Source organism: Pantoea sp. GM01, assembly GCF_000282675.1.
Taxonomy (GTDB): domain Bacteria; phylum Pseudomonadota; class Gammaproteobacteria; order Enterobacterales; family Enterobacteriaceae; genus Pantoea; species Pantoea nemavictus.
This window is the reverse complement of sequence record NZ_AKIU01000004.1, coordinates 1-114,563: the sequence shown is the minus strand read 5'-3', so window position 1 is coordinate 114,563 and position 114,563 is coordinate 1. Positions and strand designations below refer to the sequence as shown.

Annotated in this window: 109 protein-coding genes (1 of these 109 running past the window's edge); 63 read left to right on the top strand and 46 right to left on the bottom strand. The window is 54.0% G+C overall.

Annotated elements, in window-relative coordinates:
* Together argE and ppc are read left to right on the top strand one after the other, a co-directional pair.
* A protein-coding gene (gene argE / locus PMI17_RS01580; RefSeq protein WP_007885409.1) for an acetylornithine deacetylase crosses the window boundary here: on the top strand, nt 1-138 show its end. The gene continues 1,011 nt to the left of window position 1, outside the view; the window shows 138 of its 1,149 coding nt (coding positions 1,012-1,149); its start codon lies off the left edge, out of view; its stop codon occupies nt 136-138.
* 253 nt (nt 139-391) lie between these two features.
* Nucleotides 392-3,043, top strand: a complete 2,652-nt coding sequence (gene ppc, locus PMI17_RS01575) for a phosphoenolpyruvate carboxylase (protein WP_007885408.1) — start codon at nt 392-394, stop codon at nt 3,041-3,043.
* Between the two features lie 87 nt (nt 3,044-3,130).
* Here the strand turns inward: ppc and metF are convergent, their stop codons facing one another.
* The 3 genes from metF to metB form a co-directional block, all read right to left on the bottom strand.
* Nucleotides 3,131-4,027 (bottom strand): methylenetetrahydrofolate reductase, encoded by an 897-nt coding sequence (gene metF / locus PMI17_RS01570; RefSeq protein ID WP_007885407.1) that lies wholly within the window; start codon nt 4,025-4,027, stop codon nt 3,131-3,133.
* Nucleotides 4,028-4,244: 217 nt separating this feature from the next.
* Entirely contained in the window at nt 4,245-6,677 is a 2,433-nt protein-coding gene (locus tag PMI17_RS01565; protein WP_007885405.1) for a bifunctional aspartate kinase/homoserine dehydrogenase II, read from the bottom strand.
* A gap of 2 nt (nt 6,678-6,679) precedes the next feature.
* On the bottom strand, nt 6,680-7,840 hold the full coding sequence (gene metB, locus PMI17_RS01560) for a cystathionine gamma-synthase (protein WP_007885404.1): 1,161 nt from the start codon (nt 7,838-7,840) through the stop codon (nt 6,680-6,682).
* A gap of 275 nt (nt 7,841-8,115) precedes the next feature.
* On the opposite strand from metB, the gene metJ reads away from it, so the two are divergent.
* Nucleotides 8,116-8,433 carry a met regulon transcriptional regulator MetJ gene (gene metJ / locus PMI17_RS01555; RefSeq protein ID WP_007885403.1) on the top strand — a complete coding sequence of 106 codons (318 nt, stop codon included), beginning with the start codon at nt 8,116-8,118 and terminating at the stop codon, nt 8,431-8,433.
* 77 nt (nt 8,434-8,510) lie between these two features.
* Here the strand turns inward: metJ and rpmE are convergent, their stop codons facing one another.
* Nucleotides 8,511-8,726 carry a 50S ribosomal protein L31 gene (gene rpmE / locus PMI17_RS01550; protein ID WP_007885402.1) on the bottom strand — a complete coding sequence of 72 codons (216 nt, stop codon included), beginning with the start codon at nt 8,724-8,726 and terminating at the stop codon, nt 8,511-8,513.
* Nucleotides 8,727-8,950: 224 nt separating this feature from the next.
* Between rpmE and priA the strand changes: the two genes are divergently transcribed.
* From priA to rraA, 6 genes are all read left to right on the top strand, one after another.
* Entirely contained in the window at nt 8,951-11,149 is a 2,199-nt protein-coding gene (gene priA, locus PMI17_RS01545; protein ID WP_007885401.1) for a primosomal protein N', read from the top strand.
* 166 nt (nt 11,150-11,315) lie between these two features.
* Complete coding sequence (gene cytR / locus PMI17_RS01540; RefSeq protein WP_007885396.1) at nt 11,316-12,353, top strand: DNA-binding transcriptional regulator CytR; 1,038 nt, start codon at nt 11,316-11,318, stop codon at nt 12,351-12,353.
* A gap of 151 nt (nt 12,354-12,504) precedes the next feature.
* Complete coding sequence (gene ftsN / locus PMI17_RS01535; RefSeq protein ID WP_036619911.1) at nt 12,505-13,398, top strand: cell division protein FtsN; 894 nt, start codon at nt 12,505-12,507, stop codon at nt 13,396-13,398.
* 105 nt (nt 13,399-13,503) lie between these two features.
* Complete coding sequence (gene hslV, locus PMI17_RS01530; protein WP_007885391.1) at nt 13,504-14,034, top strand: ATP-dependent protease subunit HslV; 531 nt, start codon at nt 13,504-13,506, stop codon at nt 14,032-14,034.
* Nucleotides 14,035-14,045: 11 nt separating this feature from the next.
* Nucleotides 14,046-15,383 carry an HslU--HslV peptidase ATPase subunit gene (hslU, locus tag PMI17_RS01525; protein ID WP_007885388.1) on the top strand — a complete coding sequence of 446 codons (1,338 nt, stop codon included), beginning with the start codon at nt 14,046-14,048 and terminating at the stop codon, nt 15,381-15,383.
* A gap of 154 nt (nt 15,384-15,537) precedes the next feature.
* On the top strand, nt 15,538-16,023 hold the full coding sequence (gene rraA, locus PMI17_RS01520; protein WP_007885386.1) for a ribonuclease E activity regulator RraA: 486 nt from the start codon (nt 15,538-15,540) through the stop codon (nt 16,021-16,023).
* Between the two features lie 50 nt (nt 16,024-16,073).
* Here rraA and zapB read toward each other — a convergent pair whose 3' ends face one another.
* On the bottom strand, nt 16,074-16,313 hold the full coding sequence (gene zapB, locus PMI17_RS01515; protein WP_007885384.1) for a cell division protein ZapB: 240 nt from the start codon (nt 16,311-16,313) through the stop codon (nt 16,074-16,076).
* Between the two features lie 420 nt (nt 16,314-16,733).
* On the opposite strand from zapB, the gene PMI17_RS01510 reads away from it, so the two are divergent.
* The 3 genes from PMI17_RS01510 (at nt 16,734) to glpX (ending at nt 20,233) form a co-directional block, all read left to right on the top strand.
* The gene (locus tag PMI17_RS01510; protein WP_007885383.1) at nt 16,734-17,582 is read left to right on the top strand and encodes an MIP/aquaporin family protein; all 849 of its coding nucleotides are present in this window, start codon (nt 16,734-16,736) and stop codon (nt 17,580-17,582) included.
* Nucleotides 17,583-17,612: 30 nt separating this feature from the next.
* Nucleotides 17,613-19,124, top strand: coding sequence for a glycerol kinase GlpK (gene glpK, locus PMI17_RS01505; RefSeq protein ID WP_007885381.1), 1,512 nt, complete (start codon nt 17,613-17,615; stop codon nt 19,122-19,124).
* 98 nt (nt 19,125-19,222) lie between these two features.
* Nucleotides 19,223-20,233 carry a class II fructose-bisphosphatase gene (gene glpX / locus PMI17_RS01500; RefSeq protein WP_007885375.1) on the top strand — a complete coding sequence of 337 codons (1,011 nt, stop codon included), beginning with the start codon at nt 19,223-19,225 and terminating at the stop codon, nt 20,231-20,233.
* On the opposite strand, the gene emrD is transcribed toward glpX, so the two are convergent.
* On the bottom strand, nt 20,223-21,419 hold the full coding sequence (gene emrD, locus PMI17_RS01495) for a multidrug efflux MFS transporter EmrD (RefSeq protein ID WP_007885374.1): 1,197 nt from the start codon (nt 21,417-21,419) through the stop codon (nt 20,223-20,225). The two genes, glpX and emrD, sit on opposite strands and share 11 nt — an antisense overlap.
* A gap of 397 nt (nt 21,420-21,816) precedes the next feature.
* On the opposite strand from emrD, the gene fpr reads away from it, so the two are divergent.
* From fpr to tpiA, 3 genes are all read left to right on the top strand, one after another.
* Nucleotides 21,817-22,563 (top strand): ferredoxin--NADP(+) reductase, encoded by a 747-nt coding sequence (gene fpr / locus PMI17_RS01490; RefSeq protein WP_007885373.1) that lies wholly within the window; start codon nt 21,817-21,819, stop codon nt 22,561-22,563.
* Between the two features lie 106 nt (nt 22,564-22,669).
* The gene (locus tag PMI17_RS01485) at nt 22,670-23,260 is read left to right on the top strand and encodes a YiiQ family protein (protein ID WP_007885372.1); all 591 of its coding nucleotides are present in this window, start codon (nt 22,670-22,672) and stop codon (nt 23,258-23,260) included.
* 120 nt (nt 23,261-23,380) lie between these two features.
* Nucleotides 23,381-24,148, top strand: coding sequence for a triose-phosphate isomerase (gene tpiA, locus PMI17_RS01480; protein ID WP_007885371.1), 768 nt, complete (start codon nt 23,381-23,383; stop codon nt 24,146-24,148).
* Nucleotides 24,149-24,211: 63 nt separating this feature from the next.
* Here tpiA and PMI17_RS01475 read toward each other — a convergent pair whose 3' ends face one another.
* The 5 genes from PMI17_RS01475 to PMI17_RS01455 all read right to left on the bottom strand — a co-directional run bounded on the left by PMI17_RS01475 (nt 24,212) and on the right by PMI17_RS01455 (nt 29,666).
* Nucleotides 24,212-24,964 carry a CDP-diacylglycerol diphosphatase gene (locus PMI17_RS01475; protein ID WP_007885364.1) on the bottom strand — a complete coding sequence of 251 codons (753 nt, stop codon included), beginning with the start codon at nt 24,962-24,964 and terminating at the stop codon, nt 24,212-24,214.
* Between the two features lie 63 nt (nt 24,965-25,027).
* Complete coding sequence (gene hisD / locus PMI17_RS01470) at nt 25,028-26,326, bottom strand: histidinol dehydrogenase (RefSeq protein ID WP_007885362.1); 1,299 nt, start codon at nt 26,324-26,326, stop codon at nt 25,028-25,030.
* Nucleotides 26,323-27,477: an ester cyclase gene (locus tag PMI17_RS01465; protein WP_007885360.1), complete on the bottom strand. Its 1,155-nt coding sequence runs from the start codon at nt 27,475-27,477 to the stop codon at nt 26,323-26,325. Before PMI17_RS01465 ends, hisD (PMI17_RS01470) begins: the two co-directional genes overlap by 4 nt.
* 153 nt (nt 27,478-27,630) lie before the next feature.
* A complete protein-coding gene (locus PMI17_RS01460; protein WP_007885358.1) occupies nt 27,631-28,599 on the bottom strand; it encodes a nuclear transport factor 2 family protein in 969 nt (322 codons plus the stop codon).
* Entirely contained in the window at nt 28,599-29,666 is a 1,068-nt protein-coding gene (locus PMI17_RS01455; protein ID WP_007885356.1) for a LacI family DNA-binding transcriptional regulator, read from the bottom strand. The genes PMI17_RS01460 and PMI17_RS01455 overlap by 1 nt, the downstream gene beginning before the upstream one ends.
* Before the next feature lie 300 nt (nt 29,667-29,966).
* Here PMI17_RS01455 and PMI17_RS01450 point away from each other — a divergent pair, with 300 nt between their 5' ends.
* The 8 genes from PMI17_RS01450 to PMI17_RS01415 all read left to right on the top strand — a co-directional run bounded on the left by PMI17_RS01450 (nt 29,967) and on the right by PMI17_RS01415 (nt 38,630).
* Nucleotides 29,967-31,202, top strand: a complete 1,236-nt coding sequence (locus PMI17_RS01450) for an MFS transporter (RefSeq protein ID WP_007885354.1) — start codon at nt 29,967-29,969, stop codon at nt 31,200-31,202.
* Entirely contained in the window at nt 31,199-32,503 is a 1,305-nt protein-coding gene (locus PMI17_RS01445) for an amidase (protein ID WP_007885353.1), read from the top strand. The genes PMI17_RS01450 and PMI17_RS01445 overlap by 4 nt, the downstream gene beginning before the upstream one ends.
* A gap of 180 nt (nt 32,504-32,683) precedes the next feature.
* On the top strand, nt 32,684-34,003 hold the full coding sequence (gene hisD / locus PMI17_RS01440) for a histidinol dehydrogenase (protein ID WP_007885351.1): 1,320 nt from the start codon (nt 32,684-32,686) through the stop codon (nt 34,001-34,003).
* A 10-nt stretch (nt 34,004-34,013) separates the two neighbouring features.
* On the top strand, nt 34,014-34,775 hold the full coding sequence (locus PMI17_RS01435) for an SDR family NAD(P)-dependent oxidoreductase (protein ID WP_007885349.1): 762 nt from the start codon (nt 34,014-34,016) through the stop codon (nt 34,773-34,775).
* A gap of 10 nt (nt 34,776-34,785) precedes the next feature.
* Nucleotides 34,786-35,967 (top strand): MFS transporter, encoded by a 1,182-nt coding sequence (locus PMI17_RS01430; RefSeq protein ID WP_007885348.1) that lies wholly within the window; start codon nt 34,786-34,788, stop codon nt 35,965-35,967.
* A 2-nt stretch (nt 35,968-35,969) separates the two neighbouring features.
* Nucleotides 35,970-36,686 (top strand): alpha/beta fold hydrolase, encoded by a 717-nt coding sequence (locus PMI17_RS01425; protein WP_007885347.1) that lies wholly within the window; start codon nt 35,970-35,972, stop codon nt 36,684-36,686.
* On the top strand, nt 36,668-37,450 hold the full coding sequence (locus PMI17_RS01420) for an HpcH/HpaI aldolase/citrate lyase family protein (protein WP_007885346.1): 783 nt from the start codon (nt 36,668-36,670) through the stop codon (nt 37,448-37,450). The genes PMI17_RS01425 and PMI17_RS01420 overlap by 19 nt, the downstream gene beginning before the upstream one ends.
* A gap of 10 nt (nt 37,451-37,460) precedes the next feature.
* Nucleotides 37,461-38,630, top strand: a complete 1,170-nt coding sequence (locus PMI17_RS01415) for a hypothetical protein (protein ID WP_007885345.1) — start codon at nt 37,461-37,463, stop codon at nt 38,628-38,630.
* A gap of 42 nt (nt 38,631-38,672) precedes the next feature.
* Here the strand turns inward: PMI17_RS01415 and PMI17_RS01410 are convergent, their stop codons facing one another.
* The 4 genes from PMI17_RS01410 to cpxP form a co-directional block, all read right to left on the bottom strand.
* Nucleotides 38,673-39,662 carry a sulfate ABC transporter substrate-binding protein gene (locus PMI17_RS01410; RefSeq protein WP_007885344.1) on the bottom strand — a complete coding sequence of 330 codons (990 nt, stop codon included), beginning with the start codon at nt 39,660-39,662 and terminating at the stop codon, nt 38,673-38,675.
* A 145-nt stretch (nt 39,663-39,807) separates the two neighbouring features.
* Nucleotides 39,808-40,770 carry a 6-phosphofructokinase gene (gene pfkA, locus PMI17_RS01405; RefSeq protein WP_007885343.1) on the bottom strand — a complete coding sequence of 321 codons (963 nt, stop codon included), beginning with the start codon at nt 40,768-40,770 and terminating at the stop codon, nt 39,808-39,810.
* Nucleotides 40,771-40,977: 207 nt separating this feature from the next.
* Complete coding sequence (gene fieF / locus PMI17_RS01400; protein WP_007885341.1) at nt 40,978-41,880, bottom strand: CDF family cation-efflux transporter FieF; 903 nt, start codon at nt 41,878-41,880, stop codon at nt 40,978-40,980.
* A gap of 202 nt (nt 41,881-42,082) precedes the next feature.
* Nucleotides 42,083-42,595, bottom strand: a complete 513-nt coding sequence (cpxP, locus tag PMI17_RS01395) for a cell-envelope stress modulator CpxP (protein WP_007885340.1) — start codon at nt 42,593-42,595, stop codon at nt 42,083-42,085.
* Between the two features lie 150 nt (nt 42,596-42,745).
* Here cpxP and cpxR point away from each other — a divergent pair, with 150 nt between their 5' ends.
* The 3 genes from cpxR to trmL are packed head-to-tail and all read left to right on the top strand — an operon-like array spanning nt 42,746 to nt 45,326.
* Entirely contained in the window at nt 42,746-43,444 is a 699-nt protein-coding gene (gene cpxR / locus PMI17_RS01390) for an envelope stress response regulator transcription factor CpxR (RefSeq protein WP_007885339.1), read from the top strand.
* Nucleotides 43,441-44,817: an envelope stress sensor histidine kinase CpxA gene (gene cpxA / locus PMI17_RS01385; RefSeq protein ID WP_007885338.1), complete on the top strand. Its 1,377-nt coding sequence runs from the start codon at nt 43,441-43,443 to the stop codon at nt 44,815-44,817. Before cpxR ends, cpxA begins: the two co-directional genes overlap by 4 nt.
* A 35-nt stretch (nt 44,818-44,852) precedes the next feature.
* Nucleotides 44,853-45,326: a tRNA (uridine(34)/cytosine(34)/5-carboxymethylaminomethyluridine(34)-2'-O)-methyltransferase TrmL gene (trmL, locus tag PMI17_RS01380; protein WP_007885336.1), complete on the top strand. Its 474-nt coding sequence runs from the start codon at nt 44,853-44,855 to the stop codon at nt 45,324-45,326.
* On the opposite strand, the gene cysE is transcribed toward trmL, so the two are convergent.
* From cysE to PMI17_RS01355, 5 genes are all read right to left on the bottom strand, one after another.
* Entirely contained in the window at nt 45,323-46,138 is an 816-nt protein-coding gene (cysE, locus tag PMI17_RS01375; RefSeq protein ID WP_007885334.1) for a serine O-acetyltransferase, read from the bottom strand. The genes trmL and cysE overlap by 4 nt on opposite strands.
* A 70-nt stretch (nt 46,139-46,208) precedes the next feature.
* On the bottom strand, nt 46,209-47,228 hold the full coding sequence (gene gpsA, locus PMI17_RS01370) for an NAD(P)H-dependent glycerol-3-phosphate dehydrogenase (RefSeq protein ID WP_007885332.1): 1,020 nt from the start codon (nt 47,226-47,228) through the stop codon (nt 46,209-46,211).
* Nucleotides 47,228-47,692 (bottom strand): protein-export chaperone SecB, encoded by a 465-nt coding sequence (gene secB / locus PMI17_RS01365; protein ID WP_007885330.1) that lies wholly within the window; start codon nt 47,690-47,692, stop codon nt 47,228-47,230. The genes gpsA and secB overlap by 1 nt, the downstream gene beginning before the upstream one ends.
* 40 nt (nt 47,693-47,732) lie before the next feature.
* The gene (gene grxC, locus PMI17_RS01360; protein ID WP_007885328.1) at nt 47,733-47,987 is read right to left on the bottom strand and encodes a glutaredoxin 3; all 255 of its coding nucleotides are present in this window, start codon (nt 47,985-47,987) and stop codon (nt 47,733-47,735) included.
* A gap of 18 nt (nt 47,988-48,005) precedes the next feature.
* Nucleotides 48,006-48,437: a rhodanese-like domain-containing protein gene (locus PMI17_RS01355; protein WP_007885326.1), complete on the bottom strand. Its 432-nt coding sequence runs from the start codon at nt 48,435-48,437 to the stop codon at nt 48,006-48,008.
* A 249-nt stretch (nt 48,438-48,686) separates the two neighbouring features.
* On the opposite strand from PMI17_RS01355, the gene envC reads away from it, so the two are divergent.
* The 3 genes from envC (at nt 48,687) to PMI17_RS01340 (ending at nt 52,136) form a co-directional block, all read left to right on the top strand.
* A complete protein-coding gene (gene envC / locus PMI17_RS01350) occupies nt 48,687-49,988 on the top strand; it encodes a murein hydrolase activator EnvC (protein WP_007885324.1) in 1,302 nt (433 codons plus the stop codon).
* Between the two features lie 3 nt (nt 49,989-49,991).
* Nucleotides 49,992-50,897, top strand: coding sequence for a divergent polysaccharide deacetylase family protein (locus tag PMI17_RS01345; RefSeq protein WP_007885322.1), 906 nt, complete (start codon nt 49,992-49,994; stop codon nt 50,895-50,897).
* 138 nt (nt 50,898-51,035) lie between these two features.
* On the top strand, nt 51,036-52,136 hold the full coding sequence (locus PMI17_RS01340; protein ID WP_036619886.1) for a glycosyltransferase family 9 protein: 1,101 nt from the start codon (nt 51,036-51,038) through the stop codon (nt 52,134-52,136).
* 72 nt (nt 52,137-52,208) lie between these two features.
* Here PMI17_RS01340 and PMI17_RS01335 read toward each other — a convergent pair whose 3' ends face one another.
* From PMI17_RS01335 to rfaD, 4 genes are read right to left on the bottom strand one after another with little or no spacing between them, the layout of a single operon-like run.
* The gene (locus PMI17_RS01335; RefSeq protein ID WP_152929123.1) at nt 52,209-53,303 is read right to left on the bottom strand and encodes a glycosyltransferase family 9 protein; all 1,095 of its coding nucleotides are present in this window, start codon (nt 53,301-53,303) and stop codon (nt 52,209-52,211) included.
* On the bottom strand, nt 53,296-54,294 hold the full coding sequence (rfaC, locus tag PMI17_RS01330; protein WP_007885316.1) for a lipopolysaccharide heptosyltransferase RfaC: 999 nt from the start codon (nt 54,292-54,294) through the stop codon (nt 53,296-53,298). The genes PMI17_RS01335 and rfaC overlap by 8 nt, the downstream gene beginning before the upstream one ends.
* A gap of 2 nt (nt 54,295-54,296) precedes the next feature.
* The gene (rfaF, locus tag PMI17_RS01325) at nt 54,297-55,340 is read right to left on the bottom strand and encodes an ADP-heptose--LPS heptosyltransferase RfaF (RefSeq protein WP_007885314.1); all 1,044 of its coding nucleotides are present in this window, start codon (nt 55,338-55,340) and stop codon (nt 54,297-54,299) included.
* A 17-nt stretch (nt 55,341-55,357) separates the two neighbouring features.
* Nucleotides 55,358-56,290, bottom strand: coding sequence for an ADP-glyceromanno-heptose 6-epimerase (rfaD, locus tag PMI17_RS01320; RefSeq protein ID WP_007885313.1), 933 nt, complete (start codon nt 56,288-56,290; stop codon nt 55,358-55,360).
* Between the two features lie 231 nt (nt 56,291-56,521).
* On the opposite strand from rfaD, the gene PMI17_RS01315 reads away from it, so the two are divergent.
* From PMI17_RS01315 to PMI17_RS01305, 3 genes are all read left to right on the top strand, one after another.
* A complete protein-coding gene (locus PMI17_RS01315) occupies nt 56,522-57,718 on the top strand; it encodes a glycine C-acetyltransferase (RefSeq protein ID WP_007885312.1) in 1,197 nt (398 codons plus the stop codon).
* 11 nt (nt 57,719-57,729) lie between these two features.
* Complete coding sequence (tdh, locus tag PMI17_RS01310) at nt 57,730-58,758, top strand: L-threonine 3-dehydrogenase (protein ID WP_007885311.1); 1,029 nt, start codon at nt 57,730-57,732, stop codon at nt 58,756-58,758.
* Nucleotides 58,759-58,831: 73 nt separating this feature from the next.
* Nucleotides 58,832-59,938: a glycosyltransferase gene (locus tag PMI17_RS01305; protein WP_007885310.1), complete on the top strand. Its 1,107-nt coding sequence runs from the start codon at nt 58,832-58,834 to the stop codon at nt 59,936-59,938.
* Here PMI17_RS01305 and PMI17_RS01300 read toward each other — a convergent pair.
* Nucleotides 59,935-60,954 carry a glycosyltransferase family 9 protein gene (locus tag PMI17_RS01300; RefSeq protein ID WP_007885309.1) on the bottom strand — a complete coding sequence of 340 codons (1,020 nt, stop codon included), beginning with the start codon at nt 60,952-60,954 and terminating at the stop codon, nt 59,935-59,937. The two genes, PMI17_RS01305 and PMI17_RS01300, sit on opposite strands and share 4 nt — an antisense overlap.
* A 165-nt stretch (nt 60,955-61,119) precedes the next feature.
* Between PMI17_RS01300 and PMI17_RS01295 the strand changes: the two genes are divergently transcribed.
* From PMI17_RS01295 to coaD, 6 genes are all read left to right on the top strand, one after another.
* Nucleotides 61,120-62,109, top strand: coding sequence for a glycosyltransferase (locus PMI17_RS01295; RefSeq protein WP_071531029.1), 990 nt, complete (start codon nt 61,120-61,122; stop codon nt 62,107-62,109).
* 73 nt (nt 62,110-62,182) lie between these two features.
* Nucleotides 62,183-63,259, top strand: coding sequence for a putative lipopolysaccharide heptosyltransferase III (gene rfaQ, locus PMI17_RS01290; protein WP_007885306.1), 1,077 nt, complete (start codon nt 62,183-62,185; stop codon nt 63,257-63,259).
* Nucleotides 63,252-64,385 (top strand): glycosyltransferase family 4 protein, encoded by a 1,134-nt coding sequence (locus PMI17_RS01285; RefSeq protein WP_007885305.1) that lies wholly within the window; start codon nt 63,252-63,254, stop codon nt 64,383-64,385. The genes rfaQ and PMI17_RS01285 overlap by 8 nt, the downstream gene beginning before the upstream one ends.
* Before the next feature lie 85 nt (nt 64,386-64,470).
* Nucleotides 64,471-65,745, top strand: a complete 1,275-nt coding sequence (gene waaA / locus PMI17_RS01280; protein WP_007885304.1) for a lipid IV(A) 3-deoxy-D-manno-octulosonic acid transferase — start codon at nt 64,471-64,473, stop codon at nt 65,743-65,745.
* Between the two features lie 3 nt (nt 65,746-65,748).
* Nucleotides 65,749-66,525, top strand: a complete 777-nt coding sequence (locus PMI17_RS01275) for a glycosyltransferase family 2 protein (protein ID WP_007885303.1) — start codon at nt 65,749-65,751, stop codon at nt 66,523-66,525.
* A complete protein-coding gene (gene coaD, locus PMI17_RS01270; protein ID WP_007885301.1) occupies nt 66,522-67,007 on the top strand; it encodes a pantetheine-phosphate adenylyltransferase in 486 nt (161 codons plus the stop codon). Before PMI17_RS01275 ends, coaD begins: the two co-directional genes overlap by 4 nt.
* Nucleotide 67,008: 1 nt before the next feature.
* Here the strand turns inward: coaD and mutM are convergent, their stop codons facing one another.
* The 4 genes from mutM to radC all read right to left on the bottom strand — a co-directional run bounded on the left by mutM (nt 67,009) and on the right by radC (nt 69,203).
* Entirely contained in the window at nt 67,009-67,818 is an 810-nt protein-coding gene (gene mutM / locus PMI17_RS01265; RefSeq protein WP_007885299.1) for a bifunctional DNA-formamidopyrimidine glycosylase/DNA-(apurinic or apyrimidinic site) lyase, read from the bottom strand.
* Nucleotides 67,819-67,887: 69 nt separating this feature from the next.
* Complete coding sequence (gene rpmG / locus PMI17_RS01260; protein ID WP_003024094.1) at nt 67,888-68,055, bottom strand: 50S ribosomal protein L33; 168 nt, start codon at nt 68,053-68,055, stop codon at nt 67,888-67,890.
* A gap of 11 nt (nt 68,056-68,066) precedes the next feature.
* The gene (rpmB, locus tag PMI17_RS01255) at nt 68,067-68,303 is read right to left on the bottom strand and encodes a 50S ribosomal protein L28 (protein ID WP_007885297.1); all 237 of its coding nucleotides are present in this window, start codon (nt 68,301-68,303) and stop codon (nt 68,067-68,069) included.
* 243 nt (nt 68,304-68,546) lie between these two features.
* Nucleotides 68,547-69,203 (bottom strand): DNA repair protein RadC, encoded by a 657-nt coding sequence (gene radC, locus PMI17_RS01250; RefSeq protein WP_007885296.1) that lies wholly within the window; start codon nt 69,201-69,203, stop codon nt 68,547-68,549.
* Between the two features lie 189 nt (nt 69,204-69,392).
* Here radC and coaBC point away from each other — a divergent pair, with 189 nt between their 5' ends.
* The 3 genes from coaBC to slmA all read left to right on the top strand — a co-directional run bounded on the left by coaBC (nt 69,393) and on the right by slmA (nt 71,762).
* The gene (gene coaBC, locus PMI17_RS01245; RefSeq protein WP_007885295.1) at nt 69,393-70,613 is read left to right on the top strand and encodes a bifunctional phosphopantothenoylcysteine decarboxylase/phosphopantothenate--cysteine ligase CoaBC; all 1,221 of its coding nucleotides are present in this window, start codon (nt 69,393-69,395) and stop codon (nt 70,611-70,613) included.
* Complete coding sequence (gene dut / locus PMI17_RS01240) at nt 70,591-71,049, top strand: dUTP diphosphatase (protein ID WP_007885294.1); 459 nt, start codon at nt 70,591-70,593, stop codon at nt 71,047-71,049. The genes coaBC and dut overlap by 23 nt, the downstream gene beginning before the upstream one ends.
* A 116-nt stretch (nt 71,050-71,165) precedes the next feature.
* Complete coding sequence (slmA, locus tag PMI17_RS01235) at nt 71,166-71,762, top strand: nucleoid occlusion factor SlmA (protein WP_007885293.1); 597 nt, start codon at nt 71,166-71,168, stop codon at nt 71,760-71,762.
* A gap of 87 nt (nt 71,763-71,849) precedes the next feature.
* On the opposite strand, the gene pyrE is transcribed toward slmA, so the two are convergent.
* Nucleotides 71,850-72,491, bottom strand: coding sequence for an orotate phosphoribosyltransferase (gene pyrE, locus PMI17_RS01230; protein ID WP_007885291.1), 642 nt, complete (start codon nt 72,489-72,491; stop codon nt 71,850-71,852).
* 49 nt (nt 72,492-72,540) lie between these two features.
* A complete protein-coding gene (gene rph, locus PMI17_RS01225) occupies nt 72,541-73,257 on the bottom strand; it encodes a ribonuclease PH (RefSeq protein ID WP_007885290.1) in 717 nt (238 codons plus the stop codon).
* 144 nt (nt 73,258-73,401) lie between these two features.
* Here rph and PMI17_RS01220 point away from each other — a divergent pair, with 144 nt between their 5' ends.
* Nucleotides 73,402-74,586, top strand: a complete 1,185-nt coding sequence (locus PMI17_RS01220; protein ID WP_007885289.1) for a NupC/NupG family nucleoside CNT transporter — start codon at nt 73,402-73,404, stop codon at nt 74,584-74,586.
* A gap of 32 nt (nt 74,587-74,618) precedes the next feature.
* Here PMI17_RS01220 and PMI17_RS01215 read toward each other — a convergent pair whose 3' ends face one another.
* A complete protein-coding gene (locus PMI17_RS01215; RefSeq protein WP_036619897.1) occupies nt 74,619-75,062 on the bottom strand; it encodes a DUF3574 domain-containing protein in 444 nt (147 codons plus the stop codon).
* Nucleotides 75,063-75,219: 157 nt separating this feature from the next.
* On the opposite strand from PMI17_RS01215, the gene PMI17_RS01210 reads away from it, so the two are divergent.
* From PMI17_RS01210 to PMI17_RS01185, 6 genes are all read left to right on the top strand, one after another.
* Complete coding sequence (locus PMI17_RS01210; RefSeq protein WP_007885282.1) at nt 75,220-76,083, top strand: YicC/YloC family endoribonuclease; 864 nt, start codon at nt 75,220-75,222, stop codon at nt 76,081-76,083.
* Between the two features lie 424 nt (nt 76,084-76,507).
* Nucleotides 76,508-77,431 (top strand): kdo(2)-lipid IV(A) palmitoleoyltransferase, encoded by a 924-nt coding sequence (lpxP, locus tag PMI17_RS01205; RefSeq protein ID WP_007885281.1) that lies wholly within the window; start codon nt 76,508-76,510, stop codon nt 77,429-77,431.
* Nucleotides 77,432-77,635: 204 nt separating this feature from the next.
* Nucleotides 77,636-78,778, top strand: a complete 1,143-nt coding sequence (locus PMI17_RS01200; protein WP_369751403.1) for an alanine racemase — start codon at nt 77,636-77,638, stop codon at nt 78,776-78,778.
* A 106-nt stretch (nt 78,779-78,884) separates the two neighbouring features.
* Nucleotides 78,885-79,280: a hypothetical protein gene (locus PMI17_RS01195; protein ID WP_007885277.1), complete on the top strand. Its 396-nt coding sequence runs from the start codon at nt 78,885-78,887 to the stop codon at nt 79,278-79,280.
* 435 nt (nt 79,281-79,715) lie between these two features.
* Nucleotides 79,716-79,982: a hypothetical protein gene (locus tag PMI17_RS01190; RefSeq protein WP_007885275.1), complete on the top strand. Its 267-nt coding sequence runs from the start codon at nt 79,716-79,718 to the stop codon at nt 79,980-79,982.
* Nucleotides 79,983-80,056: 74 nt separating this feature from the next.
* Nucleotides 80,057-80,701 carry an oligosaccharide flippase family protein gene (locus PMI17_RS01185; RefSeq protein ID WP_007885273.1) on the top strand — a complete coding sequence of 215 codons (645 nt, stop codon included), beginning with the start codon at nt 80,057-80,059 and terminating at the stop codon, nt 80,699-80,701.
* 81 nt (nt 80,702-80,782) lie between these two features.
* On the opposite strand, the gene PMI17_RS01180 is transcribed toward PMI17_RS01185, so the two are convergent.
* Complete coding sequence (locus PMI17_RS01180) at nt 80,783-81,475, bottom strand: LuxR C-terminal-related transcriptional regulator (protein ID WP_007885272.1); 693 nt, start codon at nt 81,473-81,475, stop codon at nt 80,783-80,785.
* A 291-nt stretch (nt 81,476-81,766) separates the two neighbouring features.
* Here PMI17_RS01180 and PMI17_RS01175 point away from each other — a divergent pair, with 291 nt between their 5' ends.
* On the top strand, nt 81,767-82,384 hold the full coding sequence (locus tag PMI17_RS01175; RefSeq protein WP_007885270.1) for a trimeric intracellular cation channel family protein: 618 nt from the start codon (nt 81,767-81,769) through the stop codon (nt 82,382-82,384).
* Here PMI17_RS01175 and ligB read toward each other — a convergent pair.
* Complete coding sequence (gene ligB, locus PMI17_RS01170; protein WP_007885269.1) at nt 82,298-84,067, bottom strand: NAD-dependent DNA ligase LigB; 1,770 nt, start codon at nt 84,065-84,067, stop codon at nt 82,298-82,300. The two genes, PMI17_RS01175 and ligB, sit on opposite strands and share 87 nt — an antisense overlap.
* Before the next feature lie 239 nt (nt 84,068-84,306).
* Between ligB and gmk the strand changes: the two genes are divergently transcribed.
* From gmk to recG, 5 genes are read left to right on the top strand one after another with little or no spacing between them, the layout of a single operon-like run.
* Nucleotides 84,307-84,930 carry a guanylate kinase gene (gmk, locus tag PMI17_RS01165; protein WP_036619878.1) on the top strand — a complete coding sequence of 208 codons (624 nt, stop codon included), beginning with the start codon at nt 84,307-84,309 and terminating at the stop codon, nt 84,928-84,930.
* Nucleotides 84,931-84,987: 57 nt separating this feature from the next.
* Nucleotides 84,988-85,263 (top strand): DNA-directed RNA polymerase subunit omega, encoded by a 276-nt coding sequence (gene rpoZ, locus PMI17_RS01160; RefSeq protein ID WP_007885265.1) that lies wholly within the window; start codon nt 84,988-84,990, stop codon nt 85,261-85,263.
* A gap of 20 nt (nt 85,264-85,283) precedes the next feature.
* Nucleotides 85,284-87,395 (top strand): bifunctional GTP diphosphokinase/guanosine-3',5'-bis pyrophosphate 3'-pyrophosphohydrolase, encoded by a 2,112-nt coding sequence (gene spoT / locus PMI17_RS01155; RefSeq protein WP_007885263.1) that lies wholly within the window; start codon nt 85,284-85,286, stop codon nt 87,393-87,395.
* Nucleotides 87,396-87,398: 3 nt separating this feature from the next.
* On the top strand, nt 87,399-88,094 hold the full coding sequence (gene trmH / locus PMI17_RS01150; protein WP_007885262.1) for a tRNA (guanosine(18)-2'-O)-methyltransferase TrmH: 696 nt from the start codon (nt 87,399-87,401) through the stop codon (nt 88,092-88,094).
* Nucleotides 88,091-90,169 carry an ATP-dependent DNA helicase RecG gene (gene recG / locus PMI17_RS01145; RefSeq protein WP_007885260.1) on the top strand — a complete coding sequence of 693 codons (2,079 nt, stop codon included), beginning with the start codon at nt 88,091-88,093 and terminating at the stop codon, nt 90,167-90,169. Before trmH ends, recG begins: the two co-directional genes overlap by 4 nt.
* Here the strand turns inward: recG and PMI17_RS01140 are convergent.
* Nucleotides 90,166-90,645, bottom strand: a complete 480-nt coding sequence (locus PMI17_RS01140; protein ID WP_007885258.1) for a MarR family winged helix-turn-helix transcriptional regulator — start codon at nt 90,643-90,645, stop codon at nt 90,166-90,168. The two genes, recG and PMI17_RS01140, sit on opposite strands and share 4 nt — an antisense overlap.
* Before the next feature lie 70 nt (nt 90,646-90,715).
* On the opposite strand from PMI17_RS01140, the gene PMI17_RS01135 reads away from it, so the two are divergent.
* The 3 genes from PMI17_RS01135 to PMI17_RS01125 all read left to right on the top strand — a co-directional run bounded on the left by PMI17_RS01135 (nt 90,716) and on the right by PMI17_RS01125 (nt 94,931).
* Nucleotides 90,716-91,651 (top strand): zinc-binding alcohol dehydrogenase family protein, encoded by a 936-nt coding sequence (locus PMI17_RS01135; RefSeq protein ID WP_007885257.1) that lies wholly within the window; start codon nt 90,716-90,718, stop codon nt 91,649-91,651.
* Between the two features lie 92 nt (nt 91,652-91,743).
* Nucleotides 91,744-93,129, top strand: a complete 1,386-nt coding sequence (locus PMI17_RS01130) for an NCS2 family protein (RefSeq protein WP_007885256.1) — start codon at nt 91,744-91,746, stop codon at nt 93,127-93,129.
* Nucleotides 93,130-93,251: 122 nt separating this feature from the next.
* Nucleotides 93,252-94,931, top strand: coding sequence for an AsmA family protein (locus PMI17_RS01125; RefSeq protein WP_007885254.1), 1,680 nt, complete (start codon nt 93,252-93,254; stop codon nt 94,929-94,931).
* 49 nt (nt 94,932-94,980) lie between these two features.
* Here PMI17_RS01125 and fabY read toward each other — a convergent pair whose 3' ends face one another.
* The 5 genes from fabY to typA form a co-directional block, all read right to left on the bottom strand.
* A complete protein-coding gene (gene fabY, locus PMI17_RS01120; RefSeq protein WP_007885253.1) occupies nt 94,981-95,928 on the bottom strand; it encodes a fatty acid biosynthesis protein FabY in 948 nt (315 codons plus the stop codon).
* Between the two features lie 59 nt (nt 95,929-95,987).
* Nucleotides 95,988-96,425, bottom strand: a complete 438-nt coding sequence (gene dtd / locus PMI17_RS01115; RefSeq protein ID WP_007885252.1) for a D-aminoacyl-tRNA deacylase — start codon at nt 96,423-96,425, stop codon at nt 95,988-95,990.
* Nucleotides 96,422-97,291 (bottom strand): virulence factor BrkB family protein, encoded by an 870-nt coding sequence (locus tag PMI17_RS01110; protein WP_369751402.1) that lies wholly within the window; start codon nt 97,289-97,291, stop codon nt 96,422-96,424. Before PMI17_RS01110 ends, dtd begins: the two co-directional genes overlap by 4 nt.
* Nucleotides 97,292-97,294: 3 nt before the next feature.
* The gene (gene yihX, locus PMI17_RS01105) at nt 97,295-97,891 is read right to left on the bottom strand and encodes a glucose-1-phosphatase (RefSeq protein WP_007885249.1); all 597 of its coding nucleotides are present in this window, start codon (nt 97,889-97,891) and stop codon (nt 97,295-97,297) included.
* Nucleotides 97,892-98,075: 184 nt separating this feature from the next.
* Complete coding sequence (gene typA, locus PMI17_RS01100; RefSeq protein WP_007885247.1) at nt 98,076-99,896, bottom strand: ribosome-dependent GTPase TypA; 1,821 nt, start codon at nt 99,894-99,896, stop codon at nt 98,076-98,078.
* A gap of 439 nt (nt 99,897-100,335) precedes the next feature.
* Between typA and glnA the strand changes: the two genes are divergently transcribed.
* The 3 genes from glnA (at nt 100,336) to glnG (ending at nt 104,469) form a co-directional block, all read left to right on the top strand.
* Nucleotides 100,336-101,745 carry a glutamate--ammonia ligase gene (glnA, locus tag PMI17_RS01095; RefSeq protein ID WP_007885243.1) on the top strand — a complete coding sequence of 470 codons (1,410 nt, stop codon included), beginning with the start codon at nt 100,336-100,338 and terminating at the stop codon, nt 101,743-101,745.
* Nucleotides 101,746-102,002: 257 nt separating this feature from the next.
* Nucleotides 102,003-103,052: a nitrogen regulation protein NR(II) gene (gene glnL, locus PMI17_RS01090; RefSeq protein WP_007885241.1), complete on the top strand. Its 1,050-nt coding sequence runs from the start codon at nt 102,003-102,005 to the stop codon at nt 103,050-103,052.
* 7 nt (nt 103,053-103,059) lie between these two features.
* Nucleotides 103,060-104,469, top strand: a complete 1,410-nt coding sequence (glnG, locus tag PMI17_RS01085; RefSeq protein WP_007885240.1) for a nitrogen regulation protein NR(I) — start codon at nt 103,060-103,062, stop codon at nt 104,467-104,469.
* A gap of 50 nt (nt 104,470-104,519) precedes the next feature.
* On the opposite strand, the gene hemN is transcribed toward glnG, so the two are convergent.
* Complete coding sequence (gene hemN / locus PMI17_RS01080; RefSeq protein ID WP_007885239.1) at nt 104,520-105,893, bottom strand: oxygen-independent coproporphyrinogen III oxidase; 1,374 nt, start codon at nt 105,891-105,893, stop codon at nt 104,520-104,522.
* 236 nt (nt 105,894-106,129) lie between these two features.
* Entirely contained in the window at nt 106,130-106,651 is a 522-nt protein-coding gene (gene yihI, locus PMI17_RS01075) for a Der GTPase-activating protein YihI (RefSeq protein WP_007885235.1), read from the bottom strand.
* Nucleotides 106,652-107,207: 556 nt separating this feature from the next.
* Here yihI and yihA point away from each other — a divergent pair.
* Nucleotides 107,208-107,849 (top strand): ribosome biogenesis GTP-binding protein YihA/YsxC, encoded by a 642-nt coding sequence (gene yihA, locus PMI17_RS01070; RefSeq protein WP_007885234.1) that lies wholly within the window; start codon nt 107,208-107,210, stop codon nt 107,847-107,849.
* 395 nt (nt 107,850-108,244) lie between these two features.
* Here yihA and polA read toward each other — a convergent pair whose 3' ends face one another.
* The 4 genes from polA to PMI17_RS01050 form a co-directional block, all read right to left on the bottom strand.
* Nucleotides 108,245-111,037, bottom strand: coding sequence for a DNA polymerase I (polA, locus tag PMI17_RS01065; protein ID WP_007885232.1), 2,793 nt, complete (start codon nt 111,035-111,037; stop codon nt 108,245-108,247).
* A gap of 368 nt (nt 111,038-111,405) precedes the next feature.
* Complete coding sequence (gene dsbA / locus PMI17_RS01060) at nt 111,406-112,035, bottom strand: thiol:disulfide interchange protein DsbA (RefSeq protein ID WP_007885230.1); 630 nt, start codon at nt 112,033-112,035, stop codon at nt 111,406-111,408.
* A 26-nt stretch (nt 112,036-112,061) separates the two neighbouring features.
* The gene (locus PMI17_RS01055; RefSeq protein ID WP_007885229.1) at nt 112,062-113,048 is read right to left on the bottom strand and encodes a serine/threonine protein kinase; all 987 of its coding nucleotides are present in this window, start codon (nt 113,046-113,048) and stop codon (nt 112,062-112,064) included.
* Between the two features lie 46 nt (nt 113,049-113,094).
* Nucleotides 113,095-113,370 (bottom strand): YihD family protein, encoded by a 276-nt coding sequence (locus PMI17_RS01050; RefSeq protein ID WP_007885228.1) that lies wholly within the window; start codon nt 113,368-113,370, stop codon nt 113,095-113,097.
* Nucleotides 113,371-113,441: 71 nt separating this feature from the next.
* Here PMI17_RS01050 and mobA point away from each other — a divergent pair, with 71 nt between their 5' ends.
* Together mobA and mobB are read left to right on the top strand one after the other, a co-directional pair.
* The gene (mobA, locus tag PMI17_RS01045) at nt 113,442-114,017 is read left to right on the top strand and encodes a molybdenum cofactor guanylyltransferase MobA (RefSeq protein ID WP_007885227.1); all 576 of its coding nucleotides are present in this window, start codon (nt 113,442-113,444) and stop codon (nt 114,015-114,017) included.
* Complete coding sequence (mobB, locus tag PMI17_RS01040) at nt 114,014-114,517, top strand: molybdopterin-guanine dinucleotide biosynthesis protein MobB (protein WP_007885226.1); 504 nt, start codon at nt 114,014-114,016, stop codon at nt 114,515-114,517. Before mobA ends, mobB begins: the two co-directional genes overlap by 4 nt.
* Nucleotides 114,518-114,563 lie beyond the last annotated feature (46 nt).

Genomic DNA, 114,563 nt, shown 5'->3' with positions numbered 1-114,563 from the left:
CAGCAATTGTGCCCAACGCTGGTTTTAGGCCCGGGATCGATCAATCAAGCCCACCAGCCAGATGAGTTTATTGATACCGCATTTATCAAGCCGACTCATGCGCTTATCACCCAAGTGGTGCAGCATTTTTGTCATTGATGAACAACAGATGGGGCATTTCACTGTTAAATCAGCAAATTGCCCCGTCATTGTTCGGGATTTGATAATAAGAATAACTTATCTCGCTTCGCTCCAAGCAAATTCTTTGAATTTCCGCTATTTAGCAGCACATTTACACGGATTTAAGGCAATTGACGTGCAGGTAGATACGTGGCTAGATAAAAGACGATGTTATGCCCGTGGATAATTCCCGTGGGGATATTTAAAAAGATGATGAGGGTGTCAGGGTCCAATGAACGAACAATATTCCGCAATGCGAAGTAATGTCAGTATGCTCGGCAAACTGCTCGGGGATACGATTAAGGATGCACTAGGAGAGAACATCCTCGACCAGGTGGAGACCATCCGTAAACTCTCTAAGTCATCCCGTGCGGGAAATGACACCCATCGTCAGGAACTGCTGACCACGCTGCAAAATCTGTCGAATGACGAGCTGCTGCCGGTTGCGCGTGCGTTTAGCCAGTTCCTTAATCTCACCAACGTCGCTGAGCAGTATCAAACCATTTCCCGCAGCGGCGAGGGCGCGAATCATCCTGAGCTGCTGAAGAAGACCTTCGAGCGTCTGAAACAGCAAGGTGATATCAGCGAAGCGGCTATCCGCCAGTCGATTGAAGAGCTGTCGCTGGAGCTGGTGCTGACCGCGCACCCAACTGAAATTACCCGCCGCACGTTGATCCATATGCTGGGCGAAGTGAACAGCTGTTTACAGCAACTCGATCACAGCGATATCTCTGACTACGAGCGTACGCAGGTAATGCGTCGTCTGCGCCAGCTGGTGGCGCAAGCGTGGCACACCGACGAGATCCGTAAATATCGTCCCACGCCTATCGATGAAGCCAAATGGGGCTTTGCCGTGGTGGAAAACAGCCTGTGGCAAGGCGTACCTGCCTTCCTGCGTGAGCTGAATGAACAAGTCGAAGAGACCTTTGGCATCAAACTGCCGGTTGATTTCGTGCCGATCAAATTTACCTCGTGGATGGGCGGCGACCGTGACGGCAACCCAAACGTTACCGCACCGATTACCCGCCACGCGATGCAGCTGAGTCGCTGGAAAGCTGCGGACCTGTTCCTGCGTGATATTGGCGTGCTGGTGTCTGAATTGTCGATGTCCGAGTGCAGCGACGAAGTGCGCGAACTGTGCGGCGATCCCGAAGCGCTGGAGCCGTATCGTATGGTTCTGAAGCGTATCCGCAGCCAGCTGATGACGACCCAGGCCTATCTGGGCCGTCGTCTGAAAGGCGAGCGCCTGCCGCGTCCGGCCGATCTGCTGGTTTCTAACGATCAGCTGTGGGATCCGCTATTTGCCATCTATCAATCTCTGCAACAGTGCGGCATGGGCATCATCGCCAATGGCCAGCTGCTGGATACGCTGCGCCGCGTGAAGTGCTTTGGCGTGCCGCTGGTGCGTATTGATATCCGTCAGGAGAGCACCCGCCATACCCAGGCGATTGCCGAAGTGACGCGTTATCTCGGCCTCGGTGACTACGAAAGCTGGTCAGAAGCCGATAAACAAGCCTTCCTGATCCGCGAACTGAATTCCAAGCGTCCGCTGTTGCCGCATCAGTGGGAACCGGGCGATGAGACGCGCGAAGTGCTCGATACCTGCAAAGTGGTGGCCGAAGCGCCGCAGGGTTCGATTGCCTCCTACGTGATCTCAATGGCGAAAACGCCGTCGGACGTGTTGGCGGTACATCTGCTGCTAAAAGAAGCCGGTATTCCTTACGCCATGCCGGTGGCGCCGCTGTTTGAAACCCTCGATGACCTGAACAACGCCAACGACGTGATGACGCAGCTGCTGAGCATCGACTGGTATCGCGGCTTTATCAATGGCAAACAGATGGTGATGATTGGCTATTCCGACTCAGCGAAAGATGCTGGCGTGATGGCCGCCAGCTGGGCGCAATATCAGGCGCAGGACGCGCTAATCAAAACCTGTGAGAGTGCCGGCATCACGCTGACGCTGTTCCACGGACGCGGTGGCTCAATTGGTCGTGGTGGCGCACCGGCACATGCCGCGCTGCTGTCACAACCACCGGGCAGCCTGAAAGGCGGTCTGCGCGTGACCGAACAGGGCGAGATGATTCGCTTCAAATACGGTTTACCAGAAGTCACTATCGCCAGCCTGTCGCTCTATACCGGTGCGATTCTGGAAGCCAACCTGCTGCCACCGCCAGAACCAAAACGCGAATGGCAGGAGATCATGAACGGTTTGTCAGCGCACTCTTGCGCGATGTATCGCGGCTATGTGCGTGAGAATCCGGACTTCGTGCCGTACTTCCGTTCGGCTACGCCTGAGCAGGAACTGGGTAAACTGCCGCTGGGTTCACGTCCGGCTAAGCGTCGCCCAACCGGCGGTGTGGAGTCGCTGCGTGCCATTCCGTGGATCTTCGCCTGGACGCAGAACCGCCTGATGCTGCCGGCATGGCTCGGTGCCGGTGCCGCGCTGCAAAAAGCGATGGATGAAGGGCATCAGGATGAGCTGGAAACCATGTGCCGCGACTGGCCGTTCTTCTCGACGCGTCTTGGCATGCTGGAGATGGTGTTCTCGAAAGCCGATCTGTGGCTGGCGGAATACTACGATCAGCGTCTGGTGGATAAGTCGCTGTGGCCGCTCGGCAAGCAATTGCGCGACCAGCTAGATGCGGATATTAAAGCGGTGCTGACCATCGCCAACGATGCGCACCTGATGGCTGACCAGCCGTGGATTGCCGAATCGATCGCGCTGCGTAACGTCTATACCGATCCGCTGAACGTGTTGCAGGCTGAATTGCTGCATCGTTCACGCGCACAGGAAGAGCGCGGTGACGAGCCTGATGCGCGCGTTGAGCAAGCGCTGATGGTGACGATTGCCGGTGTCGCGGCGGGGATGCGTAATACGGGTTAATCTCCCCACATGATGTGAAAAAGGAGCCAACCGGCTCCTTTTTTTTATTGGATTTCGTAGGGTCGCCATTCATGGCGACCGCCAATTTTAACCACCAATAGCCGGACGCACGCCCAGCGTGTGACAAATGGCATAACTCAATTCGGCGCGGTTCAGCGTATAGAAGTGGAAATCTTTCACCCCTTCACGCGACAGGATTTTGACCATGTCCATGGCGACACTCGCGCCAACCATTTTGCGCGTTTCCGGATCGTTATCCAGACCTGCAAACATTGCGCTCATCCAACCCGGCACACGCACGTTAGTCATGGTGGCGAAGCGTTGCAGCTGCTTGAAGTTAGAGACCGGCAAAATGCCCGGCACGATTTCAACATCAATACCCGTTGCGACACAGCGATCGCGGAAGCGCAGATAGCTTTCAACGTCGAAGAAGAATTGGGTGATCGCGCGGTTAGCGCCGGCATCAATTTTACGCTTCAGGTTAATCAAATCGGCCTGCGCGCTTTTCGCTTCGGGGTGCACTTCCGGATAGGCCGCTACGGAGATATCGAAGTCGCCGACATCTTTTAGCAGTTCAACCAGATCGGAACCGTACATGTCCGGTTTGCCGCTGCCCGGCGGTAAATCACCGCGCAGCGCGACGATATGACGAATACCGCTATCCCAGTAATCACGCGCAATCCCGCGCAGTTCATCGCGCGTGGCATCGATACAGGTTAAATGCGGCGCCGCTTCCAGACCGGTGCGATCCTTGATGCCTTTAATGATGCTGTGCGTGCGATCGCGCTCGCCCGAGTTGGCACCGTATGTTACGGAGACGAATTTTGGCTTCAGGCTGCTCAAACGATCGATTGAGCTCCACAGGGTTTCTTCCATTTCACTGGTGCGTGGCGGGAAAAATTCGAAAGAGACATTAATTTGCCCGTTCAGCTCAGCCAGGCTCTGGTTCAACGCTTCGCGTTGATTGGCATGAAAGAAACTCATCCTGATTACCTCATCATCACATATCGATTATTTTGCGGCTCGCGAACATCCATACGTTTAGACGTCCAGATGCACAAAATGAACCATTAGCGCGTTAGCGTCAACTGAAAATTAATGAACAGGCGTGACAAATCTTCAATCAGGATGAAAGCGTTTCATGATGCGGGGAGAAGATGAAACATGCAGACGGACGATGCCGTCTGCATGCTGAGGCAGGTTACAGCAATTGCGCGAGGCGATTGATATCGGACTGCAGCGCGCCGGCCGTAACATCACGACCTGCGCCCGGCCCACGAATCACCAGCGGGTTATCACGATACCAGCGGCTTTCGATGGCAAACACGTTATCGCACGGCAGCAGCGCGGCCAGCGGATGCTCAGGACGCACCGCTTCCACGCCGACGCGCGCTTTGCCATTGGCATCGAAACGCGCCACGTAACGCAGCACCAGACCAAGCTCCTGCGCCGCTTCCAGCCGCTGCAGCATCTGCTCATTCAGCTCATCGGCGTTTTCGAAGAAGTGATCAATCGACTCGCCCTCGCAAATCGACGGCACCAGCGATTCCACCCGCACCTGATCCGGCTCGATATCGTAGCCCGCTTCACGCGCCAGAATCACCAGCTTGCGCATCACGTCCTGGCCGGATAAATCCACGCGCGGATCCGGTTCGGTCAAGCCTTGCTGCCATGCCTGATCGACCAGCTCGCTAAACGGTACCGTGCCGTCAAACTGCAGGAACAGCCAGGAAAGCGTGCCAGAGAAAATGCCGCTGATAGCCAGAATGCTGTCGCCGCTTTCACGTAAATCGCGCACCGTGTGATTGACCGGCAAACCGGCACCCACGGTGGCGTTGTACAGCCAGTGGCGACCGGTTTTGGCGAAGGCATCACGCACCTGACGCCAACTCTGGCCGCTCGCGGCACCGGCGACCTTATTGGCGCTGATAACGTGGAAACCGTGGCTGGCGAAGTCGTGATACTGCTGCGCCAGCTGCTCGCTGGCGGTGACGTCCAGCACCACTAAATCATCAAACGGGTGCGCACGCATCCACAGGAACAGCGACTCTTCATCGCGCTCTACTGCTTCGTCATCGAAGAAGGCCAACGCACGGCTGGCTTCCAGACCGTCGTAGCTCAGCAGGCTGCGGTTGCTGTCCGCCACGCCCGCCAGCACATACTCAAATCCAGTACGCGCAGACAAGGATTCCTGCTCGCGGGCAAACAGCTCAAGCCAGCGTGAACCGATGTTGCCTTTGCCGAACAGCATCAAACCGATGCGTTTCTCGGCGCGGAACAGCGACTGATGCAAGCCCTGAATCAGGTGCTGAGTTGGGCCAACGCGCAACACCGCTACGATGCTGATGTGATCTTCTGATTGCCAGACAAACTCCACCGGCTGATCTTTGATCTGCTGCCAGAAGCGATGGCTGTGCAGCGGATTACGCGTCACGCCTGCACCGACTAGCGCCACCAGCGCTAAGCCGTCGCGCAGCTGCAGATGGCCTGGCAAGGCGGCATCCTGCAACAGATTAAAGGCGCTATTCACCACTTCCGAGGTGTAACACAGCTGCAGCAGACGACGATCGGGATGAATCCCCATCGCCAGCGGACGCAGCTGCGCGCGTTTCAGCAGCAGATCGATCTCTTTCTGCTGCGTTTTGAAATCGTGATTGGCGGGGATCTCAATCTCCACCAGGCACACATCATCGTGGCTGGTGACGATGCGCGCACCGGTGCCAGATGCCAGCACGCGCTCAATGCGCGTTGAGCCCTGCTCCGGCTGATAGCTGCAACGCAGCTGCAAATCGATATCGCTATTGGCGACCGGCTGCAAAGTGCGGGTGTGCAGCACCGGCGCCGCCAGACGCGCCAATTCGCTGGCTTCATCCAGACGCAGCAGCGGCAGCAGGCACGCATCAGAGACTTTACGCGGATCGGCGCTATACACGCCCGCCACATCACTCCAGATGGTGACGCGACCCACGCCCGCCAGGGCGCCAATCTGCGTGGCCGAGTAGTCCGAGCCGTTACGGCCCAGCAGCACGGTTTCACCCGCTTCGCTGCGGCTGATAAATCCGGTTACCACCAGGCGCTTATGCGGATGCTGCGTCAATAGCTCCTGCAGCAGCGGCCAGGATTTACCTTCATCAACCTGCGGCTGCGCGGCACGTTCGGCTCGCAGGAAGTCGCGCGCATCGAGCCAGGCGGCTTCGATTTCGCGCTGGCTCAGCACGGCAGCCATTAAACGCGCCGACCAGATTTCGCCGTGACCGACCACTTCGGCATAAACCGCGTCAGTGAGGGGGCCGTCGAGCAGCGCCGCCAAACGTTCCAGATCGCGTATAAAGGTAGAGGTCAGGGTTTCGGCATATTCAGCAGGCAGCAGCGCAGCAATGAGCTCGCTGTGAAAGCGCCGTAAAGCCTGTTGCACCTGATGGGCAGATAAGCGATCGCTCTGGCTTAATTTCAGCCAGCTGATCAACTGGTTAGTGGTGCTGCCTGCGGCAGAGACCACCATTAAGTCGCCTGGCTGACTGTAATCCGCCATGATGCTGGCCACGCGCTGATAGCAACGTGCGTCGGCCAGGCTACTGCCACCAAATTTATGCAACTGCTTGATCGGCGTTCCCGCGCCCACTGAACTCGTCATGGTTACCCCTCGGCTGCAATCCGGAATGCATTATCCAGATCGGCGATTAAATCTTCGTGATCTTCAATCCCAACAGAAATACGCAGCAGTGTGTCAGAAATTCCCGCTGCCGCGCGTGCTTCTGCAGACATGCCCGCATGCGTCATGGTCGCGGTATGCGAAATCAAACTCTCTACGCCGCCGAGTGATTCAGCCAGCGTAAACAGCTGCAGCGCTTTCAGGAAGCGGCGCAGGCGAGCCTCATCGGCATCAATTTCGAAACTCAACATCGCGCCAAAACCGCGCTGCTGACGTACCGCAAACTCATGTCCGGCATTTTCCGGCAGAGACGGATGATACAGTTTTTTCACCAGCGGTTGTTGCTTCAGGTAATCAACTATCGCCAATGCATTACGTTGCGCTGCCGCGATGCGCGGTGACAGCGTGCGTAAACCGCGCAGCAGCAGGTAGCTATCAAACGCTGCGCCGGTTACACCAATATTATTCGCCCACCACGCCATTTCGCTGGCCATCTCCGCATCTTTCGAGATCACCGCACCCGCCACCACATCAGAGTGGCCGTTCAGGTATTTGGTGCAGGAGTGAACAACCAGATCGGCGCCTAGCGCCAGCGGGTTTTGCAACGCCGGGCTGAGGAAGGTGTTGTCCACCACGCTGATTGCGCCGGCTTCGCGCGCGGCGGCACAAATACTGGCGATATCAACCACGCGCAGCAGCGGATTACTTGGGCTTTCGACCAGCACCAGCTTTGGCTTTTCAGCTGATGCAGCAGCCAACGCGGCTTTATCGCCCTGATCGACAAACTTTACGCGATAGGCACCGCGCTTGCTCAGGCTATCGAACAGGCGATAGCTGCCGCCGTAGCAATCGTGCGGTGCCACCAGCAAATCGCCCGGCTTCAGGAACACAGTGGTCACCAGATGAATCGCTGACATGCCGGTATTGGTTAATACCGCGCCTGCACCCCCTTCTAACTCCGCCAGTGCGCGCTGAACCACATCACGCGTTGGGTTGCCGCGACGTGAATAGTCGTGCGCACGCGGCTCGTTGAAGTCGAGAAAGTTATAGGTGCTGGAGAGATGAATCGGTGGGACAACGCAGCCATATTGCTCGTCATCATTCAAACCGCTGCGTACTGCGATGGTTGCCTGTTTGCGCGTCATGGTGCCTACTGTTCCTGAAGAAAAAGAAGAGCAACAGCATAACATTCAGCGCATAGACGTCAATACATCTGGACATCTAAATGTCTTTGCGTATAGATTGAGCAAATCATCAATAACCGCTAAAATTGTCCGTCATCGCCTGGTGTTCAGCGCGCTTTCCTTTTTCAGAAGCGGTGCTCAAGCATAAAACCTGCAGTTTAAGGGGTCAGGCATCGAAAAATCGGGCATAATCAACGGATTTCCCCATATTCAACTTTTATTGATTAAGGTAACCCATGGCTGAATGGAACGGCGAATATATCAGCCCTTACGCTGAACATGGCAAGAAGAGCGAGCAGGTCAAGAAAATCACAGTTTCTATCCCGCTGAAAGTGCTGAAGATTTTAACTGACGAGCGCACCCGCCGTCAGGTGAATAACCTGCGTCACGCCACCAACAGCGAACTGCTGTGTGAAGCCTTTTTGCATGCTTTCACCGGGCAGCCTCTGCCGAACGATGTCGATCTGCGTAAAGAGCGCAGCGATGAGATTCCGGAAGAAGCGAAACAGATTATGCGCGAGATGGGCATCGATCCCGATAGCTGGGAATACTGAAGCCAGAAATAAAAAAACCCAGCCGAGGCTGGGTTTTTTCTTGCATCCGAATCGCGAAGATTCGACGGCAAATAATCTTATTTCTTGCTTGCTGGCACGCTGAAACGCTTGTTGAAGCGATCTACACGGCCACCGGTGTCAGCAATACGCTGCTTACCAGTGTAGAACGGGTGGCATTTGCCGCACACGTCCAGGTTCAGACCAGAAGCCATGGTTGAACGGGTGTTGATCACGTTACCGCAAGAGCAAGTCATGGTTACTGCTTCGTACTTAGGGTGAATACCTTGTTTCATGGGAGAACCTCATAAAAGGCCGTGTCGCTCTCCGTGCCAGGCTCAGCCTGCACAGCACCACACGCGATTGAACATTAAGTGTATGCTCCGACAAGCGATCTCATCGAAGGCGGCATAGTATACAGAAATTAACCACTTTTAGCAAACCACCGTAATATATCCGCCCAGGGTATCAACGTGTACACTACTTCTTCTCCTTAATTCAGAACCGGATAGAGATTCACATGCCCGTTGTTCAGGTTGCCCTGCCCGTTCCGCTACCTCGCCTGTTTGACTATCTGCTGCCAGCCGATGCGCCGCAGCCGGTGGCGGGTGCGCGCGTGAATGTGCCGTTCGGCAATCGCAAAATGATTGGCATCGTCGTCGGCACGCGTGAGACCAGCGATCTGCCGCTGGCCCAGCTCAAGCAGATTGAAAGCGTGCTTGACGATCGCAGCCTGTTCTCGCCCGCGTTGTGGCGCATCCTGCATTGGGCCGCGAATTATTATCACTCACCGCTCGGCGAGGTGCTCAGCCATGCGCTGCCGGTGCTGCTGCGCCAGGGCAAGCCGGCCCAGGAGGCGCCGCTGTGGCAATGGGTGATCAATGATGCTGGCCGGGAAGTGGCGATGGAGAGCCTGAAGCGCGCGCCGAAACAGCAGCAGGCGCTGGCGATGCTGCGTCAGCGCCCGCTGTATCGTCATCAGGTCAGTGAATACGATTTTACCGATGCGGCGCTGCAAGCGTTGCGTGCAAAAGGTTTGTGCGATCTACGCGAACACGCGCCGCAGATGCACGACTGGCGCACCCACTTTGCGGTTAAAGGTGATCGCCTGCGCCTGAACACCGATCAGGCGATGGCGGTAGGCGCGATGCGCAGCGAAGACGATCACTACGCGCCGTGGCTGCTGGCCGGCATTACCGGTTCAGGTAAAACTGAGGTGTATCTCAGCGTGCTGGAGAACGTGCTGGCGCGCGGCAAGCAGGCGCTGGTGCTGGTGCCGGAAATCGGCCTGACGCCGCAAACCATCGCCCGCTTCCGCGAACGCTTTGACGCTCCGATTGATGTGCTGCACTCCGCGCTGAATGACAGCGAACGCCTTGCCGTGTGGCTGCGCGCGCGCAGTGGTGAAACCGCGATTGTCATCGGGACACGTTCAGCACTGTTCACACCGCTAGCGCGTCCGGGCGTGATCATCATTGATGAAGAGCATGACAGCTCGTACAAACAGCAGGAAGGCTGGCGCTATCAGGCGCGCGATCTGGCGGTGTTCCGCGCACATGAGGAAGATATTCCGATTGTCATGGGCTCGGCCACGCCGGCGCTGGAAACCTTGCACAATGTGCGCGTCGGCAAATATCGCCAGCTCAATCTCACCAAACGCGCAGGTAATGCCAAACCGGCATTACAGCAGCTGATTGATCTGAAAGGTCAGCAGCTGAAAGGGGGATTGGCACCCGCGCTGCTCGGCAAAATGCGCCAGCATCTGCAGGCCGATAATCAGGTGTTGCTGTTCCTTAACCGCCGCGGTTTCTCACCGGCGCTGATGTGTCACGATTGCGGCTGGCTGGCAGAATGTCAGCGCTGCGACAGCTACTACACGCTGCATCAGAATCATCGCCAGCTGCGCTGCCACCATTGTGACAGCCAGCGCCCGCTGCCAAATCAGTGTCCCGACTGCGGCTCAACGCATTTAATGCCGGTCGGCGTGGGTACCGAACAGCTGGAGCAGCAGCTCGGTACGCTGTTTCCTGGCGTGCCGGTGTCGCGTATCGATCGTGATACCACCAGCCGCAAAGGTGCGCTGGAGCAGCATCTGGCCGATGTGCATCGCGGCGGCGCACGCATTCTGGTGGGCACGCAAATGCTGGCGAAAGGCCATCACTTCCCGGATGTTACGCTGGTGTCGATGCTGGATGTTGATGGCGCGCTGTTCTCCGCCGATTTTCGCGCCGCCGAGCGTTTTGCGCAGCTGTATACCCAGGTTGCGGGTCGCGCGGGTCGCGCCGGGAAACAGGGCGAAGTGTTGCTGCAAACCCACCATCCCGAACATCCGCTGCTGCAAACCTTGCTGCATCGCGGCTATTTCGCCTTTGCCGATCAAACCCTGCTGGAGCGTCAATCGGTACAACTGCCGCCGTGGACCAGCCATGCGCTGTTCCGCGCCGAAGATATGGATAACCAGCAGGCAGCGGAATTCCTCACTCAACTGCGCAATTTGCTGGAAGCCAGCCCGTTGAAAGATGAGGCGATGTGGCTGATGGGGCCGGTTCCGGCGTTGGCACCGAAACGCAGTGGACGCTGGCGCTGGCAACTGCTGTTGCAGCATCCGTCACGTAAGCGTTTGCAACAGCTGCTGAGCGGATCGCTGCCGCTGATCGCCACCTTGCCCGCCGCACGTAAAGTGAAGTGGACGCTGGATATCGACCCCACCGAGAGTTAAGCCGCGCCACATCTGCGAGCCAGATCGAAAAAGGTCGCACAAGTCACAATTTTTATGCAAATTAAGTAACAACCCGCCGCGACCTTCGGTTAACAATAGTGCCGACCCGGTTAAAGCCCGGCAATCTCTGTAAATCAATGCGCTGTACCGCGTCAGGAGTTATACGTTGGACCAGAAGCAACCCTCAACCGCTGCCACCATGAAAGATGTGGCCGAGAAAGCCGGCGTTTCAACCGCCACGGTTTCACGTGCGTTGATGAATCCAGAAAAAGTCTCGGCCGCTACCCGTCTCAAAGTCGAAAAAGCGGTGCTGGCCGTGGGGTATGCGCCGCACGGTTTGGCGCGCAATGCCAAACGGGGTGAAACACAAACCATTCTGGTGATTGTGCCGGATATCTGCGATCCCTTCTTCAGTGAGATCATTCGCGGCGTGGAAGTTACCGCTGCGCATGAAGGTTATCTGGTATTGATTGGCGACTGCGCGCATCAGAATAAACAGGAGAAAACCTTCCTGAATTTAATGCTGACGCGGCAGATCGACGGCATGGTGCTGTTGGGTTCGCAGCTGCCGTTTGACGCCGGAATTGAAGATCAGCGCAACCTGCCGCCAATGGTAATGGGTAACGAATTTGCGCCAGAGATGGCGTTGCCAACGGTCCATATCGATAACCTGACGGCGGCATTTGAAGCGGTGAATCATCTGCTGCAGCTCGGCCATCGCCAAATTGCCTGCATCACCGGGCCAGAGCATATTCCGCTGAGCCAGTATCGGTTGCAGGGCTACATTCAGGCGCTGCGCCGCAGCAGTATCGCCATCGATCCGACCATGATTGTGCACGGCGACTTCACCTTTGAAGCCGGTGCCAATGCGCTTAAGCAGTTGATGAGTTTACCGCAGCCGCCGAAAGCGATTTTTTGCCATAGCGATCTGATGGCGCTAGGTGCCATGAATCAGGCGCGTAAACTTGGCATGCGGATTCCGCAGGATCTGTCGGTAGTGGGGTTCGATGATATCGAGCTGGCGCAATACTACGATCCGCCGCTGACCACCGTGGCGCAGCCGCGCTTTGCGATTGGTCGTGAAGCCATGCTGTTATTACTCGATGAACTGCAGGGCAAACGCGTGAATAACGGTTCGCGCCTGCTGGATGCAGAATTGCGCGTGCGCGGCAGCACGGCACCGGCAGCAAAACGTGAAAAATAACCGACTGACGCCTGCATTTTCAGCGGATTCTGAAGGCAGACTGTGCTGGTCAAAGTTCCAGCCCTTGCGTAACATGGCGCATTCATTGCCGGGCAATTAACAGCACATTTACATGCCCATTGGCATTTTTTTGAAGGGTATCAGAACGAAAGTGGCACAGAAAGATTATGTAGGCCGCGGGCGTTCAACAGGGACGCGTCGCAAAAAACCCGCCAGCCGCAGCAAGAAAAGCAAAGGCGGCTCAGGCACTTCAAAGCTCATGATGGTACTGGCCGCGGCCGTGCTGGTCACCTTTGCCGGTGGTTTATGGTTCATCTCGCATCATAAGAAAGAAGAGATTGAAGTCATTCCCAATCACAAAGCTAACGGTAACGGCTTGCCGCCGAAGCCGGAAGAGCGCTGGAAGTACATCAAAGAGCTGGAAAATCGCCAGATTACCGTTCCGTCGCCGACTGAGCCTTCAGCGGGTGGCGTGCAATCACAAACCCAGTTGACCGATGAACAGCGCCAGCTGCTGGAGCAGATGCAGGCCGATATGCGCCAGCAGCCTACGCAGCTGAACGAAGTGCCGTGGAACGAACAAACCCCGGCACAGCGCCAGCAGACGCTGCAGCGTCAGCAGGTGCAGCAGCAGCAGGTACAACAGCAACAGCAGCAACAGTTGCAACGTCAGCAGCAGCTGCAGCGCCAGCAACAGCAACAGCAGCAACAGGCCGCGCGTCAGCAGCAACAGCAGCAGGCTGCGCCGATCACGCGCGAGCCTACGCAGCAGACTAAGCCGCAGGAAACCGCCAAAGCGAAAGCGGAAGAGAAAGCCTCTTCGCAGCGCTGGATGGTGCAGTGTGGTTCGTTCAAAGGCACCGATCAGGCGGAATCCGTGCGCGCCGGTCTGGCATTTGAAGGATTTGAGAGCCGTATTACGACCGGCGGTGGCTGGAATCGCGTGGTGATCGGGCCGTTCAAAGATCGCAGCAGCGCAGACAGCACGGTAAAACGCTTACACAGCTCCGGCCACGGAAGCTGTATTCCCCTCGCCTTACCTTAAATTCTTTAGGGGTTGAAACTCCCCAATCCTGCCCCATATCTGGTTGCATGATACTCCGCGCCGAGTGCGCGGAGTTCCTTTTCTACTGCAACAAGGGGTCTGCCCGTGACAACAATAGTAAGTGTACGACGCAACGGCCAGGTAGTGATTGGCGGTGATGGCCAGGCTACGCTCGGCAATACCGTAATGAAAGGCAATGTCAAAAAAGTCCGTCGTCTTTACAACGATAAAGTGATCGCCGGTTTTGCTGGCGGTACCGCAGATGCCTTCACCCTGTTTGAACTGTTTGAGCGCAAGCTGGAGATGCACCAGGGTCATCTGGTGAAAGCGGCGGTCGAACTGGCAAAAGATTGGCGTACCGATCGCATGCTGCGTCGCCTTGAAGCGCTGCTGGCGGTCGCTGACGAAAACGCCTCGCTGATCATCAGCGGCAACGGCGACGTTATCCAGCCGGAAAATGACCTGATTGCTATTGGTTCCGGTGGGCCTTACGCCCAGGCAGCGGCTCGCGCCCTGCTGGAGAACACGGACATTGGTGCACAAGATATTGTGGAGAAGGCGCTGAACATCGCCGGCGATATCTGTATCTACACCAACCACAACATCAACATCGAAGCATTACCGTCTAAGGCGTAAGGATCAAAATCATGTCCGAGATGACTCCACGCGAGATTGTCAGCGAGCTTAACCGCTTTATTATCGGCCAGGACGGCGCAAAAAAGGCGGTCGCGATCGCCCTGCGTAACCGCTGGCGCCGCATGCAGCTCGACGAAGAGCTGCGCCACGAAGTAACGCCAAAGAACATTCTGATGATTGGTCCTACCGGCGTCGGTAAAACCGAAATCGCCCGTCGCTTAGCCAAGCTGGCTAACGCACCGTTCATCAAAGTAGAAGCCACCAAATTCACCGAAGTCGGTTACGTCGGTAAAGAGGTTGATTCCATCATTCGCGATCTGACCGATTCTGCCATCAAGATGGTGCGCAGCCAGGCGATTGAGAAGAACAAATACCGCGCTGAAGAGATGGCGGAAGAGCGCATCCTCGATGTGCTGATCCCACCCGCAAAAAACAACTGGGGCCAGGCTGAGCAAGCGGCTGAGCCCTCGGCAGCGCGTCAGTCATTCCGCAAGAAACTGCGCGAAGGCCAGCTGGACGACAAAGAGATTGAGATCGATCTGGCCGCTTCCTCCGCCGGCGTCGAAATCATGGCGCCTCCTGGCATGGAAGAGATGACCAGCCAGCTGCAATCGATGTTCCAGAACCTCGGTGGGCAGAAGCAGAAACCGCGTAAGCTGAAAATCAAAGAAGCCATGAAGCTGCTGATTGAAGAAGAAGCGGCCAAGCTGGTGAATCCTGAAGAGCTGAAGCAGGACGCCATCGATGCGGTTGAGCAGCACGGTATCGTGTTCATCGACGAAATCGACAAAATCTGTAAGCGCGGCGGCCAGAATGCAGGCGGTCCAGACGTGTCACGCGAAGGCGTGCAGCGCGACCTGCTGCCGCTGGTTGAAGGCTGCACCGTGTCCACCAAGCACGGCATGGTGAAAACCGACCACATCCTGTTTATCGCTTCCGGCGCGTTCCAGGTGGCTAGCCCTTCCGATTTGATCCCCGAGCTGCAGGGCCGTCTGCCAATTCGCGTTGAGCTGCAGGCGCTGACCGTCAACGACTTCGAACGCATTCTGACCGAGCCAAACGCCTCGGTTACCGTGCAGTACAAAGCGCTGATGGGCACCGAAGGGGTCAACATCGACTTCACGGACGATGCGGTGCGTCGTATCGCTGAAGCCGCATGGCAGGTAAACGAAACCACCGAAAACATCGGTGCACGTCGTCTGCATACCGTGCTGGAGCGTCTAATGGAAGATATCTCCTATGACGCCAGCGATCGTAACGGTGAGTCGATCACTATCGATGCCGAGTACGTTGGTAAGCATCTGGATGAGCTGGTGGCCGACGAAGACCTCAGCCGCTTCATTCTGTAAGCTTCGTCTGCGATATCCCCGCCCGGCCACTGCGCCGGGCTTTTTTTTACGCAGGATATTGATGCAGCGCTTTTTTTGGCGGCTGATGATTTTGCCAACAATCGCCAGATAGCGATATACTTAGCGCTCCTGTCGCAAACAGACGAAAACCCTCATGAAATACGATACATCTGAACTCTGTGACATCTACCACGAAGCTGTGAACGTTGTTGAACCGCTTTTTTCGAACTTTGGTGGACGCAGTTCATTCGGTGGTCAAATCACCACGGTGAAATGCTTCGAAGATAACGGCTTACTTTACGATTTGCTGGAAGAGAACGGTCGGGGTCGCGTATTGCTGGTGGATGGCGGCGGTTCCGTTCGTCGCGCCCTGGTCGATGCTCAGCTGGCAAGTCTGGCGGCGCAAAATGAGTGGGAAGGCATTGTGATTTACGGTTCGGTGCGTCAGGTTGACGACCTCGAAGAGCTGGAAATCGGCATTCAGGCGATTGCAGCCATTCCGGTGGGTGCAGCGGGTGAAGGCATTGGCGAAAGTGACGTACGCGTTAACTTTGGCGGCGTGACTTTCTTCTCTGGCGACCATCTGTATGCCGACAATACCGGCATTATCCTGTCTGAAGACGCACTCGACATCGAGTAAGCCGCAACAAAAACGGGTGCCGCGGCACCCGTTGGTTCAAGCCTGTACGCTTAAACCTCTTCCATTTTTCCCAGCAGTGCCCGCAGACGATCCTGCCAGACATGCTGCTCTTCTTTCAGATGCTGATTTTCACGTACCAGCGCATCCTGGTTACCTGAAGCCTGGCTGACTTCGTTTTTCAGCGTATTGTTTTGCTCTTTCAGCTCTTCAATTTCCATCTGCAGCAGAGTGATGGTATCAATCGCCTGCTGTACTTTCGCTTCCAGTTTCTCGAACACTTCAAATGACATCTTTCTGACCTCTCCTAAATCTTGCAAGGCGTTGATGGGGCTAGTGCATGCCTTATTATGGTGCGCTCAGCCACGATGACTCGATTGTATGTAGCCAAACCCAGCAAGTCCAGCGGCACAAGGCCTGCGAGGGCAGTCTGTAACACTTTTCAGTCAATGCCTAAAAAAATGCTCATCTTCGCGCATCTGTGTGCGCGATCACTTAACCGTCCACGCGCAAAGCAGGCTGAATGGGCCGTAAAGAAACGCAAAAGACGCGAAAACGCGCATTTTTATGACGCAGTACACAGTTTTCAATTTCGCTATTTCTCGTTTATGCTCGTTAACGATAAATTCACATCAACCCTACATTAAAAGCTGGGCGACTCATGGATGAGAACAAAAACTGATAAAATTTAACCTCGCTTCAGGAATGCCATTATGAGTCAAACAACTAACACACTAACAGGTCAGTGCATCGCCGAATTTATCGGCACCGGTTTGATCATCTTTTTTGGTGCCGGCTGCGTTGCCGCACTGAAATTGGCCGGTGCTGCGTTCGGTCAGTGGGAAATTTGTATTATCTGGGGCTTAGCGGTTTCCATGGCGGTCTATCTGAGCGCCGGTGTTTCAGGCGGGCATCTTAACCCAGCGGTGACTATCGCGCTGTGCCTGTTCGCAAACTTTGAAGGCCGTAAAGTCGTACCCTATATTCTGGCGCAGGTTGCCGGCGCCTTCTGCGCTGCCGCGTTGGTTTATGGTCTCTACTACAATTTGTTCCTGGATTACGAAACAGGTCATCAGATGGTACGTGGCAGCGTTGAAAGCCTCGACCTGGCCGGCATCTTCTCTACCTATCCAAACCCGCACATCAGTGTTGGTCAGGCGTTCCTGGTTGAGATGGTGATTACCGCCGTACTGATGGGCGTCATTATGGCGCTGACCGATGACGGCAACGGCGTACCACGCGGCCCGCTGGCACCGCTTTTGATTGGTCTGCTGGTAGCCATTATCGGTGGTGCAATGGGCCCGCTGACCGGCTTCGCACTTAACCCGGCGCGTGACTTCGGTCCAAAACTGTTCGCCTTCTTCGCAGGATGGGGCAACGTCGCCTTCACCGGTGGCAAAGATATTCCTTACTTCCTGGTTCCGATTTTTGGCCCGCTGGTCGGTGCTTGCCTCGGAGCCTGGGGTTACCGTTCACTGATTGGCCGTCATCTGCCCGTTAACGTGGCGGAAGCCAGCACAACAGAAAAACCGGTTGCGCGCGCTCAGCAGCGTAAAGCGTAAGTTTCATCGATACATCATCAGGAAAGCACAATGACTACGACTGATAAAAAATATATTGTCGCGCTCGATCAGGGCACAACCAGCTCACGTGCCGTAGTGCTCGATCACGACGCGAACATCGTCGCCGTTTCACAGCGTGAATTTACCCAGATCTACCCGAAAGCGGGTTGGGTTGAGCATGACCCAATGGATATCTGGGCGTCACAAAGCTCAACGCTGGTTGAAGTGCTGGCACATGCCGACATTAACTCCGATCAAATCGCGGCGATTGGTATCACCAACCAGCGTGAAACCGCCATCGTGTGGGATAAAGAGAGCGGCAAGCCTATCTACAACGCCATCGTCTGGCAGGATCCACGCACCGCAGATTACTGTAACAAGCTGAAGAAAGAGGGACTGGAAGAGTATATCCAGCACACCACCGGTTTGGTGATTAACCCTTACTTCTCCGGCACCAAAGTGAAGTGGATTCTTGACCACGTTGAAGGCGCACGTGAACGTGCTAAACGCGGCGAACTGCTGTTTGGTACCGTTGATACCTGGCTGATTTGGAAAATGACGCAAGGGCGTGTGCACGTAACCGATCACACCAACGCCTCACGTACCATGATGTACAACATCCACAAGCTGGAGTGGGATGAGCGCATGTTGGAGATCCTCGATATTCCGCGTGAAATGCTGCCGGAAGTGAAAGGTTCTTCAGAAGTTTACGGCCAGACCAACATTGGTGGTAAAGGCGGTACGCGTATTCCCATCGCCGGTATCGCGGGTGACCAACAGGCGGCGCTGTACGGCCAGCTGTGCGTACAACCGGGTATGGCGAAAAACACCTACGGCACCGGCTGCTTTATGTTGATGAACACCGGCACCGAAGCCGTGACCTCAACGCACGGCCTGCTGACCACCATCGCCTGCGGTCCACGCGGCGAAGTGAACTATGCGCTGGAAGGTGCGGTGTTTATCGGTGGTGCGTCAATTCAGTGGCTGCGCGACGAGATGAAGCTGATCAGCGATTCCACTGACTCCGAATACTTCGCGTTGAAAGTGAAAGACAGCAACGGTGTTTACATGGTGCCTGCCTTCACCGGTTTGGGCGCGCCCTATTGGGACCCGTATGCACGCGGTGCGATCTTCGGTCTGACGCGCGGTGCAAACGCTAACCACATCATCCGTGCCACGCTGGAATCGATTGCTTATCAGACGCGCGACGTGCTGGAAGCGATGCAAAACGATGCCGGCACCCGCCTGCAATCGCTGCGCGTTGATGGCGGTGCGGTAGCCAACAACTTCCTGATGCAGTTCCAGTCCGACATTCTCGGCACACGCGTTGAGCGTCCGGAAGTGCGTGAAGTGACTGCGTTGGGTGCGGCATATCTTGCTGGCCTGGCAGTCGGCTTCTGGGGCGATCTGGATGAAGTCCGCGAGAAAGCGGTGATTGAGCGTGAGTTCCGTCCAAGCATCGAAACCACCGAACGTAACGTCCGCTACGCAGGCTGGAAGAAAGCCGTGGCACGTGCGAAAGCATGGGAAGACGAAGAGTAAAATCCTGCTGACCCGCGGCGCCCCCTGCCGCGGGTTTTTCCCCCGTCCCCCTTCCCCGCTGTGTTAAACTGCCCGCCTGTTTTTTGTCAGGTGCAACCATGAAACGAGAACTCGCGATTGAATTTTCCCGCGTGACCGAAGCCGCCGCTCTGGCGGGCTATCACTGGTTAGGACGCGGCGATAAAAATGCGGCCGACGGCGCAGCCGTTCACGCCATGCGCATTATGCTTAACACTATCGATATCGACGGCCAGATTGTGATTGGCGAGGGCGAAATCGACGAAGCGCCAATGCTGTATATCGGTGAGAAAGTCGGTACCGGTCGCGGCGACGCGGTAGATATCGCCGTCGATCCGATTGAAGGCACGCGCATGACGGCGATGGGCCAGGCCAATGCGCTGGCGGTGCTGGCGGTCGGCGATAAGGGCAGCTTCCTGCACGCACCTGATATGTACATGGAGAAGCTGATTGTCGGGCCCGGCGCACGCGGCGCCATCGATCTTAATTTGCCACTCGATATTAATCTGAAAAACATCGCGCTGGCACTGGGCAAGCCGCTCAGCCAGCTGACGGTATCGATTCTGGCTAAACCACGCCACGATGCGGTGATTGCTCAGCTGCAACAGCTCGGCGTGCGCGTGTTCTCCTTCCCGGACGGCGATGTGGCGGCTTCAATTCTTACCTGCATGCCGGACAGCGAAGTGGATGTGATGTATGGCATCGGCGGCGCGCCGGAAGGGGTGGTATCGGCGGCGGTTATCCGGGCGATGGATGGCGACATGCAGGCACGCCTGCTGGCACGTCATCAAGTGAAAGGCGATAGCGAAGAGAATCGTCGCTTAGGTGAGAATGAGCTACAGCGCTGCGCCGAGATGGGCATTGAAGCGGGTCAGGTGCTGAAGCTGGATCAGATGGCGCGTAACGATAACGTGATCTTCGCCGCCACGGGCATCACCACCGGCGATTTACTGCAAGGCATCACGCGTAACGGCAACATCGCCACCAGCGAAACGCTGCTGGTGCGCGGCAAATCACGCACTATTCGCCGCATCCAGTCGATCCACTATCTCGATCGCAAAGACGCGGCGCTGCATCAATTTATCCTGTAATCGCCTGCTTGCCGCTCTCCGGATGACGTGAGAGCGGCCACCAGCACAGCAGCATCACCAGCGACGTCACAAACATCAACATGCCGAGGCTAGATTGGTCGTGCTGCGGCAGCAGAGCAGAAAGCCACGCTACCACGCCGGAACCCAGGTTCTGCAACCCCCCAATTAACGCCCCAGCGCTGCCCGCCAGCCATGCATACGGCTCCATCGCACCCGAGGTTGCCAGCGGGAACAGCATGCCGGCGCCAAAGAAGAACAGCGCAGCCGGCACCAACAGCGTCCAGATATTCATCACGCCAAACCAGGCGGGAACCCACATCAACAAGCCCGCCAGCAGGCAGCTATTGACGCCATACCACATTAGCGTGTGCCAGGATTTCTGCTCGCGTCCGGCAAACCAGGCGCCAAAGAACGCCGCCGGAATCGGCAGGATAAACAGGATGCTGACGGTCAAACCATCCAGACCTAAAACACCGCCCATCAGCACGCCGCAGCTGGCCTCGAATACGGCGATGCCTGCCAGCGCGCCAATCAGCAGCAGCAGGTAACGCACGAAATTGCCGTCACTCAGCAGGGTGGCATAACGCTTCAGGAATGGCGTAGCAGGTGTATCAACGGGACGGGTTTCCGGTAACCAGCGCGCCATCGACGCGGTAACGCCAACACACAGCAGCAGCAGGAAGGCGAAACAGGCGTGCCAGCCAAACAGATGCGTCAGCAGCGCGCCAATCACCGGCGCCAGCAGCGGGCTAACCAGAATGCCCATATTGAGTAAACTGTTCGCCTGGCGCAATGCAATACCAGAGTAAAGGTCACGCGGCATGGTGCGCGCCATCACGCCGGCCACGCCGGTACCTAAACCTTGCACCGCGCTGCCCAGCACCAGAATATCCAGTGAGGGCGCGAACATGGCGATCAAGGCACCAATGGCAAAGATCGTCATGCCGATAAGGATCACCGGACGTCGACCAAAGCTGTCCGAAAGCGGGCCGTAGATCAGCTGCGATCCACCGTAGGTCATCAGATAGGCGGCCATCACCTGCTGAATGGCACCGCTGCGCACATTGAGCGTCTCTGCCATGTTGGCCATCGCTGGCACATAGATGGTTTGCGCCATCTGCCCCACCGCCACCAGCACGATCAGCATGAATAACAGAAAGCGATTTTGCGTTTTACTTATCAACATGGAACAAAATGTCTGCCTGAGAAACAAAGAATAAGCAGCACAAAACAGGCTGCCTCGGATTTATGGCGGCAAAAATATCAGGATTCAGTGACAAATCGAGAGGGACCGGCAAAGCTGTAGTGTCTTAAGCCGTCAAGGTTGACGTCCAGATTGTAAACCGGCCGCTACAGTTGCTGATCTGTGCGCTGCGTTTGTCGCTGAGAGCCCTTTGCTGGACGCGAGGGTGGTAATCCGTGAGGTCAATCGCGATCATATACCCTAAATAATTCGAGTTGCAGGAAGGCGGCAAGTGTGTGAATCCCCGGGAGCTTACATAAGTAAGTGACTGGGGTGAGCACACGTAGCCAACGCAGCTGCAGCTTGAAGTATGACGGGTAATCAACACTAAGGAGCCAACATGGCAGAGTGGATCAATGCTGAAGTGAAAGAGGTAAAAAACTGGACCGATGCACTGTTCAGTCTGCGCGTCGAAGCGCCCATTGATAGCTTTACCGCAGGTCAGTTTGCCAAGCTGGCATTAGAAATTGACGGCGAGCGTGTGCAGCGCGCCTACTCTTACGTCAACGCGCCCAAAGATTCGCTGCTGGAGTTTTATCTGGTTACCGTGCCGGAAGGCAAACTGAGTCCACGCTTGCAGGCACTGCAGCCCGGCGAGCAGGTTATGATTACCAAAGAAGCCGCAGGGTTCTTTGTACTCGACGAAATTCCTGACTGCCAAACGCTGTGGATGCTGGCCACCGGCACGGCGATTGGCCCCTATTTATCGATTCTGCAACAGGGCGAAGATCTGGAGCGTTTCGACAATATTGTGCTGGTGCACGCTGCCCGTCTCGCGGATGACCTGAGCTTCCTGCCGTTAATGCAGCAGCTGCAGCAGCGCTATCAGGGCAAACTGCATATTCAGACCGTGGTAAGCCGCGAAGAGATTGCCGGTTCGCTGCACGGCCGCGTACCGCAGTTGATTGAGAGCGGCGAACTGGAGCGCGCGGTTGGCTTGCCGCTCACGGCAGAAACCAGCCATGTGATGCTGTGTGGTAATCCGCAAATGGTGCGCGATACCCAACAATTGCTAAAAGACACGCGTGAGATGCGCAAGCATTTCAAACGTAAACCCGGGCATATGACCAGCGAGCATTACTGGTAAGAGGCGCGAGGCGAAGATTGTCAGATTTTTCCCAATGTGGGTTTTGACTTTCCCCGGTAAAAACCGTTCTAATCGTGGGCTAAGTGAATGATTTAGGGCCGAAGCAATGAAGAACCTGCCAGTCGCGCTGCTGCTTGGCCTCGCACTGACATTTCCCGCCTGGGCGGAGGACGCACCTGCACTGGATCGTAGCGATCATCTGCCTGCTGCGCCCTATCTGCTCGCGGGTGCGCCGACGTTCGATATGACCGTTGCGCAGTTCCGTGAAAAGTACAACGCCGCCAATCCCAATGAACCGCTGCAGGAATATCGCGCCATTGATAGTCGCGGCGATAAAAGTAACCTGACGCGTGCCGCCAGTAAAATCAGCGAAACGCTGTATGCTTCAACCGCGCTGGAGCAAGGCACCGGCAAAATCAAAACCCTGCAAATCACCTGGCTGCCGGTTCCCGGTCCCGATATGAAAGCGGCGCAGGCACGTGCCATGGATTACATGACTGCCCTGCTGCGTTTCTTCATCCCCGGTTTGTCGGCCGAAGATGGTCGCAAAAAGCTCGATTCTCTGCTGAGCGCCGGCAAAGGTGCGCGTTATTTTGCCCGCACCGAAGGCGCACTGCGCTTCGTGGTCGCGGACAACGGCGACAAGGGTTTAACCTTCGCCATTGAGCCGATAAAACTGGCGCTCGCTACGCCCTGATCACACCGGCAAAAATGACGAAAAGCAAAGCCAGCAACCCATTTGATCTCTATACTGTCTCGCAGACATCGCTGCCCGATGGCAGCGCTATTTCATGAATCGCGTTATGCGGAGGAAAGAATGCGACATCCACTGGTTATGGGTAACTGGAAACTGAACGGTAGCAAGCAGATCACCAAAGAGCTGATTGAAGGCCTGCGCAAAGAGCTGTCTGGTGTTGATGGTTGTGGCGTCGCGATTGCACCGCCAGCCATCTATCTGGACCTGGCGAAACACGCCATTTCCGGTAGCCACATCGCTCTGGGTGCTCAGAACGTCGACGTTAACTTGTCTGGCGCATTCACTGGCGAAACTTCCGCAGACATGCTGAAAGACGTTGGCGCGAAATACATCATCATCGGCCACTCTGAGCGCCGTACCTACCATAAAGAGAGCGATGAGTTCATCGCGAAGAAATTTGCCGTCGTGAAGGAAGCGGGCCTGGTACCCGTTCTGTGCATCGGTGAAACCGACGCAGAAAACGAAGCGGGCCAAACGCAAGAAGTGTGCGCACGTCAGATCGACGCCGTGCTGGAAACGCAGGGCGCAGCAGCGTTCGAAGGCGCGGTCATCGCTTATGAGCCAGTTTGGGCCATCGGTACCGGCAAATCCGCTACGCCAGCGCAGGCTCAGGCCGTGCACAAATTTATTCGTGACCACATCGCGAAGAAAGACGCTGCCATCGCACAGCAAGTGATCATCCAGTACGGCGGTTCGGTAAACGACAAAAACGCCGCTGAGCTGTTCACCCAGCCAGATATCGATGGCGCGCTGGTTGGCGGTGCTTCACTGAAAGCCGATGCTTTCGCCGTGATCGTGAAAGCCGCAGCCGCTGCGAAAAACGCGTAAGTTTTGGATGTATGATGAGGCGGCTGATTAGCCGCCTTTTTTATGTCACCTGAAATGTCGACCTTACAAAATCCCGCATTGATGATCCTGCAGCTCTTCCGCCGAACCACTGTTCAGCTTAAGCCAGTTGCGTTCTAACGCCAGCAGCGCTAAGCGACCATCCGGCAGCTGCGCCAGCGCCAGGCCATATTTCCCCATCTCGGTGCGCGCGTGAGGCACTTCGTTTGCCAGACGGATAAACGCACTCTGCTGCGCCAGTTCTGCTGTTGAAAGCGTACGTATCAGGTAACGATGCTTGCGCAGCGTTTCGCTTTGCCACTGCGCGTTAAGCCTCGGCGCCAGGGCATCAAGTTGCTGACGCACATCGGGTCGCAGACAAGAGATGTGAATATGCAGCTGATTCTGCGTACGCCCGTATTGCGCATTGATTGCCAGCGACAGCGCGCTATTTGATATCGGCGCGCCGTGCTTTTGTGCAAGTAATGTCCGTTGTTGCCAGGCGTCGGCAAACAGATTCGGCGTAGACGGTTCAAGAATGATGGGACTTTCCATGCCGCTGATTTTTTCGATCGGCATCAGTAGATACTGCAACGGACCGTTGAGATCTTTCAGCGTGACGTAACCCTGCGCACTGTTCACCTGCTGGCAAGGCGCGGGTTTGCCGCTGGCGGCCATGCCAGGCACGCATTTCTCGCTAATGATCTGCCACAAGGCGTTGGAATTTTTCTGGAAATGAATGGCGGCGGCAATCAATCCGACAATCAACAGCACCAATAGTGCGGTAAGTAACTTCAGGGTACGACGACTGCCCTGCATAGCCCGATTCCTCTGTTCATCACCTGCCAGCATCCTCGCCTGGCAGGTGATGAAAGTCACGGACTAATCCTCGGCGCCACGCAGGATGGCATCGAGTTTTTCCGGCTGCAGACGAATCTGCGCCGCACGACGATGTGCCTGCATGCCTTCGGTACGACTTTGACGCACCGCAGGCGCGGCGATGGCCGCGATACCCTGATCGTCAATCCATTGATGCGTACAGGTTTTCAGATAGGCGCCCACCCACAACCCGCCGGTATAGCGCGCCGCTGCCATGGTGGGTAACGTGTGGTTAGTACCGCAGCACTTATCAGAGAACACCACGCTGGCATTTTGACCGATAAACAGCGATCCGTAGTTGCGGATACGCGCCGCCAGCGCATGGGGATCGCGAGCATGGATTTGCAAATGTTCGGTGGCGATCTCATCGGTGTAGGCCACCATCGCATCTTCGTCGGCGCACAATACAATCTCGCCCTGTCTTTGCCATGCTTCACCAGCCGTCTTCGCCGTCGGCAGCGATGACAGCTGCGCCTCAATTTCACGCAAGGTTTCATGCGCTATGCGCTCGCTGGTGGTGGCCAGCCCTACGCGAGTGCGCACATCATGTTCCGCCTGCGCCAGCAGATCCGCCGCCAGCACGCGTGGATCGGCACTATCATCGGCCACAATAAAGATTTCGCTTGGCCCTGCCAGCGCATCAATACCCACTTTGCCAAAAACCTGACGCTTGGCCTCATTGACGAAGGCGTTACCCGGTCCAACAATTTTGTCCACTGCCGGCAGCGATGCGGTGCCATACGCCATCGCGGCAATCGCCTGCGCGCCGCCAACTTTAAAAATACGGTGTGCCCCGGCTAAATGGCAGATAGCAATCATCGCCGGATGCGCGCCCGGTGGCAGACAGGCAATAATGTTGTCGCAGCCCGCTACGACCGCGGGCACGATGGACATCACCGGTGCGGAGAGAATCGGATAGCGTCCGCCCGGCACATAGCAGCCCACGGTTTCGATAGGAATGATGCGATGCCCCAAATGCACGCCGGGCAGCGTTTCAATCTCTAGCGGCTGCAGTGTTGCGCGCTGGGCTTCGGCGAAGCGGCGCACCTGGGCGATGGCAAATTCACTGTCGTGGCGAGTTTGAGGAGCCAGTTGTGTGAGCGCCTGCTCGATCTCCGCTGCCGAAACTTCCAGCTGTTCCGGCGCTACCCCATCAAATTTCAGTGAATACGCCTGCAGCGCCGCATCACCCTGCTGGCGCACATTGCTGATAATGTCGCTTACCGTGGCGATCAGGCTGGCATCGGCCTGCGCATCTTCGCCTGCGGGTTGCTTGATAAACTGCACGCGTTGCTTACTCATGCTTCCGTCTCCGCCAGTTGGCCCAGTTTGATCTGCGCCAGCATCGCCAGATGATCGTAAACCACCCACTCATCCACAATTTTACCGTTTACCACGTGATAGTGGCTCATGCCCATCACCAGCAGACGCTGCCCGGTCGGCTTGCCCAACTCGCCATAGCCCAGATGATGTCCTTCCATCACCCAGCGCACCGCCACTTTAGTGCCGCCTTCTTCACACGGATTGGAGCAAATATGCTGCGGCATCCACGCGCCGTCAGGGATCATGCCGATCAACGCCAGCGTCTGGTGGATCACCGATGCCTGACCATACAGCTCTTTCATCAGCGGGCCGTGCCACTGCACATTACTGGCGTAAACGTCTTTCACTTTGCCCAGCATGCGTTTGTTGTAGATCTCATGCAGCCAGCCCAGCACCTGGGCCTCGGTATCGCTGTGCGCCAGCGTATAATCCGGGTCGCTTTCCGGCGGATATTGCCCCAGCAGGCGACGGTTTTCGCCAATCTCCGTCAGGCGGAAACCTTTATCAAACTGCTCTTTCGCCATGTTGTAAGCGATCTGATCGGTATCCAGTCCCAGCTGACGCATCAGCGACATGTTGTCGCTCACCACCCATTCGCGGTAGATCTTGTTTTCCAGAATCATGCAGTCCGCGACGGTACGCGTGGTGAAGGTTCGGTTGGTCGGCTTACCGTACTGGCTTGGCTGCGTGTGTCGACCGCTGCCGGTGACCAGATGCGAAGTGTAAAAACCGTCAACATCGTTGCCGTTCCAGATCACCTGCGTCGCCATGCCACGTCGCTCCGGGAAAGCCACCAAGCGCTGCAGCGTATCCAGCACCACCTGTTCACGGGTATAAATCGTGCCTAGCGCGTTATAGAGCACGCAGTTATGGGTGTAATGGCTGTAGATCAGTCCGACATCACGCTCATCCCAAATCTTGTGGGTGCAACGCACAATGTAATCAACAATATCGGTATAGCAGGGATCGAAACCGCGCATCGGCTGTACTCGCGCACGGTTTTCTGGAACCAGATCGACAAAATCCCGTCGCTCAACCTGTAAAACCGGTTCGACCTGGGTACGTGCTGAGGTTTTTTCTGCGCTCTTTTCACTGGCGGTGGCTTTATTAGCCGTGTCCGTTGTAGACATAAACACTCCTGCTTTTGACGAATTAAGGGTGAGCGCGGTCCTCGCAATCAAGCGCTGCCGATTCACCCGGCTGAATTCAGGGTGCAGAACGCCGTCGGTAATTAAGGGAATTAATTACCGTGACGTAATGCGTTATTTAAAAGTGCTGGTTATTCAGTTGAGTAGCTGCAACCAGATTGAGAGTTCATCGATACCTAAATATTCCCGCATAATTACGCCATCACGTAATTCCAAATGTGAAATTCCGGAAATACACACCGGCTTACGGGACGGTGGACCAAACTTTCCGTAGCCATCATGCCAACTCAACAGTGACCAGCGCAGGCTGATGCGCACCGGTTCGTTGGCATCGCGCCGCACCACCAAATGATGTAGCTGTGTTTCGCTGTCAGCAAATGAGGCGCGATAGCCAGAAAGGAAGCTGCCAATCTCCTGCTCGCCGGTAAAGCTGCTGTGGCCCGGACCGTGCAAGGTGGCGGCGGGATGATAAACGCCTGGGACTACCCCACTGTTGCCGCCCGCCCACATGCTGAGATAGCGCTCAATCAAGCCGGCCAGCGCGCCCTCCGCATCATCACCATCCGGGCCGCCCGCCCAACGCGCTTCCAGCTCTTCGGGTGCCGGCATCTCCAGCCCTTGCTGTTGGCGCATCTGCGTTAGATGCTGAGCAAACTCCGCTACGTTGACGCCAATCTGCGCCAAAATCCCTGCGCGATCCTGTAACAGCCACTCTTGTTCCACCAGGCCATCCCGGCAAATACGATCGGCGAAGGTGCGCACCCATAGCGTTTTGCCACTCGGCGCGCCAAAGAAACCTTCACCCAGATGCTGAATGCGTGCCTGGGTGCGTTGCGAGGCGTACCAACACGTATCGCCTTCACGAGCGGCGAGAATATCTTCTGTTAGTACCTGACGCTGCGGGAAACAGTGCAGCGCTTCCAGGGTCAGGCGCATAAAATCGCTTAAGTCAGTTAACCGCTTTTCCGGCGTGTGAAAGACCACCGGTGTGGCATAGAAGTCGGCCAGCTGCCCGATGTCCTTCTGCTCCCACACCACGTGAGTTAGCGTCAGGACGAACTGCTGAATAGAATCAAACTGGGGACTGAAACCCGGCAATCGCATTACTCAACCTCCTCAGAACGAAATAGCAGCTGGCCGTTCTCTTCTACCACGCCGTGACGCGGACGCCGTGCGGAGTGGCGCACTACCAACGTGCCGGGAATAACAATTTGCTCAGGTGCCATCACCGCACTGTCGATTTGCTGCATCAGCAGGCCAATCGTACGTTGCACCATCACTTCAACCGGCTGGCAGATGGAGGTCAGCGCATATGAAGGCCAGCCCGCGGGCCCAACATCGTCATAACCCACCACTGACACATCCTGCGGAATGCGCAAGCCGAACTCGTAGCGCGCCACATCCATAACCGTCAATGCCATATGGTCGTTAACCGCAAATACCGCATCAGGTGGCGTGGTGCTGCTGAACAGTTGACGTGCCGCCTGCGCGGTGTGCTCACTGTCGTTATGGCCTGCAACGACGGTGACATCAACATCACGTGCATTGAGTGCATCGCGGAAGCCGTCCAGCCGTAGCTGATTCACCGAAGCGTTATCAGCGCCAGAGATGCAAGCAAAACGTTGATGTTCGCCCGCCAGCAGAAATTCGGCGATCTGCCGTGCGGCGGCGCGGTTATCGGTATTCACACTCGACGCCATCTCGCTTTCGGCGGTGCGATTGAATAGCACCACGGGAATACCGGCACCGTGACACTCTTCCGACAAGGCATCGGACAACGCGCCAGACGCCAGCACGATGCCATCTACGCGGTACTGCATAATCTGATCGAAAATGCGGTCAACATTGCTGTCACGATCGCTAACGAACAGCAGCAAATGATAGTTAAGCGCATCCAGTTCCCGTCCCAGCGCTTCCAGCACATGCGGATAAAACGGGTTATCGAAACAGGAGATCACCACGCCAACAATGCGTGAGCGTGCGGTGTTCAGCGACCGCGCCAGCGCATTGGGTCGATAACCCAGCTCTCGGGCAGATTGCAGCACCTTTTCACGCGTGGCGGGTGAAATACTGGCTCCCGGCGTGAAGGTACGCGACACCGCAGACTGTGAAACGCCAGCATGCTGCGCAACTTGTTGTGAGGTCACTGGACCGAAGGTCTTACGTTTCATGGTGTTATCTTCCTGTTTAGCACACTGATGCGCGGGTGACTGCTGAGCATTGTAGCCAATTTCACCAGCCGGACTCACCTGCTTCGGTGTGTGTTTTTTACTCTTACACTAGTTTTGCATGCGTATGCAACACTCAATAACTTTTTTTTCACAATGCCACAGCGACACTTTACAAAGTTGTAATCATTTCGTAACTTCGGCCGTTGAATACGTATTCAAAGAGTGCAAAATTAGCGACCCGGACTCAGGATGAAACCCGCGTTTTTAGTCACTTACCTGGCTTGCAAGAGGTTCAACACCATGTTTCGAGCACTGTTTAGCCGTTCCGAGCTGTTGACGTTTTTCTTAATGAGCGTGCTGTTTTTTATCTGCATCAACGGCTTTGATGCCTTTCTGGCGCCCTACATGGTGCGGCTGGGCATTGAACCACAAACCATCGGTATGATTATGGGTGCAACCGGTTTGGCCTCACTCTGCACCCGATTCCCACTCAGCGTCGTCTCCGACGTATTGAAAAATCGTAAAGTGTTTATGCAGGTCGCACTGCTGCTGCCGGTCATCGCCTGGCCGTTGGCGTGGCTTTTTCCAGGCGCGTTGACATTCTGGCTGGCGAAGCTGGCCTGCGGTTTTACGGCCGCCAGTTGGGTGCTCTACAACATCATTTTCATTCGCTATTTTCGTCGCGATGAAGCGCCCGCCGCCGTCGCCTTGCTGGCGCTGGCAGGTCCGATCGGCGTGTTTATCAGTAATGCGATCTGTGGCGTCATCGTGCACTGGTTCGGCAGCACGCAGGCCTTTTTCGTCCCCGCCGTGGCCGGCTGCCTGGCTCTGATGCTCAGCCTGCGCATTCGTGAAGGGGAAGATATTCATAAAGCGCCGCATCTAAAAGCCTGCGTACAAAGTGCCAAACGCCAGCTGGGTGATAGCACCATCTGGTTTATCGGCCTGCTGGCAACCATAGTGATTCTGGTGCCCTTTGCCACCCGCGATACCTTGACGCCAATTTACGCCCAACAGCTTGGCGCGCAGGCCGGTACGCTGGCGGTGTTGAGCAATATCCATTTACTGTTTTATGCCATCGCGGTGGCGCTATGCAGTTCCGTGTTTTATAAGCGCCTTGGCCTGGTCAACACCGCGCTAATCGGCATCGGCCTGCAAATTGTTTCGTCGATTTTCGTGCCACTCACCAGCAGTTTATGGCTGATCTATCTCTGGCAAGGTCTCGCCGGTTTCTCCTTCGGTATGGCGTTCGCGGTGTTTATGTCGCTCAGCGTGGTGAATACCTCGGAGAATGAGCAAACCACGCGCATGGGGCTGTTTCAGACCATCTATTCGTGCGGCATGTTTTTTGGCCCGGTGTTGATGGGCGTGTTGTTGCAGCACGTTAACTTGCATGCGGGTTATTGGGTGATTGGTGGATTGTGTCTGGTCGCGGGCGTGTTGACGCCACTGGCGGCAAAACGCGTACAGCAGCGCCAGATGCCGCAGGCTGCCTCTGAAACCAGCGGCATGTTGTCACAGGATGCGGTGAAATGATTGCCGCGCGCCTGCAGCCACAGCCTCATAGCGCAGATGAGGTTGAGCGACGGCTGGCCGCCCTGCGCGCGGGCCATTCACTTAACGCCATCATTAGTGTTAATCCGCACGTGATGAATGATGCGCAGCACTGCGATCGCTTGTGGCGCACCGGCACGCCGCTCGGCGCGCTGCACGGCATTCCACTGGTGATAAAGGACAATATTGATTGTGCGGGTCTCCCTACCACGCTCGGCTGTCGTGCACTGGCCGACGCGCAGCCTCGCGAAGATGCGCGTGTTATTACGCGCCTCAAAGCTGCGGGCGCGTTAATTCTCGCTAAAACCAATCTCTCGGAGTTTGCCTTTGATGTACGCTCGCGCAGTTCGCTGGGCGGCGATGTACGCAATCCGCTCAATCCACTTCTGACCGCAGGCGGTTCCAGCGGCGGCAGCGCGGCGGCAGTGGTGGCGGGCATGGCGGATGCGGCTCTCGGCAGCGATACCGGTGGTTCTATCCGCATTCCCGCTGCCTGGACCGGTTTGGTGGGATTACGTCCGGCATTTCGTCGTCGCCAGTTGCACGGCGTCGCGCCTCTTTCGCTGAGTAAAGATACAGTTGGACCCATGACATGGTGCGTCACCGATGCGGCGCTGCTGCATCAGGTAATGCATGGGTTGCCGGTGCGTCCGCTACCGCCGCGATCCCTGCGCGGCGTGCGTTTAGGGGTTGTCAGCGATCTGCTGGGCGATGAGGCTGCGCAGCGTCAGGCGTTAGCACAGGCTTTCTGCCGGCTGCGGCGTGCTGGTGCGACGCTGGTTCCGCTGCGGTTGCCACTGGCATCGCGTGTCGCGCAGGAAACTTGCCTGAGCCTGCGCGAGTTCCATCCGGCCATTGCACGCTGGCTAACAAAAATGGCGTATGCACCCACGTCACTCTCTGCGCTGCTTGCCCGTGGCGAACATCTCGCCGAATTCGACGCTTTATTGCAATTGCATCTCACGCGCCACGCGCTGGTGTGCGAAGCGTGGCGCGAACAGCGCCGTTTTCAACGCCATCTGCGTCAGCAGTTGCAACAGCAAATGCAGGCGCTGCGGCTGGATGCACTGATCTATCCCACCAGCCAGCGCACGCCGGTTTCGCTGGAGAAGATGCCACCGGGCTGGGCGCCTGAGCTGGCGGCTATAAGCGGTTTGCCGGCCGTGACGTTGCCGTTCGGGCAAATAGCTAACGGTTTGCCGCTCGGTCTGGAACTGCTCTATCCCACCGCTGATGAAGAGGCATTACTGGCGCTGGCGCTAGCCATAGAACGCCAGCGTTAACGGCAGCATTGTCGGTATTAACCCTGTGGGAACCCTTCTCCCGCGGGGCTTTTCGGCTGCCTGATACCGCATAAAACTGCGTACATTCTCACTTTTCATCTTTTCCTGATTCGCCCCCTTTACGCCTTTTGCATACGTATGCAAACCTATTTCCCGGGATGCAATCATGAGGAATTGGACATGGCAATTTGGTTAAAACAGGCGACAGCAAAGGCTGAACGCCAACAGCATCAGCAACAGGTACGCAGCGATGTTGAAACCGTGCTGGCGCACATTGAAGCGCGCGGTGATGACGCGGTACGTGAACTCTCCATCAAATTTGATGGCTTCGCTCGCGATGATTTCCGCTTAACGCCGCAGGAGATCAATGCCTGCCTGCAACAGCTCACGAAACAAGAAATTCGCGATATCGAATTCGCCCAGGAACAGGTGCACAACTTCGCGCAGGCACAAAAAAATTGCCTGACCGATTTAGCGATTGAAACCCGTCCGGGCGTGATTCTCGGCCATCGCAACATTCCGATCAGTCATGTCGGCTGTTACGTGCCCGGTGGTAAATATCCGCTGCTGGCTTCGGCGCATATGTCGATCATCACCGCCAAAGTGGCAGGTTGCGATCGCATTGTGAGCTGTGCGCCGCCGTTTCACGGTAAACCGGCCGCGGCGATTGTGGCGGCGCAGTCGATGGCTGGCGCAGACGAAATCTATGCGCTCGGCGGCATTCAGGCGGTAGGCGCCATGGCGATTGGCACCGAACGCATTGCGCCGGTCGACATGTTAGTCGGACCCGGTAACGCATGGGTTGCGGAAGCCAAACGCCAGCTGTTTGGTCGCGTCGGCATCGATCTGTTCGCGGGTCCCACCGAAACGCTGGTGATTGCCGATGACAGCGTCGACGGCGAACTCTGCGCTACCGATCTGCTCGGCCAGGCGGAACACGGCCCCACCTCACCCGCGATTTTGCTGACCTGCTCGCGCCAGCTCGCTGAGGATACCGAGCGCTACATCCACCAGCTGTTGCTGCAACTGCCCACCGCCGATGTGGCGCAAAAAGCCTGGCACGACTTCGGCGAAATCATTCTGTGTGCCGACCACGATGAGATGCTGGCAGAAGCTAATCGTATCGCGTCAGAACACGTACAGGTGATGACCGATCGTGACGATTGGTATCATCAGAATATGCGCAATTACGGCGCGTTATTTCTCGGTCCACGTACCAATGTGGCCTACGGCGACAAGGTGATCGGCACCAATCACACGCTGCCAACGCTGGGCGCATCGCGCTATACCGGCGGCTTGTGGGTAGGCAAATTTATGAAAACCTGCACCTGGCAACGCGTCACCAGTGATGCAGCTTCGGCGGAAATAGGCGCTTACTGCTCACGTCTGGCGCTGCTGGAAGGCTTTGCTGGCCATGCTGAACAGGCCAACATCCGCGTGCGCCGTTACGGCCAACAAGACGTACCTTACGCCACACCTGCTCCGGTGACGGTGAAATAAGGAGGCGCACATGGTTCCGATGACCCCTTCATTTCGTCTTGATGGACAGCGTGCGCTGGTAACCGGTGGATCGCGCGGTATCGGCTTCGCTGCCGCTATCGCGCTGGCCGAAGCCGGTGCAGAGGTGTGGATTGCCGCCCGCGATGCCGATCGCCTGAACAACGCCGTACAGCAGGCAGCTAACGCTGGCCTGACGCTGCATGCGCTGCCGCTCGACGTTTGCAACATACACGCGGTAAGCCAGACGCTGCACGACTTGCCGAGCTTTAATGTGCTGGTTAACAGCGCTGGGCTGGCACGTCATCAACCGTTCAGCGAGGTCAGCGAAGCAAATTTCGATGCCGTTATGGATGTGAATCTGCGCGCGACGTTTTTTCTGTCGCAGCAGGTGGCGGCGGGAATGCAAGCTGCGCAACACGGCGGCAGCATTATCCATCTCTCCTCGCAGATGGCACACGTTGGCGGGCCACAGCGCAGCGTCTACTGCGCGTCTAAGGCCGCACTGGAAGGATTGACGCGCGCCATGGCGCTGGAGCTGGGACGCGACGGCATTCGCGTCAACACGCTGTGTCCCACTTTTATTGAAACCGAGCTATCGCAGGCTTCGCTGGCAGATGAAGCGTTCCGTCAGCAGACGCTGCGCCGTATTCAGTTGGGCCGCCTCGGCACGCTTGAAGATGTGATGGGCCCGGTGGTGTTTCTGGCGTCCCGTGCGGCTGCACTGATCACCGGCAGCGCGCTGAAGGTGGATGGCGGCTGGACGGCTTATTGAGGATCGGATTATGAAAGCGTTATTACGTCGCGATGTACTGCTGTTTTTCATTATTAGTCTGCTGTTCTTTATCAGCATTCACGCCTTTGATCCGTTTCTCGCGCCTTACATTACTTCACTGAATGTGGAGGCGCGCGTGATGGGAATTATTATCGGCGCCACCGGATTAGCTTCCATGTTGTTGCGTTTTCCTACCGGCATTCTGTCGGATCGCTTTCGCAGCCGTAAGCGCATCATCCAGATTGGCCTGTTGTTTACCATCGTCGCCTGGCCGGTTGTGTATCTCTGGCCAACGCCGGAAACGCTGTTTATCGCCAAGCTCGCCGATGGTGTGACCAGCGCGACGTGGGTCGTTTACAACGTAATGTTTGTTGCTTATTTTCCGCCGCTGGAGGCCGCCGCCGCGGTAGCCATGCTGAGTGTTACCTCGCCGTTAGGCACGTTTATTGGTATCTCAATTGCCGGTTTTATCGCCCGTCATTTTGGTGCCGAATCGAGCTTTTTGGTCGCTTCCACCGCTGCGCTACTGGCCTTTTTGCTGACATTTTTCATCCGTGAAAAACGTCCGGAAGCCATGCCCACGGCTCAGCGCCTCTCTGCGGTGCGCGTTCAGCTACGCGATCCCTCGGTGTGGTATCTCGGTGGGCTGTGTGCATTGGTGATGATGGTGCCGTTCGCCACGCGCGATACGCTAACGCCGTTGCTGGCAGAAGGCTTTGGTATGGCGGCTGCCTCGCTGGCCACACTCAGCGGCATTCATCTGTTCTTCTATGCGCTGGCCACTGCGCTGTGTGCGCCCTTCTTCTATCGCGTGTTGGGCTTACGTAATACCGCCATTATCGGCGGTGTCGTGCAAGGGGTGGTGGCGATCGCCATGCCATATGCACCCAATATCTGGCTGCTGTATGGCTTGCAGGCCCTGGCCGGATGCGCCTTCGGCATGATCTCTACTGTGCTGAATTCGCTGATTGTCACCCGCACGCCAGCCTGGCAGCAATCAACGCGCGTTGGCCTGTATCAAAGCATTTATTCTGCCGGGATTTTCTTTGGCCCGGTGTTGGTCGGCTACATCAAGTACTACTTTGCGATGCAGCAAGGCTTCATGGTGATTGGCATTATTTCCCTGCTGTCGCTGCTGCTGGTGCGCCATGTCATGCAGATGGTGCATGCCCGTCCTATGGCGGAGGGCTAACCATGCAACTGCCTTTGGTGTTATTAGGCGGCACATTATGTGATGGCGCACTGTGGCAACCGCTTTGTCGCCATCTGCCGCAGCAACCGGTGATCATTCCCGAGATGGGAGGGGCCGAGAGTGCTGAACAGTTGGCGGCGCAGCTGCTGGCCGATCTACCTGCACGCTTTCTACTGGCGGGGTTTTCGTTAGGCGCATTAGTGGCGCTGGAGATGCAAGCGCAAGCCGCAACGCGCATCGCTGGCCTGGCGTTGCTGGCAGTCAATCCGCTGGCTGATGCGCCGCTAAATGCCGCGAACCGCATTGCCTTACTTTCTCATGCCGAGCAAGCCGGGATGCAACCAATCATTGAACAGCTGTGGCCGCGTTACGTCCATGCTTCGCGGCTAGCGGATCGCGCACTGCTGCGCACGCTGGTTGAGATGGCTGAACGCACCAGCGTTGAGCGCTTTCGCCAGCAAACGGCAATCGCGATTCAACGTCGCGACCTGCGGCACACACTACTGTCGCTACATGCTCCGCTGCTGATCCTCAACGGCGACAGCGACGCCATCTGCACACCTGAACATCATCGTCTGCTCGTCAAGGCCGCACCCGCGGCCCGACACATCACCCTTGAGCAGTGCGGACACTTTCTGCTGCTGGAGCGGCCGCAGGCCTGTGCCAGCGCGCTGCAAACCTGGATTGAGGAGAGCGAATTATGCGTATCAACCCTTTAAAACAACGACATGAGCCGATCATTAATGGCTGGCTGGCGATTCCCAGCAGCTACAGCGCTGAGATAGCCGGGCATCAGGGCTACGACGCAGTAACCGTTGATCTGCAACATGGCCTGATAGATTTTGCTGCCGCGCTCACTATGTTGCAGGCGCTTTCATCTACGCCCACTACGCCGCTGGTGCGCGTTTCGCACAACGAACCGGCACAAATCATGCGCATGCTGGATGCCGGAGCCTACGGCATTATCTGCCCGATGATTAACGATGCTGCCGAGGCGCAGCAGTTTGTCGACGCCTGTCGCTATGCGCCGCAAGGTTCGCGCTCATTTGGCCCGGCACGTGCGCTGCTATACGGCGGCAAAGATTATCCACAGCACGCCAACCAGCAAATTTTGACGCTGGCGATGATCGAAAACCGCGCCGGGCTGGCCAATCTGGATGCCATTCTCGACGTTGACGGGCTGGATGGCGTGTTTATCGGTCCAAACGATCTCTCTCTGACGCTTACCGGCCAGGCCAGCGCCGAATCGCAACATCCTGAGATGCTGAATGCTATCGAACGCGTACTTAGCCGCACTCGCGCCTGCCATAAGTTGGCCGGGATTTTTTGTACCAGCGGAGAAGCCGCCGCACAGCGTATTGCGCAGGGCTTTCAACTGGTGACACCCGCTAACGATGTAATGCAACTCACCCATGCAGCACGCCATGCCATTGCCACCGCGCGCGGTGAGGTGATGCCGGTACGTTCCGGTTCTGGTTACTAAGGAGAAGATGATGAAACAGCAAACGTTGTCTAAAGAAGCAGCACGTGCGCGTCTGATTGCGCCAGAAGATATGGTGTCGTGCAATTTGGCGTTTATCGACTGCAAACTGCCGGGATCGCATCTGAAGCAGAATTATTCGTTTATCGGGCCGGGCGTCACACAGTCGTCTGAGCAGGTTATTAATATTCCCGAAGCACACGGTTTTAATATTGGCGCCGCAGCAATGCCGAAAGGTGTTACTAACAATCTGCATCTGCATTTCACCGCCGAAGTGTTCCTGATCCATGAAGGCCGCTGGCGTTTTCGCTGGGGTAATAAAGGTGAAGAGTCACTGGAGCTTGAAGCACCGGCGATTGTTAGCCTGCCGACATGGATTTTCCGCGGGTTCACCAACGTTTCAGCCACCGATACCGATGGTTGGGTATTTACCGTACTCGGCGGTGATAATACCGGCGGTATTATCTGGCATCCCGATGTGATGTCGGCTGCGGCGGAATATGGACTCTATCTCAGCCCCAATAACATGCTTATCGATACCTCAACCGGCGCGGCAATTCCCGATGTCGCTGAACGTATGCCGCCGCTGCCCGATGCAGAGATGGCAAAGCTCGATCACTTCTCACCGCAGCAAATGGAGCAATTTGCCGTTACTGGCGAGCAGCGCGCGTGGAGCGAGTGCGCATTGTTGGATGCGATGTTGCCAGGTCACGGCGCGCGTTTGGCACCCGTTATCGGCTACGGCATCAGCCAGGATCGTCAGGTCACTCCGCCGATAAGATCGCCGCATGGCTTCTCCGTAGAGTGGCTGGCGCTACCCAAGAAGGGCAAAATGGGCTTACACCGCTGTGAACAGGTGCAAGTGTTGATGGTGTTTAAGGGCACGCTTAGCGTCACGTTCAACCGTGATGGCGAAGAAGTCACTATTACCGCGCCAGAACGTTCGGTGGTTTCCGTGCCAGCAGGCAGCTGGCGTCGCTATCAAGCACAAAATGATGATTGCGAAGTGGTGATCACCACCGCAGGTGACGAACGGAAAAAGCTGGAGTGGGATAAAGCGATTGTCGATGCCGCAACAGAGCTGGGCTGGGGACTCGATCCAGATGGCTATCTGGTACGTTTGGCGCTGTTACCGCTGGTGGCACAGCGGGCTGGCCGAAGACTGGCCACGCAGGAAGCATAAAAGACCAACGGCCAGCATAAGCGCTGGCCGTTTCTTGATGCCTTAAGGTTTCATCACCTGATCATAGCTGCCGCCATCAGCAAAGTGGGTTTTCTGGGCTTGCGTCCAGCCACCAAACTTGCTGTCGATTGTGAACAGTTTCACCGGCGCGAATTTATCAGCAAACTTCTTCGCTACAGTTTCATCACGTGGACGGTAGAAATTCTCGGCGGCGATGGTCTGGCCTTCCGGCGAATAGAGGTACTTGAGGTAATCTTCAGCCACTTTACGCGTGCCCTGCTCATCAACCACTTTATCCACCACCGAAACCGTTGGCTCGGCCAGAATTGATTCGCTCGGCGTAACGATTTCAAACTTGTCTTTACCCAGCTTATCGACCGCCAGATACGCTTCGTTTTCCCACGCAATCAGCACGTCACCAATGCCACGCTCAACGAAGGTATTGGTTGCGCCGCGTGCGCCAGAATCCTGTACTTCAACATTCTTAAACAGCGATTTCACGTAAGCCTGTGCTTTGGCCTGATCGCCATGGTTCTGATCCAGCGCCCAACCCCAGGCAGCCAAATAGTTCCAGCGTGCGCCGCCCGACGTTTTTGGGTTTGGTGTGATGACAGAAACACCCGGTTTGATCAGATCTGGCCAATCATGAATGCCTTTCGGGTTGCCTTTGCGTACCAGGAACACGATGGTCGAGGTGTATGGTGCAGAGTTGTCTGGCAGGCGTTTGATCCAATCTTTATTGATACGACCACGGTCAGCAATAGCATCTACATCGGATTGCAGCGCCAGCGTAACCACATCAGCACGAATGCCATTGATCACGGAAGTCGCTTGTTTACCCGATCCGCCGTGCGACTGGCGAATCACGACGTTGTCGCCGGTTTCCTGCTTGTAGTGGGCGCTAAATGCTTTGTTGTACTGCTCGTACAGCTCACGGGTGGGATCGTAAGAGACGTTTAACAGCTGAATATCCTTTGCCAGAACACTGGTTGAAGCCAGTAACAGGGTGACACCAATACTCCACTTATTCATTGCTTGCTCTCCCGAGGTCGTTATAGAACAAGACTGACACAAACTTATCCATGGATTAAAGAATTAAAAATAAGCTGTTATAACCGTACGGAATATGAACAGGCATAAAAAAGGCGCGAATCTCGTCGCGCCTTGATGATAATGATTAGTAGAGTTTTTTCGCGGTATCCAGCCAGTCGCGTTTGAATGGACGCTTCATGTTTTCAATAGCGTCGATGATGTCGTGATGCACCATCTTCTCATTCTGAATACCGACGCAGCGGCCGCCATAACCCTGCAGCAGCAGTTCAATAGAGTATGAACCCATGCGTGACGCCAGGATGCGGTCATATGCACAAGGAGCGCCACCACGCTGAATATGGCCGAGCACGGTCGCGCGCGTTTCGCGTTTGGTTTCAGCTTCGATGAAATGCGCTAAATCGTCGATATCACAGATGTGCTCGGTGATCGCTACAATGGCGTGCTTTTTACCTTTAGCAATGCCGGCTTTGATTTCAGAAACCAGCTCTTCACGCGTATAAGGAATCTCTGGCAGAACGATGAATTCACAACCACCCGCAATCGCTGCCGCCAGCGTCAAATCACCGCAATAACGGCCCATCACTTCGACGATAGAAATACGCTGGTGTGAAGATGAGGTGTCGCGCAGACGGTCAATGGCTTCAACCACCGTTTCCAGCGCTGTGAAGTAGCCGATGGTGTAATCAGTGCCCGCTACGTCGTTATCGATGGTGCCCGGCAAGCCGATGCATGGGAAGCCCATTTCGGTCAGGCGCTTAGCACCCATATATGAACCATCCCCACCGATAACCACCAGCGCATCAATACCGCGCTTTTTCATGTTATCAATCGCAGTCTGGCGCACTTCATCGTTACGGAATTCTGGGAAACGCGCGGAGCCGAGGAAGGTGCCGCCGCGGTTGATCATGTCTGACACGCTATAGCGGTCGAGGTTGATCATGCGATCTTCGTACAAACCCAGATAGCCGTCGTAAATACCAAAAACTTCCAGTCCTTCACTCAGCGCGGAACGTACAACTCCGCGGATGGCTGCGTTCATGCCTGGGGCGTCGCCGCCGCTGGTCAGTACTCCGATTTTTTTGATCATGACAACCTCTGGATTGTTCAAAACTAAGGATTATTCCTGCCATGTGTCTGGCGTGGAGCAGCTCGCGATCGCATGGCTTAATAGTTGCAGATAGTATATCAAAGGCTTGCTGCTGAATTGATTCAGGTCAGACAAGTTTTCGCTAATTTTTTACAGAGTTGTTAGCGTTACGTCACTTTCTTTGTGTAATTGCATGATTTTAAATCGCTAACCTTGAAAAAAGCCGTGTTGATTACTCGGCACAACTGAACAGGGATCTTGATGGATAATCACGTCTGAGCCGGGAAACTTCTTTAGTAATGCCTGCTCAATTTGATCGGCCACCTGATGCGCCTGCACTAAAGGTAACTGATCTTCCATCTCCAGATGCAGCTGGATAAAACGCGTGGGCCCCGATTGTCGCGTGCGTAACGCATGTGCACCGCGTACGCCCGGCCAGTTGCTCACCACGTTAATAATCTCCTGCGTTTCATGCTCGGGCAGTACGCGGTCTAACAGCGCTTGTACTGCGTCATAACCCATTCGTAACGCGTTATAGAGAATATAAACACCGATGCCGAGCGCGAACAAAGCATCAGCCCGTACAAAACCATAGCTGCTTAAACCGAGTGCGACCAATATTGCACCGTTCATTACCACATCAGATTGATAGTGCAGCATGTCAGCCCGAATCGCCTGGCTGCGTGTACGACGCACCACCCAGCGCTGAAAAGCGACCAATGTCAAAGTGGAAAACAACGCAATGACCGTCACGACGATACCTACCAGCGGCGCATTTAACGTTTCAGGTGACGCCAAATGCTGAATGCCGGTAAGAAACAGAAACAGCGCCGAGCCTGAAATAAACATGCTCTGTGCCAGCGCGGCCAGTGATTCCGCTTTACCGTGCCCAAAGGTGTGATCGTCATCGGCAGGCTGCAGTGAATATCGCACCACCAGCAAGTTGGTAAGAGAAGCCGCGATATCCACCAAAGAATCCACTAGCGCCGCCAACATACTGACCGAACCGGTATGCCACCAGGCAAAAATTTTCACAATCAACAGCAATGTGGCCAGCGTGGTTGCCGCCAGCGCCGCCCGATTGACTAATTTTGCATAGGAAGAATCCATGCTATGCCTCGCCGGGTCGCACATAGCAAAGGTGCGGCCTTTTAATCCTAAGATGGCTAAAGTTTATCATCGGCAGAAGTGTGCTGCGTGGTTGAATTTTAAGGCAATGATGTTAGAGAGAAATGACAGACAAAAAAAACCCCGCCATCATGGCGGGGAAGACAGGGATGGTGTCTATGGCAAGGAAAACAGGGATACTATGTTACTGGTTACTGCTGGTACTACTCACTGCTTGCAGCGGTGATGATGGCTGCAATCCTGAGAGCCGACGAACTTCAGCGAGTCGTCGCTCATAATTCTTCTGCAATGTCGCTTGCTGTGCAGGCGTTAGCAGGTGGTACATCTGATTACGAACCCGAGCCATCTCGACTTGCTGCTCTACCGCTGCGCGGGCTTGTTTCTCTGCCTGCTGTCGAATAGCCGATTCGTTAAATTTGTCTGCAATGACAAGGTCATGCATAGTTTCTATGTCTTGAACGCTGATTGTTGGGCGCTCATGGCGCGCTTGCTGCATCAGGTCTCGCATCTGTTGCCGCTGCTGTTCAGTCAGCTCAATGCCGTCGAACATGTAGCTTTGCGGATTTTGCGTCATACTGCCTGTCGTCAATCCACTGTTCGGATGCATCTCGTCAATCGTCGTCGTGTCTGCTGCTTCGGCGCTGGCCTGACTGAGAACCATCGCTGAGGCAATGACGACGGCGGTTAAGTAGCGCATCGTTAACTCCCAGTTCGTTCCGTTTTGCGATTCAACGAGAGCCAGTGTACGGCGATGGCTGCAAACATCCGTCAGGGGGTGTAAAACTACGTAAAGCGTTGGATTGCAAGTCAAGGAACACGGTATTTTGCCTGCGGAGGGCAATAAAAAATGAATAAAATCCTGTTGGTTGATGACGACCGCGAATTAACTTCGCTGCTTAAAGAACTGCTTGAGATGGAAGGTTTTGAGGTGATTGTGGCAAGCGATGGTGAGCAGGCTCTCAACCTGTTAGACAACACCGTAGACTTGCTATTGCTTGATGTGATGATGCCGAAGAAGAACGGTATCGACACTTTGAAAGAACTACGCCAACAGCACCAAACTCCAGTCATTATGCTGACTGCACGTGGCAGCGAACTGGATCGCGTTCTCGGCCTTGAACTGGGCGCGGACGACTATCTGCCTAAACCGTTTAACGATCGCGAACTGGTGGCGCGTATCCGTGCCATTTTGCGCCGTTCAAACTGGAGCGAGCAGCAACAGCAGCACGATAACAGCTCACCGACGTTAGAAGTTGACTGCTTGCGCCTGAATCCAGGCCGTCAGGAAGCCAGCTTCGATAGCGAAACGCTGGATCTCACCGGCACCGAATTCACCCTACTTTATTTGCTGGCACAGCATCTGGGTCAGGTGGTTTCGCGTGAGCACCTAAGTCAGGAAGTGTTAGGTAAACGCTTGACACCTTTTGACCGTGCTATCGATATGCACATCTCTAACCTGCGTCGTAAATTGCCGGAACGTCGTGATGGTCACCCGTGGTTTAAAACCCTGCGCGGACGCGGCTATCTGATGGTTTCGGCATCATGATTGGAAGTTTAACCACCCGCATCTTCGCCATCTTCTGGCTCACGCTAGCGCTGGTGTTGATGCTGGTTTTAATGGTGCCCAAACTTGATTCGCGCCAGATGACTGCGTTACTGGAGAGCGAGCAGCGTCAGGGCACCATGATTGAACAACACGTTGAAGCGGAGCTGTCTCAGGACCCACCAAACGACTTGATGTGGTGGCGTCGTCTGTTCCGCTCCATCGACAAATGGGCACCGCCCGGTCAGCGTTTGCTGCTGGTAACCAGCGAAGGCCGTGTGATTGGCGCGCAGCACAATGAAATGCAGATTATCCGCAACTTTATTGGCCAGTCTGATAATGCCGATCATCCGCAGAAGAAGAAGTATGGTCGCGTTGAGATGGTAGGACCGTTCGCCGTTCGCGATGGCGAAGACAACTATCAGCTGTACCTGATTCGTCCGGCCACCAGCTCGCAGCTTGATTTCGTTAATCTGCTGTTTGATCGCCCGCTGTTGCTGCTGATTGTCACTATGTTGATCAGCTCGCCGCTGCTGCTTTGGCTAGCATGGAGTTTGGCGCGCCCAGCCCGCAAACTTAAATATGCTGCAGATGAAGTGGCAAGCGGTAATTTGCGTCAGCATCCGGAACTGGAATCAGGGCCGCAGGAGTTTCTGGCCGCGGGTTCAAGCTTCAACCAAATGGTGAGCGCACTCGAACGCATGATGACCGCTCAGCAGCGCTTGCTGTCTGACATCAGCCACGAATTGCGGACACCATTAACTCGCCTGCAGCTGGCAACCGCGCTGCTACGCCGACGTAATGGTGAGGGCAAAGAGTTGCAGCGTATTGAAACTGAAGCGCAGCGTCTTGATGGCATGATTAACGATTTGTTGGTGCTGTCACGCACGCAGCACAACAATGCGCTGGTTAGCGAAGCGATGAAAGCCAACCAGCTGTGGAACGGCGTGCTGGAAGATGCCAAATTTGAAGCCGAGCAGATGGGGAAAATGATGGATGTGCCCTATCCGCCTGGCCCATGGCCGCTGTACGGTAACCCGCACGCGTTGGAGAGTGCGTTGGAGAATATCGTGCGTAATGCTTTGCGCTATTCGAATTCGCACATCAGCGTTAGCTTCTCGGTGGATATTGAGGGCATCACTATCCATGTCGATGATGATGGTCCGGGTGTCAGCCCAGAAGATCGCGAGCAGATATTCCGTCCGTTCTATCGTACTGATGAAGCGCGCGATCGTGAATCCGGCGGTACCGGTTTAGGTCTGGCGATCGTTGAAACTGCCGTTCAGCAGCATCGCGGTTGGGTCAAGGCCGATGATAGCCCGTTAGGCGGCTTGCGCCTCACGCTGTGGTTGCCGCTGTACTCCGCCCGCCAATAATTTGTTATGCTTCGGCCCTCGTTTCTGGGGGCCTTATGCTAAACATTGTTTTATTTGAACCTGAAATCCCGCCAAATACCGGCAACATCATCCGCCTGTGCGCGAATACCGGTTTCCAGTTACACCTTATCGAACCGCTTGGTTTTGCCTGGGATGATAAGCGCCTGCGCCGTGCCGGGTTGGATTATCACGAATACACCGCTTTGAAAAAACACGCTAATTACGCGGCATTTATTGCGGCTGAAAACCCACAGCGTATGTTCGCCCTCACTACTAAAGGTACGCCGGCACACAGCGCGGTGAGCTATCAAAAGGGTGATTATCTGGTGTTTGGTCCGGAGAGCCGTGGCTTACCCGCAGAGATGCTCGACGCGTTGCCAGCCGAGCAGAAAATCCGTATCCCTATGATGGCAGAAAGCCGCAGCATGAATCTGTCTAATGCAGTTTCGGTAGTGGTGTATGAAGCGTGGCGCCAACTCGATTATGCTGGCGCGCTGATTAAAGGCTAGATACCGTCGCCATATTCAAAGCCCGCACCATTGAAGTGCTGATCCATATCCATCGACGGTTTATCACTGGTCGGTTTGCCAACAATACGTGCAGGCACACCGGCCGCCGTAGTATGCGGCGGCACAGGTTGCAGGACGACAGAACCGGCACCAATTTTCGCACCGCGTCCCACTTCAATATTGCCCAGAATCTTGGCGCCCGCGCCAATCATCACCCCTTCACGAATTTTCGGATGGCGATCGCCGCTGGTTTTGCCGGTACCGCCGAGCGTCACCGATTGCAGTATTGAAACATCATTTTCAATGATGGCGGTTTCACCGATGACGATACCCGTAGCATGGTCGAGCATGATACCGCGTCCAATGCGCGCCGCCGGGTGAATATCCACGGCAAATGAGACGGAGATTTCATTCTGCAAATAAACAGCCAGCGCGCGGCGCCCCTCTTTCCACAACCAATGACCGATGCGATAAGCTTGCAGTGCATGAAAGCCTTTCAGATAGAGCAGCGGCGTGGAGTATTTATCAACCGCTGGGTCACGCTGACGTACCGCCTGGATATCGTAAGCCGCAGAAACAATCATTTCCGGATCTTCGCGGTAGGCTTCTTCCACGATTTCGCGAATGGCGATAGCGGGCATGATGGGATTTGCCAGCTTATTGGCAAGCATATAGCTGAGGGCGCTACCGAGGTTTTCGTGTTTAAGCAATGTCGCATGGTAAAAGCTGGCCAGCATTGGTTCACAGTCAGCCAGCGCGCGGGCTTCGGCTTTGATATGGTTCCAGACCAGTTCTAACTCTTCAGACGACATTGCTGTTTGCTCCCGATAAAAAAAAGCGCCTGATAGGGCGCTACAGGTGGTGACGCTGGCGCATCCTGCTTCAGCTTTGGCTGTTTTCGTCCTTCCTTGCACGGCCAAGTAAAGTCAATGCTGCCTCTCGCGCAGATTTTCCGCAATAGAGCACCTGATAAATCTGTTCAGTAATCGGCATTTCAACGCCAACGCGAGCCGCTAATGCTTTGACTTCTTTGGTATTTCTATAGCCCTCTACAACTTGTCCGATAATGCGTTGCGCATCCTCCACGCCTTCACCTTGCCCCAGCATCATGCCGAAACGACGGTTACGTGACTGGTTATCGGTACACGTCAGCACCAGATCGCCCAAACCTGCCATGCCCATAAAGGTGGTGGCATCGGCCCCAAGCGCTGCGCCAAGCCGGCTCATTTCCGTCAGGCCACGCGTAATCAGTGCGGTTCGCGCATTGGCACCAAAGCCAATTCCGTCAGAAATCCCGGCACCAATCGCAATCACATTCTTCACCGCGCCGCCTAACTGCACGCCGATGAAATCCTGATTGTTGTAAACGCGGAAACTTTTGCCGCAATGCAGCTTTTGCTGCAAATCTTCAGCGAACTGCGCGTCGGTTGATGCCAGCGCAATAGCAGTTGGCATGCCTGCCGCCAACTCCTTGGCAAAGGTTGGCCCGGAAATCACCGCTAATGGAATCGCATCCCCGAGGATTTCACGCGCCACATCCTGCAGCAAACGACCAGTCTCTTTCTCCAGACCTTTGGTTGCCCAGACAATGCGCGAATCGGCACGCAAATGCGGCTTTAGCTGCGTTAATACATCACCAAAGACATGACTTGGCACCACAACCAACAGATCGCGGCTGGCATTAACCACTTTCGCCAGATCGGCTTCAGGAACGAGATTATCAGGGAAAGGAACATCGGGCAGGAAAGCGGCATTGCAGCGGTCTGCTTGCAACTGCGCCACGCTTTGCGGGTTGTGGCCCCAAAGCAGAACTGGATGGCCATTGCGGGCCAGCGTGATGGCCAATGCGGTGCCGTACGAGCCGGCACCGATCACGCTAATTGAAGCGTTGAGTGTAGTCATCAGGCATCCTGATGTGGCGCTTCGCCTTCACCTTGCTGCTGCAGATAATTCATGAACAGCGCATCAAAGTTAACTGGCGCCAGGTTGAGCTGCGGGAAAGTACCACGAGAAACAAGGCTGGTTACGCATTCACGTGCGTACGGGAACAGAATGTTCGGGCAGTAAGCACCGAGGCAATGCGCCATCTGCGTACCTTCAATACCGCTGATAGTGAAAATACCGGCCTGCTGAACTTCGCACAGGAATGCGGTTTCTTCGCCAACGGTTGCCGTTACGGTGACACGCAGAACAACTTCAAAAACGCCGTCAGCCAACTGAGAAGAGGCGGTATCCAGATCCAGCTTAACTTCTGGTTCCCACTCTTTCTGGAAAACCTGTGGCGCATTTGGCGCTTCGTAAGAGACATCTTTGGTATATACACGTTGAATCTGGAACTGCATTTCGCTGTTGCTTTGTTCTGACATGTGACTAAATCCTGTGAGTTAAAATTGTCTGACCGAAAAGTTATGCCTGGAGTAAAGGATCAAGTCCCTGACGCCCATCCAGCGCGTAAAGATCGTCACAGCCGCCAATGTGCTGCGCATCAATAAAAATCTGCGGCACCGTGGTTCGGCCGCTGCGTTGAATCATCTCTTCACGTTTCGCCGCGTTCCCGTCAATGGGAATCTCCTGGAACGACACGCCTTTCTGATCCAACAGCGCCTTTGCCCGGTGGCAATAAGGACAAGTGACTTTGGTGTAGATCTCAACATTCGCCATACGGTTACCTCTGAGAAGTTATTTACCGCGCACCAGTGGCAGATTTTCACCACTCCAGCCGCTCACGCCATCCTTCAATACGGAGACTTTCTCGAAACCTGCAGCGCTTAATTTAGCCGCAGATTCACCCGCACTTTGACCGGTAGCGCAAACTACAATTATGGGTTGTGACTTGTGCTTTTCCAGCTCGCCAAAACTCTCTTTTTTGATGTCTGCTGCCGCTACGTTGATAGCCCCAGAAATGTGTCCTTTGCGGTAGTCGTCACGTGAACGAACGTCTACCACCACCGCGTCCTCTTTATTAATCAGGTGGGTTGCTTCACCACGACTGATGGTTTTTACCTTAGAGAACATACCTTTAACGGTGGTCACAATCACGAGAACGAGTAAAGCAACCCATGCCAGACTGAGGATGGGGTGATTGCTTGCAAACTGCATAATTTCTTGCATGAGGGGTAACGACTCCAAACCGGGCTGATAAGCTAAAACAAGGGTTCTGAGTATACCTGCGCCACTTCGCATGTACAGTCGCTAAGGGGACAGAGTTACGATTTGTGCGTCATTTTCCAAAAAAAGTGTTCTAATCCCAAAATTAAGACAAAGTTTATGCCGGTAAGCTCGGTACAGACATTTTTAGCAAAGTAAAACCCGGCCGGGCTAACTGGTAAGCGGCTGTTCATCGTGGAATAATTATCGACTATGAAGGGAAAAGCGACCGTTACACACACAAGGACCCGTCACAACGGCACTGCGCATCCGTTGTCATTCCGCTGGTCCGAAATCTCCCTGAGTCTGCTTCTGGTGGGCACACTGTTAATACCTGCTGCTGCTCGCAGTGCGGATGACAGCAAAACGCAGTTGAAGTCCATTCAACAGGACATTGCCGAGAAAGAGAAAAGCGTTAAAGCGCAAAAGCTTCAGCGCAGTAAACTGTTGGACCAGCTGCAAAGTCAGGAAAAGGTGATCGCGCAAGCTAGCCGTCAACTGCGTGAAACACGCAATAGCCTGAGCACGCTTGATGGGGAAATTACCCAGATTACGTCATCAATTTCTCGTCTGGAAAAGCAGCAAGCACAGCAGGAAAAACTGCTGGCGCAGCAGCTTGATGCCGCCTTCCGTCAGGGACAACACAACGGTTTGCAGTTACTGCTTGGTGGTGAAGAAGCTCAACGCAGTGAGCGTATTCTTGCCTATTTCGGCTATCTCAACGCCGCACGTCAGAAAAACATCGACGATCTCAAGCAAACTCAGCAGCAATTGGCCGAACAGCGTCAGGCATTACAAGGTAAGCAAGACCAACAAAAATCCTTGTTAGCTCAGCAGCAAACGCAACAAGACAAACTGCAAGTGGCCAGCGCAGCGCGTAAGAAGACGCTCAGCGTGCTGGAAAGCTCGCTGGAAAAAGATCAGGCCGATTTGGTTGAGATGCGCGAGAACGAAAGCCGTCTGCAAAGCAAAATCGCCAAGGCTGAACGTGAAGCGCGTGAACGTGCCGAACGCGAAGCGCGCGAGGCCGAGAAGGTGCGCCAGCGTCAGGCGCAGGCGAAAGCCAAAGGATCCAGTTATCAGCCAACGCAGAGTGAACGCGAGCTGATGGCGCGTACCGGTGGATTAGGCAAACCCGGCGGGCAAGCGGTTTGGCCGGTACGTGGACGTATTGAACATCGCTTCGGTGAATCGATGCAGGGCGAACTGCGCTGGAAAGGTCTGGTGGTTGATGCGCCAGAAGGCACCGAAGTGAAAGCCATCGCTGATGGACGGGTATTAATGGCCGACTGGCTGCAAGGCTACGGTCTGGTTGTCGTACTGGAACACGGTAAAGGTGACATGAGCCTTTATGGTTACAACCAAAGTGCACTGGTGAGCGTAGGTGCTCAGGTGAAGGCAGGACAGCCTATCGCCCTTGTGGGCACCAGCGGCGGCCGCGGCACGCCTTCGCTCTACTTTGAAATCCGACGTCAAGGACAGGCCGTCAATCCACTACCGTGGTTAGGAAGATAAGTTTTGTTTCAACCCTTTAAGCTCTCGGCCGCCCTGTGCGGCCTGTTTATGACACTTTCTGCCCATGCGGGCAAACTCTCCATCGTGATCGATGACTTTGGTTACCGGCCGGTTGAAGAGAATAAAGTGCTGCAGATGCCCACGGCAATTTCTGTTGCGGTATTGCCCAATGCGCCACATGCGCGCGCGATGGCCACAAAGGCGCATCAGGGCGGCCGCGAAGTGCTGATCCATCTGCCAATGGCTCCACTCAGTAAACAGCCGCTGGAGAAGGACACGCTGACGCCGGAGATGAGCAGCGCCGAGATCGAGCGCATCATTCGTGAAGCCAGTGGCAAAGTGCCCTACGCGGTTGGGCTGAATAATCACATGGGCAGTAAAATGACCTCCAGCCTGCCCGGGATGCAGAAAGTGATGCAGGTGCTCAATCACTACAACTATTACTTTCTCGATAGCATGACGATTGGTAACAGCCAGTCGATTCCGGCAGCGCAAGGCACAAACGTTAAAGTGCTGAAACGTCGGGTATTCCTCGATGATAGCCAGAACGAAGCCGCCATCCGCACGCAATTCACCCGCGCAGTGAAGCTGGCACAGCGCGATGGTTATGCCATCGCCATTGGTCATCCGCATCCTACAACGGTGCGCGTACTGCAGCAGATGTTGCCGTCCTTACCCGCCGATATTACGCTGGTGCGCCCAAGTCAGCTGCTGAATGAGCCGCTGCATCACGGCTCAACCTCGTCGCCTGCTAAAAACCTACCACTACCAGATTCACGTTTCCGCGCGCCGGGCGTGTGTAAGGCTGGCAAGCCGTTGCCGCCGGTGCCACAGAGCCGGGTATGGCAGGTACTGGAAGAGAGCATCGTAAACAGTTATGTTGCGCATCAATTGAGCCAGCTTTTTTAAGATTTTCGCCGAGGCCCGGTGACGTCAAACTGGGCCAAAGTACCGCTCTGCTCAGTGAAAAATGAAACTAATAAATTGGGCGCAGGTCATACAGGTTTCAGTTGGTTAATTTTAATGATGATGGAATGAATTCTAATAATGCGTAAATTGTGGAAAATAAAGGCACTTGATAAAGCGATCAGGTTGTACATGCTGGTGAAAGGCAATCCACTGCAAACACCACCGGACCTGGCGAATATCGATGCCCGTCATGTTGTTATTTTCTCTACTACCGCATTAGGTGATTTTCTCTTTAACTCCCCCGCAATAAGAGCAGTGAGACAGCGCTATCCCACAGCGATCATTACCCTTGTCGCCCATCAGAAGTTTGCTGATTTTTTAAAAGATGGCGAAGACTGGGATAATTTAGTTTTCTGGAATAATAAAGCCATCACTTTGCCTGACATGCTTAAAAATTTAGGCAAGTTTCCAAAACCTGATTTAACGCTGCTTTTACACTCACACGAACCTTACGACTATATCGCGGCACTACTCGCGGGCTCGAAATGTATTATTAAAGATAACTATGTTGACCATTTCGCTTATCGTGACAAATGGTTATCAAGATATCAGATTGATTTTCGCGGTCACATCATTGAGCGTAAACTCTCATTAGTAGAGGCCTTAGGATGCGACAGCTCAAATATTGAAATGAAGATGCCCTTTCCGATCGCTGAGAAAAAGGTTAACAGCTCACCGCTTGTTGGATTTCAACTGGGAGCATCAACAGCAGAACGTTGCTGGGCACCGCAACACTTTGCATCAGTAGCCAGTTCATTATTCATAACGCATACAGGCTTAAAAATTACGCTTATCGGTGGTCCAGATGATAAACACCGTGCTGAAACATTTCTCCAGCATTTGCCGGAATCTTTTCATTCTCGAGTGAGTAATCGTGTCGGGAATACCAGCCTGCCTGAACTAACAGACCTGCTGAATAATCTGGATGTGCTACTAACTGGCGACACGGGTCCTTTGCATATTGCGGTTGCGATTAAAACCCCTACGGTTGGCTTGTTTACTACCGCAAATCCCTATGCAACCGGCCCACTGCAGAATCCCGAACTGCACGATATCATCCATATTCTTCCGGACAAGGATCGCCAGAATAGCGCACATATCATGGATGTTATTGAACCCAGTATGGTAATTGAAAAACTATCACATAGGCTGGCTTTAAAAGCCCAAACTAAGCATTAATATTTATTACTCGAATAATAAGGTTTAATATCGGAAACTCTGCTTTCCGATATTAATCAACTGATTCTCTTATCATCGTTCGCCTAGAATCCTCAGATCTTTCATGGCGCAGATAATATCATCTACTTCGATGCTTGAAACTGGATGATGTTTATCCCTGGTATAGAGTTGGCGAGCGGTATCGTATCCTGGTCCCCAAACCTTACTATTCACGAATTCACCGTGGAGATCATTACCATAAAGGCTGACCAACGGTTTTTTCCATGCGGCGGCAATGTGGACAATTGCGGTGTCAGGAGAGATCACCATGTCTGCTAAGCGAACGATTTCACATGCGCCGGTCAACGTGGGATAAGGATTGATGATCGCATCCAAATGCGTCAACTGCTTAATCCTGGCCGGATCGCCAACCACAATAACCTCTACCTGCTGCCATTCTTGTTTAACTCTTTCAATCAGTGCATTCAGCTGTGACAGCGACATATCCCGGCGCGGATCGGCAGCATAGGGATTGATAACAATCTTATATGGCGCTGATATGCCCGACATAAATTCATGAATCTCACTGCGTACCGCGTCAGGCACATGAATGTCATAATCGGTACTAAAGGCGATAAAATCAAAACTTTCCATTAGCAACTGATAACGCTCAGTTACGTGGCTGGAATATCCGAGATAATCTAATGATTTATTATAGATATTAAAGCCTTTTTTATTAAATCCAACCACATTACTGGCATTCAACGTTTTAAGTAACAGCAAGTGGAACGGGGAAATTTTATCCCCCATATCGATAACAACATCATAGTTATTTTTCGCCAGAGCCTTAGCTTGCTCCAGCTTATGTTTGTTATCCTTCCCCACCACATAATACTTATTCACATAGGGATTAAATTCGATGATTTTGGCATTATTTTTTCCTGCCAATACGTCAACGACATATCCTGCACGCTTAAACTCACGGAATAGTGAGGTTGAAACCACCATATCGCCAATTTTATCGTCATCGCGTAAGAAAAGTACGGATTTACGCTCTGAAATCGCAAACTGTCGCTTTGAGCGATGATCCAATATCAGCCGTGCAATATGCAAGCGCAACGCTTTCATCAAATAATTACGCTGACGGTTAAGCGCACGCAGTTTGGCGAATTTTTTCTTCTTATCCACGGCTGATTTGTCCGGCATCTTGTGGGGAATGTAATAAGGTTTCAAGCTGAATAAAAACATCCTGCGCAGCAATCGAGGCCAGATTGTTATCCTGCGCTTTAAGTTCATGCTGGTTCTTACCATATCCGCCAATCAATCCCGGATCGGTCGGCCCAAATAACGTGATATTTGGGCGGTCCAGCGCTGCGGTCAGATGACTTAAACCGGTATCCACCGAAACCACCGCACGCGCGCCTGCTAATTGCTGCGCTACCTGCTCAAGGGTTAATTTCGGCAGCACCTCAACATGTTCAAAGCCTTCCGCCAGGCGCTGCGCGCGCTGATGCTCGTGCTCTGCGCCCCACGGCAACTTTATGCGCAGGCCCGTTGGCTGCACTAATTCGATCAACTCGCGCCAGTGTGATTCCGGCCAATGTTTGTTGTCGCGCGTGGTCGCGTGCAGAAACACCAGATAGGGCTGCGCATCATGCGGCAGCGTTGACAGGAAATGATCGGCAATGGCGTAGTCACCCTGGGTGGCGGGCTTTGCATAGCCGAGGCTCTTAGCAAACAGCTCACGCGTGCGTTCTACGGCATGCTGTTGCTTGTCGATTTCATGACGCTTGTCGTACCACCAGCTAGCAAAAGGCTCGCGTGCACTGCGGCTGTCCTGGCCGTGTTTCTCACCTTTTGCCAGACGTGTGACCAGCGCGGCGCTTTTGATCAAGCCCTGCGCATCAAGCACCACATCATATTCACGTGATTGCAGTTCCCGCTTGAAGCGCACGCGCTCTTCACGCTGCTGGCTGCCAAACCAATGCTTGCGCCAGCGGCGAATCGCCACAGGCAACACTTTATCCACAGCGGGATGCCAGCTCGGGATTTGGGCGAAATTCTCTTCAACGACCCAATCGAACCGAATGCCTGGAATGGCCTGCATCGCATCAGTGAGCGCCGGTAACGTATGCAGCACGTCTCCCATCGAGGAGGTTTTAACAATCAAAACGTGCATTTCTACTCCTGCACCGGATGCAGCAACGCGCTCAATTCCTGATGAACACGCGCCGGCTGAATATCAATCAGGCTTTGGTGATAACCCTGCTCGGCATCGCCTTTGCGGACTTTATGATAGCCGGTGATCAAACGAATAATGCGAGCATGCTGGGACAACGGCGGAGTGAAATCCGGGCTGCTTGGGCCATACAGCGCCACCAGTGGACGATTCAGCGCAGCTGCAATGTGCATTAAACCCGAATCGTTACTGACAACGGCGGCGCAGTTCGCCACCAGAATCACCGCTTGCTCCAGTTGCGTATCGCCAGCCAGATTGCGGCAATGTACACGTGCCGCTTCCGGCAGCGTTTGAATAATGGTATCGCCGGTTTCACGATCTTTCGCCGAACCGAACAGCACCACCTGATAACCTTCGCCAATCAACTGTTCTGCCAGCGCGGCGTAATGGTAGTGCGGCCAGCGTTTTGCCGGTCCGAACTCGGCGCCCGGGCAAAAACCGATGACCGGACGATCGGCTGACAGCGCAAACTGCGCCGCCGTCATGCGTTTCTCATCGTCATCAACACGCAGTTGCGGCCATAGCAACGGCTGCGGCAGTTGCTGGGCTGAAGCGAGCGGTTTGTCGTAGCTGAGCGCCACATAGCGCTCCACCATCAACGGAAACGCCGCTTTATCCAGCACGCGTACGTCATTCAATACGCCATAACGCATCTCGCCGCGCCAACCGGTGCGACGTTTGATTCCGGCAAAAAACGGCACCAGCGCTGATTTGAAGGAGTTCGGCAACACATAGGCGCGGTCATAGCCGCTCGCCTGCAGGGTTTTCCCCAAACGGTGCCGCTCACCCAGCGCTAATGCGCCATGCCCGAGCGGCATCGCCAGTGCCTGGTTCACTTCCGGCATGCGCGACAGTAACGGGCGGCACCAGGCCGGCGCCATCACATCGATCACCGCCTCAGGATGCTCAGCCTTGAGCGTGCGATAGAGACTTTGCGACATCATCATATCGCCGACCCATGATGGGCCAATAACCAGAATTTTCATCGCTGGAGCCGCTTTCCTTATACGCTACGGTTTAGCCAGGCCATGTATTCGCCCACGCCTTGCGCGACGGTTTTAAATGGCTTGTCGTAACCGGCTGCACGCAGATTAGTGAGATCGGCTTGAGTAAACGCCTGATAGCGACCTTTCAGCTTATCCGGGAATGGAATGTACTCAATCTGGCCTTTCTGATGGAAGTTCAGCACCGCATCCGCCACTTCCTGGAAAGACTCGGCACGGCCGGTACCGCAGTTATAAATACCGGATACGCCGTTTTCCCAGCACCACAGATTTACGGCAACCACATCATCGACATGGATAAAGTCGCGGCGGAAGCCATCGCTGCCTTCGAACAACTTCGGATTTTCATCATTGCCGATCTGCGTATTGAGATGGAACGCCACGCTGGCCATGCCACCTTTATGACCTTCACGCGGACCATAGACGTTGAAGTAACGGAATCCGCATACCGGTGATTCGGCTTCTGGCAGAATCTGGCGCACATAGTGATCGAACAGCATTTTTGAGTAGCCGTAGACGTTCAGCGGCTGCTCGTACTGGCGCTCTTCGATGAAGTTCTCATTGCGGCCACCGTACGTCGCGGCAGAAGAGGCGTACAGGAACGGGATTTCACGCTCCAGACAGAAATGCAGCAGATCTTTTGAGTACTGATAGTTGTTATCCATCATGTACTTGCCATCCCATTCGGTCGTTGCCGAGCAAGCACCTTCATGGAATACCGCTTCGATTGGACCCAGATCTTCGCCAGACATGATGTAGCTGAGGAACTCCTCTTTATCCATGTAATCAGCGATATCGAGATCGGCCAGATTCACGAACTTGGTGCCATCCTTCAGATTATCCACCACCAAAATGTCGGTAAGACCGCGGTCGTTCAGCGCTTTAACAATGTTGCTGCCAATCATGCCAGCGCCACCGGTTACGATAATCATATGCTTTGCCTTTAAAGAGTTGGGGTGCAACAGGAGGTTTCACCCACGAATGCCTAACATCATAACATTTCAGCCAGACGCAGGCAGCCAGATGACTCCGGAAGCGCTGCACAAATCCTGTCCGCAGCGTGAACTATGCTGCAAAACCGAGATATTGATGGCTGAAATATCGTCTATTCGCTTTTCGATCAGTAATATGTGCCAAAATTTTGCTATCTGAGGAGCAGAATCATGTCCAGTCAGTTTTATTCGCAAATTCGTCAACAGCTTGAGACAACACGTCACGACGGATTGTTCAAACAAGAACGCACCATCACGTCGGCGCAGCAGGCGGAAATCAACGTCGCTAATAGCCCGCCCGTCATCAACTTTTGCGCCAATAACTATTTGGGTTTAGCTAATCATCCGGCATTAATCCAGGCGGCGAAAGACGGCATGGATTCACACGGCTTCGGCATGGCCTCAGTGCGCTTTATCTGCGGCACGCAGGACATCCACCAGCAGCTCGAGCACAAGTTAGCCGAATTCCTTGGTATGGAAGACGCCATTCTGTTTTCCTCCTGCTTTGATGCCAACGGCGGCCTGTTTGAAACGCTGCTCAGCGCGGAAGACGCGATTATTTCGGATGCACTCAATCATGCATCGATCATTGATGGCGTGCGTCTGTGCAAAGCGCAGCGCTATCGTTATGCCAACAATGACATGCGCGAACTGCGCGCACGCTTGCAGGAAGCACGCGACAAAGGCGCGCGTCATATCCTAATCGCCACCGACGGCGTGTTTTCTATGGATGGCGTGATTGCCAATCTGCAGGGGATTTGCGATCTGGCGGATGAGTTCGATGCACTGGTGATGGTTGATGATTCGCATGCAGTGGGCTTTGTCGGCTCGACCGGGCGCGGCACGCACGAATATTGCGGCGTGATGGATCGCGTCGACATCCTGACCGGCACGCTGGGCAAAGCGCTGGGCGGCGCATCCGGTGGTTATGTGGCAGCGAAGAAAGAGGTTGTGGAATGGCTGCGCCAGCGCTCGCGCCCTTACCTGTTCTCCAACTCACTGGCACCGGCGATTGTGGCTGCCTCGCTGCGCGTGCTGGAGTTACTGAGCGAAGGCGATGGTTTACGCCAGCGACTCTGGGAAAACGCGCGCTTCTTCCGCGAACAAATGACCGCCGCTGGTTTCACACTGGCTGGAGCCGACCACGCCATCATTCCCGTGATGCTGGGCGATGCCAAAGTGGCGCAGCAATTCGCCAGCCTGTTACAGCAGGAAGGCATTTACGTCACCGGTTTCTTCTATCCAGTGGTGCCGCAAGGCCAGGCGCGTATCCGTACACAAATTTCGGCCGGACATACACAGGCACAGCTGGAACACGCGGTTGCCGCCTTTACGCGCATTGGTCAGCAGCTGGGCGTTATCGCTTAAGGAGCAGGTACATGAAAGCACTCGCCAAATTAAAAGCTGAAGAAGGCATCTGGATGGTCAACGACGCTCCGATTCCGGAGCCGGGCCACAATGACCTGCTGATTAAGATCCGCAAAACCGCCATCTGCGGCACCGACGTGCACATCTATAACTGGGACGACTGGTCACGCAAAACCATTCCGGTACCGATGATCACCGGACACGAATATGTGGGTGAAGTGGTGGGCATGGGGCAGGAAGTGAAAGGTTTTGCCATTGGCGATCGCGTATCCGGTGAAGGCCACATCACCTGCGGTCATTGCCGTAACTGCCGTGCGGGACGCACCCATTTATGCCGCAATACGGTCGGTGTCGGCGTCAATCGTCAGGGCTGCTTCGCCGAATATCTGGTGATCCCGGCTTTTAATGCTTTCAAGATTCCCGACAATATCTCTGATGAGCTGGCGGCCATTTTCGATCCCTTTGGCAATGCGGTTCACACCGCGCTGTCGTTTGATTTAGTCGGTGAAGATGTACTGATTTCCGGTGCCGGCCCGATTGGTATTATGGCGGCTGCGGTGTGTAAGCACGTCGGCGCACGCCATGTGGTGATCACCGATATCAATGAATATCGCCTCGAGCTGGCGCGTAAAATGGGCGTAACGCGTGCGGTTAATGTGGCGCAGGAGAATCTGCGTGACGTGATGGCCGAACTTGGCATGACCGAAGGCTTTGATGTTGGACTGGAAATGTCCGGTGCGCCACCCGCGTTTCGTACCTTGCTGGACGTCATGAACCACGGCGGCCGCATCGCGCTGCTGGGAATTCCACCGGGCGAAATGTCCATTGACTGGAATCAGGTGATCTTTAAGGGGTTATTCATCAAAGGCATTTACGGCCGTGAGATGTTTGAAACCTGGTACAAAATGGCCGCACTGGTACAGTCTGGCCTCGATCTAACGCCAATCATTACCCATCGTTATCACATTGATGCGTTCCAACAGGGCTTTGATGAGATGCGTTCGGGGCGATCCGGCAAAGTGGTATTGAGCTGGGATTAATCGCGCGGTGTAGCGTCCTGAGTACCTAAACGGTATAAAGGGCGCTCTTACTGGCCACTCATTTGGACGTGATATGCGCATTTTGATGATTATTGATGGTTTACCGGGCGGCGGCGCGGAAAAAGTCGTGTTAACCCTGAGCGAATCGATTCATAAAATGGGACATCACGTTACGCTCTATTCACTTGATGAAACCTGCGCCTATGCGCTGCCTGAAGGCATTGAATATCGTGTGATTACCTCACCCAGCAGTGCGCCGTGGCGCAAGCTGACCGAATTGTCGCGTCGCGCTAATAAGCTTGATGAAGTGTTACGTCAGGATGAGGCGCAGAACGGCAAGTACGACCTGGTCATTTCCAATCTGCATAAAACTGACCGCATCGTTGCGCGCAGTAAAGCTATCGATGCAGCCCGCTTGTGGTACTGCATTCATGGCGTGCTCTCTTCAACCTATTTGGGACACCGTAAAGGACTCAACTACTGGCTGAAAAAGCGCAAAATGGCCGGCATTTATCAACAGCGTAATATCACTGCTGTGTCGCAAGCCGTGCTGGATGACATGGTTGATGTGATGGATGTGCACCCCGCCAAAACCGCCGTCATCAACAATCCGTTTGATTTACAAGCATTACGCGCGCGCGCGAATGACGCCTGCGATTTGGCTGGCAGTGAATACGTGATCAACGTGGCGCGCATCCATCCGCAAAAACGCCAGGATCGTCTGTTGGAAGCCTTTGCGCAATCTGGACTGGCATCTCGCGCTAAGCTGGTGCTGCTTGGCACCGGCACTGAAGAACGCATTGCCGCAGCGAAACAGCTGGCACAAACGCTCAACATTGCCGATCGCGTGCTATTCCTCGGTTTTCAATCCAACCCGTTCCCGTACATCAAACATGCGCACCTGATGGTGATGAGTTCGGACAGCGAAGGTTTTGGCAATGTGATCGTGGAGTCTTTGATGCTTGGCACGCCGGTAATCAGTACCCGCTGCCCGGGCGGTCCAGAGGAAATTCTGGTCAAAGCCGGCATGCCAGAAATGCTCACCGAGATTGATGCGGGCGCATTAGCCCGCAAAATGGTCGAGGTTTATGAACAACTGCCGGAAATAAATGAAGAGGCACTTAATCAATACGATGTGACGGCCATCAGCCGTCAATATGTCGAACTCGCGTCACGTTAACGCTGCTGCAATTGCTGCCACGCCTGCCAGACCGTTTCTAGTGAGATATCACGACACTCGCCCGAATCGGTCTGCATAATTTGATACTCCCCCGACCACGGATGCCATTGGCTGGCGTCAGTATCGCCAAAGAAAACTACCTGTTTTTTATGCAACCCGGCGGCAAGATGCATCTGCCCACCATCGCTACACAGAATCTGCTCACAGCGATCAAAACCTGCCACCAATTCGCGAACCGATGCGGTGGGATAGCGCGCCACCCGCGGTGAGTTCACGCATTGCATCAGCTCATCGCTGCGTGCCGCATCCCCTTTATCATTGAGATCAAGCGTTCCCTGCGGCGACCAAAACACCAGTACCTGTGCCTGTTCATCCTCCAGCAGCTTATTGATAAAAGCCGCATAAGACGCCACCGGCCAGCGGCGTTTAGGGCTGCGACTGCTGATGTGCACGCCGTAAACTTTGCCCGGTTGGGGGAACAGTGCGCTAACGCGCTTAGCCGCCACTTCACGTTCGCTTGCGGAAAGATAGAGATTGACCGCAGGGACGGCTGGCGGAGTTTGGGTCAGCGCTGAGAGATACGAATAGGTGTGTTCAACCTGATGCTCGCCACGGAAATCGCTTTTCTGGAAAGGATGATCAAGCTCGGCATCAGTCTGAGCCGCGCCAATTACGTTACCTGCACCGGCCATTTTCGCCAACCGCAGGCTATATTTGCACGGCACAGGATTCGCCAGAATCGTGGCATCAAAGCGTGTTTTACGCAGCGCCAGCATGACCTTCACGCGCTGCCAGTAAACGCCCAGCGTGGTTTCGTTTTTACTGCGATGCTTGGCTTTCTTATAAACATATAAGCGATCAACATGTGGATTATGGCTCACCACATCCTCAGCAACTTTGTTCACCAGCAGCGTCAGCTTTGCATCGGGAAAAGCCAGTTTCAAACCTTCCAGTAGCGGCGTAGTACACACCATGTCGCCAATGTTGTCGCGCCTAATCACGAGAATATTTTTCATGCTGATGCCCAGATTGAGGAGTTTTTATCGAACGTTCAGCGTCGACAAACTCTTAAAGATGCAGGAATGCTAACGAGCAAAACGCTTTTGACCATTATTGTGTAATAAGTTCTGAGTTCCTTACTAATAATTAACCTCATAGATACGTAAATTATTAGTTAAGCCATGTCGAATAAAACACCATTACTCACTGTCATCACACCTATGTTTAATGCAGGTGCGATGTTTGAGTCTTTCATGCAGTCGCTGCTGGCACAAACATTAACCTCGCTGGAAATCATCATCGTCGATGATGGTTCCACTGACGGTTCGGGTGCCTGTGCTGACGCTTATGCGCAGCAATACCAACATGTTGAGGTCATCCACCAGGCAAATGGCGGCGTATCACGCGCCCGCAATGCCGGCTTAGCGTTGGCACGTGGCAAGTATGTTTCGTTTCCGGATGCTGACGACACCATGGATCCGGCGATGTATCAAACGCTGGTTGAGATGGCAGAACGCGATAATCTCGATGCCGCACAGTGCAATGCGGAGTGGTTTTTTAAAGCCAGCCAGCAAGTGAAACCTCTGATTCCGCTCGATCGCCTGACCAGCACCGAGGTGCTGAGCGGTCCAGAGTGGCTCAACAAAGCGCTGCAAACGCATCGTTATATGCATGTGGTGTGGTTAGGAATTTACCGCCGCGAATTAATCGAACAGATAAAACTCGATTTTGAGCCAGGCCTGCACCATCAGGACATTCCCTGGACCACCGAGTTCATGCTGAATGCCAAACGGGTGCGCTATACCGACCAGGTGCTGTATTGCTATTACATGCATGATGCCTCTATCAGCAACCGTAAGCGCACCGGTCAGCGCAACGTGGAATATCAGCGCCATTACCTGAAAATTGCGCAATTGCTGGAAGAGATCAATGCACGCTATCGCCATAAAGTGAAAATCTACCCGGCGTTTCACTACCAGATTACCCATGAGGCACTCAGCGTTTGTCACTGTATTCGCCGTGAGCCCGACGAGTCCGCACGCCAGGCGATGATTGCAGACCTGTTTGCCACGCAAACGCACAAACGCATGTTGCGTAACGCGCGCGGCGTACAGCAGTGGTATCAGCTGCTGTTATGGCTGAGCCGGATTTATCGCTGGCGCAGGAAATAAGCGCTACGCCTGGCTTTCACGCCTGTGGGGTTTGCCCTACAATCAGCTGACTGAATTCTGAGATCATTTGAGTATGGCAAGTCCGATTCCAGACCCATTTGCGGCGAAAAACATTCTATTAATCAAGCTACGCCATCATGGCGATATGCTGCTGACTACGCCGGCGATCAATGCGCTTCGCCAGCGCTATCCACAGGCCAACATCGACGTTCTGCTCTATAAAGAAACCTCTCCGATGTTGGAAGCACATCCCGCTATTCGCCAGTTACACATTATCGATCGCAACTGGAAGAAAGAGGGTGGCTGGCAGAAATTCCGTCATGAAATGGCACTGATTTCCGCAGTGCGCGCCTGCCATTACGACATCGTGATTAACCTCGCCGACCAGTGGCGTAGCGCCATCATTACCGGACTTTCTGGCGCACCGGTGCGCATTGGTTTTGCTTTCCCCAAACGCAGCCAGGCTTTGTGGCGCTGGATACATAACCAGCTGGTGAGTACCGACGATCATAACCAGCTGCATACGGTTGAGCAGAATATGGCCGCGCTCAGGCCGCTGGGTATCAGCGCAGCCGGCGCCAAAGCCTCAATGCATTTCAGCGCTGCCGACCAACAGAAAGTGCAGGATGTGCTGGCACAGCATGCAGTAAATTCCCCGTTTATTGTGCTTCAGCCCACTTCACGCTGGCTGTTCAAATGCTGGGAAGATGAAAAGGTGGCACAGTTGATTGATGCACTCGCCGCCGAAGGTCGCATTGTGGTACTGACCGCTGCGCCGGACCAGAAAGAGCGGGCGATGATCGCCAATATTCAAGCGCTGTGCCATAGCCCTAATGTGGTGTCTTTGGCCGGTGAACTCTCCTTGCCGCAGCTGGCTGCACTTATTGATGCCGCACAGCTGTTTATCGGCGTGGATTCTGCGCCAATGCACATGGCTGCCGCGCTGGAGACGCCCTGCCTCGCGCTGTTTGGCCCAACCAAACTGCAGCACTGGCGACCGTGGGGCGAGAACAACCGCGTGATTTGGGCCGGTGATTATGGCCCGCTGCCGTCACCAGACGCGATCGATACCAATACGCAACAGCGCTATCTTTCTGCCATTCCCGTTGAGGATGTGATTGTGGCCGCCCGGAGTTTTTTGCATGAGTAAGTTACGCCTGGCTATCGTCCGGCAGAAATATCGTCCAGATGGCGGTGCCGAACGTTTTATTTCACGTGCACTGGAAGCGCTGGACAGCGAGCAGCTCGATCTCAACATTATTACCCGCAGCTGGCAGGGCACGCCGAATCCGGCATGGCATCTGCATATCTGTAATCCGGCTAAATTCGGCCGCATCTCGCGTGAGCGTGGTTTTGCGCGCGCCGCACGCGCCTGCTGGGAGCGGGAAAAATTCGATATTGTGCAGAGCCATGAGCGCATTGCCGGGTGCGATATCTTCCGCGCTGGCGATGGCGTACACCGCGTATGGCTGGAACAGCGCGCGCGCATTGTGTCGCCCTGGCAGCGTTTAAGCGCCAGCCTAAGTCCTTATCATCGCTACGTATTGCAGGCGGAAAACGAGATGTTCAACGCACCGTCGTTAAAGGCGGTGATCTGTAATTCAGAGATGGTGAAGCAGGATATCTTGCGCAACTTCACGCTCGATGCTAGCAAGATCCATGTGATTCATAACGCCATTGATAGTCAGCGCTTCCAGCCTGCCAGCGAAGCATTGCGCCATGCAGCCCGCCAGCAGCTGAAGCTGCCGCAAGAGGCGACGGTGATGATTTACGTCGGCTCGGGTTTTGAGCGCAAAGGACTGAAGGCGGCGATTGAAGCCGTGGCGAAAAGCGATCGCTATCTGGTGGTGGTTGGTCAGGATAAGCAGCTGTCGCGCTACCAGCAGCTGGCTAATCAGCTTAATTGTCTGGAGCGTTTGCGCTTTGTCGGCGTGCAGCAAGATGTGCAACCGTTCTACCATGCGGCTGACGCGCTGCTGCTGCCAACGCTTTATGATCCCTTCCCTAACGTGGTACTGGAAGCGATGGCCTGCGGGCTGGCGGTGATCACCAGCACCGGCTGCGGCGGCGCGGAATTTATCACCGCGGGGCAGGAAGGTTTTGTCTGCGATGCATTAGATATCAACGCGTTAAACGAAGCAGTAAAAGCCACACCGGCACTTTCACACAATTCTGCCATGGGCGAAGCTGCACGGCGCAGAATTGAACCTTTTGGTCCGCAGCGACTGGCGCAGGCGCTGACTTCACTTTATCAGCAGGTGCTGCAAAGCCGCTGATGAAGGGGTATGAGCAGGTGGCTAGTTTCTGATAACATGCCGCCTTTCATCTGTTTTTTGACGCGATTCTGTCGTAACGGTAACTATGACGACTCTATACACAGCCTTGCTCTACCTGATTCAGCCACTAATCTGGCTGCGCCTGTGGCTGCGCGGTCGAAAAGCACCGGCCTACCGTAAACGCTGGGCAGAACGCTACGGCTACTGTAGCGGCAAAGTCCTGCCACATGGCATTGTGCTGCATTCCGTTTCCGTCGGCGAAACGCTGGCGGCGGTGCCGCTGGTGCGCGCTCTGCGCCACCGCTACCCAACGCTACCGATTACCGTCACCACCATGACGCCAACCGGCTCTGAGCGGGCGCAATCAGCGTTTGGTAAAGACGTGCACCACGTTTATTTGCCTTATGATCTGCCAGGCTCGATCAATCGTTTCCTCGATACCGTCGACCCGCGACTGGTGATCATCATGGAGACCGAGCTGTGGCCAAACATTATTCGCATTTTGCATCAGCGCAAAATTCCGCTGGTGATTGCCAACGCGCGCCTGTCTGAACGCTCGGCCAAAGGCTACAAAAAACTCGGTGGCTTTATGCGTGATTTGCTGCAACGCATTACGCTGATTGCCGCGCAAAACGCCGAAGATGGCGATCGTTTTCTCAGCCTTGGTCTGAAACGTTCGCATCTGACCGTTACGGGCAGCCTGAAGTTTGATATCTCGGTGACGCCAGAGCTGGCGGCCAAAGCGGTGACGCTGCGTCGTCAGTGGGCGTCGCGCCGTCCGGTATGGATCGCTACCAGCACTCATGAAGGCGAAGAAGCGATTGTGCTCGATGCCCATCGCCGCCTGTTGCAGCAATTCCCGGATCTGCTGCTGATTTTGGTGCCGCGCCACCCGGAACGTTTCAAAGATGCCTGCGATCTGACGCAAAAACGCGGCTTCAGCTTTACGCTGCGCAGCAGCGGTGAAATTCCCTCAAGTTCCACACAAGTGGTGATTGGCGACACTATGGGCGAATTGATGATGCTGTACGGCATTGCTGACCTCGCCTTTGTTGGCGGCAGCCTGGTAGAGCGCGGTGGACATAATCCGCTGGAGCCGGCGGCGCATGCCATTCCGGTGCTGATGGGCCCGCACATCTGGAACTTCAAAGATATCTGCGCCAAATTGCAGCAGGCCGAAGGGCTGATTACCGTCACTGACGTGGTATCGCTACAGAAAGAAGTCGCGAACTTGCTGCAGGATGACGATTATCGCCGCTACTACGGCCGCCATGCTGTGGAAGTGTTGCATCAGAATCAGGGCGCATTACAGCGTCTGCTACAGTTACTCGAACCTCATTTACCGCCGCGAGCTCACTAACTCATGTCGCAACGCCAACGTCTCTCTGTGGTGATGATCGCTAAAAACGAAGCTGAACTGCTGCCGGAGGCGCTGGCTTCCGTCAGTTGGGCTGATGAGATTGTGGTACTGGATTCCGGTAGTACTGATAACACCGTACAGGTGGCACGCGATCACGGCGCGCAGGTCTTCCAGGCTGAAGGCTGGGAAGGGTTTGGCAAACAGCGTCAGCGCGCGCAGGCGCATGCGCAGGGCGATATGATTTTGATGATCGATGCTGACGAGCGCGTCACGCCAGAACTGCGTGATGCCATTGAGCAGGTTCTCATCCAGCCCGCTTCGGATAATGTTTACAGCCTCGGGCGCAGTAATCTGTTTCTTGGTCGGTTTATGCGCCACAGCGGTTGGTATCCCGACCGCGTAATGCGCCTCTATCCGCGCAAGCTCAATTACAACGACAACCTGGTACACGAATCACTCGAGACGCAAGGTGCGCCAGTGGTGAAACTGGTGGGCGATCTGCAACATCTAACCTGTCGTGACCTGATTGCGTTTCAGCGTAAACAGATGAATTATGCCGAAGCCTGGGCGCAGGAGCGTTTTCAGCGCGGAAAACGCTGCGGGCTGTTCTCCATCTTTAGCCACACGCTCGGCGCGTTTGTAAAAACGCTGCTGCTGCGCGCCGGTTTTCTTGACGGTAAACAGGGCTGGATTTTAGCGGTGGTCAACGCGCAGTACACCTTCAACAAATATTCGGCGCTGTGGGCGCTGCATCACACCTCAACACAAGGTCGCGTATGAGTACGAAAGCGATTTATCCCGGCACCTTTGATCCCTTTACCTTGGGTCATCTGGATATTGTGACGCGGGCAGCGAAGATGTTTAATCACATCGTTGTGGCGATTGCCGCCAGTCCGAGTAAAAAGCCGTTGTTCAGCCTGGATGAGCGCGTCGATATGGCGCGTCAGGTCACTGCGCATTTATCGAATGTGGAAGTGATTGGTTTCAGCGATTTGATGGCGAATTTTGCCCAGGCACAGAACGCTAACGTGCTGGTGCGCGGTTTGCGTGCGGTATCAGATTTTGAGTATGAGCTGCAGCTGGCGCAGATGAATCGTCACCTGTTGCCAACGCTGGAGAGTGTGTTTCTGATGCCGTCAGAAGGTTTCTCCTTCGTCTCTTCTTCGCTGGTAAAAGAAGTGGCGCGCCATGCCGGTGACGTGCAGGCATTTCTGCCTGACGTAGTGCACAAGGCGTTACTGGCGCGACTGGCTCAGCCTTAACTCAGTGCTGGCAGCGTGGGCACCAGAAGGTACTGCGCTGGCCATGCTTGCCGCTGACAATCGGCGTACCGCAGGCTCGGCAAGGCTCACCGGCGCGACCATAAACCTGCAGCTCCTGCGCGAAGTAGCCGGGTTTACCGTCGGTCTGCAGGAAATCACGCAGCGTGGTGCCGCCCTGCTCAATCGAGCGCAGCAATACCGCTTTGATGGTGTTAACCAGCAGTTCCGCTTCCTCCTGACTCAAACTCATCGCTGAACGATCGGGCAAGATCCCGGCGGTAAACAGCGACTCGCTGGCGTAGATGTTCCCGACGCCCACCACAACCTTGTTATCCATCAGCCACTGTTTAATCACCGTGCGTTTGCCGCGCGACTTTTCAAACAGGTATGAGCCATCAAATTCGCTGCTTAATGGCTCTGGTCCAAGATGCGCCAGCACACTGCTGCCTGCAAGGTCATTGCTCCACAGCCAGGCACCAAAACGCCGTGGATCGGTGTAACGCAGCACTTTGCCGTTGCTCATCACCAAATCGACGTGGTCATGTTTGGCTGCGGGCTGTTCGCCGGGTAGCACACGCAGGCTGCCGGACATGCCGAGGTGAATGATGATCCAGCCATGCGGCAGTTCGAGCAGCAGATATTTGGCGCGACGCTGCACACTCAATACCGGTTGGTCGCTTAATGCGTGAATTTCATGCGAGACCGGCCAGCGCAAACGGGGATTACGCACTACCGCATGCAGAATCGTGGCACCAACCATGTGGGGTTCGATACCGCGACGACTGGTTTCTACCTCAGGTAATTCAGGCATCTCATCTCCTCAACGAATCGCAGAAACAAAAAACCCGGCCGAAGCCGGGTTTTTCTCAGAACACTAAAATTACTTAATTTTAGCTTCTTTGTAGAGAACGTGCTGACGTACAACCGGATCGAACTTTTTCAGTTCTAATTTCTCTGGTTTAGTACGTTTGTTCTTCGTGGTGGTATAGAAGTGACCTGTACCAGCAGAGGAAACCAGCTTGATCTTCTCACGAATACCTTTAGCCATGATTCAGTTCCTTAGTACTTCTCACCACGGGCGCGGATTTCGGTCAGAACCGTATCGATGCCCTTTTTATCAATAACACGCATACCTTTAGCAGATACACGCAGAGTAACGAAGCGCTTTTCGCTCTCAACCCAGAAACGGTGAGAGTGCAGGTTCGGCAGGAAACGGCGTTTCGTCGCGTTCATTGCGTGGGAACGGTTGTTACCCGTTACCGGACGCTTTCCAGTTACCTGGCAGACTCGTGACATTTCTATTCTCCAAAAATCAAATCAGCTCGAGCTTTAAAAACTAGGTTTTGGCCGCCTCGTCAGGCCTTAGCCCGCCCAGGCGAGTTCCATGTGAACCCGCTAAGCTGGCCCAAACGCCAAACCCGAGATTCTCAAAGGTGGCGTAGTATACGCCGCTCAGCCTGAGTGCTCAAGTCCCGAACAGATAAAGATCCCTCTGGATCGCGCAAAAATGCCTCATTTCTGTTCAATTGAATCGCTGAATTACAACCAACCACGCTCAGCGAAAGAGGTAAACTCGCCGTGACCGATCACCAAATGATCAAGTAAACGGATATTAAGCAGCGCGCACGCCTGGCCAACTTTACCGGTGATATCACGATCTGCCCGGCTGGGTTCGGCAATGCCGGAAGGATGATTGTGCGCCAGAATGACGGCCGCTGCGTTGAGTTTCAGGGCCTCGCGCACGATTTCACGCGGGTGCACCTCCACGCTGGCAATCGACCCTGAAAACATCTTCTGCGCCTGTAATACGCGATGCTGATTATCAAGGAACAGTGCCATAAACACTTCCCGTTCCTCATGCGCCAGCACGCTCTGCAGGTAATGGCGTGTCACCTGTGGATTTTCCATCACATTTTCTCGCGCCAGCTGGCTGGCAAAGAAACGCCGTCCCAGTTCCGCTATCGCATACAGCTGCGTCATCTTAGCGCTGCCCACGCCCTTAATCTGTCCAAGCTCCTGCTGGCTGGCCGTCATAATGCGATAGAGCGAGCCAAACTCGTTCAGCATCTGATGCGCCAGCAACAGCACGCTGGTGCTGCTGGTACCGGTGCGCAAGAAAATCGCCAGTAACTCCGCATCACTCAACATCTCCGCGCCCATTAACAACAGTTTTTCCCGTGGTGCCAGTTCCGTCATGCGTTGTTCTCCCTGCGTTGTGGCGATTCTGCGCCTCTGCCACTCGTCGTGCCAGCAGACAAAACGCGATTTCAGAGGCGGCTCGCAAAGGCCGCAGGCAGTGAAAAGGCGAGCTACCGATTTTGTGATAAAGTTGCCTGCATCTGCCGCCATTAATGCGGCAATCTGCTTTAAGTTGAGGCGAAGAACATGACGGGATTAGCCGGTAAAAAAATTCTGCTGGGCGTGAGCGGCGGCATTGCCGCGTATAAAGCACCGGAGTTGGTGCGTCGACTGCGCGATCGCGGTGCAGATGTGCGCGTGATGATGACCGAAGCGGCCAAAGCCTTTATTACGCCGCTGAGCCTGCAGGCGGTCTCCGGTTATCCGGTATTTGATGACCTTCTCGACCCAGCAGCAGAAGCAGCAATGGGCCATATTGAACTGGCGAAGTGGGCTGATTTGATTGTGTTAGCCCCCGCAACTGCCGATCTGATTGCCCGCGTCACCGCCGGCATGGCGAACGATCTGGTCACCACGGCGTGTCTCGCCAGCGATGCGCCTCTCGCGATTGTTCCCGCCATGAATCAGCAAATGTACCGTGCCGCGATAACCCAGGAGAATCTGCAGCATCTGCATCAACGCGGCGTGCTGATTTGGGGACCCGACAGCGGCAGCCAGGCCTGCGGCGATATTGGTCCTGGCCGGATGCTCGATCCGCTGGCGATTGTGGCGTACGCATTAGAATGGGCTGCGCCCGTCAACGATCTGCAACATCTTAACATTATGATCACCGCCGGCCCAACCCGCGAAGCGCTCGACCCGGTGCGTTATATCAGCAATCACAGCTCAGGTAAGATGGGCTTTGCGATTGCCGCCGCCGCGGCAAAACGCGGTGCGAAGGTGACGCTGGTAGCGGGCCCGGTTGCGCTTTCAACACCGCCAGGCGTGCAGCGCGTAGATGTCGATAGCGCGTTAGAGATGGAAGCAGCAGTGATGGCGCAAATCGGGCAACAACATATTTTCATTGCCAGCGCAGCCGTGGCAGACTACCGGGCGGCCACGATTGCCGCAGAGAAAATCAAAAAACAGGGTGGCGATGATAACGTCACGCTGCAGTTGGTGAAGAACCCCGATATTGTCGCAGGCGTAGCGGCGTTGCAGGAAAATCGCCCTTACGTTGTGGGATTTGCTGCTGAAACCCAGAATGTGGAAGAATACGCGCGGCAAAAACGGGCGCGAAAAAACCTCGATCTGATTTGTGCCAATGATGTGGCGCAGGCGGGTCAGGGCTTCAATAGCGACACCAATGCTCTTCACCTTTTTTGGCAGGAAGGAGAGAAAGTCTTACCGCTCAGTGATAAGACGCTCCTTGGCCAACAATTAATAGACGAGATTGTCAGCCGTTATGATGAAAAAAATCGACGTTAAAATTCTTGATGCACGCGTGGGCAACGAATTTCCGCTGCCAACCTATGCAACCTCTGGTTCCGCTGGTCTCGATTTGCGCGCCTGCCTGGATGACGCACTGGAAATCGCACCGGGCATGACCACGTTGGTACCAACAGGCCTGGCGATTCACATCGCCGATCCTGCGCTTGCCGCCGTCATTCTGCCGCGCTCTGGCCTTGGCCATAAACATGGCATCGTGCTGGGCAATCTGGTCGGTTTAATCGACTCCGATTATCAGGGACAGCTGATGGTTTCCGTCTGGAACCGTGGTCAGGACAGCTTCACGCTGCAGCCGGGCGACCGTCTGGCGCAGCTGGTCTTCGTGCCGGTGGTACAGGCCGAATTTAACCTGGTGGAAGATTTTGACACCAGCGACCGCGGTGCGGGCGGATTCGGTCACTCAGGCCGCCAGTAACACGCGACACTTTTCGCTTAGCCATCTTTTTATTTCTTGTCGCCACGGGCCGCTTTGTCTGTGGCAGATGAGGCAGTATTGCCTGTTTTTGGTGAATTTCAGGGGTGTTGAAGGTCATGGCAGAAAAAAAAGTCGCGAAACGGAATCGTCGCGAAGAGATTTTGCAGGCGCTGGCGCAGATGCTGGAGTCGGGCGATGGCAGTCAGCGCATCACCACCGCGAAGCTGGCAGCCAATGTAGGCGTTTCAGAAGCGGCGTTGTACCGCCACTTTCCCAGCAAAACGCGGATGTTCGATAGCCTCATCGAGTTTATTGAAGACAGTCTGATTACCCGCATCAATCTGATCCTGAAAGATGAAAAAGAGACGCTGACGCGACTGCGTTTAATCGTGCAGCTGATTCTGGGATTTGGTGAGCGTAATCCGGGGCTGACGCGCATTTTGACCGGCCACGCACTGATGTTTGAACAGGATCGCCTGCAAGGCCGTATCAATCAGCTGTTTGAACGTATTGAAGTGCAGCTGCGTCAGGTGATGCGCGAGAAGAAAATGCGTGATGGCGAAGGTTTTCAGAACGATGAAACGCTGTTGGCGAGCCAGCTGCTGGCGTTCTGCGAAGGATTGCTGTCGCGCTATGTGCGTTCCGAATTCCGTTTTCGCCCTACCGCGGATTTCGATAGCCGCTGGCCGCTGATGGCTGCGCAGTTGGTTTAAAAGAGCAGATCAGCATGAATGCCGACCCTACACTGTAGGGTTGCCATTCATGGCAACCTCATTACCGAACGCACAATTGCCGAATAATTAAATCCCGTACTCTTTGCGATACGCGCGCACTTTCGCCAGATGGTCAGCCATCTCTGGCTTCTCTTCCAGATAATCAATCAACTCAGCCAGCGTAATAATGGCGGTGACTTTACACTTGTAGTCACGCTCCACTTCCTGGATGGCTGAAATATCGCTGCGACCACGCTCCTGACGATCCAGCGAAATCAGCACACCCGCTAAAGTCGCGTTATGCGCGCTGATAATATCCATCGATTCACGAATCGCGGTGCCGGCGGTAATCACATCGTCCACCAGCATCACTTTGCCTTGGAGCGGGCTGCCCACCAGCAAGCCACCTTCGCCATGATCTTTGGCTTCTTTGCGATTGAAGCAGTAAGGCACGTCGCGCTCGTGATGATCGGCCAGCGCCACCGCGGTGGTGGTGGCAATGGGAATGCCTTTATACGCCGGGCCAAACAGCAGGTCGAAATCAACTCCGCCATCCACCAGTGCCTGCGCGTAGAAACGGCCCAGCAGCGCTAAATCGCGGCCGGTATTAAACAATCCGGCGTTAAAGAAATAGGGGCTAATACGACCCGACTTTAGGGTGAACTCACCAAACTTCAGTACCCCTTTGTTCAGGGCGAATTCAATAAACTGACGCTGCCAGGCTTTCATTTCTCACTCCTCAAATAAAGAAAAGGCGACTCTAAGGTCGCCTGTTACATCAATTCGCTAGCGCTGCTTTTTGCGCCTGAATCAACTGCTCAATGCCGCCTCGCGCCAGCGCCAGCAGCTGCAGTAACTCTTCGTGGCTGAACGGTTCACCTTCTGCGGTGCCCTGCACTTCAATCATGCGACCATCCTCGGTCATCACCACGTTCATGTCAGTTTCAGCGGCGGAATCTTCCACGTATTCCAGATCGCACAGCGCTTCACCGCCCACGATGCCGACGGAAATTGCCGCCACCATACCTTTCAACGGGCTGGCTTTCAGTTTGCCTGCGGCAACCAATGCATTTAACGCATCAGCTAATGCCACGCAGGCACCGGTAATAGAAGCGGTACGCGTGCCGCCATCGGCCTGAATCACGTCGCAATCCAGTGTGATAGTAAATTCACCTAAGGCTTCCAGATCCACTGCGGCGCGCAGTGAACGCGCAATCAGACGTTGAATCTCCAGCGTACGTCCGCCTTGCTTACCTTTAGCCGCTTCACGCGCCATGCGGCTGTGGGTAGAACGCGGCAGCATGCCATATTCCGCGGTAATCCAGCCCTGGCCTTTGCCTTTAAGGAAACGCGGCACGCTCTCTTCAACGGTGGCGGTGCACAGCACTTTGGTTTCACCGAACTCAACCAGCACAGAGCCTTCTGCATGTTTGGTGTAGTGACGAGTAAGGGTGACGGGACGTGTTTCTGATGCACTACGGCCTGCTGGACGCATGGTTTCTCTCCGGCTTGCTTAGGTTTGGCTGCGCATTATACGGACTTCATGCGCGGCTGTCCTGCCCGCGATCGGCGCAATCCCGGATGAAATTCCGCTGTGGCTGTGGCTAAATGCGCGTTTCCTCCCTAAAAAAGATAAACGATGATAGCGATACTGCATTTTCTGCTGGCGCTGGTGGTGATCTTTGCCCTTGCGCTGTTGGTCAGCCATGACCGCAAACGGATTCGTCCGCGTTTTATTATTCAACTGCTGATCGTAGAAGCGGCGCTGGGTTGGTTTTTCCTGCATTCTGCCGGTGGCCAATCCGTGGTTACCGCCGTCGGCGGCTTCTTCGAAACCTTGCTGACCTATGCCGCTCAGGGTACCAACTTTGTGTTTGGCAATATGGCCGATCAGGGCCTGGCATTTATTTTCCTCGGCGTACTGTGCCCGATTGTGTTTATTTCTGCCCTGATTGGTATTTTGCAGCACTGGCGTATTCTGCCGCTGCTGATTCGTTTCTTTGGCACGCTACTGTCGAAAGTGAACGGCATGGGCAAGCTGGAGTCCTTTAACGCCGTCAGTACCTTGATTCTCGGCCAGTCGGAGAACTTTATCGCTTATAAAGGCATTCTCGGCGATATCTCCGCACCGCGTATGTACACCATGGCCGCAACCGCGATGTCGACAGTTTCTCTGTCGATTGTCGGGGCCTATATGTCGATGATTGATGCCAGATATGTGGTTGCGGCGCTGCTGCTCAACATGTTCAGCACCTTTATTATTCTGTCGATCATCAATCCGACGCGTCCGGAAAATGAAGAACAGATTGCGCTGGATAAGCTGCACGAAGATCAAAGTTTCTTTGAGATGCTGGGGGAATACATTCTCGCCGGTTTTAAAGTGGCGATGATTATCATGGCAATGCTGATTGGTTTTATCGCGCTGATTGCGGCGATAAATGCGCTGTTCGCGGCGGTATTCGGCTACAGCTTCCAACATCTGCTTGGTTATGTGTTCTATCCGTTTGCGTGGCTGGTGGGTATTCCGTCCGCCGATGCGCTGCAGGCAGCCAGTATTATGGCGACCAAGCTGGTGGCGAATGAGTTTGTCGCGATGATTGAGCTGAAGAAAGTCGCCGCTGAGATGACGCCACGCGGGCTGGGCATTCTGTCGGTGTTCCTGGTATCGTTCGCTAACTTCGCCTCTATCGGCATTGTTGCCGGGGCGATCAAAGGTCTGAATGAAAAGCAGGGCAATGTGGTCTCACGATTTGGCTGGAAGCTGGTTTATGGCTCAACGCTGGTGAGCCTGCTCTCTGCCGCATTTGCCGGGCTGTTTATCTGATGATAAAGGGCGGCTGAGCGGCCGCCCTTTATTTAAAACGCCACGCACACCAGTGAATCAACACGCATTACGGATTCCTGCTCGAAACGCTTTTTATAGATGTCACGTAATCCGTTAATACTCTCCGAGCTGCTGTGATCGGGATGGTGAATCAGCATCAGCGCCTTACTGTTTTCTCGCGCCAGCTTACCGTTTTCGCCCAGCCACTGTCCCTTCGCGTCATATACCGACAGCCCGTCTTTGAAGCGCGGAGTCACATCGTTATCGACAAATTGTTGCCACTCAAGGCTGCTCACCGTGCCGCCTTTTGGCTTATTCATGCCAAACCACAATGTCGTTTGCATCATGACTTCACCAGAACCGCATACTGCTACGGGTGCCGTGTTGGGCGGAATTTGTTCACGCGGTGTCGAAGGCGCCTGACATCCAGCGAGCAGGAAGGTCAATAAAACCGGGAGAGCCACAGAGCGGAACATCACTTCATCCTCAAGATGTGAACCAGCGCTAAGCATAAGTGCCTGTCGCCAAAAGCGGAAATTTTTTGTTATTCAAGCTTATGTACGCTTATGCCTGTTAGCGTCGAGCCTGCCTCGCTATACTTCATCCAACATTTCTGAAAATGAGAAGACGATTATGATCCGCAGTATGACCGCTTACGCCCGCCGCGAAGCCAAAGGCCACTGGGGCAGCGCCGCCTGGGAGCTTCGTTCTGTTAACCAGCGCTATCTGGAAACCTATATCCGTTTACCGGAACAATTCCGTGGTCTGGAACCTGTCATCCGCGAGCGTATTCGCAACCGTCTGACGCGCGGTAAAATCGAGTGCTATTTGCGCTATGACGCCGATGCCAGCGCGCAAGGCGAGTTACAGCTGAATGAGTCGCTGGCAAAACAGCTGGTGCAGGCTGCCAACTGGGTAAAAATGCAGAGTGATGAAGGCGCGATCAACCCGCTGGATATTTTGCGCTGGCCGGGTGTGATGTCAGCCGAGGAGCAGGATCTCGATGCGATTAACGCCGAACTGCTGGTCGCGCTGGATGGCGCATTGGATGACTTTATCGAAGCGCGTGAAAGCGAAGGTACCGCGCTGAAAGCGATGATCGAACAGCGCCTGGAGGGCGTATCGCAAGAAGTCAGCAAAGTGCGCGCGCAGATGCCAGAAGTCATTAAATGGCAGCGCGAGCGTCTGGTGACCAAGCTGGAAGAAGCCGAAGTGCAGCTCGAGAACAATCGCCTTGAGCAAGAGCTGGTTATGATGGCGCAGCGCACCGATGTTTCGGAAGAGCTGGATCGTTTGGATGCGCATGTGAAAGAGACCTACAACATCCTGAAGAAGAAAGAAGCCGTTGGCCGCCGTCTCGACTTTATGATGCAGGAGTTCAACCGCGAGTCGAACACCCTGGCATCGAAATCCATCAATGCCGAGATCACCGCATCAGCGATTGAACTGAAAGTTTTGATCGAGCAGATGCGTGAGCAGATTCAGAATATCGAGTAACATGCTTTTCGAAAAGCCCGCAGCATAGCGGGCTTCTTAGGTATAGATGACAGGTAAAGGCGTTGCGGTTTACTCATAAGCTACGTAAGCCAGAGCGCTATTTTTCGCGGTTAGCGTTAAATAAGTGTCAGCAATCATAAAAAATCTTTTCAGAATTGACTTTAAGCGAGCAAACATCACCGTTCAACCTTATGAAACCCTGCTATTAAGCTACTGATATTCAAAAATAACTATCCACCAGATAGCCATTAAACTACTCATAGTCGCTGCATCAACAACTTCTCTTAATCTTAAAGATTGTGGAGATCGCGTTTCTTTGACGGCACTATTTGTTAATCTACTGGTCGTAATTAGAACAGTTGTACCGCCAGGAACTCATGGACTCTCTTCTTTGTGCGATACATTTTCCCGACATGAAGGCGTTATGACGAAATCCAGGCAGTTCCGATCCACTCTTCTGCATCCTCGCTACTGGTTTACCTGGTTTGGGCTAGGTGTTCTGTGGCTACTGGTGCAACTTCCCTACCCTATTCTTATCCGGCTTGGTGCTGGCGCTGGCAAACTGTCTCGCCATTTCCTGCAGCGCCGTGAACGCATTACTCGCCGCAACATTGAGCTGTGCTTCCCCAATATTGAAGAAGAACAGAAAGAGGCGATGATCGCGGGCAACTTCGCCTCGCTCGGGATGGCACTGGCAGAAACCGGCATTGCCTGGTTCTGGTCGGACGCGCGCGTGCGTCGTTACTTCAAGGTCAGCGGCCTTGAAAACCTGCAGAAGGCGCAAAGCCACCAGCGTGGTGTGATGGTTATCGGTGTGCATTTTATGTCGCTCGAACTGGGCGGACGGATTACCGGTTTGTGTCAGCCGATGATGGCGATGTATCGCCCGCACAATAATCAAGCCATGGAATGGGCGCAGACTAAAGGTCGTATGCGTTCGAATAAAGCCATGATTGATCGCCGTGATTTGCGTGGCATGGTGCAGGCTCTGAAAAAAGGCGAAGCCGTTTGGTTCGCACCCGATCAGGATTACGGCCCGAAAGGCAGCGTGTTTGCGCCGCTGTTTGCGGTGAAACAAGCGGCAACGACCAACGGTACTTTTGTTCTGTCACGCCTGGCGAAACCGGCGATGCTGACTATCGTGCTGATTCGTAATCAGGATAAAAGCGGTTACCAGCTGATTATTCAGCCAGAACTGGAAAATTATCCTTATGAGGATGAAGCCGCAGCGGCTGCCTACATGAACAGAGTGATCGAAAAAGAGATCCTCCGTGCGCCCGATCAGTACCTGTGGCTGCATCGTCGCTTTAAAACGCGTCCGCCGGGTGAAGCTTCTCTCTATATCTAATCTTCCGAGGCAGCAGGTTTTGGCCTGCTGCTCATTCTGCTCCGCTCATCGTTGGCCCCACTCGTACCAAACTCGTTAATCAACCTTTGCCGCACCTTGTTTGCCGAAAAGAGAATGCTGGCAATGGGTTAGGCTAGCGGCTGGCATTCTGCTGCGCATTGTTTAATGATGGTCCGCACTTGTCATTACCTGCGGACTATTATGATGGAACAGAATATAGCGGCTGGCTGGCTGCGACCGTTGATTGCCGACCGGCTCACTCCTTACCTTGAAATTGATGCGCCGCGCCTGCAGCGCAATCTGCATCAGATGCAGCAAAAAGCCGATGCCGCTGGCGTCGCGCTGCGCCCCCATATCAAAACCCATAAAAGCGTCTGGATCGCTGAGCAACAGCGAGCACTTGGCGCGCAGGGCATTACCGTTTCTAAGCCGAGTGAAGGCATCGCCTTTATTCTCGGTGGTGAACGCGATCTGCTGCTGGCTTATCCGATAGTGCAAGCCGACACACTGGCCGAAATGTTAGCGGTTGCCGCACAACACCAGGCGCGTATTACCTGCATTGCTGATTGCGCAACTGGCGTTGCGGCGATTACTGCGGCGCATCAGCGTCAGCCCGATTGCCAGTTAGCGATAGCGATTAAGGTGGATGTCGGCCTGCATCGCATTGGTATCGATCCCCACAGCAGTGCCGCCATTACGCTGGCGCAGCAAATTCAGGATGCAGGTCTGCCGTTTGCCGGATTGGTTTCTCATGCAGGACATGCTTATGGTGCGGGCAATGCCGTTGCCATCGCGGAAATTGCACTGCAGGAAATTGCACTGATGCGCGATGTGCAACAGCGCCTGATCGCCGCCGGATTTGCTGACTGCGCGATTTCGGTTGGTTCAACACCAACGGCGTTAGCAGCTCCGATAGCCGATGGCTGTGATGAAATCCGCCCCGGCAATTACGCGCTGCTGGATCTTACCGCATGGCGTTTGGGTCTGTGTGCGCCGGATGAATTGGCATTGAGCGTGGTGACACGCGTCGTCGCAGTTAATCCGCACTTCGCCATTATTGATGCCGGCTCCAAGATGCTCAGTTCGGATAAAGGTCCGCACGGCACCAATGCCAGCGGATTTGGCATCGCGGTGGATGAGCAAGGCAATCACTATGAAGTGTTGAAGCTGTCGGAAGAGCATGGCTTTCTGCAATATGGCGATCAGGCGCCGCCTGTTGGCGCACTGCTGCGTATATTCCCTAATCACAGCTGTGCAGTGGTGGCGCAGTCCGATCGCTTCGTGCTGCGTCAGGCTGATGGCAGCAGTGAAGAACGGGATATTCAGGGGCGCGGCAAGTTCATCTGATTACAGCATTCTCACGGAAACCGCTGCTGTACCACACTTCCATGACCGGGCCGTTTGCAGCCCGGTACCACCGTGCTTTAATGGCTGTATCACATCAGGAGGTTCCATGCTGCCATCTCAGACAGTCACGCTGACCGTTCCACGCAACTGGTTAGATTTATATGAAACCATCTGGAAGCCTGAATGCTTTGCCAAATGGGCAAGTGGGCTCAGCGCCAGCACGCTGACGCAGGAAGGAAATAGCTGGAAAGCCAAAGGCCCAGAGGGAACGGTAAAGATTCGATTTACCCCACACAACCCGTTTGGCGTAATGGACCACTGGATTGATACCGGTAGCGGAAAAGAGATTTATATGCCGATGCGGGTGATTGCTAACGAACAAGGTGCAGAAGTGGTGATGGTCGTTTATCGCCAGCCGTTGATGTCGGATGAGAAATTTGCCCAGGATGTTGCATGGGTAAAACGCGACCTCGAACAACTTCTTCACCTGTTAACTCATTAGAATCAATGAATTATGCAATCAACACCTCTTTAACTGTTGCTGGAATCAAACGATAAAAATCGGTTTCTTTTTCGCACAGCAGCGTTTAACTGTTTTAGCAAAACCTCCACTGATTTATACGCTAATCACCAGTCCGGCTTAAGCATCCTCACCAGGAAACCTCCTGGTGAGGATGCTTATAAAAAAGCCTGGCCCGTATGATTTATCGAGATTTTTTAGTTATTCGTCTATTGCAACTTCATCAAGGGGCGAGGAAAGACTAAAAATTTTAATAAATAGTAAGCCGTTCGCCTTATATATTCTGATGCATATTCTGAAACCATTTATTCCTGCGGTGGATTTATAGGAGTTTTCTGATGGTGTTAATTTAATTAAAACACGGTATAACTCCTTCACACACAGCAGTAACCATAATAACAACAGCAGGGAAATAACATGGATCGCTCAACCTATCCTTTGTTATCAGAAAAAGAATTTGTTGAGATTGCCAGGCGGATGCTGGCCGGGGAATATATAAACGCAAAGGGATTTTATAATGATCTTACGGATTTCCTCCGCACAGGAGGAGATACCGTTAAGACAAAAACACCATTAAGCGCCAGGGGCATCTTTATACATTCAGAACATCATTTAATTGAAAGCATCTTTACGTGGCAAAACCTGAAAGGTATTTCAGGACTGCGCCAGGAATCGCTGCATTGATGTGAGCTGGACTCTAACCTCTGGCTAGAGTAACCCCTTAATTGCACTGGTACATGTACCATAATGAGCAGAGTATGGCGTTAAGAGAGAAAAATCTGACCCACGCTAAATGGTCAATTTTGTCATCAATCAAAATCGTCGGCATTGGTGTTTTACAACTTTCACTTCTGGCAAAAATACTTCAGGCAAATGAGTTAGATCTACTCGCCATTGCGATTGTGATGCTGTTAATTATTGATACACTAGCCGACCGAAAGTTTGGCAATGCCATTATAAGAAATAACAACCTCAATAATAGCGATCTCTCAATTTTATATTGGGGAAACGTATTAAGCGGCCTTGTTATCTTTGCTGTACTGTTTATTGGCAGTGATATTTCTGGTCGTATAATGAATCAACCTGAGATGGCGGTAATGCTTGAAATGATTTCGGTCATATTCATTATTATTCCGCAGGGGCAACATTATCGCGCAATATTACAGCGGGAAAACCAATTTTCGCGCATTGCATTCACGGAAGTCTCTTCTGTGCTGGTGGGATTAGGCGTCACGCTCTTCACCGTGTGGCTGACACCCTCAGTGTTGTGCGCTATCTGGGGTTACCTTGCCATGGTATCCATCAGAATGCTGGTTTATTGCTACTACGGTCGTGCCTGGTTTCAGCCAGAATACCGTTTTAGCCTAAAAAGTTTCGTCAACGTGCGAGCAAGAAACGGATAATAAAAACAAGTCTGTATGGTGGGCTCTGGGCATCTGAAAAGATGCGTTCGCGTGCTGGTCGCCAGCACGCTTTTTTCTTTTTTATGTTTCCAGTAACTCTTCCAATGAGTGAAAAGCGAGTTCGCTTAACTTACCGTTACGCTGCAAGCGCAGCCAACTCACCAGCATCCGCAATTCATCAATCACCATAAACAGATCGGCCATATCATTCTTGTTTTTGATCTGCAGCCGCGTCAGTGCGTTGAGCTTGTGCGCATTCACCGTTTTATGACTGATACCTAAACGAGTGCCAATGTGTTCGGTGCTATAACCCCATGCCATCATCAGTAACACGCGTAGCTGACGATCGGGCAGCAGAATGTCAGCGCCTTCCATCAACTGAACCTGTGTACTCGCGCTGATGCAAGCGCTCAAGCGGTGGGTAACAGCCTGACAGGATGATTTCAAATCCAGAATATTGAGTGCTGGCAGATAGCGGCTTAATGCATGCATTAACGGTAATAAGCGCCGGGTAAGCACCAATATCTGCATCGTGGGAAACTGCTGTTGCAAGGCATAGAGCACCTTGAAGGTACCGGCCAACGGCATATTTTCATGGAAAATGCAGACTAACAACCGCGGCTTGAGTTTTTCACACTGCGACATCACGGTGCTCAGCGACCATAACTCATGCACCTGGCCGTCAATGGGTAGTGTAGCCAATAGCCCCTCCAACCCCACCGCCGCCAGTTTGTCGGAAGAGAAAAAGAGAATGTCTTCGTTACGAGTTTTCATGCCTGTCCGATAGTTGCCGCGCGTGATGCCAATGAGTTGGGAGCCTGGCTGAACAGGCAATAGACAGGTACGACACAATCTGCCTGAAACTTAAGTTGATGAGGTTTTTAACGATTCGCATCATTTATACTCATGCGAAACGATGGCTGAATGCTGATTTATCCCACCTGCTAAGCCTGTTAGCATGTTTGCCATAAAAATGGCTAATCTGATGCTACTTTATTGAGAAAATCTCAGTGGTCTACCCGCTGGGAAATCTTTAGCCTTGCCGCCAATCTGATGGAGTGCTCTATGTTATTAACCGTTCTCTATATTATTGGTATTACTGCCGAAGCCATGACCGGCGCACTGGCGGCAGGGCGTCGCAAAATGGATTTGTTCGGCGTGATCATCATCGCTTCGGTTACCGCGATTGGTGGTGGTTCGGTGCGTGATATTCTGCTGGGTCACTACCCTCTCGGCTGGGTAAAACATCCTGAATACATCATGATCGTCGCCGCCGCTGCGGTGGTGACGACCTTTGTTGCACCCCTAATGACGCATCTGCGTAAAGTATTTCTGGTGCTGGATGCGCTGGGTCTGGTGGTGTTCTCGATTATTGGCGCACAGGTCGCACTTGATAGCGGTCATGCTTCCATTATTGCTGCCATCGCCGCTGTAATTACCGGTGTGTTTGGCGGCGTACTGCGCGACATGTTTTGCAATCGCATTCCGCTGGTGTTCCAGAAAGAGCTGTATGCCGGTATCGCGTTCGCCTCTGGCTGGATGTACATCCTGCTATTGAAAACGCCGCTGGCGCATGAAGCGGTGGTGATCATCACGCTACTGTTTGGCTTCTTCGCCCGCTTGCTGGCGCTGCGTTTCCGCCTCGGTTTGCCAATTTTCAACTATCCCCACCCTGAACATTGAGTCAACAGCAGGAATCTCCTGCTGTTGCAGAAAGTGAATCATTTGCTGCAGGCTCGCATCCTGCAGCATCATCACAATCCGCTGTGCCAAAACGCTACCGATACCGGGCAACTGCTGCCAGCTTTCCGCCGTTCGCGCCATCAACTGCGACCACTGTGTATCCGGGAGCGCCTGCAGAGCCGTACGCGGTAACGGCAAGCCAAGTGCACTTACCCAGCGCCGCAGCGGCAGTTGCCGCGTTAAGTTGAAGCGGTGCCAGATGAGCTGCGCGCGAGCAGGCGTTATCCCGTTGGCCTGCGCAATCTGCTCTGGCGTTAGCGTCAGCCAGGAAAAGAGATGCGTGATAGCACCACTATCCAGTAAGCGCTGCCAGCTGCTGCGCTGTACGCCCGCAATATCCAACACCGTTTTCTGGCTCAGCCAGCTGAGGCGAGACAAAAACTGCGCCCGGCAGGCAGCGCTGAAGTGCAGACACGTTAAGCCGTGGAATTCGCCATCCTGAGGCGACGATGGATAATCGCGCTGCACAACGCGCCAAATTACCCGCTCCAGTCGGGGAATGCCTAATCCCGCTAGCGTGAGCGTCAACTCATCGCCCGCGATCACATCCAGTTCGCGCCAGCGTCGCAGTGAGCCAATGTTGACCCGCCGTACCGTTTTATCGTCGAGTTGCACCGGAATCAGATTCAGCACGACGGCAATCTTGCCCGTGCGTCCTACATTGAAATCTACCGAGAGCACTTCGCTACTGACTTCCGCCGGCTGATATTTCCATGCCGCTGACCAACTGCCCTGCCCAGGCTGCCAATCGCGCCCTGCGCTGGCAGGTGATTGATGGATCACTACGCCATCGGTGACAAACGGCAGCGATTCGCGGTACCAGCGATCGCGCCATACTGCGACCTCCTCTTCATTACTCACCTGACGACTCCAGCTCTGCGTGAGTCCAAAGCCCCATTGCGTTAGCTGCGCCAGACGATCGGACATCGAAGCCGGGCCGTCCGGCCACGCCCAGATAAATATACCGAGGCGATCAAGAAGCGGGCTGCTGTCGTGCCGCATCATCGCTCCCGCCACCTGAGCACGCGCATTTTTACCACCGTCGCGAGCCTGTTGATGATCGTTCATCTGCAGAAACAGCTCACCTTGCAGTATGACTTCGTCTAGCTGGGTATGAATACGTTGCGGAATGGCAGGAATATGGGGCGATTTGGCCAGCCACTCTTCACCACGCAAACCATCGCCACGGCTGATTAATGAAACCAACCGACCTTGCCGATACACTAACGTGACAGCTACGCCATCAACTTTGGGCTGCAACCACAGCGCAGATCTATCTTGCATCCAATACGCCACCGCCAGCTTATCGCGCAGTTTGCGCACGCCAGTGTGTGCAACGGGATGATGCGTGCTGCCGTCGGTGGTGAGTTGAGCATCATAGGAGGGCTGCGCGGGGGTGAAACAGCGCTGCCACTGCTGTAACCGCTGTTGCAGGCTGTCATAATCCGCATCGGTCACCGCATGAGTACCCTGCCGATAATAAGCGTCGTCCCACTGACGTAGCTGGGTTTGCAGCTGCGCTATCTCCTGCCCGGCGCGCACGGGCGACCAATTTGGACACAGCGCTTCGGCCCAGCAACCTATGCTGAAAAAGCAGCAAATCACACTGAGGCATCCTTTCATCTTCACTCTCCTTTTTGTCTATTGGAGAGTGCAGCGAAGGCTTTTACCAGCAGTGAAAATTGCAAGATAGAAGCAGATTCCATCGTTTATATGCCCGTTGCAGCATGCTACATCTGCTTCTGGCGCGGCTTCACAGAAAAAGAATTGCCTCAGCCAAGCGGCAAACGCTGCGTGACACCCTTAAGCCGTGTATACTGTGCAGGAAATCGACTCCGCTCTTTACTCAATTCAAGATAACCATGGCTCAAGGCACGCTTTATATTGTTTCCGCCCCTAGCGGCGCGGGTAAATCCAGCCTGATTCAGGCGCTGTTAAAGACACAACCGTTGTACGATACGCAAGTGTCTATTTCGCATACCACCCGTGGCGTGCGTCCCGGTGAAGCTCATGGTGAGCACTACTTTTTCGTCTCTAAGCCCGAATTCGAGACCATGATTGCAGCAGATGACTTCCTCGAACATGCGGAAGTGTTTGGCAATTATTACGGTACGTCACGCGCTGCCATTGAGCAGGTGCTGGCGACCGGCGTTGACGTCTTCCTGGATATCGACTGGCAAGGTGCGCAGCAAATTCGCAAGAAAATGCCTGCTGCACGCAGCATCTTTGTGTTGCCGCCCTCTACCGAAGAGTTGGATCGCCGCCTGCGTGGACGCGGTCAGGACAGCGAAGAGGTGATTGCCCGTCGTATGCAACAGGCGGTGGCTGAAATGAGCCACTATGCCGAATATGATTATTTAATTGTTAATGATGATTTCGATCTGGCGTTGTCAGATCTGAAAACCATTATTCGCGCAGAACGTCTGCGTATGGGTCGCCAAAAATCGCGACATGATGCTTTAATCAGCAAACTATTGGCAGTCTGAATTCACTTTCAGTATTATGCCCAGTCATTTCTTCATCATCTGTGGAGTAGCACACCTATGGCACGCGTAACCGTTCAGGACGCAGTAGAGAAAGTTGGTAACCGTTTTGACCTGGTGTTGGTCGCTGCACGTCGTGCACGTCAGATGCAGGTAGGCGGTAAAGATGCGCTGGTTCCAGAAGAGAACGATAAGCCGACCGTTATCGCCCTGCGCGAAATTGAAGAAGGTTTGATCACCACCCAGATCCTGGATGTCCGTGATCGTCAGGAACAGCACGAGCAGGAAGCCGCTGAGTTACAAGCCGTTACCGCTATCGCTGAAGGTCGTCGTTAACAGCACTCTGCAGGTCGCCCTTGTATCTGTTCGAAAGCCTCAATCAACTGATTGAAAAATACTTGCCTGAGGAGCAAATTAAGCGCCTCAAGCAAGCTTATCTAGTCGCGCGTGATGCCCACGAGGGTCAAACACGCTCCAGCGGCGAGCCTTACATCACCCATCCTGTTGCTGTCGCCTGCATTCTGGCCGAGATGAAACTCGACCATGAAACGCTAATGGCGGCGCTGCTGCATGATGTGATTGAAGATACGCCCGCCACTTATCAGGATATGGAACAGCTGTTTGGTAAAAGCGTTGCCGAACTGGTGGAAGGTGTCTCCAAGCTCGATAAGCTGAAGTTCCGCGACAAGAAAGAAGCGCAGGCTGAAAACTTCCGCAAAATGATCATGGCGATGGTGCAGGATATCCGCGTCATCTTGATCAAACTGGCTGACCGCACGCACAACATGCGCACGCTCGGCGCGTTACGCCCGGATAAAAAACGCCGTATCGCGCTGGAAACGCTGGAGATTTACAGTCCTCTGGCGCACCGTCTTGGTATTCATCACCTGAAAACAGAACTGGAAGAGCTCGGCTTTGAAGCGCTCTACCCGAACCGTTTCCGCGTGATCAAAGAGGTGGTGAAAGCAGCGCGTGGTAATCGAAAAGAGATGATTCAGAAGATCCTCGCTGAAATCGACGGTCGCTTACAGGAAGCAGGTATTCCCTGCCGCGTAAGTGGACGTGAGAAGCATCTCTATTCGATCTACCGCAAAATGCACCTGAAAGAGCAGCGTTTTCACTCGATTATGGACATCTATGCCTTTCGCGTCATCGTGAAAGATCTGGATACCTGTTACCGCGTGCTTGGTCAGATGCACAGCTTGTACAAACCGCGTCCCGGACGCGTGAAAGATTACATCGCCATTCCCAAGGCCAACGGCTATCAATCGCTGCACACCTCAATGATTGGCCCGCATGGCGTGCCGGTTGAAGTGCAGATCCGTACCGAAGATATGGATCAGATGGCTGAAATGGGTGTTGCCGCACACTGGGCTTATAAAGAGACCGGTGAAATTAGCGGTACTACCGCGCAAATTCGTGCTCAGCGCTGGTTGCAAAGCCTGCTGGAGCTGCAACAAAGCGCCGGTAGCTCATTTGAATTTATTGAAAGCGTGAAATCCGATCTCTTCCCGGATGAGATCTATGTGTTCACGCCGGAAGGCCGCATTGTCGAATTGCCGGCTGGCGCCACGCCAGTCGATTTCGCCTATGCGGTGCATACCGATATCGGTCATGCCTGCGTTGGCGCTCGCGTCGATCGCCAGCCTTATCCGCTGTCTCAATCGCTGACCAGCGGTCAAACCATTGAAATCATTACCGCGCCGGGCGCTCGCCCGAACGCTGCCTGGCTCAATTTTGTTGTCAGCTCAAAAGCGCGCGCCAAAATTCGTCAACTGCTGAAAAACCTCAAACGTGAAGACTCCGTTAATCTTGGCCGTCGTCTGTTAAGCCATGCGCTTGGCGGCAGCAAGAAGCTGGCAGAAATTCCGGCAGAGAATATTCAGCACGAACTGGAACGCATGAAGCTGACCGCCATCGATGATTTGCTGGCGGAAATTGGCCTCGGTAACGCCATGAGCGTGGTGGTAGCGAAGAACCTACTGCAGGCGGGCAGTGATGAGCCGCAAAGTAACAGCAAACGCAAAAAGCTGCCGATCAAAGGTGCAGATGGCGTGCTGATCACCTTTGCCAAATGCTGCCGTCCGATTCCAGGCGATCCCATCGTTGCGCACGTTAGTCCCGGCAAAGGACTGGTGGTGCATCACGAATCCTGCCGTAATATTCGCGGCTACCAAAAAGAGCCTGAAAAGTTCATGCCGGTAGAGTGGGATAAAGTGACCGATCAGGAATTTGTCGCCGAGATTAAAGTCGACATGTTCAACCATCAGGGTGCGCTGGCGAATCTGACTGCGGCAATTAATACTGCCGGTTCCAACATTCAGAGCCTGAATACCGAAGAGCGAGATGGTCGCGTATACAGCGCCTTTATCCGCCTCACCGCGAACGATCGCGTCCATTTGGCGAATATTATGCGCAAAATCCGCGTAATGCCGGACGTGATCAAAGTTCACAGAAACCGTAACTAGTCGATGAACGCTCAACGCTTTGCTCGTATTCAGGAGATGTTGGCCCTGCGCCAGCACGATCTCACCGTCTGCATGGAACAGGTGCATAAACCGCATAATGTCTCAGCGGTAATCCGTACCGCCGATGCGGTCGGCATCCACGAAGTGCACGCCGTGTGGCCAAGCGTGCGTATGCGCACTATGGTTTCAGCTTCAGCTGGCAGCAACAGCTGGGTGAAGGTGAAAACGCATCGTCATATTGCCGAAGCGGTACGCCATCTTAAAGATGAAGGCATGCAGGTGCTGGCGACCAATCTGTCGGCCAAAGCGGTGGATTTTCGCGAGGTCGATTACACCAAACCGACCTGTATTCTGATGGGTCAGGAAAAGACCGGGATTACGGCGGAAGCGCTGGCATTGGCCGATCAGGACATCATCGTGCCGATGGTTGGCATGGTGCAGTCGCTCAACGTCTCGGTCGCGTCTGCGTTGATTCTGTATGAAGCGCAGCGTCAACGACAGAATGCCGGGATGTATCAGCGCACCTACAGCCTGCTCGATGAAGACGAACAACAGCGCCTGCTGTTTGAAGGCGGCTATCCGGTACTGGCACGCGTCGCCAAACAGAAGGGCCTGCCTTATCCACACATCAATGCCCAGGGCGAGGTGGAAGCCGACGCCAGTTGGTGGGCCACCATGCAATCGACGGGTAAAAAATGAAAGGCCGTCTGCTGGATGCCATCCCGCTCAGTACCCTGACCGGCGTCGGCGCCAGTCAGGCGAGTAAGCTGGCTAAACTCGGCCTGTTTACCATTCAGGATTTGCTGCTGCACCTGCCACTTCGCTACGAAGATCGCACCCAACTGTATAAAATTAATGACCTGCTACCGGGCGTCTATGCCACGGTGGAAGGTGAAGTGCTGAGCAGCGAAATTATCTTTGGCCGCCGCCGCATGCTGGTGTGCCAGATTAGCGATGGCAGCGGCATGCTGACCATGCGCTTCTTCAATTTCAATGCCGGGATGAAAAACAGCCTGTCACCAGGCCGACGTGTTACTGCCTATGGCGAGATAAAACGCGGCCAGCGCGGTGCGGAAATCATTCATCCCGAGTATCGCGTGCAGGGCGAACAAGGCGGCGTTGAGCTGCAGGAAACCCTCACGCCGGTCTATCCTACAACCGAAGGCATCCGCCAGGCGACGCTGCGCAATCTCACCGATCAGGCGCTAACGCTGCTGGAAAGCTGCCCCATTGCCGAACTGCTGCCGTCAGAACTGAGCGGCGGGCTGATTAGCCTGCCAGATGCACTGCGCACTCTGCATCGTCCACCGCCGGATTTACGCTTGAGCGAGCTGGAGACCGGGCGTCATCCGGCACAGAAGCGCTTAATTCTGGAAGAACTGCTGGCGCATAACCTCAGTATGCTGGCAGTGCGCGCTGGCGCACAGCGCCATCATGCGCTGCCGATGCCGCCACGTCATGAGCTGGTTAATCAACTGCTCGCGGCGCTGCCCTTTTCGCCAACCGGTGCGCAACAGCGCGTGGTGGCAGAAATCGAAAAGGATCTGGCCAACGATTTTCCGATGATGCGTTTGGTGCAGGGCGATGTCGGTTCCGGTAAAACGCTAGTGGCTGCACTGGCGGCACTGAATGTCATCGCGCATGGCAAACAGGTGGCGTTAATGGCTCCCACCGAACTGCTGGCTGAGCAGCACGCCAACAATTTCCGTCAGTGGTTTGCGCCGCTGGGAATTGAAGTGGGCTGGCTGGCGGGCAAGCAGAAAGGCAAAGCGCGTGAGGCGCAGCAGGAAGCGATTGCCAGTGGCCAGGTCGCGATGGTGGTGGGCACCCACGCGTTGTTCCAGGAGCAGGTGAAATTCAACGGTATGGCGCTGGTGATCATTGATGAGCAGCACCGCTTTGGCGTGCATCAGCGCTTAGCGCTGTGGGAAAAAGGTGAGGAACAGGGCTTCCATCCGCACCAGTTAATTATGACCGCGACACCGATCCCCCGCACGCTGGCGATGACCGCTTACGCCGATCTCGATACCTCGACCATCGATGAATTACCGCCGGGACGTACGCCGGTGACCACGGTGGCAATTCCCGATAGTCGCCGCAGCGAGATCATCACCCGCGTGCAGAGCGCCTGTCATGAAGGGCGCCAGGCTTATTGGGTCTGTACGCTGATCGAAGAGTCTGAAGTGCTGGAAGCGCAGGCGGCGGAAGCCACCTGGGAAGAGCTGAAAGTGGCGCTGCCAGATTTGCAGGTTGGCCTGGTCCACGGCCGCATGAAGCCAGCCGAAAAGCAGGCGGTGATGGCGGCGTTTAAAGCCAATGAAATTCAGCTGTTAATCGCCACCACGGTGATTGAAGTGGGCGTGGATGTGCCAAACGCCAGCCTGATGATTATTGAGAATCCAGAACGTCTCGGTTTGGCGCAGCTGCACCAGCTGCGCGGCCGCGTTGGCCGTGGCGCCGTCGCCTCGCATTGCGTGCTGCTGTACAAAGCGCCGCTGAGCAAAACCGCACAGAAGCGTCTGCAGGTGCTGCGCGACAGCAACGATGGCTTTGTGATTGCGCAGCACGATTTAGAGATTCGCGGTCCCGGTGAAATGCTTGGCACCCGTCAGACGGGTAACGCCGAGTTTAAAGTGGCTGATTTGCTGCGCGATCAAGGCATGATCCCCGAAGTTCAGCGTGTGGCGCGCCATATCCACCAGCATTATCCTGAGCAGGCGCAGGCATTAATTGAGCGCTGGCTGCCGGAAACCGAGCGCTACAGCAACGCTTAATCCGCGGTATTATCAACCGCCATAAAATCTGCGACAAATTTCTGCAGCAAGCGCGCCAGCTCGGCGCGCTCGTCATCCTGCCAGCTGGCAAACAGTTTTTGATAAATCTGCGCGCGCGCAGCATCGATTTTGTCGGTCATCACTTTACCTGCCGTAGTAATCACCGCTTCGTTCACCCGTTTGTCTTTGGCATTTTTCTGGCGCTGTGCCAGCCCCAACTCTTCCAGTTTCGCCACCTGACGACTGACGGTGGTGTAATCGCGCCCAGCACGCTCCGCCAGTTCAACCACACCAATCGGCCCGAAGCGGCCAATCTGAATCAGTAGCGGAAACAGTGCGCGATCAAGCTTAATATTCGATTCTTTTATTAGCAATTCATCACGTTGCGGTCGATTGAAGGTTCCAACAATCATCAGCAGCGCGTTGTGCAGATCATCAAATGCTGCACTATTATGTGTATTTTGCACGCTTTTCATTGACGCTTTCCCGAGGCAAGACTAATGTGTGCATATTACACATAGTTTCCGACTAACTGAAGGTGAAAACATGAAAGCAGCGATAGTTTCCGCAGCAGGTGAACTGCCCGTATACGGTGATTTCCCTGAACCGCAGGCCGATGACAGCCATGTCGTGGTGACAGTGAAAGCCGCCGCCGTCAGCCAACTGGCAAAAGCACGCGCCGCCGGTACGCATTACAGTTCGGCGGCACACTATCCCTTTATTACCGGCATTGATGGCACCGGCATGCTCAGTAATGGCGATCCGGTTTACTTCCTCGCCTTTAATGCACCGTGGGGCAGCATGGCGGAAAGAACCTTAGTGCCCGCCGATAGCATCGTTCCCCTTCCCGCCACACTCGATCCTGTTCTGGCTGCGGCGCTGGCTAATCCGGGCATGTCATCCTGGGCAGCGTTAACCCGTCGCGCACAGCTGCGTGCCGGTGAAACCGTATTGATCAATGGCGCAACCGGTACCTCAGGCGGATTAGCGGTACGCATCGCGCAACATCTGGGCGTAGGCAAAATCATTGCGACTGGCCGAAACCGCGCCGCACTGGATCAACTGCGTGCGCAGGGTGCGGATATCACGCTCACGCTGGATGAATTGCCGGGTGCGCTCCCGGCACTGATGAAAGAAGGCATTGATGTGGTGCTGGATTATCTCTGGGGCCAGAGCGCGCTCGATATTATGCAGGCCGCAGTGGCAGGCGGTGAAAAGACGGTGCGTTTTGTGCAAATTGGTTCGCTGAGCGGTCAGGAAATCACGCTGCACAGCAAGCTGCTGCGCTCATCCGGATTGACGTTGATGGGCAGCGGCCTGGGAAGCGTGTCGGATAAGGAATTGATTGCCTGCATTGGCGAAATGCTGGCCGCCGCCGCCGAGAGCGATTTTTCCATCGCCTTCCAGATGCGTCCATTAAGTGACGTCACCCTGGCGTGGCAGGAAGATGATAGCCGCTGCCGCACGGTGTTTACGCTTTAGATCAACGGAAGTAAAAAGGGGCATTGCAAACGATTGCTTTCACAACGCAACCGTTTAAAATCGCCCCTTTGTTGTAATTGAGAACGTCCACCATGTCCGTCAACACCGCTGAATCACACCAGCCTGCCAGCGCTGCAAGCCCGAAAAGTGAACTGATTTACCGCCTCGAAGACCGTCCGCCGCTGCCGCAAACCTTGTTTGCTGCCTGCCAGCATCTGCTGGCAATGTTTGTTGCGGTGATTACGCCCGCACTGCTCATCTGCCAGGCGCTGGGTTTACCGGCGCAGGACACACAGCACATCATCAGCATGTCGCTGTTTGCTTCTGGCGTGGCATCGATTCTGCAAATTAAAACCTGGGGACCGATCGGTTCCGGCCTGCTGTCGATTCAGGGCACCAGCTTTAACTTCGTGACCCCGCTGATTATGGGCGGCATGGCGCTGAAAAATGGCGGCGTTGATGTACCGACCATGATGGCCGCGCTATTTGGCACGCTGATGGTCGCTTCCTGTACCGAAATGGTGCTGTCGCGCGTGTTGCATCTGGCACGCCGTATCATTACGCCGCTGGTTTCCGGCATTGTGGTAATGATTATCGGCCTGTCACTGATTCAGGTCGGTTTGACCTCGATTGGCGGCGGCTTTGCTGCGATGAGCGATCACACCTTCGGCGCACCGAAAAACTTGCTGCTGGCTGCTTCGGTGTTAGTGGTCATTATCCTGCTAAACCGTCAGCGTAATGCCTACCTGCGCGTGGCTTCACTGGTGATCGCCATGGCAGTAGGTTACGCACTTGCCTGGGCGCTGGATATGCTGCCCGCTACCAGCACGCCATCTAATCAACCGCTGATCGCCGTACCGTCGCCGCTCTATTACGGTCTTGGCTTTGACTGGAATCTGCTGATCCCGCTGATGCTGGTGTTTATGGTGACCTCGCTGGAAACTATCGGCGATATCACCGCGACCTCTGATGTTTCCGAACAGCCAGTAAGCGGCCCGCTGTACATGAAGCGGCTGAAAGGCGGCGTGTTGGCGAACGGACTCAATTCGTTTGTTTCGGCGTTGTTCAACACCTTCCCGAACTCGTGCTTTGGCCAGAATAACGGCGTGATTCAGCTGACCGGCGTTGCCAGTCGCTATGTCGGTTTTGTGGTGGCGCTGATGCTGATCGTACTTGGCCTGTTCCCGGCAGTGAGCGGATTTGTGCAGCACATTCCGGAACCGGTGCTGGGCGGCGCGACCATTGTGATGTTTGGTACCATCGCCGCATCTGGCGTGCGCATCGTTTCGCGTGAACCGCTCAATCGCCGCGCTATCATGATTATCGCGTTGTCGCTGGCGGTAGGTTTGGGCGTTTCTCAGCAGCCGCTGATTCTGCAATTTGCCCCGGACTGGCTGAAAACCCTGCTTTCATCTGGCATTGCGGCCGGTGGTATCACCGCCATCGTGCTGAACCTCATCTTCCCGCAAGAAAAGTAACGCAGCAGGCAGGCTTCGGCCTGCCTGATATTTATCCGCATTTACATCCAGGCTGTTGAGCTGTAACGGTAATTCAGGCATAACAACCACTCACCGGATAAATATCGGGATGGATGAGTGCGATGAAATTTTTAGGCAAGTTTTTCCTTACCTTACTGCTGCTAATTCTGCTGGCGCTGGTTGTGCTGTATGTGTTGCTGCAAACACAGTGGGGCGCAGGCTGGTTTAGCCGCTGGGTAAGCGATAAAACCGCCTGGCATCTCTCCCTTAGCAAGATTGAGCACGACTTCTCGTCCCCTTCGCACATCATTCTTGATGATTTCAGCTTTGGTCACGATGGCCAGCCCGCCGTGCTGGTGGCGAAGCGCGTTGACCTGGGTCTCGCGCTGGTACAGTTCAGCGATCCGCTGCATTTCAACAGCATCGAAGTGCGCGACGGTGAAATCAATCTCGCCAATCAAGCGCCCGATACCACGCTGCCGATGCAGGCCAATCGCCTGCAGCTGAACAATGTGCGTATTGAGAATCCGCATAGCACCTTGCCGATGACCGCTCAGCGCGTGAATGGCGGTCTTCTGCCGTGGAAACCGCTGCCTAACGACGTGCTGGGCAGCGATGCGCAGTTCCAGATCAGTGCTGGAACTCTGACGCTGGATGGCGTACCGGGCAACAATGTGTTGCTGCAGGGCAACATTAAGCAACGTCGTCTGGTACTGAGTAATATTGGTGCCGATTTAGCGCGCGGTTCGATGACCGGCAATGCCGAGCGCGATGCGCAGGGCAACTGGAAGATTGACCAGCTGCGCCTCAACGATATCCGCCTGCAAACGCATCAAAGCCTGAGCGACTTCCTCAATCCGCTGCGCGATGTCCCGTCGGTGAGCATCAATCGTCTGGATATGACCGATGCACGCCTGCAAGGGCCAGATTGGGCAGTGACCGATCTCGATTTAACGCTGAAAAATGTCACCCTGCGCGGCGATAACTGGGAAAGCGATGGTGGTTCGCTTTCCATGAACGCCGGGAATTTTATTAACGGTGGCTTTGAGTTGAACGATCCCATCGTGAATGCCGATCTTTCGCCGCAGGGTATCGCGCTAACGCAATTCAGTTCTCGCTGGGTCAATGGCGTGGTGCGCGCCAGCGGCAACTGGACACGCAGCGATAAGCGTCTGACGCTGGATGAATTGGCCATCGCCGGGCTGGAGTATACGCTGCCGCAAAACTGGCGCGAGCGCTGGCAGCAGACCTTGCCGGATTGGCTGGACAGCGTGCTGGTAACGCGCGCCACCGCTAACCGTAACCTGATAATCGATATCAATCCCGCCTTCCCGTTCCAGATGACGTCGCTGGATGGCAGTGCGGATAACCTGCTGCTGGCACGCCAGCATCAGTGGGGCATTTGGGCCGGGAAAGCGAGCTTTAACGCTGCCGAAGCCACCTTCAATCGTACCGATCTGCGCCATCCTTCGATTGCGCTGAATGCTAACGACCAACAGATTCAAGTGACTGAGCTGAGTGCCTTTAACGGCAGCGGTTTACTGGAAGGGACAGCGACGGTAGGTCAGGATGTACAACGACCGCTGACGCTGAGCCTAAAAGGTCAGGCTGTGCCGGCCAACGTGCTGCAAAACTGGGGTTGGCCAACGCTGCAGTTGAGCGGCAATAGCAATTTGCAGCTGCAACTGAAAGGATCTCTCAACGCCAACGCACCGCTGCGCCCAAGCGTGGATGGCACCTTGTCGGTAACCACCGATGCACAATCCGTGCAGCAGACAATGCGTGGCGGGCAGGTTCAATAGTTTAAAAACCAGGTCGCCATGAATGGCGACCTTACGCATGAGGCGCGCGTTAATTAATACGCGCCCCGGAGCCGCCCTCTTCCAGCGATCCGTCAGAATCAGCCGGCAGCACGATATACACACCTTCAAACACCGCGCCTAACTCTTCGTCACCAAACAATTCGACTTCCATCTGTACGCGTGCTTTACGGCCACGCGCCAGCCTATCGAGATCGCCACTCAACGAGCCTAGATCGGCAATGGCGCCCGGACGACCGCTGATGGGCTTGCTATAGCGAATATGCGCATCCGCCAGAATGATGGTGCCGCCAAGATGACGCTCGCGCAGCAGCAGCCAAATCAAGCCCCAGCCAGTGAGGGTGGCGAGTGAGAACAGGCTGCCCGCGAATAAGGTGTGATGAGGATTCTGATTGCCCGCTTCTGGCATGGTAGTAACAAATTTCTGCCCGGTATATTGCAGAATACGCACGCCCATTTTTTCGCTCAGCGGGATGTGCTCGTACCAGGCTTGCTGCAGCTGTCCGCACCAGTCGGCGCGATGCAAGATATCGTCGAGCGTCACCACCGGTTTAATCATCAGGAAATGGCGTACCGGCGTAGTTTGCGGCGCGGTGATTTCCCCCTGATTGACGTAGCCAAGCTTGGCAAAGAATTCGACGGCATCTTCACGCGCGCTACAGGTGACGCGCTTAGCCCCTTCCTGACGCGCGACCGACTCCAGCGTCATCGCCACCAGCGTGCCAAGACCTTTGCCCTGCACGGAGGGATGTACCGCGAGGAAGCGAATCGCCGCTTCGTTTTCCGCGTTGATGTACAGACGTCCCACCGCTACCGGTTTGCCCTGCTCATCCACCACCATTTGATGATGCGCCAGCGCATCCCAGGCATCACGCTCAGAACCCTGCGGCTGACGCAGCGGCTTTCGTAACATTTCCCAACGGAACTGGTAATACATATCCAGCTCTTCCGCCGTTTGCGGTACGCGAAGATGATACATAAAGTGATTCTCTCGTTCGGAGCTTGCGTGGCTAAATCCTTGCCGCTCGGCTGTTAACCTCACACCTGTAACCAGAAGGTCACCGGACCGTCGTTCACCAACGAAACCTGCATATTGGCGGCAAAGCGCCCATTTGCGGTGGTCACACCCTGTGTTCGGCAGCAATCGCTGAAGTATTCATAGAGACGCTCGGCTTCCGCCGGTTCTGCACCGCCAGAGAAAGAGGGACGCATACCTTTATTGGTATCAGCGGCGAGGGTGAATTGCGACACCACCAGCACGCTGCCGCCGGCCTGCTGTACGTTGAGATTCATCTTGTCATTCTCATCCGCGAAGATGCGGTAGCCGAGAACGCGCTCGGTCAAACGCTGCGCCTTTTGCTCGTCGTCGCCCTTTTCAACACCCAATAACACCAATAACCCATTGCCAATTTCACCCACTGTCGCGTCATCAACGCTGACACTGGCGCGACTGACGCGCTGAATCAAAGCAATCATGTTTCCTCTCGTTCTTTATCGCGTTCCTGCTGTTTTAACTGGCGATAGTCATCCAGGGTGACGGTGATTTCTGCGCCTAACAAAACAATACACCACGACCAGTAAACCCAAAGGAACAGAATCGGGATGACCGCCAAAACGCCGTAAATTAACTGATACGAAGGGAACATCGTAACATAGAGCGCAAAGCCTTTTTTCCCCAGCTCGAACAGCAAACCGGCAACGATGGCACCGATCAGTGCATCGCGCGTGGGCACACGCCGCGTCGGCACAATGCTGTACAGCAGCCAGAAGGCGAGGATAGAGAGAAACAGCGGGAAAATGCGCAGCAGATGATCGATTAAGCTGGTGACGCCGGTGACGTTTACCCAGCGCAGCGACAACAGATAGGAGCTCAGGGCTAAACTGGCGCCGGCCAGCAGCGGACCCAGCGTTAGGATCATCCAATACACCGCAAAGGAGTAGACCATTGGCCGGGGCTTATCGCTGCGCCAGATGGTGTTTAACGCGCTGTCCACCGAATGCATCAGCAGCAGCGCGGTGACAATCAACCCGACAATACCGACCGCCGTCATCTTGTTGACGTTGGCAACGAACTGATCCAGATAACGCTGAATGACGTCGCCCGTCGCCGGAATAAAGTTAGTGAAGATGAAGTTTTTCAGCTGCACGCTGATATCGGAGAACATGGGAAAAGCGGCGAACAGCGCAAAAACCACGGCAATTAGCGGCACCAACGCCAGCAATGAGACGTAGGCCAGATTGCCCGCCTGCGTCGTCATATTGTCTTCGTCAATGCGTCGCCACAGCAGTTTTACCCACAGGAAAAAAGCATGCGCCGAGTGGCGCAGATGTCGTTGATTCAGCACTCAGAGACGACCTGCAAACCAATCCGGCACGGTTTTCTCATCAACCACCAACACGCTCTCAATGCCGAGCGCACGCGCCGCATCGATGTTGGCTTGGTTATCATCAAAAAATACCGCCTGGTCGGCCTGATAGCCTTCGTGCTGCAGCACATAGTTATAGATGCGGGCTTCCGGCTTACGCATGCCGATATCCTGCGACATATAAAGATGATCGGCCGCCTGCTGTACATCAGGATATTGCGTTGGCCAGAACTCGAAGTGCAGCTGATTGGTATTCGACAGAATCACCACGCGCTCGCCCTTAGCACGCAGTTTGTTCATGATCGCCAGCGTTTCCGGACGCACGCCGACAAAAACCGCCTGCCAGCCTGCCGTGAATTGTGGGTAACTCAGCGCGATATCCAGTTGATCGCAGATACGCGCGGCGAATTCGGGATCGCTTATCTCGCCACGTTCGTGTTTCTCAAAAGCCTCATCCATGCGGAAGTTGCTTTGCAACGTTGCCAGCGGCACACGCCCCAAATCGCTCCAGACGCCGAGCACACGATTAAAATCGATATCAACAATCACATTGCCTAAATCAAAAATGTACAGCATGACGCCTCTCCTTTATGTTCCCTGGATCATTCACTTTAGCGGCAAAAGTGGTGTCTGAACAGGGACGAAGCGCGGGAAATCAGCAATCTGGAAGCGGAGCCAAAGTTCAGCAAGCGAGCGTTGCAGCGGCTTGCAGGCATAAAAAAGCCCCGCAAGTGCGGGGCTCAATATCAGACTGTTTCGCTTACTCTTTGCTGCCGCGAGAAGAACGCTTACGATCGTTCTCGGTCAGGTGACGTTTACGAATACGTACTGACAGCGGAGTCACTTCTACCAGTTCGTCGTCATCGATGAACTCGATAGCCTGTTCCAGCGTCATCTTCTGCGGTGGAACCAGAGTGGTCGCTTCATCAGTACCTGACGCACGCATGTTGGTCAGTTTCTTACCGGTCAGGCAGTTAACGGTCAGGTCGTTAGAACGGCTATGAATACCGATGATCTGGCCTTCATACACTTCCGCACCGTGACCCAGGAACAGCTTACCGCGATCCTGCAGACCAAACAGGGCGAACGCTACCGCTTTACCCTGGCCGTTAGAGATCAGTACGCCGTTCTGACGCTGACCCACTTCGCCCGGACGCACGTCGTCGTAGTGGCTGAAGGTGGAGTACAGCAGACCGGTACCTGAAGTCATGGTCATGAATTCGTTACGGAAGCCGATCAGACCACGGCTTGGGATCATGTAGTCAAGACGTACACGGCCTTTACCATCTGGATCCATGTTTTTCAGGTCGCCTTTACGCTCACCCATCGCTTGCATCACAGAACCCTGGTGGGTTTCTTCGATGTCGAGGGTGACGTTTTCGAATGGCTCCTGCTTACGGCCTTCAAACTCGCGGAAGATTACTTTCGGACGGGATACCGCCAGCTCGAAACCTTCACGACGCATGTTCTCGATCAGAACCGACAAGTGCAGCTCACCACGACCTGAAACGCGGAACGCATCAGAATCTTCGGTTTCTTCAACGCGCAGTGCCACGTTGTGTACCAGTTCTTTGTTCAAACGCTCCAGGATCTGGCGCGAGGTCACGAACTTACCTTCTTTACCGCAGAACGGTGAGGTGTTCACGTTGAAGAACATGGTTACGGTTGGTTCATCGACGCTCAGGGCTGGCAGCGCTTCCACATTCTGCGTGTCGCAGATGGTGTCAGAGATGTTCAGCTCGCCCAAGCCGGTGATAGCGATGATGTCGCCCGCTTCTGCCAGAGTGCTTTCGATACGCTCCAGACCGAGGTGGCCCAGTACTTTACCGACTTTACCGTTACGGGTTTTGCCTTCGCTATCAATGATAGTGACTTGCTGGTTCGGCTTCACGGTACCGCGCTTGATGCGGCCGATACCGATCACGCCCAGGTAGTTGTTGTAGTCCAGCTGCGAGATCTGCATCTGCAGTGGCGCTTCAACTTCAACCTGAGGTGGAGAAACGTGGTCGACGATCGCCTGGTACAGCGGGGTCATGTCGTCAGCCATATCGGTGTGTTCCAGACCCGCGATACCATTCAACGCCGAAGCGAAGATGATCGGGAAGTCCAGCTGCTCGTCAGTCGCATCCAGGTTAACGAACAGGTCGAATACCTGATCAACAACCCAATCAGGACGCGCGCCCGGACGGTCAACTTTGTTGATAACCACAATCGGCTTCAAACCATGAGCAAATGCTTTCTTGGTTACGAAGCGGGTTTGCGGCATAGGGCCATCCATCGCATCTACAACCAGCAGCACCGAATCCACCATGGACATGACGCGCTCCACTTCACCACCGAAGTCGGCGTGTCCTGGGGTATCAACGATGTTGATACGGTAGTCATTCCATTTGATGGCGGTGTTTTTTGCGAGGATGGTAATCCCACGCTCTTTCTCCAAATCGTTGGAGTCCATTACGCGCTCAGTCGCTTCGGTACGAGCATCAAAAGTACCGGACTGTTGTAGCAGCTTGTCAACCAGGGTGGTCTTACCATGGTCAACGTGCGCGATGATGGCGATGTTACGCAAATTTTCGATCACAGCTTTGCCTCAGGCATTATAGAAATAACGCGGTATTGTACACGGATTAAGCGGAAGACTGAACATGATCACAGATTTCGCCGAAAGTTTCTCGTAGTGCTGGTTTTTAGCACCATTAACGGTGCATTAATCTGCACTGCGATAGCATTTTGCACCATGATAGTGCTTTCATTCACCACGGGTGCACCATAACAATGCATGCAATCCATCCTGGTGCAGCCTTCGACTCACGAAAGGGCGCATTGTAGCGCCATTTTCGCTATTGTCATAAAGTTGGCACAGAATTCGCTTTATCTATTTTAAGCGAAAACGACAGTTATAAAACGGTTGAAAGAGCTTGCCGAGATCTTTGGTTAGGAGTGGTCAGCAGTTGTGGCGCATTCCCGGCAACGAAGTTCTCTCACCATGACGATAATGACCATTTCCAGGAGAGTTGAGTATGTCCGCTGAACACGTTCTCTCGATGATGAACGAGCATGAAGTTAAGTTTGTTGACCTGCGTTTTACCGATACCAAAGGTAAAGAACAGCACGTTACTATCCCTGCTCACCAGGTTAACGCTGACTTCTTCGAAGAAGGCAAAATGTTCGATGGCTCCTCCATCGGTGGCTGGAAAGGCATTAACGAATCAGACATGGTGCTGATGCCGGATGCAACCACTGCAGTTATGGATCCGTTCTTCGAAGACTCGACCCTGATCATCCGTTGCGACATCCTTGAGCCAGGCACACTGCAGGGCTACGATCGTGACCCGCGCTCCATTGCTAAACGTGCAGAAGAGTTCCTGCGTTCTTCAGGCATCGCGGATACCGTGCTGTTTGGACCTGAGCCAGAGTTCTTCCTGTTCGATGACATTCGTTTCGGTTCTTCTACTTCAGGTTCACACGTGGCTATCGATGATATCGAAGCAGCATGGAACACCGGTAAAGAGTACGAAGGCGGTAACAAAGGTCACCGTCCAGGTCTGAAAGGCGGTTACTTCCCAGTGCCACCGGTTGACTCAGCACAGGACATCCGTTCAGCCATGTGTCTGACCATGGAGCAGATGGGCTTAGTGGTTGAAGCACACCACCATGAAGTGGCAACTGCTGGTCAGAACGAAGTGGCAACCCGCTTCAACACCATGACCAAAAAAGCGGACGAAATTCAGATCTACAAATACGTGGTGCACAACGTTGCTCATGCGTACGGCAAAACTGCAACCTTCATGCCTAAGCCAATGTTCGGCGATAACGGTTCAGGTATGCACTGCCACATGTCCCTGTCAAAAGGCGGCGTGAACCTGTTCTCTGGCGACAAGTACGGCGGCCTGTCTGAAACTGCTCTGTTCTACATCGGCGGTATCATCAAGCACGCTAAAGCGATCAACGCCCTGGCAAACCCAACCACTAACTCATACAAGCGTCTGGTCCCAGGCTACGAAGCACCTGTTATGCTGGCTTACTCTGCCCGTAACCGTTCTGCTTCTATCCGTATCCCAGTGGTTGCTAGCCCGAAAGCACGTCGTATCGAAGCACGCTTCCCGGATCCAGCGGCTAACCCATATCTGGCATTCACCGCGCTGCTGATGGCCGGTCTTGATGGTGTTATCAACAAGATCCACCCTGGCGATGCGATGGACAAAAACCTGTATGACCTGCCGCCGGAAGAAGAAGCTGAGATTCCAAAAGTTGCAGGTTCTCTGGAAGAAGCACTGAACGCACTGAACGAAGACCGCGAGTTCCTGACTCGTGGCGGCGTGTTCACTGATGACGCCATCGATGCTTACATCGAACTGCGTAAGCCAGAAGTTGACCGCGTGCGCATGACTCCGCACCCCGTTGAGTTCGAACTGTACTACAGCGTTTAATCAGCATTAAAGATTCGCGGATTATGCATCGCCGCAAGGCGGCAATCGAGATTGCCGGGGAGTTGAGATAACTCAGTGACTCGGGTGAACGAATGCAGCCACGTAGCGGGGGTGTAAAAGACGCAGAAGATTTTATATTGCCGTGGAAACTTTAGCCCATCTCCGGATGGGCTTTTTTCTCCGCGTATTCTGGTTCAAAGCACAGATTTCCGTCCTTAAAGGCTATAATGCACTAAATTAGTGCAGAGGAACGCTGTATGGCAACTGGCACGCTGCCCGACGCGGGGCAGATTCTCAACTCCCTGATCAACAGTATTTTGCTGGTCGATGACGATTTAGTTATCCATTACGCCAACCCGGCGGCTCAGCAATTATTGTCGCAGAGCTCACGAAAATTGTTCGGCACGCCATTACCGGAATTAACCGGCTATTTTTCGCTGAATATTGAGGTGATGAGCGAGAGTCTCGGGGCTGGCCAGGGCTTTACCGACAGTGAGGTCACTTTAGTGGTTGATGGCCGCGCGCATATTATGTCGCTGACGGCACAGCGGTTACCCGATGGCTTTATTCTGCTGGAAATGGCGCCGATGGATAATCAGCGCCGGCTTAGCCAGGAACAAATTCAGCATGCTCAGCAAGTTGCTGCCCGCGATTTAGTCCGCGGTCTGGCACATGAAATTAAAAACCCGTTAGGGGGATTACGTGGCGCCGCGCAGCTGCTTACCCGCGCGTTACCCGATCCTTCCCTGCATGAATACACGCGCATCATCATTGAGCAGGCAGACCGCCTGCGTAATCTGGTTGATCGACTGTTAGGTCCGCAACAACCGGGTTTACACGTGACGCAAAGCATTCACCAGGTAGCAGAACGCGTGGTGAATCTGGTGTCGATGGAGCTGCCGGATAACGTTTCGCTGGTGCGTGATTACGACCCAAGCCTGCCGGAACTGCCGCACGATCCCGACCAGATTGAACAGGTGCTGTTGAATGTGGTGCGCAATGCGCTGCAAGCCCTAGGCGATGAAGGTGGCACCATCGTGATTCGCACACGTACCGCCTTCCAGCTCACGCTGCACGGTACGCGTTATCGTTTAGTCGCACGCATTGATATTGAAGATGATGGCCCAGGCATTCCGGCCCAGCTACAAGATACGCTGTTCTATCCGATGGTGAGCGGACGCGAAGGTGGCACCGGCTTAGGTCTCTCCATCGCCCGTAGCCTGATCGATCAGCATTCAGGAAAAATAGAATTTAACAGTTGGCCAGGTCACACCGAATTCTCGGTCTACCTGCCTATTCGCCAGTGAGGTTTGTATGCAACGAGGGATAGTCTGGATCGTCGATGACGATAGCTCCATCCGCTGGGTGCTTGAACGAGCGCTCACTGGAGCCGGTTTGAGCTGTGCAACCTTTGACAGCGCTAACGAGGTACTGGATGCGCTCGCAAGCAAAACCCCAGATGTATTATTGTCGGACATTCGTATGCCTGGCATGGATGGTCTTGCGCTGCTGAAACAGATTAAACAGCGCCATCCGATGCTGCCGGTGATCATTATGACCGCGCACTCCGATCTGGATGCTGCTGTTAGCGCTTATCAGCAAGGTGCATTCGATTACCTGCCAAAGCCGTTTGATATTGATGAAGCTGTGGCGCTGGTTGAACGCGCGATTAGCCATTATCAGGAACAGCAGCAGCCACGTAATCAACCGGTTAGCGGCCCAACCACCGATATTATCGGCGAAGCGCCGGCAATGCAGGATGTGTTCCGCATCATTGGTCGTCTTTCACGCTCCTCAATTAGCGTGCTGATCAACGGGGAATCCGGTACCGGTAAAGAGTTGGTTGCGCATGCGCTGCATCGCCATAGCCCGCGTGCGAAGTCTCCTTTTATCGCGCTGAACATGGCGGCGATTCCCAAAGATCTGATTGAATCAGAGCTGTTTGGTCACGAGAAAGGCGCATTTACCGGTGCGAACCAGATTCGTCAGGGGCGTTTTGAGCAGGCCGATGGCGGCACGCTGTTCCTCGACGAAATTGGTGATATGCCGCTCGACGTGCAAACCCGCTTATTGCGCGTATTGGCTGATGGCCAGTTTTATCGCGTGGGCGGCTATGCGCCGGTGAAAGTGGATGTGCGTATCATCGCGGCAACCCACCAGAACCTTGAGCTGCGGGTGCAGGAAGGCAAATTCCGTGAGGACTTATTCCACCGTCTCAACGTAATTCGCGTTCATCTGCCGCCATTACGTGAACGACGCGAAGATATTCCACGTCTGGCACGTTATTTCCTGCAGGTTGCTGCACGTGAGTTGGGCGTGGAAGCGAAGATTCTGCATCCGGAAACCGAAACCGCGCTGACGCGTCTGCATTGGTCCGGTAACGTGCGCCAGTTGGAAAACACCTGTCGTTGGTTAACCGTGATGGCGGCGGGCCAGGAAGTGTTGATTCAGGATCTGCCCCCAGAACTGTTCGAATCCAGCACGCCGGAGAATCCGGTGCAGTCGCTGCCGGATAGCTGGGCTACGTTGCTGGCGCAGTGGGCCGATCGCGCCTTGCGTTCCGGTCATCAAAATCTGTTGTCGGAAGCACAGCCGGAGATGGAGCGCACGTTGCTCACCACCGCACTGCGTCACACGCAGGGTCACAAACAGGAAGCGGCACGCTTGCTCGGCTGGGGACGTAATACCTTGACGCGTAAGCTGAAAGAGCTGGGAATGGAATAACGCGCAGATTGGGCGTTTTGAGACAAGGGGAGCAAATTTGCTCCCCTTTTTTATATCACTCGCGAGAACTGCTGCATGCGCATCTTTTGCCGCATATACACATCAAAGCACATACAGATGTTACGAATCAGCAATCGGCCTACACCAGTAACGTGCAGGCTGCGGCCTCTCTGCTCAACTAAGCCATCGGCCACCAGCGGCGCTAACAGGGCTAAATCCTCGGCAAAGTAGGCTTCAAATTCAATGGGGTACTGGGCTTCTACCGCCGTAAAATCGAGCGCAAAATTACAGATCAACGCCTTAATTACATCGCGGCGCAGACAATCATCTTCACTCAACGTGAGCCCCCGCCAAAGCGCATTGCCGCGCAGCTCGACATCGCTGTAATAGGCTTTCAGCTCTTTATGATTTTGCGCATAGCTATCGCCCAACATACTAATAGCCGACACGCCCATACCGAGCAAATCGGTTTCGCCCTGCGTGGTGTAGCCCTGGAAGTTACGATGCAGCACGCCCGCACGCTGCGCGACCGCCAGTTCATCATCCGGACGCGCGAAGTGATCCATACCGATAAACTGATAACCTTCGCCGGTTAAGGTGGCGATGGTTTCCTGCAGAATTTGCAGTTTCTGTGCCGCACCTGGAAGCTCATCATCTTTGATTTTCCGCTGAGCAGCGAAAAGCGTAGGCATATGCGCATAGTTGAAGACACTAAGACGATCGGGATTCAATGCAATAACGCGCTGTAAGGTAAAGGCAAAGCTTTCCGGCGTTTGCAGCGGCAGACCATAAATCAGATCGAGGCTAACCGAGCGGAAGCCTTGCTCACGCGCCCGCTGCACCAGAGCAAAGATGGTTTCTTCGTCCTGCACGCGATTAACGCGTTCCTGCACCGCTTTATTGAAGTCCTGCACGCCCATGCTCAGGCGATTAAAGCCTTCCGCGCGCAGATGATCGATCATCTCCAATTCGATTTCACGCGGATCGACCTCGATCGACATTTCAACATCATCGGCAATCGTAAAATGATCGCGTAGCAATGCTACCAGCCGACTGACCTGCTGCTGATTGAGAAATGTCGGCGTACCGCCGCCCCAATGCAATTGAGTGACGCTGCGCCCCGCAAACAGCGGCGCACGCTGACAAATCTCCTGCTCCAGCACATCAAGGTAGCGATCGGCTTTGTGCAGCTGGCGCGTCACGATTTTATTGCAGCCGCAGAAGTAGCAGAGACGATGGCAAAACGGGATATGCACATACAGCGATAACGGACGATTGGGGTAGCGCTCAACGGCGTGCTGAAAATCAGCCTCAACAAAGTTCTCACTGAACTCAAGTGCGGTGGGATAAGAGGTATAACGCGGGCCAGCGTAGTTGTATTTTTCGATCAGGTGCTGATCCCAATCTATCTGCTGCGATGACATGCTCACTCCTTACGGTGACGTCGTCTGAGAGAGGGTCGCGTGGCAGAAGAGTGGACGAAGCGATGGGCTGAACGCCGACGTAAACGCGACTTCAGACGCGACAGGCGGCGTAGTTTAAACAATAACCAGAGCAGATAACATGTCAGCAGCAACGCGAAAATTGATCCAGGCCAAAACATAGGTGAATACCTGTTTAGCGCGGCATGCGTGAAAACGCATGCCGATCAAAATTTGCCTTAATTACCTTTTAACAGGCGCATCATATCTTCTTCGGCCTGCTCATCTTCCGCTTCGTCATCCAACGCGATGCCGAGCGTTTCCATCAGTTCGTCGATGCGGTCTAAGGTTTGATCCAGCCAGGCCTGATCTTCGCCACTGAGGGTTTCACCGTTTTCCAGGCGATCCAGCAACGTATCCAGGCGTTCGTCATTTTCCAGCTTCGCCAATTCTTCTTGTGGCGTCAGACGGACTTTTTCCGCTTTTGGCTTTGGTTTGGCTTCCGGCTTCTTCGCCGTCTGGGTTTTACCATCAGCAACTAACGCGACTGGCGTTTTGCTGCCCAGGCGTGGATCCTGAGATTTTTTACCCTGGCCTTTGCCAGCGGTTTGCGTTTCCGGATTAGCGCGGCTGCCAGATTTATGACCGCTGTGCTTTTTGTCGCGTTTGCGATCGCGCGCTTCTTGATTGAGGTCTTCACGCGATTTGCGCTTGGCTTTCGCAGCAGGTTTGCCACGCGGGGCTGATGCAGGTTGCTTCATGGTGTCCGGTCTCGGCGATGCTTTGTGAGTTCAGTATAGAATTGCGGCGAAATCTAGCAGAAAGTAAGCAAAGAAAAAAGGCGATAGCCTATGCTATCGCCTTTTATCGCACCTTCATACGAAGGAAACACTGAATAAATCCTTTACGGCTCACAACGTCCCGGTTGCTCCATCGCCACATCGCTCCTGCGATTAATCCTTGTCCCTGTCCGATTCCTGCCTGAACCGCTTCCCGCCATGCTCTTGGTCATCCCCGACACTCCTGAGCTCATCATCCTTGATGGGTGCTGCCGTGCACTGACAACAAATGTAGACTAATAGGTAAAATGAACAAGTGAGACTTGTCTCTATTTTAGAGTGGCACTTCCCACTTATCTCTCAATTCATTGAAAAATCACACTTAAATCAATTGTTAATATTCAATGAAGCGGTAATCACTGGCAGTAAAAATCGTAGATCTCTTACAAAATGGCGTGTTAAGACGCTATCGGGCACTTTTGCGCCATTACAGGTATAATCAGCCCTATTGCCCGATTCATTTTGCTGGAGTTTCACTTTGTCTGCTTTGAACTATCACATGACCCATTTCATGCTCAGCGCCCCTGATATTCGCCACTTACCGGCGGATGTAGGTATTGAAGTTGCTTTTGCCGGGCGCTCGAATGCAGGCAAATCCAGTGCGCTGAATACCATCACTAACCAAAAAGGTCTGGCACGTACCAGTAAAACGCCTGGCCGAACTCAGCTCATTAACCTGTTTGAAGTAGTTGAAGGTAAATGTTTAGTCGATTTGCCGGGTTATGGCTATGCCCAGGTTCCGGAAGAGATGAAGCGCAAATGGCAGCGCTCGCTGGCGGAATATTTGCAAAAACGTCAGGCGCTAAAAGGCCTGGTGGTATTAATGGATATTCGCCATCCGCTGAAAGATCTTGATCAGAACATGATTGAGTGGGCCGTTCAGAGCCAGATTCCAGTCCTTGTGCTGCTGACCAAAGCTGACAAGCTGGCATCCGGCGCACGTAAAGCGCAACTGACTATGGTGCGTGAAGCCGCGCTGGCCTTTAACGGTGATGTGCAGGTGGAAATGTTCTCTTCTCTTAAGAAGATGGGCGTTGATATTGTGCGCAAGAAACTGGATAGCTGGTTCAATGAACTGGAGCCAGCACAAGAAGGTGATGGCGAAGAGCAAGCAGAGTAACGTTGTTGTGGCTTTTGAGATAAAGCCCAATAAAAAACGCCCCAGTCATAAATGACTGGGGCGGCTAAATATTCAGCCAAATCCGATTACGTGAAGTAAAAGGTCTGAAAGATAGAACATCTTACCTCTGTACCCTACGCGACAAACTCTACCTGATTTTACGCGCCCTACAAAGGGTTTTTTGTTGTTAACTTTCAGGATTCGACATCTTTTTTACTAAGCTCATCACATTTTTATACGCGCAATGTAGTTTAATTACTAAAAAAATGCTTAGGCGTTAAGCAGTTACAAAACGCGCATTTAATAGACCGCTTTACAACGTTGCTGAACCGATTAAGTAAACTTTTTTCTTATGATGATGTCAGCGGCATGCATATACCGCTAACTGCGCTACATCAATGCGCTTCATCCCAGTTATCGCCGGTTCCCACTTCAACCTGCAACGGCACATCCAGCTTCATGCTGTTCTCCATCAGCTCACGAATGGTCTTGATGGCACCCTCTACCGCGTCGCTGCGGATCTCAAACACCAGTTCATCGTGTACCTGCATTATCATCCGTACCGCATCGTCTTTTTGCTCCAACAGCCAGCCATCAACTGCAATCATGGCGCGCTTAATGATATCTGCAGCCGTGCCTTGCATTGGTGCGTTGATCGCGGCACGCTCAGCGGCTTTACGCCGAATAGCATTACTAGAGGTAATATCCGGCAGCCACAAACGACGACCATCGAGCGTTTCAACATAGCCTTTCTCTGCCGCCTTCGAACGCGTCTCTTCCATATAACGCAGCACGCCCGGGTAGCGTTCGAAGTAGAGATCCATGTATTTCTTCGCCTCGCCCGCGCCGATATTCAGCTGACGAGAAAGGCCGAAGGCGCTCATACCGTAGATCAAACCAAAGTTGATCGCCTTAGCACTGCGGCGCTGCTCACCAGAAACCTTGCTCAGCGTGACACCAAACACTTCTGATGCGGTAGCACGGTGAATATCTTCGCCCTGAGCAAACGCATCCAGCAGGCCTTTATCTTGTGATAAATGCGCCATAATGCGCAGTTCAATCTGTGAATAGTCCGCAGCAACAATAATATTGCCTGGCCCGGCAATAAACGCCTGGCGAATACGACGACCTTCTTCGTTGCGCACCGGGATGTTCTGCAAGTTAGGATCGGTAGATGAAAGTCGCCCGGTCGCCGTTACTGCCTGGTGATAGGAGGTGTGCACTCGACCCGTAACCGGATTGATCATCAGTGGCAGCTTATCGGTATACGTCGATTTCAGCTTCGAAAGGCCGCGATGTTCCAGAATTACCTTCGGCAATGGATAATCTAGCGCCAGTTCAGCCAGTACTTCTTCACTGGTGGAAGGTGCGCCGCCGGGCGTTTTTTTCGTCGGCTTAATACCCTGTTTTTCAAAAAGAATGGTTTGCAGTTGTTTAGGTGAAGAGAGGTTAAACGGTTCACCCGCTAACTCATGCGCTTTCAGCTCCAGCTCAGCGACACGCGTGGTCAACTCCTGTGAGTGTTTCGCCAGGATATTTTGGTCGATCAACACGCCGTTGCGCTCAATTCGCGATATCACCTTCAACAACGGCATTTCAATCTCTTCAAATACCTGTTTTGGCCCCGCCTCTGGTTCCAGCTTCGCCCACATTTTCAGATGCAGCTGCAGCGTGACATCGGCATCTTCAGCGGCATAGTGCCCAGCTTGCTCAAGCGCAATCTGATTAAAGGTGAGCTGATTTTTGCCTTTGCCAGCGATCTCTTCGAAAGTCACCGTTTTATGGTTCAGCCAGCGCGCTGCCAGGCTGTCCATATCGTGTTTACCTCCCACGCTGTTCAGGCAATATGATTCCAGCATGGTGTCGAATTTAATGCCGTTAAGTTCAATATCGTAATTCTTCAATACACCGCGATCGTATTTGAGATTCTGGCCAACTTTCGCCGCGTTACCGTCTTCCAGCAGCGGTTTCAGCTGTTTCAGCACGTCATTACGATCCAGCTGTTCGGGTGCATCCAAATAGTCATGGCCAACGGGCAGATAGGCGGCTTCTCCCGGTGCGACAGCAAACGCAATACCGACAATGTTAGCGCTCAGTGTATCCAGCGAATCAGTTTCCAGATCGAAAGCGAAGAGTTCGGCGCTTTTCAGCTTTTTCAGCCACTCAGCGAATGTCGCTTCATCAAGAATGGTGACGTAGCCATCCGCTGATAGCACGCTGGTGGTTTCTGTGACGGGCGCAACAACTTCACTTAGCTGCGATTTCTGCGTCTGCGAGTTGCTCTTCTTGCCTTGTTGCAGCCATGTGCCATCCTGCAAATCAGCGATCCAGCGTTTGAACTCGTAACGGCTAAATAAGGTTTGCAGCGCTTCAACATCAGGCTCGTTTACGATCAGTTGATCGCACGTCAGATCCAACGCAACGTCGGTTTTAATGGTTGCCAGTTGATAAGAAAGGAAAGCCACATCGCGGTTTTGTTCCAGCTTCGCCGCCATGGTTTTCGCACCGCGGAAAGAGAGATCGGCCACTTTGTCGAGATTGTCGTAAATCGACTGCATACCGCCAAGACCTTGCAGCAAGGCTTGAGCCGTTTTCTCACCGACGCCCGGGACACCGGGAATGTTGTCCGAGCTGTCGCCCATCATGGCGAGGAAATCGATAATCAGCGTTGGAGGTACGCCATATTTCTGTTCGACCTCTTCCGGGCCCAGCACGGTATTCGTCATGGTGTTGATCAGCGTTATCGCCGGCGTGACGAGCTGCGCCATATCTTTATCACCGGTGCTGATTAATACCGAACGACCAAGTTTTTCCGCTTCCAGAGCCAAGGTGCCGATCACATCATCCGCCTCAACGCCCGATACCGCCAACAGCGGCAGGCCCATCGCTTTCACCATCTCATGTAACGGTTCAATCTGCGCCCGCAGATCGTCTGGCATTGGTGGACGATGCGACTTGTAGTGCTCGAATAACTCATCGCGGAAGGTCTTGCCTTTAGCATCGAAGACTACAGCCACATGGCTTGGCTGATACTGCATCAACAAACTTTTCAGCATGTTAAGCACACCATACATGGCGCCAGTTGGCTCGCCTGCACTGTTCGTTAGCGGCGGAAAGGCATGATATGCACGGTACAGATAAGAGGAGCCGTCGACCAGAATCAGGGGATTTTCTGCAATTTGCGCCATAGGTTCGTATTTTCTTCGTTGCGATAATGAGGGCTATAAGGATGCCACAACCGGAGGAGAATGTTGAATGCACTCAGGGAAGTCAGGATCTTTTTCGTCGTTACGCGGCACGGATCGCAAGGATCAGGTTGTGGATAAGTTTGTGCGTAAAAATCATAACATATTGTTATTTACGTTAATTGTAATTACTTTGGAAGTAAAATTATATATATATCATAAAGTTATATTCCGAATACAACCTTATGCAACGTAATGAAAAGATGATCATCCATGTGGATATTAAGCGAAGGGCTTATATAAACATCGTATTAGTAAAACTAAAAAGGCAATAAAAAACGCCGACGTTGTCGGCGTTCTCTGAAGCTAAATTACTTCTTTTCTACCAGGAATTTCACGACGTTGGCGTAATCAGCAACGAAGTTATCCATTGAGCTGGTATCCAGGCCGCCGTTGTTAACCATATATTTACCGTTAACAAAGATTGCCGGCACACCCTGTAGATTTACGTCAGCAGCTGCTTTTTGCTGCTGCGCAACCAGCGCTTTCACCGCGAAGCTGTTCCACGCCGCATCGTAATCTTCGGAGGAGATACCTGCCGCTTTGATAAAGGTCTCTTTCAGGCTCGCCGCATCAGTAACGGTTTGAGTTTTCTGAATACCGTCGAAAATGGGTGCAGTTACTTTGCTTTCTACGCCCAGCGCCATTGCAACAGCCCATGCCTGAGTAACGATTGGACCGAATTGGCCACCAAGGAAATCAACGTGGTATTTCGTCACTTTAGTGTCAGCCGGCAGATTCTTTTTCACTGCATCGCTCACGTGATAAACGCGTTCGAACTGGTAGCAATGCGGGCAGAAGAAGGAGAAGAACTCCAGAACCTGCGGCTCACCGGCTACCGGCTTCGGCAAAGTAACGAACTGTTTACCATCGTTAAACTGTGCCGCAGAGGCGCCAAATGCCAGCATCAAACCTACCAGCGCAAACATGATCTTTTTCATCGTGAAACAATCTCCTGAGTACTTCATTAATATTGCGGGCTAAGCTGCAACGGCGGTTCGTTTAACAGCCTCTCCTGCTCGATAAATAATGCAATCTGCCGGCGCCAAAAATCCTCATCTGTCATCCAGGGAAAGGCGCGCGGAAAAGCGGGATCCTGCCAGCGGCGTACCACCCAGGCCAAATAATAAACCATGCGCATAGCGCGTAAAGGTTCAATCAGTGACAATTCATGTAAATCAAAATCACCGAATTCATTATAAGCTTCCAGCAAAATGTCCCATTGAATCAATTGTTCCTGACGATCGCCGTTGACCAGCATCCATAAATCCTGCACGGCCGGCCCGGTACGCGCATCATCAAGATCGACAAACATCGGCCCTTCACGCCACAGAATATTGCCGGGATGGCAATCCCCATGCAACCTAAGCGGCTGCCACTGCGTATGCCAGCGCTGCTGCAACGTAGTGCTCAGCTTATCAACGGCAGCAAGCAGTATGTCTTTTAAAGAAGCGGGTACTAACGTGCTTCTTTCCAGCTCCTGCCGTGGTTGAAACACATACTCTTCCAATCCAAACGCTGGGCGCTGCTGGAACGGACTTTGCCTTCCGGTTTGATGGATGCGTCCAAGAAAGCGGCCCACCCATTCCATCTGTTCCTCATTGTCGGTTTCATATTGTCGGCCGCCCAAACTGGGAAAGACTGCGAACATAAACCCGGCATGATGATTCAGCGTACTGCCCTGTAGATTTAGCGGTGCGGCAACCGGCACTTCATCGCCCAGCAGATCCTGCGTGAACTGATGCTCTTCAAGAATCTGCTGTGCGCTCCAGCGCTGTGGACGATAAAATTTCGCCACATAGCGTCGCTTCTCATCATCGCTAAACTGATAAACGCGATTCTCGTAGCTATTGAGGGCAGTTAAGCCTGATTCGACACGCAAACCCGCATCCCAAAGTGCATCAAGAATGACATCGGGATTCAGCGTCTGGAAATTAAAGGCGGCTTCGCTCATCATTTTGCCTGTATGTTACCTTTGCGATTAATGCGCAAGGATAACACTACTCATCATCCTTAATCACACCACGAGCACGTAATAGCGCGGTTTTGAAGTCCACTTCATAATCCTTTTTTAGGCCGGGTATTTCAGCGTCGCTGCCTGCTTCACGCATTTTGAGATGGTAAATCAATACATCGTCCGTTAATTCACTTAATGGGCCACTGAAACCAGATTCATGCGCTAGTTTTTGTAAAAATGCCAACAAGTTGATGTCGGACTCCTTTTGCCATGCTGGTTGCAGAAGATCGATCAGTTCATTGAGTCGGTGATATTTCATCATTGATTCCTTTATGCAGGTGGTACGCTGCCGCTATATAAGTATCGTCCAGAATAGAGAAGGAGACGAAGATGACAGCATTTACCGGCGTGATCCTCGCAGGTGGGCAAGGCAGCCGTATGGGTGGACAGGATAAAGGGTTACTAATGCTACAAGGTGAACCCCTTTATCAGCATGTTTTGCGGAGATTTCGACCGCAGGTCGATATTGTGTTGATAAGCGCTAACCGTAACATTGATCGCTATCAGGCAAGTGGTTGTCAGGTAGTTACTGATTCAATGCCTGATTATCCCGGACCGTTGGCTGGCATGCTTAGTGGTTTGCGTCACAGTAAAACTGCATGGGTCGCCTTCTGCCCTTGTGATACGCCTTGGCTTCCCAGTAATTTTGTTGCGCGTTTATGGCAGGAACGTGGCGATGCACCCGCAGTGTGGGTGAAGTCTTCTCAGCGCGATCATCCTGCTTTAGCGCTAGTGAATTGTGCACTGGCCGATGATCTCGAAGCCTGGCTACTCCGCGGCGAACGGCGTTTGATGCAGTTTTTACGCAAGCATGATGGATATGCCGTTGCGTTTTCAGATGCAGAATCGGCCTTCCGTAATATTAATACACCCGATGACCTGGTTAATGAGGAAACGTTGTCATGACCGTGCCTTTGCTGGCTATTTCTGCCTGGAGCGGAACCGGAAAAACCACATTGCTAGAGCAAGTTATTCCGCAACTGAAAGCACAAGGCATACGATCAGGCTTAATCAAGCATACGCACCACCAAATGGATATCGATTCGCCTGGGAAAGACAGCTATTTGCTGCGTAAAGCCGGAGCGGAACAGGTGATCGTCGCCAGTAATAAACGATGGGCTTTGATGGTTGAAACACCCAACCAGACGCCAAGTCTCGCAGAGTTAGCATTGAGGATGGATAGTTCGGTATTAGATTTGATACTGATTGAGGGTTTCAAGAATGAACCAGTGCCTAAAATTGTGCTTTGGCGGCGTGATATACCGGGTCAGATTGAGGATTTAATCGATGAGCACGTGATCGCGGTGGCCACTGATGAAGATTTGAAGATTGATTTACCCTATTTGGATATTAATCAGCCGCAGCAGATTACTGATTTTATTATTCAGTGGCTTAAAAGCCTTTGAAATGACTGCATTAGCGTTTTTTATGAAATATAGACGTAAAAAAGCC

Excerpts from the sequence above, each read along its gene's own strand:
- hemN (WP_007885239.1), bottom strand. The coding sequence starts at position 105,893 with ATGTCATCGCAGCAGATAGATTGGGATCAGCACCTGATCGAAAAATAC.
- PMI17_RS01485 (WP_007885372.1), top strand. The coding sequence starts at position 22,670 with ATGAAGAACCTGCCAGTCGCGCTGCTGCTTGGCCTCGCACTGACATTT.
- PMI17_RS01185 (WP_007885273.1), top strand. The coding sequence starts at position 80,057 with ATGGCGTTAAGAGAGAAAAATCTGACCCACGCTAAATGGTCAATTTTG.
- PMI17_RS01275 (WP_007885303.1), top strand. The coding sequence starts at position 65,749 with ATGTCGCAACGCCAACGTCTCTCTGTGGTGATGATCGCTAAAAACGAA.
- coaD (WP_007885301.1), top strand. The coding sequence starts at position 66,522 with ATGAGTACGAAAGCGATTTATCCCGGCACCTTTGATCCCTTTACCTTG.
- rpmG (WP_003024094.1), bottom strand. The coding sequence starts at position 68,055 with ATGGCTAAAGGTATTCGTGAGAAGATCAAGCTGGTTTCCTCTGCTGGT.
- rph (WP_007885290.1), bottom strand. The coding sequence starts at position 73,257 with ATGCGTCCAGCAGGCCGTAGTGCATCAGAAACACGTCCCGTCACCCTT.
- PMI17_RS01180 (WP_007885272.1), bottom strand. The coding sequence starts at position 81,475 with ATGAAAACTCGTAACGAAGACATTCTCTTTTTCTCTTCCGACAAACTG.
- envC (WP_007885324.1), top strand. The coding sequence starts at position 48,687 with ATGAAGGGAAAAGCGACCGTTACACACACAAGGACCCGTCACAACGGC.
- cpxA (WP_007885338.1), top strand. The coding sequence starts at position 43,441 with ATGATTGGAAGTTTAACCACCCGCATCTTCGCCATCTTCTGGCTCACG.
- secB (WP_007885330.1), bottom strand. The coding sequence starts at position 47,692 with ATGTCAGAACAAAGCAACAGCGAAATGCAGTTCCAGATTCAACGTGTA.
- PMI17_RS01300 (WP_007885309.1), bottom strand. The coding sequence starts at position 60,954 with ATGAAAAATATTCTCGTGATTAGGCGCGACAACATTGGCGACATGGTG.
- glnL (WP_007885241.1), top strand. The coding sequence starts at position 102,003 with ATGGCAACTGGCACGCTGCCCGACGCGGGGCAGATTCTCAACTCCCTG.
- hslU (WP_007885388.1), top strand. The coding sequence starts at position 14,046 with ATGTCCGAGATGACTCCACGCGAGATTGTCAGCGAGCTTAACCGCTTT.
- coaBC (WP_007885295.1), top strand. The coding sequence starts at position 69,393 with ATGACGGGATTAGCCGGTAAAAAAATTCTGCTGGGCGTGAGCGGCGGC.
- rfaC (WP_007885316.1), bottom strand. The coding sequence starts at position 54,294 with ATGCACGTTTTGATTGTTAAAACCTCCTCGATGGGAGACGTGCTGCAT.
- PMI17_RS01565 (WP_007885405.1), bottom strand. The coding sequence starts at position 6,677 with ATGACGAGTTCAGTGGGCGCGGGAACGCCGATCAAGCAGTTGCATAAA.
- rfaF (WP_007885314.1), bottom strand. The coding sequence starts at position 55,340 with ATGAAAATTCTGGTTATTGGCCCATCATGGGTCGGCGATATGATGATG.
- PMI17_RS01130 (WP_007885256.1), top strand. The coding sequence starts at position 91,744 with ATGTCCGTCAACACCGCTGAATCACACCAGCCTGCCAGCGCTGCAAGC.
- PMI17_RS01175 (WP_007885270.1), top strand. The coding sequence starts at position 81,767 with ATGTTATTAACCGTTCTCTATATTATTGGTATTACTGCCGAAGCCATG.
- PMI17_RS01340 (WP_036619886.1), top strand. The coding sequence starts at position 51,036 with ATGCGTAAATTGTGGAAAATAAAGGCACTTGATAAAGCGATCAGGTTG.
- metJ (WP_007885403.1), top strand. The coding sequence starts at position 8,116 with ATGGCTGAATGGAACGGCGAATATATCAGCCCTTACGCTGAACATGGC.
- PMI17_RS01410 (WP_007885344.1), bottom strand. The coding sequence starts at position 39,662 with ATGAATAAGTGGAGTATTGGTGTCACCCTGTTACTGGCTTCAACCAGT.
- PMI17_RS01450 (WP_007885354.1), top strand. The coding sequence starts at position 29,967 with ATGTTTCGAGCACTGTTTAGCCGTTCCGAGCTGTTGACGTTTTTCTTA.
- glpX (WP_007885375.1), top strand. The coding sequence starts at position 19,223 with ATGAAACGAGAACTCGCGATTGAATTTTCCCGCGTGACCGAAGCCGCC.
- polA (WP_007885232.1), bottom strand. The coding sequence starts at position 111,037 with ATGGCGCAAATTGCAGAAAATCCCCTGATTCTGGTCGACGGCTCCTCT.
- PMI17_RS01305 (WP_007885310.1), top strand. The coding sequence starts at position 58,832 with ATGCGCATTTTGATGATTATTGATGGTTTACCGGGCGGCGGCGCGGAA.
- cysE (WP_007885334.1), bottom strand. The coding sequence starts at position 46,138 with ATGTCGTCTGAAGAGTTAGAACTGGTCTGGAACCATATCAAAGCCGAA.
- PMI17_RS01455 (WP_007885356.1), bottom strand. The coding sequence starts at position 29,666 with ATGAAACGTAAGACCTTCGGTCCAGTGACCTCACAACAAGTTGCGCAG.
- PMI17_RS01285 (WP_007885305.1), top strand. The coding sequence starts at position 63,252 with ATGAGTAAGTTACGCCTGGCTATCGTCCGGCAGAAATATCGTCCAGAT.
- glpK (WP_007885381.1), top strand. The coding sequence starts at position 17,613 with ATGACTACGACTGATAAAAAATATATTGTCGCGCTCGATCAGGGCACA.
- emrD (WP_007885374.1), bottom strand. The coding sequence starts at position 21,419 with ATGTTGATAAGTAAAACGCAAAATCGCTTTCTGTTATTCATGCTGATC.
- PMI17_RS01195 (WP_007885277.1), top strand. The coding sequence starts at position 78,885 with ATGCTGCCATCTCAGACAGTCACGCTGACCGTTCCACGCAACTGGTTA.
- gpsA (WP_007885332.1), bottom strand. The coding sequence starts at position 47,228 with ATGACTACACTCAACGCTTCAATTAGCGTGATCGGTGCCGGCTCGTAC.
- tpiA (WP_007885371.1), top strand. The coding sequence starts at position 23,381 with ATGCGACATCCACTGGTTATGGGTAACTGGAAACTGAACGGTAGCAAG.
- glnA (WP_007885243.1), top strand. The coding sequence starts at position 100,336 with ATGTCCGCTGAACACGTTCTCTCGATGATGAACGAGCATGAAGTTAAG.
- rraA (WP_007885386.1), top strand. The coding sequence starts at position 15,538 with ATGAAATACGATACATCTGAACTCTGTGACATCTACCACGAAGCTGTG.
- fpr (WP_007885373.1), top strand. The coding sequence starts at position 21,817 with ATGGCAGAGTGGATCAATGCTGAAGTGAAAGAGGTAAAAAACTGGACC.
- cpxP (WP_007885340.1), bottom strand. The coding sequence starts at position 42,595 with ATGCGCTACTTAACCGCCGTCGTCATTGCCTCAGCGATGGTTCTCAGT.
- mutM (WP_007885299.1), bottom strand. The coding sequence starts at position 67,818 with ATGCCTGAATTACCTGAGGTAGAAACCAGTCGTCGCGGTATCGAACCC.
- trmH (WP_007885262.1), top strand. The coding sequence starts at position 87,399 with ATGAACGCTCAACGCTTTGCTCGTATTCAGGAGATGTTGGCCCTGCGC.
- recG (WP_007885260.1), top strand. The coding sequence starts at position 88,091 with ATGAAAGGCCGTCTGCTGGATGCCATCCCGCTCAGTACCCTGACCGGC.
- rpoZ (WP_007885265.1), top strand. The coding sequence starts at position 84,988 with ATGGCACGCGTAACCGTTCAGGACGCAGTAGAGAAAGTTGGTAACCGT.
- ppc (WP_007885408.1), top strand. The coding sequence starts at position 392 with ATGAACGAACAATATTCCGCAATGCGAAGTAATGTCAGTATGCTCGGC.
- PMI17_RS01295 (WP_071531029.1), top strand. The coding sequence starts at position 61,120 with ATGTCGAATAAAACACCATTACTCACTGTCATCACACCTATGTTTAAT.
- PMI17_RS01510 (WP_007885383.1), top strand. The coding sequence starts at position 16,734 with ATGAGTCAAACAACTAACACACTAACAGGTCAGTGCATCGCCGAATTT.
- PMI17_RS01125 (WP_007885254.1), top strand. The coding sequence starts at position 93,252 with ATGAAATTTTTAGGCAAGTTTTTCCTTACCTTACTGCTGCTAATTCTG.
- PMI17_RS01315 (WP_007885312.1), top strand. The coding sequence starts at position 56,522 with ATGTCCAGTCAGTTTTATTCGCAAATTCGTCAACAGCTTGAGACAACA.
- rfaQ (WP_007885306.1), top strand. The coding sequence starts at position 62,183 with ATGGCAAGTCCGATTCCAGACCCATTTGCGGCGAAAAACATTCTATTA.
- pfkA (WP_007885343.1), bottom strand. The coding sequence starts at position 40,770 with ATGATCAAAAAAATCGGAGTACTGACCAGCGGCGGCGACGCCCCAGGC.
- zapB (WP_007885384.1), bottom strand. The coding sequence starts at position 16,313 with ATGTCATTTGAAGTGTTCGAGAAACTGGAAGCGAAAGTACAGCAGGCG.
- glnG (WP_007885240.1), top strand. The coding sequence starts at position 103,060 with ATGCAACGAGGGATAGTCTGGATCGTCGATGACGATAGCTCCATCCGC.
- gmk (WP_036619878.1), top strand. The coding sequence starts at position 84,307 with ATGGCTCAAGGCACGCTTTATATTGTTTCCGCCCCTAGCGGCGCGGGT.
- dut (WP_007885294.1), top strand. The coding sequence starts at position 70,591 with ATGATGAAAAAAATCGACGTTAAAATTCTTGATGCACGCGTGGGCAAC.
- slmA (WP_007885293.1), top strand. The coding sequence starts at position 71,166 with ATGGCAGAAAAAAAAGTCGCGAAACGGAATCGTCGCGAAGAGATTTTG.
- tdh (WP_007885311.1), top strand. The coding sequence starts at position 57,730 with ATGAAAGCACTCGCCAAATTAAAAGCTGAAGAAGGCATCTGGATGGTC.
- PMI17_RS01200 (WP_369751403.1), top strand. The coding sequence starts at position 77,636 with ATGGAACAGAATATAGCGGCTGGCTGGCTGCGACCGTTGATTGCCGAC.
- radC (WP_007885296.1), bottom strand. The coding sequence starts at position 69,203 with ATGACGGAACTGGCACCACGGGAAAAACTGTTGTTAATGGGCGCGGAG.
- priA (WP_007885401.1), top strand. The coding sequence starts at position 8,951 with ATGCCCGTTGTTCAGGTTGCCCTGCCCGTTCCGCTACCTCGCCTGTTT.
- metB (WP_007885404.1), bottom strand. The coding sequence starts at position 7,840 with ATGACGCGCAAACAGGCAACCATCGCAGTACGCAGCGGTTTGAATGAT.
- grxC (WP_007885328.1), bottom strand. The coding sequence starts at position 47,987 with ATGGCGAATGTTGAGATCTACACCAAAGTCACTTGTCCTTATTGCCAC.
- ligB (WP_007885269.1), bottom strand. The coding sequence starts at position 84,067 with ATGAAAGGATGCCTCAGTGTGATTTGCTGCTTTTTCAGCATAGGTTGC.
- hisD (WP_007885362.1), bottom strand. The coding sequence starts at position 26,326 with ATGAGTAAGCAACGCGTGCAGTTTATCAAGCAACCCGCAGGCGAAGAT.
- PMI17_RS01210 (WP_007885282.1), top strand. The coding sequence starts at position 75,220 with ATGATCCGCAGTATGACCGCTTACGCCCGCCGCGAAGCCAAAGGCCAC.
- fabY (WP_007885253.1), bottom strand. The coding sequence starts at position 95,928 with ATGTATCATCTTCGCGTACCGCAAACGGCGGAAGAGCTGGATATGTAT.
- cpxR (WP_007885339.1), top strand. The coding sequence starts at position 42,746 with ATGAATAAAATCCTGTTGGTTGATGACGACCGCGAATTAACTTCGCTG.
- yihX (WP_007885249.1), bottom strand. The coding sequence starts at position 97,891 with ATGCTGTACATTTTTGATTTAGGCAATGTGATTGTTGATATCGATTTT.
- PMI17_RS01190 (WP_007885275.1), top strand. The coding sequence starts at position 79,716 with ATGGATCGCTCAACCTATCCTTTGTTATCAGAAAAAGAATTTGTTGAG.
- PMI17_RS01465 (WP_007885360.1), bottom strand. The coding sequence starts at position 27,477 with ATGTCTACAACGGACACGGCTAATAAAGCCACCGCCAGTGAAAAGAGC.
- PMI17_RS01050 (WP_007885228.1), bottom strand. The coding sequence starts at position 113,370 with ATGAAATATCACCGACTCAATGAACTGATCGATCTTCTGCAACCAGCA.
- PMI17_RS01415 (WP_007885345.1), top strand. The coding sequence starts at position 37,461 with ATGAAACAGCAAACGTTGTCTAAAGAAGCAGCACGTGCGCGTCTGATT.
- lpxP (WP_007885281.1), top strand. The coding sequence starts at position 76,508 with ATGACGAAATCCAGGCAGTTCCGATCCACTCTTCTGCATCCTCGCTAC.
- PMI17_RS01445 (WP_007885353.1), top strand. The coding sequence starts at position 31,199 with ATGATTGCCGCGCGCCTGCAGCCACAGCCTCATAGCGCAGATGAGGTT.
- waaA (WP_007885304.1), top strand. The coding sequence starts at position 64,471 with ATGACGACTCTATACACAGCCTTGCTCTACCTGATTCAGCCACTAATC.
- PMI17_RS01215 (WP_036619897.1), bottom strand. The coding sequence starts at position 75,062 with ATGTTCCGCTCTGTGGCTCTCCCGGTTTTATTGACCTTCCTGCTCGCT.
- dsbA (WP_007885230.1), bottom strand. The coding sequence starts at position 112,035 with ATGAAAAAGATCATGTTTGCGCTGGTAGGTTTGATGCTGGCATTTGGC.
- rfaD (WP_007885313.1), bottom strand. The coding sequence starts at position 56,290 with ATGATTATCGTAACCGGTGGCGCTGGCATGATTGGCAGCAACATTGTT.
- PMI17_RS01430 (WP_007885348.1), top strand. The coding sequence starts at position 34,786 with ATGAAAGCGTTATTACGTCGCGATGTACTGCTGTTTTTCATTATTAGT.
- PMI17_RS01220 (WP_007885289.1), top strand. The coding sequence starts at position 73,402 with ATGATAGCGATACTGCATTTTCTGCTGGCGCTGGTGGTGATCTTTGCC.
- PMI17_RS01425 (WP_007885347.1), top strand. The coding sequence starts at position 35,970 with ATGCAACTGCCTTTGGTGTTATTAGGCGGCACATTATGTGATGGCGCA.
- PMI17_RS01055 (WP_007885229.1), bottom strand. The coding sequence starts at position 113,048 with ATGAGCGAAGCCGCCTTTAATTTCCAGACGCTGAATCCCGATGTCATT.
- PMI17_RS01135 (WP_007885257.1), top strand. The coding sequence starts at position 90,716 with ATGAAAGCAGCGATAGTTTCCGCAGCAGGTGAACTGCCCGTATACGGT.
- trmL (WP_007885336.1), top strand. The coding sequence starts at position 44,853 with ATGCTAAACATTGTTTTATTTGAACCTGAAATCCCGCCAAATACCGGC.
- mobB (WP_007885226.1), top strand. The coding sequence starts at position 114,014 with ATGACCGTGCCTTTGCTGGCTATTTCTGCCTGGAGCGGAACCGGAAAA.
- rpmE (WP_007885402.1), bottom strand. The coding sequence starts at position 8,726 with ATGAAACAAGGTATTCACCCTAAGTACGAAGCAGTAACCATGACTTGC.
- dtd (WP_007885252.1), bottom strand. The coding sequence starts at position 96,425 with ATGATTGCTTTGATTCAGCGCGTCAGTCGCGCCAGTGTCAGCGTTGAT.
- rpmB (WP_007885297.1), bottom strand. The coding sequence starts at position 68,303 with ATGTCACGAGTCTGCCAGGTAACTGGAAAGCGTCCGGTAACGGGTAAC.
- mobA (WP_007885227.1), top strand. The coding sequence starts at position 113,442 with ATGACAGCATTTACCGGCGTGATCCTCGCAGGTGGGCAAGGCAGCCGT.
- fieF (WP_007885341.1), bottom strand. The coding sequence starts at position 41,880 with ATGGATTCTTCCTATGCAAAATTAGTCAATCGGGCGGCGCTGGCGGCA.
- pyrE (WP_007885291.1), bottom strand. The coding sequence starts at position 72,491 with ATGAAAGCCTGGCAGCGTCAGTTTATTGAATTCGCCCTGAACAAAGGG.
- PMI17_RS01435 (WP_007885349.1), top strand. The coding sequence starts at position 34,014 with ATGGTTCCGATGACCCCTTCATTTCGTCTTGATGGACAGCGTGCGCTG.
- PMI17_RS01460 (WP_007885358.1), bottom strand. The coding sequence starts at position 28,599 with ATGCGATTGCCGGGTTTCAGTCCCCAGTTTGATTCTATTCAGCAGTTC.
- metF (WP_007885407.1), bottom strand. The coding sequence starts at position 4,027 with ATGAGTTTCTTTCATGCCAATCAACGCGAAGCGTTGAACCAGAGCCTG.
- PMI17_RS01475 (WP_007885364.1), bottom strand. The coding sequence starts at position 24,964 with ATGCAGGGCAGTCGTCGTACCCTGAAGTTACTTACCGCACTATTGGTG.
- PMI17_RS01355 (WP_007885326.1), bottom strand. The coding sequence starts at position 48,437 with ATGCAAGAAATTATGCAGTTTGCAAGCAATCACCCCATCCTCAGTCTG.
- hisD (WP_007885351.1), top strand. The coding sequence starts at position 32,684 with ATGGCAATTTGGTTAAAACAGGCGACAGCAAAGGCTGAACGCCAACAG.
- PMI17_RS01420 (WP_007885346.1), top strand. The coding sequence starts at position 36,668 with ATGCGTATCAACCCTTTAAAACAACGACATGAGCCGATCATTAATGGC.
- yihI (WP_007885235.1), bottom strand. The coding sequence starts at position 106,651 with ATGAAGCAACCTGCATCAGCCCCGCGTGGCAAACCTGCTGCGAAAGCC.
- PMI17_RS01140 (WP_007885258.1), bottom strand. The coding sequence starts at position 90,645 with ATGAAAAGCGTGCAAAATACACATAATAGTGCAGCATTTGATGATCTG.